General features: G+C 27.2%; 85 protein-coding genes, 1 tRNA gene and 1 other annotated feature (1 of these 87 cut by a window edge). Of the genes, 74 read left to right on the forward strand and 12 right to left on the reverse strand.

The genetic code is table 11. From position 1 onward, the window contains the following. From AC07E4_RS00375 to AC07E4_RS00405, 7 genes are all read left to right on the forward strand, one after another. On the forward strand, nt 1–406 hold the 3' portion of the coding sequence (locus AC07E4_RS00375) for a TatD family hydrolase (protein ID WP_478215468.1). It extends 359 nt beyond the left edge of the window; 406 of the gene's 765 nt are visible here — the last part of the coding sequence; its start codon lies beyond the left edge, outside the window; it ends in the stop codon at nt 404–406. Between the two features lie 759 nt (nt 407–1,165). After that, entirely contained in the window at nt 1,166–2,185 is a 1,020-nt protein-coding gene (locus AC07E4_RS00380) for a 3D domain-containing protein (protein WP_430830551.1), read from the forward strand. A gap of 377 nt (nt 2,186–2,562) precedes the next feature. Next, nucleotides 2,563–3,114: a ribonuclease M5 gene (gene rnmV, locus AC07E4_RS00385; protein WP_034438321.1), complete on the forward strand. Its 552-nt coding sequence runs from the start codon at nt 2,563–2,565 to the stop codon at nt 3,112–3,114. Further along, the gene (gene rsmA, locus AC07E4_RS00390) at nt 3,107–3,946 is read left to right on the forward strand and encodes a 16S rRNA (adenine(1518)-N(6)/adenine(1519)-N(6))-dimethyltransferase RsmA (protein WP_034438320.1); all 840 of its coding nucleotides are present in this window, start codon (nt 3,107–3,109) and stop codon (nt 3,944–3,946) included. The genes rnmV and rsmA overlap by 8 nt, the downstream gene beginning before the upstream one ends. A gap of 284 nt (nt 3,947–4,230) precedes the next feature. Further along, nucleotides 4,231–5,667, forward strand: coding sequence for a DUF7922 domain-containing protein (locus AC07E4_RS00395; RefSeq protein ID WP_478215469.1), 1,437 nt, complete (start codon nt 4,231–4,233; stop codon nt 5,665–5,667). Nucleotides 5,668–5,803: 136 nt separating this feature from the next. Then, nucleotides 5,804–6,379: a hypothetical protein gene (locus tag AC07E4_RS00400; protein ID WP_034438316.1), complete on the forward strand. Its 576-nt coding sequence runs from the start codon at nt 5,804–5,806 to the stop codon at nt 6,377–6,379. A 122-nt stretch (nt 6,380–6,501) separates the two neighbouring features. Further along, nucleotides 6,502–7,308 carry a YhfM domain-containing protein gene (locus AC07E4_RS00405; RefSeq protein ID WP_478215470.1) on the forward strand — a complete coding sequence of 269 codons (807 nt, stop codon included), beginning with the start codon at nt 6,502–6,504 and terminating at the stop codon, nt 7,306–7,308. 41 nt (nt 7,309–7,349) lie between these two features. Here AC07E4_RS00405 and AC07E4_RS00410 read toward each other — a convergent pair whose 3' ends face one another. Further along, nucleotides 7,350–7,523 carry a hypothetical protein gene (locus tag AC07E4_RS00410; protein WP_187372116.1) on the reverse strand — a complete coding sequence of 58 codons (174 nt, stop codon included), beginning with the start codon at nt 7,521–7,523 and terminating at the stop codon, nt 7,350–7,352. Nucleotides 7,524–7,912: 389 nt separating this feature from the next. Between AC07E4_RS00410 and AC07E4_RS00415 the strand changes: the two genes are divergently transcribed. After that, nucleotides 7,913–9,019 carry a sensor domain-containing diguanylate cyclase gene (locus tag AC07E4_RS00415; protein WP_034438310.1) on the forward strand — a complete coding sequence of 369 codons (1,107 nt, stop codon included), beginning with the start codon at nt 7,913–7,915 and terminating at the stop codon, nt 9,017–9,019. A gap of 36 nt (nt 9,020–9,055) precedes the next feature. Here AC07E4_RS00415 and AC07E4_RS00420 read toward each other — a convergent pair whose 3' ends face one another. Beyond that, nucleotides 9,056–9,256 (reverse strand): cold-shock protein, encoded by a 201-nt coding sequence (locus AC07E4_RS00420; protein WP_034438308.1) that lies wholly within the window; start codon nt 9,254–9,256, stop codon nt 9,056–9,058. Nucleotides 9,257–9,834: 578 nt separating this feature from the next. Here AC07E4_RS00420 and nrdD point away from each other — a divergent pair. The 5 genes from nrdD (at nt 9,835) to AC07E4_RS00445 (ending at nt 16,449) form a co-directional block, all read left to right on the forward strand. Next, a complete protein-coding gene (nrdD, locus tag AC07E4_RS00425) occupies nt 9,835–11,952 on the forward strand; it encodes an anaerobic ribonucleoside-triphosphate reductase (RefSeq protein WP_034438306.1) in 2,118 nt (705 codons plus the stop codon). A 99-nt stretch (nt 11,953–12,051) separates the two neighbouring features. Further along, nucleotides 12,052–13,113, forward strand: a complete 1,062-nt coding sequence (locus tag AC07E4_RS00430) for an ArsR/SmtB family transcription factor (protein ID WP_478215471.1) — start codon at nt 12,052–12,054, stop codon at nt 13,111–13,113. Nucleotides 13,114–13,291: 178 nt separating this feature from the next. Next, a complete protein-coding gene (locus AC07E4_RS00435) occupies nt 13,292–14,983 on the forward strand; it encodes an ABC transporter ATP-binding protein (protein WP_478215472.1) in 1,692 nt (563 codons plus the stop codon). A 148-nt stretch (nt 14,984–15,131) separates the two neighbouring features. Beyond that, entirely contained in the window at nt 15,132–15,644 is a 513-nt protein-coding gene (gene nrdG, locus AC07E4_RS00440) for an anaerobic ribonucleoside-triphosphate reductase activating protein (protein WP_034438302.1), read from the forward strand. 34 nt (nt 15,645–15,678) lie between these two features. Beyond that, a complete protein-coding gene (locus AC07E4_RS00445) occupies nt 15,679–16,449 on the forward strand; it encodes a gamma-glutamyl-gamma-aminobutyrate hydrolase family protein (RefSeq protein ID WP_478215473.1) in 771 nt (256 codons plus the stop codon). A 102-nt stretch (nt 16,450–16,551) separates the two neighbouring features. Here the strand turns inward: AC07E4_RS00445 and AC07E4_RS00450 are convergent, their stop codons facing one another. Next, nucleotides 16,552–17,190 (reverse strand): MBL fold metallo-hydrolase, encoded by a 639-nt coding sequence (locus AC07E4_RS00450; RefSeq protein WP_430830559.1) that lies wholly within the window; start codon nt 17,188–17,190, stop codon nt 16,552–16,554. 635 nt (nt 17,191–17,825) lie between these two features. Continuing rightward, nucleotides 17,826–18,038 (forward strand) — a binding site (T-box leader). An 85-nt stretch (nt 18,039–18,123) separates the two neighbouring features. Here AC07E4_RS00450 and ileS point away from each other — a divergent pair. The 3 genes from ileS (at nt 18,124) to AC07E4_RS00465 (ending at nt 23,002) form a co-directional block, all read left to right on the forward strand. Beyond that, nucleotides 18,124–21,225 (forward strand): isoleucine--tRNA ligase, encoded by a 3,102-nt coding sequence (gene ileS, locus AC07E4_RS00455; protein WP_034438295.1) that lies wholly within the window; start codon nt 18,124–18,126, stop codon nt 21,223–21,225. A gap of 193 nt (nt 21,226–21,418) precedes the next feature. Then, nucleotides 21,419–21,727, forward strand: a complete 309-nt coding sequence (locus tag AC07E4_RS00460; RefSeq protein WP_034438293.1) for a hypothetical protein — start codon at nt 21,419–21,421, stop codon at nt 21,725–21,727. A 279-nt stretch (nt 21,728–22,006) separates the two neighbouring features. Next, nucleotides 22,007–23,002, forward strand: coding sequence for a LacI family DNA-binding transcriptional regulator (locus AC07E4_RS00465; RefSeq protein WP_034438292.1), 996 nt, complete (start codon nt 22,007–22,009; stop codon nt 23,000–23,002). Between the two features lie 59 nt (nt 23,003–23,061). Here the strand turns inward: AC07E4_RS00465 and AC07E4_RS00470 are convergent, their stop codons facing one another. Next, nucleotides 23,062–24,558 carry a 4Fe-4S dicluster domain-containing protein gene (locus AC07E4_RS00470; RefSeq protein WP_034438289.1) on the reverse strand — a complete coding sequence of 499 codons (1,497 nt, stop codon included), beginning with the start codon at nt 24,556–24,558 and terminating at the stop codon, nt 23,062–23,064. 723 nt (nt 24,559–25,281) lie between these two features. Here AC07E4_RS00470 and AC07E4_RS00475 point away from each other — a divergent pair. From AC07E4_RS00475 to AC07E4_RS00485, 3 genes are all read left to right on the forward strand, one after another. Beyond that, a complete protein-coding gene (locus AC07E4_RS00475; RefSeq protein WP_478215474.1) occupies nt 25,282–29,301 on the forward strand; it encodes an AAA domain-containing protein in 4,020 nt (1,339 codons plus the stop codon). 54 nt (nt 29,302–29,355) lie between these two features. Beyond that, a complete protein-coding gene (locus tag AC07E4_RS00480) occupies nt 29,356–29,772 on the forward strand; it encodes a hypothetical protein (protein WP_034438282.1) in 417 nt (138 codons plus the stop codon). A gap of 124 nt (nt 29,773–29,896) precedes the next feature. After that, the gene (locus tag AC07E4_RS00485; protein ID WP_034438280.1) at nt 29,897–31,603 is read left to right on the forward strand and encodes a phospho-sugar mutase; all 1,707 of its coding nucleotides are present in this window, start codon (nt 29,897–29,899) and stop codon (nt 31,601–31,603) included. A gap of 164 nt (nt 31,604–31,767) precedes the next feature. On the opposite strand, the gene AC07E4_RS00490 is transcribed toward AC07E4_RS00485, so the two are convergent. Then, a complete protein-coding gene (locus AC07E4_RS00490; protein WP_034438279.1) occupies nt 31,768–31,989 on the reverse strand; it encodes a hypothetical protein in 222 nt (73 codons plus the stop codon). Between the two features lie 475 nt (nt 31,990–32,464). Here AC07E4_RS00490 and AC07E4_RS00495 point away from each other — a divergent pair, with 475 nt between their 5' ends. After that, a complete protein-coding gene (locus AC07E4_RS00495) occupies nt 32,465–33,532 on the forward strand; it encodes a mannose-1-phosphate guanylyltransferase (RefSeq protein ID WP_034438277.1) in 1,068 nt (355 codons plus the stop codon). A 208-nt stretch (nt 33,533–33,740) separates the two neighbouring features. Further along, on the forward strand, nt 33,741–34,640 hold the full coding sequence (locus AC07E4_RS00500; protein ID WP_478215475.1) for a GNAT family N-acetyltransferase: 900 nt from the start codon (nt 33,741–33,743) through the stop codon (nt 34,638–34,640). Nucleotides 34,641–34,806: 166 nt separating this feature from the next. On the opposite strand, the gene AC07E4_RS00505 is transcribed toward AC07E4_RS00500, so the two are convergent. Beyond that, entirely contained in the window at nt 34,807–35,946 is a 1,140-nt protein-coding gene (locus AC07E4_RS00505; protein ID WP_478215476.1) for a glycosyltransferase family 4 protein, read from the reverse strand. A gap of 717 nt (nt 35,947–36,663) precedes the next feature. On the opposite strand from AC07E4_RS00505, the gene AC07E4_RS00510 reads away from it, so the two are divergent. The 3 genes from AC07E4_RS00510 (at nt 36,664) to AC07E4_RS00520 (ending at nt 39,883) form a co-directional block, all read left to right on the forward strand. Then, nucleotides 36,664–37,665 carry a CotS family spore coat protein gene (locus AC07E4_RS00510; protein ID WP_478215477.1) on the forward strand — a complete coding sequence of 334 codons (1,002 nt, stop codon included), beginning with the start codon at nt 36,664–36,666 and terminating at the stop codon, nt 37,663–37,665. Between the two features lie 35 nt (nt 37,666–37,700). After that, complete coding sequence (locus AC07E4_RS00515; protein WP_478215478.1) at nt 37,701–38,483, forward strand: hypothetical protein; 783 nt, start codon at nt 37,701–37,703, stop codon at nt 38,481–38,483. 368 nt (nt 38,484–38,851) lie between these two features. Next, entirely contained in the window at nt 38,852–39,883 is a 1,032-nt protein-coding gene (locus AC07E4_RS00520; RefSeq protein WP_478215479.1) for a CotS family spore coat protein, read from the forward strand. A gap of 70 nt (nt 39,884–39,953) precedes the next feature. On the opposite strand, the gene AC07E4_RS00525 is transcribed toward AC07E4_RS00520, so the two are convergent. Further along, nucleotides 39,954–41,078 carry a glycosyltransferase family 4 protein gene (locus AC07E4_RS00525; RefSeq protein WP_034438267.1) on the reverse strand — a complete coding sequence of 375 codons (1,125 nt, stop codon included), beginning with the start codon at nt 41,076–41,078 and terminating at the stop codon, nt 39,954–39,956. 212 nt (nt 41,079–41,290) lie between these two features. Here AC07E4_RS00525 and AC07E4_RS00530 point away from each other — a divergent pair, with 212 nt between their 5' ends. From AC07E4_RS00530 to rho, 16 genes are all read left to right on the forward strand, one after another. Continuing rightward, complete coding sequence (locus AC07E4_RS00530; protein WP_034438265.1) at nt 41,291–42,289, forward strand: CotS family spore coat protein; 999 nt, start codon at nt 41,291–41,293, stop codon at nt 42,287–42,289. Nucleotides 42,290–43,098: 809 nt separating this feature from the next. Further along, a complete protein-coding gene (yabG, locus tag AC07E4_RS00535) occupies nt 43,099–44,001 on the forward strand; it encodes a sporulation peptidase YabG (RefSeq protein WP_034438262.1) in 903 nt (300 codons plus the stop codon). A gap of 395 nt (nt 44,002–44,396) precedes the next feature. After that, nucleotides 44,397–44,633, forward strand: coding sequence for a Veg family protein (locus tag AC07E4_RS00540; protein WP_034438260.1), 237 nt, complete (start codon nt 44,397–44,399; stop codon nt 44,631–44,633). A 506-nt stretch (nt 44,634–45,139) separates the two neighbouring features. After that, entirely contained in the window at nt 45,140–46,696 is a 1,557-nt protein-coding gene (locus AC07E4_RS00545) for a DUF3794 and LysM peptidoglycan-binding domain-containing protein (RefSeq protein ID WP_430830568.1), read from the forward strand. 256 nt (nt 46,697–46,952) lie between these two features. Continuing rightward, a complete protein-coding gene (locus AC07E4_RS00550) occupies nt 46,953–48,506 on the forward strand; it encodes a S41 family peptidase (RefSeq protein ID WP_478215480.1) in 1,554 nt (517 codons plus the stop codon). 113 nt (nt 48,507–48,619) lie between these two features. Further along, nucleotides 48,620–49,462 (forward strand): 4-(cytidine 5'-diphospho)-2-C-methyl-D-erythritol kinase, encoded by an 843-nt coding sequence (gene ispE / locus AC07E4_RS00555; protein WP_478215481.1) that lies wholly within the window; start codon nt 48,620–48,622, stop codon nt 49,460–49,462. A gap of 122 nt (nt 49,463–49,584) precedes the next feature. After that, nucleotides 49,585–49,782 (forward strand): CLC_0170 family protein, encoded by a 198-nt coding sequence (locus AC07E4_RS00560; protein ID WP_034438254.1) that lies wholly within the window; start codon nt 49,585–49,587, stop codon nt 49,780–49,782. Between the two features lie 80 nt (nt 49,783–49,862). Next, a complete protein-coding gene (locus AC07E4_RS00565; protein ID WP_051539837.1) occupies nt 49,863–51,275 on the forward strand; it encodes a spore germination protein in 1,413 nt (470 codons plus the stop codon). A gap of 20 nt (nt 51,276–51,295) precedes the next feature. Next, entirely contained in the window at nt 51,296–52,414 is a 1,119-nt protein-coding gene (locus AC07E4_RS00570; RefSeq protein ID WP_034438251.1) for a GerAB/ArcD/ProY family transporter, read from the forward strand. Beyond that, a complete protein-coding gene (locus tag AC07E4_RS00575; protein WP_034438248.1) occupies nt 52,389–53,558 on the forward strand; it encodes a Ger(x)C family spore germination protein in 1,170 nt (389 codons plus the stop codon). Before AC07E4_RS00570 ends, AC07E4_RS00575 begins: the two co-directional genes overlap by 26 nt. 149 nt (nt 53,559–53,707) lie before the next feature. Beyond that, a complete protein-coding gene (spoIIR, locus tag AC07E4_RS00580) occupies nt 53,708–54,382 on the forward strand; it encodes a stage II sporulation protein R (RefSeq protein WP_034438453.1) in 675 nt (224 codons plus the stop codon). 521 nt (nt 54,383–54,903) lie between these two features. Then, nucleotides 54,904–55,935 carry a D-alanine--D-alanine ligase family protein gene (locus AC07E4_RS00585; RefSeq protein ID WP_034438246.1) on the forward strand — a complete coding sequence of 344 codons (1,032 nt, stop codon included), beginning with the start codon at nt 54,904–54,906 and terminating at the stop codon, nt 55,933–55,935. Between the two features lie 366 nt (nt 55,936–56,301). Beyond that, complete coding sequence (locus AC07E4_RS00590; RefSeq protein ID WP_034438244.1) at nt 56,302–57,285, forward strand: queuosine synthesis; 984 nt, start codon at nt 56,302–56,304, stop codon at nt 57,283–57,285. Between the two features lie 14 nt (nt 57,286–57,299). Then, a complete protein-coding gene (locus tag AC07E4_RS00595) occupies nt 57,300–57,713 on the forward strand; it encodes a YwiB family protein (RefSeq protein WP_478215482.1) in 414 nt (137 codons plus the stop codon). A gap of 330 nt (nt 57,714–58,043) precedes the next feature. After that, the gene (locus AC07E4_RS00600; RefSeq protein ID WP_478215483.1) at nt 58,044–59,645 is read left to right on the forward strand and encodes a CTP synthase; all 1,602 of its coding nucleotides are present in this window, start codon (nt 58,044–58,046) and stop codon (nt 59,643–59,645) included. Nucleotides 59,646–60,641: 996 nt separating this feature from the next. Beyond that, nucleotides 60,642–62,084, forward strand: a complete 1,443-nt coding sequence (rho, locus tag AC07E4_RS00605; RefSeq protein ID WP_478215484.1) for a transcription termination factor Rho — start codon at nt 60,642–60,644, stop codon at nt 62,082–62,084. Nucleotides 62,085–62,227: 143 nt separating this feature from the next. Here rho and rpmE read toward each other — a convergent pair whose 3' ends face one another. Next, the gene (gene rpmE / locus AC07E4_RS00610; protein ID WP_034438236.1) at nt 62,228–62,431 is read right to left on the reverse strand and encodes a 50S ribosomal protein L31; all 204 of its coding nucleotides are present in this window, start codon (nt 62,429–62,431) and stop codon (nt 62,228–62,230) included. Nucleotides 62,432–62,797: 366 nt separating this feature from the next. On the opposite strand from rpmE, the gene AC07E4_RS00615 reads away from it, so the two are divergent. The 13 genes from AC07E4_RS00615 (at nt 62,798) to AC07E4_RS00675 (ending at nt 75,428) form a co-directional block, all read left to right on the forward strand. Further along, complete coding sequence (locus AC07E4_RS00615; RefSeq protein WP_478215485.1) at nt 62,798–63,412, forward strand: thymidine kinase; 615 nt, start codon at nt 62,798–62,800, stop codon at nt 63,410–63,412. Nucleotides 63,413–63,431: 19 nt separating this feature from the next. Continuing rightward, nucleotides 63,432–64,361, forward strand: coding sequence for a DUF1385 domain-containing protein (locus tag AC07E4_RS00620; RefSeq protein ID WP_034438233.1), 930 nt, complete (start codon nt 63,432–63,434; stop codon nt 64,359–64,361). A 15-nt stretch (nt 64,362–64,376) separates the two neighbouring features. Next, the gene (gene prmC / locus AC07E4_RS00625) at nt 64,377–65,231 is read left to right on the forward strand and encodes a peptide chain release factor N(5)-glutamine methyltransferase (RefSeq protein ID WP_478215486.1); all 855 of its coding nucleotides are present in this window, start codon (nt 64,377–64,379) and stop codon (nt 65,229–65,231) included. 277 nt (nt 65,232–65,508) lie between these two features. After that, nucleotides 65,509–66,588 carry a peptide chain release factor 1 gene (prfA, locus tag AC07E4_RS00630; protein ID WP_034438230.1) on the forward strand — a complete coding sequence of 360 codons (1,080 nt, stop codon included), beginning with the start codon at nt 65,509–65,511 and terminating at the stop codon, nt 66,586–66,588. A gap of 22 nt (nt 66,589–66,610) precedes the next feature. Continuing rightward, nucleotides 66,611–67,189 (forward strand): hypothetical protein, encoded by a 579-nt coding sequence (locus AC07E4_RS00635; protein ID WP_034438227.1) that lies wholly within the window; start codon nt 66,611–66,613, stop codon nt 67,187–67,189. Nucleotides 67,190–67,325: 136 nt separating this feature from the next. Beyond that, nucleotides 67,326–68,051, forward strand: coding sequence for a ZIP family metal transporter (locus AC07E4_RS00640; RefSeq protein WP_034438226.1), 726 nt, complete (start codon nt 67,326–67,328; stop codon nt 68,049–68,051). 33 nt (nt 68,052–68,084) lie between these two features. Next, nucleotides 68,085–69,134: an L-threonylcarbamoyladenylate synthase gene (locus AC07E4_RS00645; protein WP_478215487.1), complete on the forward strand. Its 1,050-nt coding sequence runs from the start codon at nt 68,085–68,087 to the stop codon at nt 69,132–69,134. 21 nt (nt 69,135–69,155) lie between these two features. Further along, the gene (locus tag AC07E4_RS00650; protein WP_034438223.1) at nt 69,156–69,608 is read left to right on the forward strand and encodes a low molecular weight protein arginine phosphatase; all 453 of its coding nucleotides are present in this window, start codon (nt 69,156–69,158) and stop codon (nt 69,606–69,608) included. Between the two features lie 143 nt (nt 69,609–69,751). Beyond that, entirely contained in the window at nt 69,752–70,201 is a 450-nt protein-coding gene (gene rpiB / locus AC07E4_RS00655) for a ribose 5-phosphate isomerase B (RefSeq protein WP_034438221.1), read from the forward strand. Nucleotides 70,202–70,274: 73 nt separating this feature from the next. Continuing rightward, nucleotides 70,275–70,904, forward strand: coding sequence for a uracil phosphoribosyltransferase (gene upp / locus AC07E4_RS00660; protein WP_034438218.1), 630 nt, complete (start codon nt 70,275–70,277; stop codon nt 70,902–70,904). 1,064 nt (nt 70,905–71,968) lie between these two features. After that, the gene (locus AC07E4_RS00665) at nt 71,969–73,564 is read left to right on the forward strand and encodes an ABC transporter substrate-binding protein (protein WP_040329667.1); all 1,596 of its coding nucleotides are present in this window, start codon (nt 71,969–71,971) and stop codon (nt 73,562–73,564) included. 69 nt (nt 73,565–73,633) lie between these two features. Then, nucleotides 73,634–74,593: an ABC transporter permease gene (locus AC07E4_RS00670; RefSeq protein WP_040329668.1), complete on the forward strand. Its 960-nt coding sequence runs from the start codon at nt 73,634–73,636 to the stop codon at nt 74,591–74,593. After that, the gene (locus tag AC07E4_RS00675) at nt 74,586–75,428 is read left to right on the forward strand and encodes an ABC transporter permease (RefSeq protein ID WP_040329670.1); all 843 of its coding nucleotides are present in this window, start codon (nt 74,586–74,588) and stop codon (nt 75,426–75,428) included. The genes AC07E4_RS00670 and AC07E4_RS00675 overlap by 8 nt, the downstream gene beginning before the upstream one ends. A gap of 52 nt (nt 75,429–75,480) precedes the next feature. Here AC07E4_RS00675 and AC07E4_RS00680 read toward each other — a convergent pair whose 3' ends face one another. The 3 genes from AC07E4_RS00680 to AC07E4_RS00690 form a co-directional block, all read right to left on the reverse strand. Beyond that, on the reverse strand, nt 75,481–75,951 hold the full coding sequence (locus AC07E4_RS00680; RefSeq protein WP_040329671.1) for a MarR family winged helix-turn-helix transcriptional regulator: 471 nt from the start codon (nt 75,949–75,951) through the stop codon (nt 75,481–75,483). A gap of 223 nt (nt 75,952–76,174) precedes the next feature. Beyond that, nucleotides 76,175–76,723, reverse strand: a complete 549-nt coding sequence (locus AC07E4_RS00685) for an NADH peroxidase (RefSeq protein ID WP_040329673.1) — start codon at nt 76,721–76,723, stop codon at nt 76,175–76,177. A 317-nt stretch (nt 76,724–77,040) separates the two neighbouring features. Next, on the reverse strand, nt 77,041–77,736 hold the full coding sequence (locus AC07E4_RS00690) for a Crp/Fnr family transcriptional regulator (protein WP_478215488.1): 696 nt from the start codon (nt 77,734–77,736) through the stop codon (nt 77,041–77,043). A gap of 805 nt (nt 77,737–78,541) precedes the next feature. On the opposite strand from AC07E4_RS00690, the gene AC07E4_RS00695 reads away from it, so the two are divergent. The 19 genes from AC07E4_RS00695 to mreB all read left to right on the forward strand — a co-directional run bounded on the left by AC07E4_RS00695 (nt 78,542) and on the right by mreB (nt 96,163). Beyond that, entirely contained in the window at nt 78,542–79,030 is a 489-nt protein-coding gene (locus AC07E4_RS00695; RefSeq protein ID WP_040329675.1) for a deoxycytidylate deaminase, read from the forward strand. A gap of 39 nt (nt 79,031–79,069) precedes the next feature. Further along, nucleotides 79,070–80,104 (forward strand): MraY family glycosyltransferase, encoded by a 1,035-nt coding sequence (locus AC07E4_RS00700; protein ID WP_478215489.1) that lies wholly within the window; start codon nt 79,070–79,072, stop codon nt 80,102–80,104. A 114-nt stretch (nt 80,105–80,218) separates the two neighbouring features. After that, the gene (wecB, locus tag AC07E4_RS00705) at nt 80,219–81,349 is read left to right on the forward strand and encodes a non-hydrolyzing UDP-N-acetylglucosamine 2-epimerase (protein WP_478215490.1); all 1,131 of its coding nucleotides are present in this window, start codon (nt 80,219–80,221) and stop codon (nt 81,347–81,349) included. A gap of 715 nt (nt 81,350–82,064) precedes the next feature. After that, nucleotides 82,065–82,427 carry an ATP synthase subunit I gene (locus AC07E4_RS00710; RefSeq protein WP_040329679.1) on the forward strand — a complete coding sequence of 121 codons (363 nt, stop codon included), beginning with the start codon at nt 82,065–82,067 and terminating at the stop codon, nt 82,425–82,427. 18 nt (nt 82,428–82,445) lie between these two features. Beyond that, nucleotides 82,446–83,126, forward strand: a complete 681-nt coding sequence (locus AC07E4_RS00715; protein ID WP_040329681.1) for a F0F1 ATP synthase subunit A — start codon at nt 82,446–82,448, stop codon at nt 83,124–83,126. A gap of 31 nt (nt 83,127–83,157) precedes the next feature. Then, complete coding sequence (atpE, locus tag AC07E4_RS00720) at nt 83,158–83,400, forward strand: ATP synthase F0 subunit C (RefSeq protein ID WP_040329682.1); 243 nt, start codon at nt 83,158–83,160, stop codon at nt 83,398–83,400. A 70-nt stretch (nt 83,401–83,470) separates the two neighbouring features. Then, nucleotides 83,471–83,950, forward strand: coding sequence for a F0F1 ATP synthase subunit B (locus AC07E4_RS00725; protein ID WP_040329683.1), 480 nt, complete (start codon nt 83,471–83,473; stop codon nt 83,948–83,950). A 2-nt stretch (nt 83,951–83,952) separates the two neighbouring features. Continuing rightward, nucleotides 83,953–84,753, forward strand: coding sequence for a F0F1 ATP synthase subunit delta (locus AC07E4_RS00730; protein WP_040329684.1), 801 nt, complete (start codon nt 83,953–83,955; stop codon nt 84,751–84,753). 99 nt (nt 84,754–84,852) lie between these two features. Next, nucleotides 84,853–86,367: a F0F1 ATP synthase subunit alpha gene (atpA, locus tag AC07E4_RS00735; protein WP_040329685.1), complete on the forward strand. Its 1,515-nt coding sequence runs from the start codon at nt 84,853–84,855 to the stop codon at nt 86,365–86,367. A gap of 10 nt (nt 86,368–86,377) precedes the next feature. Then, nucleotides 86,378–87,229 carry an ATP synthase F1 subunit gamma gene (gene atpG / locus AC07E4_RS00740; RefSeq protein WP_040329686.1) on the forward strand — a complete coding sequence of 284 codons (852 nt, stop codon included), beginning with the start codon at nt 86,378–86,380 and terminating at the stop codon, nt 87,227–87,229. A gap of 26 nt (nt 87,230–87,255) precedes the next feature. After that, nucleotides 87,256–88,647 (forward strand): F0F1 ATP synthase subunit beta, encoded by a 1,392-nt coding sequence (gene atpD, locus AC07E4_RS00745; protein WP_040329688.1) that lies wholly within the window; start codon nt 87,256–87,258, stop codon nt 88,645–88,647. Nucleotides 88,648–88,975: 328 nt separating this feature from the next. Then, complete coding sequence (locus AC07E4_RS00750; protein WP_040329690.1) at nt 88,976–89,368, forward strand: F0F1 ATP synthase subunit epsilon; 393 nt, start codon at nt 88,976–88,978, stop codon at nt 89,366–89,368. Between the two features lie 220 nt (nt 89,369–89,588). Beyond that, nucleotides 89,589–89,789: a hypothetical protein gene (locus AC07E4_RS00755; RefSeq protein ID WP_040329692.1), complete on the forward strand. Its 201-nt coding sequence runs from the start codon at nt 89,589–89,591 to the stop codon at nt 89,787–89,789. Nucleotides 89,790–90,015: 226 nt separating this feature from the next. Further along, nucleotides 90,016–90,687 carry a hypothetical protein gene (locus AC07E4_RS00760; protein ID WP_040329693.1) on the forward strand — a complete coding sequence of 224 codons (672 nt, stop codon included), beginning with the start codon at nt 90,016–90,018 and terminating at the stop codon, nt 90,685–90,687. 26 nt (nt 90,688–90,713) lie between these two features. Further along, a complete protein-coding gene (murA, locus tag AC07E4_RS00765; RefSeq protein ID WP_040329694.1) occupies nt 90,714–91,967 on the forward strand; it encodes a UDP-N-acetylglucosamine 1-carboxyvinyltransferase in 1,254 nt (417 codons plus the stop codon). A gap of 642 nt (nt 91,968–92,609) precedes the next feature. Next, nucleotides 92,610–93,704 carry a stage II sporulation protein D gene (gene spoIID, locus AC07E4_RS00770; protein WP_478215491.1) on the forward strand — a complete coding sequence of 365 codons (1,095 nt, stop codon included), beginning with the start codon at nt 92,610–92,612 and terminating at the stop codon, nt 93,702–93,704. Between the two features lie 243 nt (nt 93,705–93,947). Then, nucleotides 93,948–94,667 carry a peptidoglycan DD-metalloendopeptidase family protein gene (locus AC07E4_RS00775; protein WP_430830573.1) on the forward strand — a complete coding sequence of 240 codons (720 nt, stop codon included), beginning with the start codon at nt 93,948–93,950 and terminating at the stop codon, nt 94,665–94,667. Between the two features lie 118 nt (nt 94,668–94,785). Beyond that, the gene (gene spoIIID / locus AC07E4_RS00780; protein WP_040329696.1) at nt 94,786–95,040 is read left to right on the forward strand and encodes a sporulation transcriptional regulator SpoIIID; all 255 of its coding nucleotides are present in this window, start codon (nt 94,786–94,788) and stop codon (nt 95,038–95,040) included. Nucleotides 95,041–95,134: 94 nt separating this feature from the next. Further along, complete coding sequence (gene mreB, locus AC07E4_RS00785; protein WP_040329697.1) at nt 95,135–96,163, forward strand: rod shape-determining protein; 1,029 nt, start codon at nt 95,135–95,137, stop codon at nt 96,161–96,163. Nucleotides 96,164–96,258: 95 nt separating this feature from the next. On the opposite strand, the gene yyaC is transcribed toward mreB, so the two are convergent. Then, nucleotides 96,259–96,786 (reverse strand): spore protease YyaC, encoded by a 528-nt coding sequence (yyaC, locus tag AC07E4_RS00790; protein ID WP_040329698.1) that lies wholly within the window; start codon nt 96,784–96,786, stop codon nt 96,259–96,261. 249 nt (nt 96,787–97,035) lie between these two features. Here yyaC and AC07E4_RS00795 point away from each other — a divergent pair, with 249 nt between their 5' ends. Then, nucleotides 97,036–97,683 (forward strand): hypothetical protein, encoded by a 648-nt coding sequence (locus AC07E4_RS00795; RefSeq protein ID WP_478215492.1) that lies wholly within the window; start codon nt 97,036–97,038, stop codon nt 97,681–97,683. Nucleotides 97,684–97,854: 171 nt separating this feature from the next. Beyond that, a tRNA-Thr gene (locus tag AC07E4_RS00800) sits at nt 97,855–97,929 on the forward strand. The last annotated feature ends 36 nt before the right edge of the window (nt 97,930–97,965 follow it).

Raw genomic sequence — 97,965 nt, forward strand, 5'->3', positions numbered from 1 at the left:
GAGAGAACTTAAGTTGCCAGTAATAATACATGATAGAGATGCACACAAAGATACATTAGAAATAATGAAAGAATTTAAAGACGTAACAGGGGTTGTGCATTGTTTTTCAGGAAGTGTAGAATTTGCTAAAGAGTGTGTAAAAATGGGATATTATATAGGTATTGGTGGAGTTCTAACATTTAAAAATGCAAAAGTTATAAAAGAGGTTGTTAAGGAAATAGAAATGGATAGAATTTTATTGGAGACGGATTGTCCTTATATGGCACCCACTCCATATAGAGGTAAAAGAAATCAATCGGATTATATAAATTTTGTTGTAGAAAAAATTATGGAAATTAAAGGAATATCAAAAGAGGATGTAGAACATATAACGTTACAAAACACTAAAAAATTGTTTGATATATAGGAATAGAAGTTTAAATTTTAAGTTATTCATATTTTAATTGAGAACTTTAATTCTAAGTTTCAATTTATATTCTTAAATTGACAATGGACAGTTATTTAAATATTAAATGAGAATAATGTTAACCATCATTGTTAATTGCTAACTGTTAATTGGTTCCAGACATTATACTAGAATAAACTATAAGATTAATAGCTTTCTTTTTGAGAAAGCTATTATTTAAAATTTCAGTTTGGAACCCTATATAGAGAAAGAAGATGATAAAGTTTTAATAATACCAAAAGTAAGAATATTACTTTAATTTTGTGAATGCAATGATTAGTGTTTTTAATAAAAAATAGTTTAGATTTTAAAAAAAAGCATACTTAAAAATAAGTTGGAAGTATAAACAATTTAGCTCAAAATAATGCATAAATAATTCCTTAAACGGGCATTTAAAAATAAATTTGGAAGCGTTTCCAATTGAAAAACAAAGTTTAAATTTTAAAAATTTTAAAACAATTGTAGTTTTGGTGGAATATTTTATGCAAAACCTAAATATATTTAATGTAACATCATCAAAAAAAAATTAAAAAGAGGTCTTCTACGGATCTACCCTTGAGGATTGATTTGTCTAGATTTACAAGAAGTTAGCATATAGATTTTTCTACAAGCAACGTGTATATTTACAGAATCAATTCAATACGGAGTTACCTTAAATTTGACACTTGGACAAATCTTAGGTATAATTTCGAGGTACTCTTGTCTAAGGGAGGTATTTTTATGAGTAGTAAGAAAATAGCAAGATTAAAACAAAGTTTTAAATCTTGGAAAAAAGCTCTAGCAGTAGCTACGACAGTAGTAGTACTAGGAGTGGGCATTACTATAGTAAATATGAGAAAAACCATAGCGGTAGTTATTGATGGCCAGGAAGTACAAATAACAACATTATCAAATGATTTAAATAAAATATTAGATAAGAATGAAATAAAAGTAGAATCATTTGACAAGGTATCTGTAGCATTAGACAGTGAAGTTAAAGATGGAGACAAAATATATATAAAAAAAGCTGTAGATGTTGAAGTGAATGTTGATGGTAAGGTATTAAAGTTTAAATCAGCAGAAGATAATATAGATAATTTATTAGCTTCAAAGGATATAAAATTAGATGATTTAGACAAAGTATCACCAGGAAAATCTGAACTTCTACAAAGTGGAATGAAAATTGATATAACAAGAGTAGATAAAGAAGTTAAGAATGAGGTAAAGTCATTAGAATATGCAATTGAAAAAAGAGAGAATAATGACTTACCAGAAGGAACTGAGAAAACAGTTCAAGAAGGCCAATCAGGAGAAAAAGTTATCACAACAGAGGTTGTGTATGAAGACGGAAAAGAAGTTTCACGAAAAGTTGTTGGAGAATCTGTAAAAAAACAACCAATAAAGAAGATTATTGATGTTGGAACACTAGGTGTTTTAAGAACTTCACGTGGTGCAGATGATTACTATACAGAGATGATGGTTATGGAATCAACTGCATATACATCTGATAGGGGAAACGACAATGGAATAACAGCATCAGGTTCAGCTTGTGTACGTGATGAAGGTGGTTACAGTACAATTGCTGTTGATCCAAGAGTTATACCATTAGGAACTAAAGTATATATAGAAGGTTATGGTTATGCCATAGCACAAGATACTGGTGGAGCTATTAAGGGAAATATAATTGATGTATATTTTAACTCATATGGTGAAACTATGAATTGGGGTAGACGAAACGTTAAGGTTTATATTTTAAAATAGGAGCATTGCTCCTATTTTTTCTTTGTAAGAAATAATAATTTAACATATGCAGAGTATAATGTTGAATAACATTTAAATAAAGGTTAAAACTTAAATATAAGATAGTCAGTAATAGTTGACATTTTACACATAAATGGAGGAAAATTAAAAGGATTATAACAAGGCATATTCAAAAAAGTAATAAGCCGATTTAACAAATAAATTTGTGTAGTGTTATGTAATACAAATTCAAAATCAAGTTATTTTTGTTTTAAATAATAATTTTAATTGAAAATGGAAATCTATAGTATTACAAAATCTATTATGTTAAATTGACTAATTATTTTTATTCATATACCTAGAATAAATTTAGAGAAGTTTATAAAATTGGAGGAAATATGATTAAAGAGGTAATAGTTGTAGAGGGTAGGGATGATGTAACTGCAGTTAAAAGAGCAGTAGATGCAGAACTTATCTCAGTTAGTGGATTTGGAATAAATGCAAAAGTAATAAATAAAATAAAGGAAGCTCAAAAAAGACAGGGAGTTATAGTTTTAACAGATCCTGATTTCGCAGGAGAAAAAATAAGAAAAATAATAGCAAAAAGAGTTCCAGGAATTAAACATGCATATATTAGTCAAAAAGAAGGAACAAAAGGTGATGATATTGGAGTTGAAAATGCATGTCCAGAAGCGATAATAAAAGCTTTAGAAAATGCTAAATGTGAGATTAAAGAACCAAGAAAAGAGTTTGATATACAAGATATGTATTTCTTTAAACTAACTGGTGATGGAAACTCAAAAGAAAGAAGAGAATTTGTAGGTAATATGTTAGGAATAGGATATTGCAATGCAACTCAATTTGTAACAAGGTTAAATAATTACGGAATATCTAAAGATGAGTTTGTTAAAGCTATAGAAAAGCTAGATAAGGAGATGGATAATGAGTAATATAACTACTAAAGATATAGTAAATAAATATAATTTTAAATTTGCTAAAAGTTTAGGGCAAAATTTCTTAATAGATGATACTGTTTTAGATGATATAGTTGCAGGTGCAAATGTATGTGAAGAGGACTACATAATAGAAATAGGACCAGGAGTAGGAACACTTACAGTTCAACTTTTAAATAAGGCAAAAAAAGTTACAAGTATAGAGTTGGACGATAGATTAATACCAATACTTTCAGAAGAACTTAAAGATTTTTCAAATTTTGAATTAATACATAAGGATGCCTTAAAGGTAAATTATAATGAGTTAATAGGTGATGAACCTAGTGTTAAATTAGTAGCAAATTTGCCATACTATGTAACAACACCTATAATAGCTAATTTATTAAATGGTGGATATAAATTTAAATCATTAACAATAATGATTCAAAAAGAGGTTGCTGAAAGAATAGATGCAGAACCAAGTACAAAAGATTATGGTGCTTTTTCATTATTAGTTCAATACTATTGTAATACTAGTATTGTTAGAAAGGTTTCACCAAAATGTTTTATTCCATCACCTAAGGTTGAATCTATTGTTATAAGATTAGATAGGTTAGAAAAACCAAGAATCGAAGTTAAAGATGAAAAATTATTTTTTTCAGTAATTAGAAATTCATTCAATATGAGAAGAAAAACTTTATGGAATGCAATGAAAAATATTGGATTAGAAAAAGAAAAATTAGAAAAAGCATTTGAATATGCAGAAATAGATCCGAAAAGAAGAGGCGAAACTTTAACAATACAAGAGTTTGGAAAGTTAAGCGATTGTATATACGATTTAAAAAGATAGAGTTACTATTAAATGGTAGCTCTTTTTTTATTGTATTAGAATATGATATTTTGAAAGTAAGGGTATTAGCATAGCAATGTCTACTTGTATATATGTAAATATATTTAAAAAAATTCAATTTTGAAATGAAAATATGAAATCCTAATAATGAATGTGAACTAATAGTATAGAATACATAAAGATATGTACTTTATAGTTTTTATTACATATAATCATATATTTATCATCTTTTACCATGCAACCTCATATATTATAATGTATAAATTAAATGGAGGTAGCGAAGGGTGGCATCTAAAAAAAGTTACAGTAGATTTTTTATAATTTTGCAAGAAGACGAAAAAGGTCATGGATTATCATCAGATAAGGCACCATCAGGATACACAAAAATAGAAGTGAAAAATAATAAATGTAAATTATCATATTATGTTCAGAATCTAAAGAAAAGCGATACCAGTTACTATATGGCTCTTATATGTGACAAGAAAGATATAAAAAATATAATTAAGTTGAGCAAGATGAACATAGATGAACATGGAAGAGCAGATATTGTATGTGAATATGATGGTAATAACATAGGAAATGTAGGCGTCAATGTTGAGAGTATAAGTGGTTCAGCAATAATAGCCATGAATGGCAAAAATGTAAAATGTATAATGAATGGATTTATTACTCCTGATGTATCAAATGAATGGAGAAAATATGAAGTAATTACTGAACAAAACTTAGTTAGAGAGATTAACGAAGTTAAATTTGATGAGTACGAAAAAAAAATAGAGGATAAAAAAATAGAAGAGCAGAAAATACAAGATTCAAAGGCAGATGCAAGTAAAATAAGAAAAGAAAGTGTTAAGGAAATTACTTTAAATGAAAATTTTAACGAAGAGAAAGAGTTGGAAAATTCGGATATCGAAGATAGAAATGACGTTGTAGAAAGTCAACAAGATGAAAAAATATCCATAGGGAATGTTTATGAAAATATAAAGAATGGTTCAATAGAATTAACAGAAGAAGAGTTGGAGGATTTATTAAGGCACAAGAAGAAAAGTAAAGAATCAGATAAAGAATATTGTAATTGTGATGAATGTAATGAATGTGATGAGGAAAAGCATAAGGATAAAAAGGAGAAAAAAGAAAAGAAAAAAAATGATGAAGAATGTGATGAACATGAAAAGAAAGAAAAGGAGCATAAAAAAGAGGAAAAGGATAAACTAGAGTATGAAGAATGCTATGAATGCAAAGATAAAGAAAAGAAGGAGAAAAAAGAATTTGAAATAGATTTTAAATATGAAGATAACATAATAGAAAATAAAAATGCTATGAATAAGTTCTTCAAGGAAATAGTAAAAGATTTTGAAGAAGTAGAAGGATATAATGATATAAAAAATTGTAAGTGGTATAAAGTAAAAATATATCAATTGGAAGATATGTATTGCATGAATGACTATAAAAAATACACAGTAATATACTATCCAATGATTTGCTATTATCCATATATATCTAAATATAAGCACTGCATGATAGGACATAAACATGATAAAGATGGAAATTTGAAATATATAGTATATGCAATTCCGGGAAACAAGTCAGAAGAGGAACAACCTTATGGCGGAAAAACTGGATTTGTGACATGGATGCCTAACAAAGAAAATACAGATTACGGATATTGGCTAATGTTCTATGATTTTAAAAATTCAACAGTAGTAGTTCCTGTAAAAAAATAAATTTAAATATGAATAATGAGGGGTAAAAAAACCCTTCATTTTTATTTAATCAAAGAAAATAAAATTATAAATAGCTTAATAATTTACTAGTTATATACATATATTGTAATATAAATAATTTTAGGAGGAACTTCTAATGAGTTTTAGGGGAAATGATGGAAGGAAAACTGGACTAGCTATAATAATGATTGGTTTAATGCTTGTAATTATTGGTTTTGGAAATTACTTTGAAGATAAATTGAAAGCAACGACATTGACACAAAATAATATATCTACATTTAAAATGTACAAGGTTGAAAACTGTATAGATTATGGATTACCTAGTGAATGGATAAATAGTAAAATTAGTGTAGCTAATAAGAATATCGCATATTGTAGTGAATTTATATCAACTGACGGACTTGTAAAAGGTAATGTTGAAGTTTGGAATAACAAGGATACAAAAGATATAGTTAAAGAAAATGAACAATCTATAGAAAAAATTGGAATAAAACAATATAAAACTGAAAGTAAAAAAATAGGTGATAACAATGGATACCTTACAAAGTATGAAATGAAAAAAATGAATGGAAAGAACTATAAAAAATATGATTATGTATTTAAAGTAGGAAAAAACAATGTAGTTGCACGATTTTATATAGAAGGCAAAAATTACAAAGAAAATACACCTATTTTACTAGAAAATATTCTCGAAACTTTTGTAAGTAATTAATATTTGATTTAGCTTTCTACAAGTATTATAATTGTAAATATAAATTAATAAGAGAGAGGCAGTTGCTTCTCTCTTAATTAATTAATATATATGAATATATATTAATATTGTGGAGGAATTAAGTGAAAAATTTTAAGAAATATATATGTTTAGCAAGTTTACTTTTAGTCATTTTAGGACTTACTGGTTGTAATTCTAAAAAGGCAGAAAAACCATTCAGTTATATGAAAGAAAGTAATATAACTAAGATATCAATACAAAGCACAAGGGATAAAAGTTATAAGTTTACGGTTACTGATACAGGTGTAATAGATAATATATATAAAATATTATCTAAGGCTAAAGAGGTAGATAAAGAGAGTAAGTTAGAAGCAGACTATATATTTGAAATCTATGAAGGGGAAGATAACATACATAAGTTCAGTTATATTGCAGGATTAGATCCTTCAGATGGAGCTAATTTTTATGATGGAGAAAAAGGTTACATAATTTCAAAAAGACTTGATAACGACATTATAAAAAACTTTTGGAATATAAGAAAACCTATAGATTTTCAAATAGTTTATTATGATACAATAATTAAAGCTATAAGTCAGTATAGAAGTAATACAGATAATGAACTAAGTATAGGTATAGACCTTGATAAAGATTTAGAAATGGCAAAGTTTATTTTATCTACAGATGTAATGAATTTTGAAAATAAACTTAACAAAGAAAAAAATGTGCAAATTATAAATGATGAAAACAAAGATAAGTTTGATATAATTATGTCAATCCACACCGAAGGATATTTATCAAATAGGTATAAGGCAACTATAACTTTTAAAGAAGAAAAAGAAAATAAGAAAGTTAACTTATACATTTTTAATACTTATGAAAAAGGCGATTGGAATTTTAAAGTTTTAACTGAAAAACCAGATGATTTTTAAAAGAAAAATCTCTCAATAATATTATTGAGAGATTTTATTTTTTATATTAAATTAGAATTGTTATAGAGAATATCTTTTGAAGAGGAAGGAAGTTTAACTTTATCTCCAACGGAAGAATGTTTAGGCAAATTATTTATTGAAGTATTTATTATCATACCATCACAAACCTCAACAAAAGCATCTGTTTCATTTAAATCGACTATCAATCCAAACAAAGTTTTACCGTTAATAGAATATAGTAAAAACAAATCTAGAAACGGTACACCACCTTTCTTTAAAAATATAATTATATGGATACAAAACAAAAAAGTTAAATATAATAAATTGTAACCATATATAATATATAGTATCGCCATGTTGAAAATAACTATTCCACAAAGTTAAGTACATAAAAATAAATTAATTCATATACAAAATAAATACATATTTATGAATAAAATGTAATAATTATGATATTTAAATGGTGAATGTATGTAGTATAATGTTAAAGTGAAATATTAATAAATATTTCATAAAAAAAGTGTAAAAATAGTACTATACGTACTTAGTATAGGTAGACAAAAAATTAAAGTATAGTTTTAACGTAGTGTGGAGGTAAATAGGGGTGCCTAAAGTAGAAATATTTATAATAGAAATTTTAATAGCTATTATAATAATACAATTAATCATGGTGTTAAAAGCTAAACAAGAACTAAAGAAAGTAAAAAGAGTACGAAAATTTATATATGAAGCAAGTGAAAAAATTATAGATGTAAAAGAGGAAAGCGAAGCATTTAAAGTGATTTTAGATTATGCTTTAAACTTAGTTCCAATAGCATCAAAAGGAAGTTTTTTAAAATATTGTGAAAATGAAAATGAGTTTGAATTTATTTCGGTTTGTGGTTATAGTAAGGAACTAGAAAAAAAGAGAATTCCAAAGGAAAATATATTCTTATACAGAAAAAATAAATTAAGTGATATTGCAATAATAGAGACAAAAGAGGTTATAAGAGACAAATATTCAGAGCTATATAAAATATCTAGTGATATTGTTAGTGTGGTGTGCGCACCTATTTATATAGATGAAAAATTAGTAGGTGTTATTAATTTAGATAATACAAATGCAAATAAAAACTTTACAAATGATGATATACATATATTAAAATACATATTGAATGAATTTAAGTTAGTTATAAAAAGTCAAACAATACAATCCGAGTTAAGAAATAAGTCTACATTTGATAGTCTGACGTCTATATATAGTAGAAGCTACTTAAAGTATCTCATGGAGTATTATTTAGAAAATGAATTTACAACGTATGATATTAGTTCGTTAGTATTTATAGATATTAATTCATTTAAGTATATAAATGATAATTATGGGCATAAGGTGGGCGATGATATATTAAAAAGATTTGCAGCTATATTAAGGAATAGATTAGATGATAGAAGCATATATGGAAGACTTGGTGGTGATGAGTTTTTAATAATGTTTAATGGGTTCTCTAAAAAGAAAACTTTGGAAATTATAAAAGAGATAGAAGTATTATGTGGAGAGATATGTGTAGGTAATTATAATTTAAGTTTTAGTTATGGTATTTATGAAATTGTAGGTAAGAGTGAAGAAAATTTAGATTTAGAAGTGTTAATTAGTAAAGCGGATAGTGAAATGTATAAACAAAAAAGAATAGTAAATAGAACGAGTAAATATAAAATAGGAAGTTTAATATAAACTTCCTATTTTGCATTTAATACATATTATGAATGATTATAGTTTTGTAACATTTGAAGCTTGAGGGCCTCTTTCTCCATCTACAACTTCAAATTCTACTTTTTGACCTTCTTCCAATGCTTTATAACCATCACTTTGAATTGCAGAGAAATGTACAAAAACATCTTCTTCACCTTCAACTGATAAAAAACCAAATCCTTTTTCTGCATTAAACCATTTTACTGTACCTGTTTTCATGAAAATTCTGTTGCTAAAATCTATAAAAATCTATAAAATTTTTAATTTCTTGTTCAATCTGCTTTCTGCTATAAAACTACTTAGAGAATTATGCCAATTTTTAAAATTATTAAACTTTAAAAACTTTAAATAGAAACTATGTAGTACATTTTCAAAATAAGACCTGTATGAGAAATTACTAGAAATTTATATATTTGTTGCAACAGTTCACCTCCTCTTAAAATATAATTTAAAATTTGTCATATTTATATCTTTTTCTATTTTAAAAAATTTATACTATAAATTTTCAAAATAGAATAAGATATATTTTAATAAAAAGTTGAAAAACGCATATAAATATTATAAAAGTATAAATTTAAAATATTTAATATACTATATTTTTATTGGATTTTTTTAAGAAATACAAAAAAGCAGAAGTGTCAATTTAAGCTAATAAATGAAAAATGTAATAATCATATGTTAAAAGGTGATAAATAAGTTTTATATCATCTTTCTGAAATAATTTATTAATTGATATAATTTTTTTCCTAGAGTATAATAGACCGAGTGCAATATGTCGTGTTTTTAGGGGGGAGTTTATGCTATATGTTGTTAAAAGAGATGGTAGAAAAGTTGAGTTTGATTCTATAAAAATAACTAATGCTATTAGAGGATCAGCAGACGAAATATCATATGAACTACTTGAAAGTGAAAAAATAGAACTAACTCAAAAGATTATAAAAAGAATTGAGAAATTAAATGTAGAGGAAATAACGGTAGAAGAAGTACAAAACATTGTACAGGAAACTTTATTAGAAAATGGTCATAAGCCAATTGGTATAGCTTATGCTAATTATAGAAAAGAAAGAACTAGGCTAAGAGAAATTAAGTCAGATTTAATGAAGGCTATAGAAAAAATTGGTGTAGAAACAGATAGAGATAATGCCAATGTAGGAAATAATTTTAGTTCAAAGTTATTAAGAATAGCAAGTGAATCTAACAAATGGTTTAATTTATCTACTATGCCTAAACATTTATCTAAAGCACATGAAAATGGAGACTTATATTATCATGACTTAGATAGCTACAACCTTACAATTAATTGCTTACATATACCAACCAAAGAGGTTTTAGAAAGAGGTTTCAACACTGGATACGGATATTTAAGAAAAGCGAAGCGTATAGATTCAGCAGCAGAGCTTTCATGCATATTACTTCAGTCTACACAAAATGATATGTTTGGTGGACAGTCACATCCGGATTTTGACAACGATTTAGCTGTATTTATAGAGCCAACAAGAAATCAATTAAGAGATGAATTTAGAGAATTAGGAATAGCAGAAGAAAAAATTGAAGATGCCGTTGAGAAAAAATTAAATAGAACTATAGAGCAATCAATGCAAGGAATAGTTTATAATTTAAACACAATGCATAGTAGAGCAGGTTCTCAAGTTCCATTTTCTTCTATAAATATAGGGATACCTAACAATAAAGATGGAGCACTTATTTGTGAAAAGTTTTTAATTGAGTATGAAAAGGGATTAGGTAGAGGTGAACAGCCAATATTCCCTAATATTATATTTAGAGTAAAAGAAGGCATAAATAAGGAACCTAATGATCCATATTATTATTTATTTGAACTTGCATGTAGAGTAGCAAGTAAAAGAATGAATCCTACATTTATGAATATAGATGCAGATTTTAATAAGGAATACTACGATAAGGGGTATATGCCAGCAACTATGGGGTGTAGAACTTATCTTATGAGTAATTGCAATGGTGAACCAGGAACAAAGGGAAGAGGAAATATAGCACCTACAACTATAAATCTTCCAAGAGTAGGTATACTTGCAAAAGGAGATACTAAAAAATTCTTTACATTACTTGAAACAAGGTTAGAACAAGCTAGTGAATCTTTAATGCATAGATATAATGTATTAAAACATCTTAGAGTAAAAGATTTACCTTTTGTTGCAGGCGAAGGTTTATTAAAAGGATCAGAAGGATTATCACCAGAGGATTCAATAGAGCCGATTCTAAAGCAAGGTAGTTATGCTATAGGATTTATAGGTCTTGCAGAAACTTTAATAGCACTTACTGGAAAACATCATGGTGAGTGTGAAGAGTCAAGAAAGTTAGGAATAGAAATAATAGGTTTTATAAGAAACTTTACAGATAAATTAACTAAAGAAACCAGTTTAAACTGGGGATGTTATGCAACTCCAGCTGAAGGACTAAGTGGAAAGTTTATAGTACAAGATAAAAAAGTGTTTGGAGAAATTAAAGGTGTAACAGATAAAGAATACTACACTAATAGTTTCCATATACCTGTATCATATCCTATATCTATATGTGATAAGATACAAACAGAAGCACCATATCATAAACTATGTAACTCAGGACATATAAGTTATTTAGAAGTAGATGACTATCCATCACCAGAAATAGTTAGAGATATAATAAAATATGCATATGAAAATAGTAATATAAGCTATATAGGAATAAACTTTCATATAAAATACTGTAGAGAATGTGGAACATATTTAAAACCAGATAAATTTGAATGTCCGACTTGTGGCAGCACTAATATACAAGGTGTATCAAGAGTAACAGGATATTTAAGCTTAGATGAGAGATTTGGTCCAGGAAAATATCATGAAAGAGAAGATAGACTTTCTCATACACAAAACCATAAAAAAATATATGAAATGAAATAGAACAAATTAAAGCCAAGGGTATCCTTGGCTTTTCTTGTTAAGAAGTACTGTTATAGGTGTTATAATAATATAAAAAAGAGTATTTATAGGAGATTAAATATGGAATTATTATTTAATAATAGTTATGATGAATTTAGAGAACTATTGTTTAGCTTACATGTAATTGCTAACACTGAAAGTGTAATTAATAATATAAACAAAACTTTTCAAATAGAAAAGAATAAAGATGTTTTTAGGTTTATAGATAAGTTATCCAAACAACATAAAATAAATGAAGAAGATTTAAATTTCTTTTTTAAGCAGTATGAAAATGAAACGAATCCATTTTCCATAGGGATAGCTATATTAGATATTGATTTAAAAAGTAATGGTTTGAAAGAAAAAATTGATGAGATAAATAACAAAAACACTGAAAATATATTAGAAAATGTGTTTAAGGACTTAGTAGAATTACAAGGGAAAAATGTAAAAGTTGAAGATGTATTAAGTTCTAATGAAACTAAAATAAAATTTATAGAAAGTTTAGAATGTACATCAGAGCAAAAATGGAATTTGGTGTTATTTTCAAACTCTGTGAGTGTATATGTAGAAAGATTATATAATATTATAAGAGAATATATTCCCATTTATGAAAGTAATGAAAAAAAAGTTCAACAGTTAAAAGAAAAATATAAAAATCAATTAGAAGATAAATTAAATAAACAAGGCATAAAGTATATAAATAATTTTAACATAATTGAGGATTGTGAGAAATTTGATAAAGTCATAGTTTATCCAATGTTTATAAACTATTGTTCTATATCATACAAAATAGATGAAAATTGTATGGAAATTGGAATAGGTTTTATGAGTGAAGAAGTTATTTATAAAAAAAGAAAAGGTGATGGAGAGCTTGAAAAGTATAATAATATATTAAAAATTTTAGGAGATAAAAGTAAATTTAATATAGTTAGACTTTTGAAAAATGAGCAACTGTATGGAAGTGAGATAGCACAAAGATTAAATTTAACTACAGCAACAGTTTCACATCACATGTCACAATTACTTATTTATGAACTTGTTACATTAAACAAAGATGATGTTAAAGTGTATTACAAGTTAAATGGAGATAAATTTAGTGAACTTATAAATTTTTTAATTAAAGAGTTCAATATAAAATAATTTAAAAAGTATTTGAAGGTTATAGAAATTAAGTTTTCTTTAACCTTTATTTTTTGAACTAAATTTAAATAATTATAAGACTAATATCTAAAAGCATTATAGACACAAATCTAATATTGGAATATAATGTTATTAGATGATCATCTTATAATAAGTTAGATTTATATTGGGGGGTATTATGAGAAAATATTTATTTAAAAACAAATTTTTCTTTATGTGTACAGTAATAATTTCAATTTTAAGTTCAACTATAAATGTAGGTATGGCATATGTTTTTAAATTTATTTTAGATATTATATCAAATGGAGATGTAAATAAATTTCCAATGATTGTATTGATATTTTTGGGGTATTTAGTGGTTATGTCAGCAATTAGAGTTTTTGAAGGAATTGTAAAGGCTAATTATATAAAAAAATCAATGAGTTGTTTAAAACAAGATTTATTTTCAAAAATATTAAAAAAAGACATAGTTGATTTTAATGAAGTTAATAGTGGAAAGTATATATCTGTTTTATCAAATGATATGACTATGATTGAAAATGATTATTTTAATAGTATATTTGAAATTATAAAAGTTATATGGGGATTTTTATTGGCTACAGTAAGCATGTTTATACTTAGTAAAGAAATAACTATTGTTGTAATATTATTTGGAGTTTTATCGCTTATTATGCCAAAGCTATTTTCAAAAAAAATAAGCAATTCTAAGATGAAATATTCAGATTCATTAGAAAGGTTTACTATTAAGATAAAGGATGTATTTTTAGGTTTTGATGTAATAAAAAGTTTTAATGTAGAAGAAAAAATGATAAATGAATATAGTGATTGGAATGATGATGTTAATTTGAAAAAATTTAAATTTTCTGTTTGGCAATCTATAATAATAGGATTAAGTATATTTATTGCAATGGGGATTTTTGGTTCAGTTATTGTCATAGGAGCATATTTTACTATGAAAGGTTATATGACGGTTAGTACAATGCTTGCTTGTGTTCAACTTTGCAATAATGTTGCAAACCCTATAGGAAATATCTTAGAGATTTTAAATAATATTAAGTCATTGAAAAATATATCTAAAAAAATAATGACTATAATAAATGCAACGGATGACACTACGATTTATAAAGAAAAAGTTAGTTTTGAGGATAAAATACAAATTGAAAACTTAACTTTCAGTTATGATGGAAATAAAAATGTTCTAAAAAATATAAATTATACATTTGAAAAAGGAAAGAAATATGCAATAGTAGGGGAAAGTGGCTGTGGTAAAAGTACTTTAATAAAAATTTTACTAAAGTATTATAAGGGATATAGTGGGAGAATAATTTTTGATAATGAAACCATAAATAATATAAACACAAAATCTTTATATAAGTTAGAATCAATGATACATCAAAATGTTTTCATATTTGATAGCACATTAGAAGAAAATATAGCTTTGTTTAAGGACTATGATAAGAAAAAAGTAAATGAAGCAATTAAAATTTCAGGTTTAGAAAATGTAGTTAATAAAATAGATGGTGGTCTTAAAGGTACTGTTGGTGAGAATGGAAAAGTACTTTCAGGGGGAGAAAAGCAAAGGCTTGCAATAGCAAGAGCTATATTAAAAGAAACACCAATTATATACTTAGATGAGGCAACGTCTGCACTTGATAGTCTAACAAGTTATGATATAGAAAAAACTATATTATCAATGGAGGAAAAAACAGCTATAGTTATAACTCACAAATTTAATGAAGAGATATTAAGAATGTACGATGAAATAATAGTTTTAAAACAAGGGGCAATAGAAGAAACAGGAGATTTTGAACAGCTCATAAGTAAACATGGGTATTTTTACAATATGTATAATATAGGAAGAGTGGGTTAAGCATACAAATACTTATTTAAGCAAATTCTTGTTTTAATGAAAGAAAAATTTTTTCAATTTATAAATATACTATTTTAACTTTGAGGCTTGAAAAACTATAGTGTATAATATATTTTAGATAAAATGAATAAAGAGGTGTCTTATTAGTATGAAAGATACAGTAAATCTAGCAGGAATTATACATGAGAGTCTTAATAATGGACCTGGAATTAGAAGAGTATTATTTGCCCAAGGGTGCAAACATAATTGCAAGGCTTGTTTTAATCCTCATACACATGGATTTGGTGGAGGTCAGGATTATAGAGTTCAAGAATTAGTTAATGACATAAAAAGAAATCCACTTATAAGTGGTGTAACTTTTAGTGGTGGAGATCCATTAGAACAAGGCGAAGCTTTTGCTGAAATTGCTGAAGAAAGTAAAAAATGTAACAAAAATGTGTGGTGTTACACAGGTTATAAATTTGAATATATCATGGAAAATGCAGATAAAATCCCAGGATGGAACAAGCTTATAAATAATATAGATGTATTAGTAGATGGAAAATTTGATATAGAAAAAAAAGATGAAGATTTAAAATATAGGGGATCTAGAAATCAAAGAATTATAGATGTTAAGGAAAGTTTAAAAAACAATAAGATAATAGAGTTTAAATTAACTTAAAATATAAAGTAATGAAAAAACAGGGGGGAAAAATATGAAGCCTATTATTGGGATATGTGCTGATTATGTATATGGAATAACTGAATTATATGACGGATTTGGGAGTAATTTCAACTGGCAGGTAATAACAGATGATTATGTAACAGCTATAGAAAATGCAGGAGGAATGCCTATAATAATACCTGTAATAAGTATTAAAGAAAATATTGATAGGTATTTGGAAATGATTGATGGAATTATTTTTGCTGGTGGATATGATGTTGAGGCTAAAAGATATGGTGACAGTCCAAGTTTCAAAATAGGGGCAGTTAGTCCAGAAAGAGATGAACAAGAAATATATCTTGCCAAAAAGATTATATATGAAACAAGAATTCCAACATTAGGTATATGTAGAGGATGTCAGATATTAAATGTGGCTGGGGGTGGTGATTTATATCAAGATTTAGTTGAAATAACTCCAAAGAATGATGTTAAAATTATAAATCATTCAATAGATAATTCACCTAAATATAATCCAGTTCATAAAGCTAATATAAAAAAACATAGTAAGATGTATAAAATATTTAATGAAGAAGTTATAGAAATAAATTCATATCATCACCAGGTTATAAAAAATGTTTCGGAAGAATTTGAAGCAACAGTAATAGCTACTGATGGTGTAGTTGAAGGTATAGAAATTAAAGATGATAGATTTGTTGTTGGAACTCAATGGCACCCAGAGATGATGGCTGAAAAAATAGAAAAGCAAAGACTTATATTTGAATCATTTATAGAAGCTGCAAAAAAATTTAAGGCACATGAATAATAAAATAGACCATATCATAATAAGATTATATTTATTATAATATGGTCTATTTTTTTATATACACTATCTAAAATTAAAAAAATAAATCAGTTTAATCTTTAACTATATAGAATTTAAAATTAAAACTTTATTCTTATCAGCTTCAATAAAGTCTTCAATCATTATAGAATTAGAATTAATTCTTTCACCTGTTTTCATGTTAGTTAAAAATGTTTCTACACCATCAAGTTCAAATGTTAATTGAGGAGTCTTATAATGCATGGGTATAGTTATTTTACTATTAATTTTTTTGGCTAACAGAGCAGCTTCTTCACCACCAATTGTATAATTTCCACCAACAGGAATTAAAAGAACATCTATATTTCCAATTAAATCAATAACCTCATCATCAAGCATATGACCTAAATCACCAAGGTGACATATTTTAATATTTCCAAAATTGAACTTAAAAATAGTGTTTGGGCCTCTTTTAGCGCCTTTTACTTCATCATGAAAAGATGGAAAACTTTCAATTGTTATGTTCTTTTCTTGATAATCTTCTGCATTACGAAGGATTTTAACATCATCATGTAGTAAAGCTGTATAATTATGATCAAAATGCTCATGACTTATAGTTACAATGTCAGTATTACCACGAAATAATGGATATCCGACAGTTTCGTCAAATGGATCAGTAACTATTTTAGTCCCATTATTATCTTCAATTAAAAATGATGCATGACCAAGCCAAGTTAAATTCATAATAAAAACCTCCTAAAATTAATTTACAAATTTTTCTGAAATATATTAGTATTTTAACATAAGAATGAAAATATAACATATCAACTATAGGGTTCCAAGTTCAAATTTAAAATAATATATTTATCAATTGAAAAGCTTTTTTCTTTCATCAAGGAACAGGAATTATTTAAATTAGAGTTTCTTTGAAATTTTTATGAATAACGTTTTAAATAATTTGTGTTTCTTGGAATACTACTATTCTCATTTAATATTTGAATAATTTCATTTTCAGCTTGAAATCCTATATAGGGTTTCAAGCTGAAATTCAAAATAATCTCTTTATCAAATGATACTACTAATCTTACAGTTTATTCTATTATCATGTTGGAAATCAATTAAAAAGTAAGAGTGAATAGTAAAAAGTTATGATTAATATTATTTATTCCTATATAATATTTAAAATGTGCAAAAGTGTATAGTACTATGAATTGATTTTAAATTATTGGTTATATTTATAATTAAATGAGTAACAAATTGTGTAATTATGAATATAATTGTATAAATAAGGTAGTTTAAATTTAGTTTTAACCTTATGATGAAATGAATTGACAACAAATAGTTAGTGTACTATAATGAATTCAAATTATAAGTTTTTTTAAAAGGCTATGAATAGGAAAAGTAATTTATCGTAGAACTTAAAGAGAGTGAGGGGTTGGTGTAACCTCATAGTTGTAGATAATCGAAAATCACCTAGGAGCTGAAAGCTGAAATTAAGTAAGTTTATCCGTATTTCTGCGTTAAAGAATAGAGTATATTTGTACTTGAAAAATTACCATAGGTGGTATAGCGAAGATATCTTCGTCCTATTTAGGGCGGGGTTTTTTTATTTTATAAACTAAAATTTTAACTTTTAAGATTGACTAATAAATTTACAATAAGAAAGGAGTTTTTAATATGTATAAAAAAATTGATTCTTCAAAAAGTTTTATGGACATGGAAAAAGATGTTATAAAACTTTGGAGTGAAAAAAACATAATACAAAAGAACTTTGACGCAAATAATGATGGCGAGTATTTTACATTTTATGATGGACCACCAACAGCAAATGGTAAGCCACATATAGGTCACGTTCTTACAAGAGTTATGAAGGATATTATCCCAAGATATAAAGTTATGAAGGGATATAAAGTATTAAGAAAAGCAGGATGGGATACTCATGGTCTTCCAGTTGAACTTGAAATAGAAAAAAAACTTGGAATATCAGGTAAACCTCAAATAGAAGAGTATGGTGTAGAAAAGTTTGTTACAGAATGTAAAGATAGTGTGTTTACATATGTTGAAATGTGGAGACAAATGTCTGAAAGATTAGCATATTGGGTAGATATGGATAATCCATATGTAACATTCCACAATAATTATATAGAGTCAGTTTGGTGGGCATTAAAAAGAATGTGGGATAAGGATTTAATATATAAAGGATTTAAGGTAATGCCTTATTGCCCAAGATGTGGAACAACTTTATCTTCACACGAAGTAGCTCAAGGATATAAAGATGTAAAAGACAGTTCAGTATATGTTAAATTCAAACTAAAAAATGAAGACAAATCTTTCTTAGTTTGGACAACAACTCCTTGGACTTTACCAAGTAACGTTGCATTAGCTGTAAATAAAACATACGATTATGTTGAAGTTGTTCAAGAAGATGAACATTTAATACTTTCAAAATCATTATTAAGTAAATTAAATGGAGAGTATGAAATAATTGCTGAATTTAAAGGTGAAGAACTTCTAGGAAAAGAATATGAACAAATGTTTAACTTTGAAGTTCCTGAAAAGAAAGCATTTTATGTTGTTCATGGAGATTATGTAACATTATCAGATGGTACTGGTATAGTTCATATAGCGCCTGCATATGGAGATGACGATAATAAAATAGGAAAACTTTATGATTTACCATTAATCAATTTAGTTGATGGAGAAGGTAAATTTGTAGATGCAGTTACTCCATGGGCTGGAATATTTGTTAAAAAAGCAGACGAAAAGATAATAAATACATTAAAGGAAGAAGGAAAACTTTATAAAAGTGAAAAATTCCTACACTCATATCCACACTGCTGGAGATGTGACACACCACTTCTTTACTATCCAAGAGAGAGCTGGTTTGTAAGAATGTCATCTTTAAGAGATAAACTTCTTGAAAATAATAACAATATAAATTGGATGCCTGACAATGTTAGAACTGGAAGAATGGGAAAATTCTTAGAAGGTGTAATTGACTGGGGTATTTCAAGAAATAGATACTGGGGAACACCACTTCCAATTTGGGAATGCGAATGTGGACATAGAGAGATGATAGGAAGCATAGCTGAACTTAAGGAAAAAGGAATAAATGTACCAGAAGATATAGAACTTCATAAACCATATATAGATAAAGTACATTTAAATTGTCCTAAGTGTTCAAAGGAAATGACAAGAGTGGAAGAGGTTATTGACTGTTGGTTTGACTCAGGATCAATGCCATTTGCACAACATCACTATCCTTTTGAAAATAAAGAAGTGTTTGAGGCTAACTTCCCAGCACAATTTATTTCAGAGGCAGTTGACCAAACAAGAGGATGGTTCTATACATTACTTGCAATATCAACTGTAGTATTTGAAAAGAATCCGTTTGAAAACTGTATAGTTCTAGGACACGTACTAGATAAAGATGGATTAAAAATGTCTAAGCACAAAGGAAATGTTTTAAGTCCATTCACAGTATTAGAAAATGAAGGAGCAGATGCGTTAAGATGGTACTTCTACACAGCTAGTGCACCATGGTTACCTTCAAGATTCTATGAAGAAGCTGTTATAGAAGCACAAAGAAAATTCATAGGAACACTATGGAATGTTTACTCATTCTATGTTTTATATGCTGATATAGATAAATTTGACCCATCTAAATATGAAAATTTCGTATCTGAAAATGTAATGGATAGATGGATGATGTCTAAACTTAATACTTTAGTTAAGACAATAGATGAGCATTTAGAAAACTATAGAATTACTCAAGGTGCAAAAGAACTTGAAGAATTTGTAGATGAACTTTCAAACTGGTATGTAAGAAGAAACAGAGCAAGATATTGGGTTGAAGGGTTAAATGATGATAAAATAGGAGCATACATGACATTATATAGAGTATTAACTACTTTATCAAAAATAGCTGCTCCATTTATACCATTTGTAACAGAAGAGTTATATCAAAACTTAGTTGTTGCATTTGATAAAAATGCACCAGAAAGTGTTCATTTATGCAGATGGCCAGAATACAGATCTGACTTAGTAGATGAATCTTTAGAAGAAGAAATGAACAAAGCATATACAATAGTTAAACTTGGAAGAAGTGCAAGAAATGGTGCAAACATTAAGAATAGACAACCGCTTGGTAAAATGTTAGTTTCAGCAAAATCACTTCCAGAATACTATGGAGATATAGTAAAAGATGAACTTAATATAAAAGAAGTTGAGTTAGGTGCTGATATATCTAAATATGTTAATTTCGAAATAAAACCAAACCTACCTGTATTGGGAAAAGCTTATGGTAAATTAATACCTGGAATAAGAAAAGCTATAGGTGAAATGAACCAAATGGAACTTGCACAGACTATAAATAATGGTAATACTGTTACAATAGATGTTAATGGTGAAGAGATAGAATTAGATTCAAATAAACTATTAATAACAATGCAAGGATTAGATGGTTATGCATTTGCTGGTGAAGGTGACATGGGAGTAGTTTTAGATACTACAATAACTGAAGAATTAAGAGAAGAAGGTCATGTAAGAGAGATATTAAGTAAAATTCAAAACATGAGAAAAGAAAGTGGATTTGAAGTTGCTGATAAAATAAATATCTACGTTACAGGCAATGAAATGCTAGAAAATGTAATAAGAAAGTTTGAAGAGCAAATAGCTAGAGATACACTTGCTGTAGAAATAGTTTATGGTGGAAACTTTGATTATCAAGAAGTTAAAATAAATGGTGAAGAGTTAAAACTTGCTGTTGAAAAATTATAATTAAATAAAAATACCCATAAATGAAATGTTTCATTTATGGGTATTTTTTTATAAAAAATAAATTAATTGTAAATTTATTTATAACATTACTTATTATGTATATTAACATAGTTATATAATTGTATAATTAATATAGTAAAATATTTACAAAAATCACAGATTATATTTCAAAAATCAAGGGGGATTTAAAGAGATGAAATTTAATAAAGGAATATTTTATGTAATTTCAATAGTTAGTTCACCTATATTTTTAATATTTATATTATGTATGCTTGTTAATATAATAAAGAAAATATTATGGATAAAGAAAAATAATGGAAATAGTAAGGAAAATGAAAAAATAGCTAATATAGAAGAGGAAAAAAATGATATTGTGTGTAAAAATAAATTTAATATGACTAAATTTGTGTTGATAGAAATTGTAAAATGTGTTAGTATTCCAACAGCAGTACTTTTTTCAAATTATTTTATAGCAATTAAATTACTTGACGTTATTTGGTAAAACACAAGCATATAAAAATACATTTCATTATAAATAATCAGAAGTTACAAAGCTAAATATATAATAAAATTTGTAAAACTTAGCATATTCATTTGTAAAATTTTAAATATACCTAAATAGTAAACATATATTTAAGCATATGTGGAAAAACTATTGTAAATTATTATAGTATAAAGTACTATAAAATGATAAGGTTGGTTAAGAAAATATTACGTATGAATGAGTATGTTATTTTTAATATACTAAAAGTTTAAATTATAAATAATAGGAGTGATTAAAATGGCAGCTTCAATTAAAGATGTAGCTAAAGAGGCTGGAGTTTCAATTGCTACTGTATCAAGAGTATTAAATGGAATAAATGTCGTAAATGAAGATACTAAAAGAAAAGTTTTAGATGCTATAGATAAGTTAGGTTATAGACCAAACATTCTAGCAAGAAGTCTAAAAACACATAAGTCTAGCACTATAGGAATAATAATTCCAGATATAGCAGGTGCTATTTTCCCAGAAGTAGTTAGAGGCGCAGAAGATGTTGCTAATATATATAATTATAATATAATGTTATGCAACACAGATTTAGATATAAATAGAGAAAAAGAAAGCTTTAGAATGCTAAAAGAAAAAATGGTAGATGGTGTAATATACATGGGAAATGCTATGGTTAAAGAAGTAGAAGACTTTATAAATGAGTTAGATATGAAAGTAGTAACCGTAGGAACAAGTGATTCTAAAGAAAAATATCCAAGTGTTGTAATCGATGTATTTCAAGCAGGATATGACGCAACTAAATACTTAATAGAAAAGGGAAATAAAAGAATTGCATACATTGGTTTTTTCCCAGAAATGTATGGCGGAAATTATCAAAAGCTTTTTGATGGATATAAGAAAGCTGTAAGTGAAAATATAGGATATGATGAAAATTTAATTTATTTCTCATCTTTAAATGCGCAAGAAGGATTCAAAGGTGTAAATACAATATTAGAAAAAACATCATTTGATGCTGTAATTTGTAGTAGTGATGAAGTTGCAGTAGGTGCAATTAATGCATTAAGAGAAAGAAATATAAAAGTTCCAGAACAAGTAGATGTTATGGGCTTCAATGACACTGATTTAGCATCAATGTACTATCCAACATTAACGACAGTATCACAACCACTTTACGATATGGGTTCAATAAGTATGAGAATTCTTATAAAAATACTTAATAATGAACCAGTAGAAGAACAACAATTTATATTACCATATGATATAGTAGAGAGAAACTCTTGTAAATAAAATTAAAAAAATGTAAACGTAAAATAAGACTTAAGCTAAATTTAGCTTAAGTCTTATTTTTATTTATCTAAATTTCTTTCAAGATTTATATTTTCAAATTCAGGTATTTTATCATTATCTACTACTGATTTCTTAGATGCAGTAGCATTTTGTTTAACAAATGTAGCTTTAGTGCTTAGTGGAGGTAAAATCACACCAGCACCACCAACACAACCGCCTTCACACATCATACCTTCAATAAAGTTTGCTGGAAGTTTACCTATACTAGCAAGAGTCATAGTTTTCTTCATATCAGTTGGACCACTTATTTTAATAGGTTTGAAATCTATATTAATTTTTTCACGTTCAATATAGTTTTCTATAGCAGCAGTAAGTCCACCAGTTGCAGCGAATCCACGACCCAAAGTAGAACCATCATCAAAAGTAACTGAATCGCAATTTTCTGGATCCATGTCAAAGGCATCTAATAATGCTGAAATTTCTTCAAATGTAAGTACATAGTCAATTATATCTTTTACATCAGGACGTCTCATTTCTCCTTTTTTTGCAGTACAAGGACCTACAAAAATTATTTTTGCATCTGGATCAAAAGATTTTATATATTTACCAGTTGCTATCATTGGAGAAACTGTTGAAGAAATTTTATCTTTTTCCTTTGGAAATTTCTTTTCTATATAACTTAAAAAACCAGGGCAACAAGAGTTAGTCATGTACTTATCACCAGAATTCATTCTTTCAACAAATTCGTTACTTTCGTGAATAGTTACTAAATCTGCACCACAAGCAGCTTCATATACATCAGTAAAACCAATATTTAAAAGAGCGGATTTAACTTGACCTAAAGAAACTTTATTGCCAAATTGACCTCCAATTGCAGGAGCAATTATTGCGTAAAGGTTTTCTTTTTTTGCAAGACGTCTAGCTACTGGTTCAATGAAACTCTTATCAGATATAGCACCAAAAGGGCAAGCTTTCATACAAGCACCACATTGAATGCAATCTTCTGTTTTTATCATGGCTCTTCTATCTTCAGCTACAGATAATGCGCCAGTAGGACAAACAACTTTACAAGGTCTTAAAACTTCTGAAATTGCATGATAAGGACATTGCTTTTTGCAAAGTCCACATTCCTTGCATAACTCTTGATTTATAAAAGCTTTACCATTAACTCTTACCATGGCTTTTGTAGGACAAACCTCCATACATTTATGAGCAAGGCAACCTCTGCAAGCTTCAGTAACAGTATATTTATTTATTGGACATTTATCACAAGCTGCTTCGATAATATAAATAATTTGATCATTATTTTTTATGTCTTCCAGTTCATCCATAGTATCTCCAGTTGGTGAATATCCGGCAGCAAGTTTTGCACGTTGATTTACAATAACTCTTTCCTTGTAAACACAACATCTGTATTGAGGAGTGTCCTTATCAACAATACCAACATGAATTTTGCTTAGTTCTTCTGTAGTTAATCTGTCTTCTTTTGCTAGTATGGCAATGCTTTTTAAAACATTGTGCTTAATTTTTTTTAATTGAGTTTCAAAAATAAACATCCTTACCTCTCCTTTATATATGACAAATAATTTATAAAACAGGATATGGTTCCAAGTTTATTTCCTAAATAAGCTAATCCAAAACTTGGACACCTTAAATAGTGAGACGTAATCGAATTCAATTAAATAAAAAAGCACATATTTAAATAAAATATTTTTTAAAAATAACTACTACATTTAAGTTCGATATGGTTTCACTATATTAACAAACTTTTAAATTTTAACAATTCCATAAATATTATACTATAAAGATTGAAAAAAATATCCAACTTTTATTGCAAAAAAAATAAAAAATGAAATAAAAAAAACATTTTACAGAAAAGTTAAACAAAAATTAAAAAGTAACAAAAAACTACACAAAAAAACTTTTAATATAAGTAAAAAGTAAAATAATTTCCCGGTAAATATCTAATAAGGCAATAGATGTAGAGTGATTTATAGAAAATAATAAAGGAAAAAGAACTATTAGGAAAAAACATACAACAAGGGAATTTACTTCTCAATATTGTACAAAGTGGTGTCATAAACTATAATAAAAATGTATAACTATGTCTTTATAAGAAATATAAGAATAAAAATGAGATTTATTTGTTTTAAAATTACAGATTTTAATAAATGACTATATAAGGTTTAAATATTAGCATGGACAATTAATTATTGAATAAGCTGAAATAATAAAATTGGAACCATATAGAATAGTGTATAAAAATGGAGGTTAGTAACTTGGATATAAATAAAAAAGTAGAACAAATATTTACATATTTACTCAGCGTCAAAAGTATGAATGATAAGAAAATCAGGGAAATAAGTGAATATGAAGAAATATTTTTTGAAAATGCTTTCCATGACATGGAAGGTATTGATTTAGTAAATAGTGAAACTAAGGATTATTGGTTAGAAATTACAAAAGAAAATAAAGATTTATATAATAAATTTTCAAAAATATATTTAAAACTTCAAAAAAATGGGGAGAATTTAGAAATTGTATATGGAAATGGACTAGTTATAGGAATGGAGGAAGAAAAACAAATTTGTCATCCTATATTTATAACAAAAATGACACTTGTATTTGATGAAAAAAACAGTGTTTTTTATTTGAAACCATATAACAATGTAACAAATGTGGAGACAGATTTTTTAAATGGCATAGATAAGTTTCCAATAGATAAATTAATAGATTTAAGTAGTAAAATAAAAACACTAGGAATAAATCCTAGAGTTTCAGAAGAATTAATTAATGGAATAAATGAAGTTAGTAGTGTACTAGATATTGATTTTGATGGTGAAATGAAAAAACTATCATCTTTATTGGATATGAATAGTACAGGAAGTTTAGAGTTTTATGATGAGCCAGTAATAATATTTAGAAAAGTAGATACTAGGCTTTGGAATTTAGAATTAAATTCAATGATAGAAGCTATAAAAAGCGGTTATAAAATTCCTAAGACTATAGAAGCTTTAGTAAATAGTGAAGTAACAAATGAAAATGTTAAAGATGATGAGTGGGATGTTATAGGTGAAGATTTATTGTTCCCATTACCATATAATAATGAACAAAAAGAAATAGTGAAAAGATTGTCAGAAAACTTTGGTGTTGTTGTACAAGGGCCACCAGGAACAGGGAAAAGCCATACTATAGTAAATCTAATTTGTCATTTGCTAGCTCATGGTAAAAGAGTATTGGTGACAAGTCAAACAGATAGGGCTCTTAAAGTTCTTAATAATAAGATACCAGAAGAAATACGATCTCTTTGTATGAGTATCTTAGGGGATGATGCTAAGGCTATGGATGATTTGGATAATTCAGTGAGAAAAATAACTGAAAATCTTTCTCTAGATGTTAGTGAAATAAAGAAAGAATTCAAATATTTAAGATTTAAATTAAAAGAATGTAAATCAGCTCAAAATTCTTTATATGAAGAATTAAAGAAAATTGAAGAAAGCGAAAATAGCTTATTAGATTATGACAACAATCAGTATACATTAATGGATATGGCTAAATATATAAGAGAAAATACAAACTTAGATTATATTGATGATTCATTATGCATAAAAGATAGTAGTCCATTAAATGATGAAGAATTAATGGACATGCTTGAATTACTAGAAAAGTTTAAATCTGATGAATTAAAATTATATGAGGATAGCAAAGAAAATATAAGTAAGTTACCAAATTTGGATTATGTATTAAAACTTATAGAAATATATAATGAAGAAAATAAAAAGTCTGAACAAAATAAAAAGATCTTATCTAATTGGAGCGACAAGGAAGTTACAAGTTATAAAAATACACATTTAATTAACTTGCTAGATGAGGCTTATAAAAGTTTAAGTGAAATAGAAGGCACTTATATAGAAAAACTTATGAAAGTATATCATGCAAATAAAACTACCAAAGAATTTTGGAATAGTTTCATAGAACATTGTAATGAATGTATAGAGTGTATATCAAAATTAAAGATAGAACTAAACAAACACTCAATAGAAATTCCTAACAATGTAGATTTAGTACAATTTAAAAAGGATTTTAAAATTGTAGAAAAAGCTATAAGAGAAAAGGGAAAAATAAGTTCATTGTTTAAAATGTTACATGGTAATGTTAAGTATATTATTGAAGATGTAAAAGTTGATGGTGAAAATGTTACATCAGTAGATAAATTAGACATAATTAATAATTATATTAAGTTAAATGAAACAGAAAAAGAATTAAAAAATTATTTTAATAATAATATAAAAGAGCTAGATGGTGAGCAAATAGAAGAAGAAAGCAATTATTTACTAAAGATGGAGGATACACTTCAAAAGTTAAATATAGTAATTAGTTGGGATGAAAATTACAAAGATAAAATAATAGGATTATTAAAAGCTAAACATTTTAGTAAGGAAATTAATTTTTATGAAAAGGAAGACTATAAGTATATAAAAGATTCTCTTTTAAGTTTAAAATCATTTAGACTTATGGAAAGTACTAGAGAAGAATTAAATCAAAATAATAAAATTATAAAGAAATATCCTTGCTTTAATCAATTTTGTGATTATATAGAAAAATTCGATTATAAATCAGTTAAAGAGCTTAATAGAGAAATATTATATGTAACTAAAAACAGTAATGAGCTGGATAAGCTTATAAAATATAGAGACAAGATGGTAGACGTTTGTCCTAAATTCACAAAGTATATATTTGCAAAAGATAATGAAAACTTAAAAAATGATTTCATGAATTTTAAAGATGCATTTAAATATAGGGTATTTAGTGAATTTATAAAAGATAATTGTAACAATGATATAATGAAATTAGAGAAAATGTTACATGATGAAAAAGTTTTAGAAAATACATTGATAAAAGAAATTGTAAGCAAACAAAGTTGGTATAACCAAATTCAAAGAACAACAGAATCGCAAAAAAGAAGTTTATTTGCATGGATGGAAGCGATAAAAAGGATAGGTAAAGGAACAGGGGTACAAGCTGCTAAGTATAGAAAAATTGCACAAAAAGAAATGGAGAAGTGCAAAGATGTAATTCCTGTTTGGATAATGCCAATAAATAGAGTTATAGAAAATCTTAAAGTAAATGAGAATGCTTTTGACGTTGTAATAGTAGATGAAAGTAGTCAAAGTGATATAACTGCATTAACAGCGTTAATGAGAGCAGAAAGAGCAGTTATAGTAGGAGATGAAAAGCAAATAAGTCCAGAAGCTATTGGAAAAGATAGTGGAATGGTTGAAAAACTTATAGAAGATTATCTTTATGACATACCAGATTCAGATTGGTTTGATTTAAAGACTAGTTTATACACAACAGCATTAAGAGTATTTCCAAATAGACTTGTTTTAAAGGAACATTTTAGAAGTGTTGAAGAGATAATAGGATTTAGTAATAAGACATGTTATTCTGATGAAATTATACCTTTAAGGTGTGGTAAGAATGACAATCCAATAGATACAGAACCTTTAATTGCTGTAAAAGTAGATGATGCTGTTAGGGAACCATCTAGGTCTGTAAATATAAAAGAAGCTTATGCAATAGTAGATCAAATTGAAAAGTGTTGCAAGGATGAAAAATATAATGGCATGACTATGGGGGTAATATCTTTACTTGGCGACGCACAAGCAGAAGTTATCGAAAATCTTCTTATAGAAAGAATTGGAATGGAAGAGATTATAGAAAGAAAAATTGTATGTGGAGATGCATATTCATTCCAAGGCGATGAGAGAGACATAGTATTTTTATCTCTTGTTATAGCAAATAATGTTAAATATAATATATTAGCTAAGGATTCTGATATTAGAAGATTTAATGTAGCAGCAAGTAGAGCAAGAAATCAAATGTGGATATTCCATTCTGTTGATTTGGAAGAGATAAGTCCTAAGTGTATAAGATATAAGTTACTAGATTATTGTATTAACTATAAAAACTATGTCTATAATGATATTAAGGATAAAGAATATGTACTTACTGATTTTGAAGAAGATATAGAGCAAAATCTTATAGGAGAAAGTTTAAATATAACTCCAAAAGTTAGAGTTGGTAAGTATGAAATTGATTTTGTACTAGATGCAGATAAATGTATAGCAATTGAGTGTGTTGGAGGAAGAAGAAATGGTAAGTATTCTTGGGAAGATAGTTATGAAAGACAACATACGTTAGAAAGAGTAGGATGGAAATTCTATAAAATAAGAAGTAGTGAATTTTATTTGAATTCCAATGATGCTATAAATAAATTAAAAGATTTCTTAAAATAAAATTTAAACAAAAGAATAATATTATACAAAAGGATGTTACAAAGGAGTAGAGATATGGAAAAAATTAATGAAACATTATTTATTATGTTTAATAATGGAGATAATAAAATAAAAATAGGTGAACTAAGTAAATGTGAGAACAAATACTATTTTAAGTATGATATAGAAGGTGCAAAGAAAGCTAGCGAATTTGGATTTGAGGCATTTCCTAATTTCCCAAGAATAAATGCACAGTATTTTAGAGAAGAAATATTTTCATGCTTTAGAGAAAGAATAGCTGGAGACAATTTAGATGATGAAGAGTTATTTGACATTATAAAAAGTACTGGAGCTAGATTAGCAGAAGATAATTTAGAATTTGTATTAGATGAATCAACAGTTGTTGAAACTGAAAAAAAATCTAAAGATGATAAAAAGGAAGAAGAAATAAAAGAAGAACAAGATATAGAAGAAAAAGAAGAAGAAAAATAAAACGGATAAATAATCAATTTTTTTCAAAACTAACATATATTGATATTAAGAAAAAAAGCATGTACTAAAAAAGAAGACTTTATAGTACATGCTTTTTTTATAAAGGTATTAGGAGTTGAATTTTTTGGATTATAATGAAAGATATAATTTATGGATGAATTCTAATAGTATAGATGAAAAAGATAAAGAACATTTAAAAGATATAAATCATGATGATAAAAAAGAAAGATTTTATAAGGAATTAGAATTTGGAACTGGTGGATTAAGAGGGGTTATGGGGAATGGTAGTAATAGAATAAATAAATATACAGTTAGAAAAGCAACAGAAGGATTATCAAGGTACTTAATAAAAAAATATACTAAAGATATTAGTGTTGCTATTGCATATGATTCAAGAAATAATTCTAGTGATTTTGCCAATGAAACAGCTAAGGTTTTAGCAGGAAACAACATAAAAGTGTATCTATATGATGATATAACAGCTACACCAATATTATCTTATACAGTTAGAAAGCTCAATTGTAATGCAGGCATAGTTATAACAGCATCTCATAATTCAAAAGAATACAATGGTTACAAAGTATACAATTCTGATGGAGTTCAAATTACAGATAAAATGAGTAAAGAAATTTTAAGTGAAATTAAGAATGTTAAAAGTTTCGATGAAATAAAATATGAAAATATAACTTATGCTCTTGAAAAAGAACATATAGTTTATATAGGAAAAGATATAAAGAAACAATATATAGAAAAAGTAAAAAGTATATCTTTGAGAAAGAATATAATAGATGAATATGGTGATAAGTTAAAAATTATCTATACACCTATACATGGTACTGGAAGGGAACCCATTACAAGAATTTTAGAGGATTTTAATTATAAATTTAAGATTGTAAAGGAACAAGAGAATGCAGATGGAAATTTTCCAACTGTAAAATATCCTAATCCTGAGGATACAAAGGTTTTCAAATTAGCTTTAGAAATGGCTAAAAAAGAGGATGTAGATTTAATTATAGGTACAGATCCAGATTGTGATAGAGTTGGTGTAGTATGTAATGATAATGGAAAGTATGTTCCGTTAACTGGAAATGAAATAGGTATACTTTTAAGCTTTTATGCACTAGAAACATTAAAATCACAAAATAGATTATCTAAAAAAGCAATGATTATAAAAACTATAGTGACAACAGATTTAGTTAAAAGGTTTGAAGAAAAATTTGAAATTGATGTTTTAGAAGTGTTAACAGGGTTTAAATATATAGGTGAATTAGTTAAAAATGAAAATAGTAGACAATTTATTTTAGGATTTGAAGAAAGTTATGGATATTTAACTGGTGATTTCGTTGGAGATAAAGATGCTGTGATTGCAACATCATTAATTTGTGAGATGGCATTGTATTATAAATTAAAAGGTATATCTTTGTGTGAGCAACTTAAGAATATATATAAAAAATATGGATATTCAAAAGAAAAATTATTATCCTTTGAATTTAAAGGTATAGAGGGAAAAGATAAGATTGAATATATAATGAATTATTTTAGAAATGAATTTTTGAATATGTTAGAAAATCAAAATATTAAGGTTAAAAAAATAGAAGATTATAAATTAGGGATAGTAAGTGATTTAAATTTAAATAAAAAATATGAACTAACATTGCCAAAATCAAATGTAGTAAAATTTATTTTAGAAGATAATTCGTGGATAGTTATAAGGCCGTCAGGAACAGAACCAAAGATAAAAGTATATTTAGAAGCAGAAGATAAAACAGAAGAAAAGTGTATTAATAAAATTAATGATTTTGAAAAAATAATAAGAAGAATAATACTATAATGAAATGAAAAAAGGATGACTTAAGAAGAGATTTAATTTAAGTCATCCTTTTTAAGAGGTATTTTATAAATAAATTACTCTTTAGAAGAAGGCAGCTACTCCGCCTTAAAGAGCATAAACACTGGCAATTATTATTTTCTTTCATGTTTAGTAATAGAAGAAAATTAATCAATAGAGCTGATAGTATGACCAGTTTTAATAACATTTTTCTTAACGAAAGTTGCATCGTTCCCATTTTTGTCTGTAACATCTATGGTGCGATGATATGCATTATCAAAGGCGTCATTTAATAATTCATAATTACTTAAACTTTCGTTTATTAAATTATTTATTTTATTGTCAGAGTAGTTTGTAGGGCAATTTTCGTCAAAAGATTCAAATGACATAAAATCATCTCCTTATAACTTTTGTAAAGAAACATTAAAAACACACTTTACAATACATATGATTAGTAATTATTAATAAAAGTATACGTAGTAAAATTTAACATAAAACAATATGAATTATATGTTAATAAGTAATTAGATGTAAAAATAAAGTGTTAGTTTTTTTTATAAAATTTTATAGTGTTTTTCAGATAAAATTAGTTAAACACTATGTACAAAGTAGTTTTTATAAATTTGTATTTTCGGATATTAAGAATAATGGGAGTAATAGATACCATAACTTTTCATCATTATTTATTGATTGTCCCCCTATATAAAAGTAGGAATAATATGTGTATAAGTTTGATAGTTTTTTTATAAGTGGTGGATAATTTTAAATAGTTAAGTTATTTTAATGAATTTATGGAAAATAGAATAGCACAAAAAAGTAAAAATCAACATAAAATAGAATTAAGCAATAAATAAAGGTGATATTTTGTTATACGCATTAATTTTAGCAGGTGGAAAAGGAACAAGATTATATCCCTTATCAAGATCAAATAATCCCAAACAGTTTTTAAAAACAGTAAATAATAAAAGCTTTCTTAGGAATACTGTAGATAGGATTACGCCAATTATCGATAAAGATAATATTTTTGTCGTTACAAATAAAGAATATATAGATAAAGTATATGAAGAGCTACCTGAAATAAAGGAGGAGAATGTATTTATAGAACCTGAAAATAAAGAGACTGCAACATGCATAGGATTGTCGGCTGTTAAGCTTCTTAAAAGAGATAAAGAAGCTGTTATGGTTGTGTTACCATCTGATCACTATATAGAAGGTGAAAAACAGTTTAATCAGACAATCATTCAAGCTATAGAAGTGGCTGAGAGAAAAAGAGGCCTTGTAACAATAGGAGTTATGCCAACTAGACCCGAAACAGGATATGGATATATTCAAATGGGAAATCAAATTTCAGGTGATATACCAACTTTTAAGGTAGAGAGATTTACAGAAAAGCCTAATTTAGAAGTTGCTAAGGACTTTTTGATGGAAGGAACTTATTTGTGGAATAGTGGGATGTTTGTATGGAGAGCGGATATTTATTTAAGAGAAATGCAAAGGTATCTTCCTAAAATGCATGAATGTATAAATAGGATATATCAAAGCATAGGTGAAGAAAACGAACAAGAGGTGATAAATGCACAATATGATTTAATTGATGGAATCTCCGTTGATTTTGGTATCATGCAAAAAACAAGAAAAGCATATGTTATAAAATGTGAATTTGTATGGGATGATATAGGAAGCTTTAATGCCCTTACTAGATTTTTAAAGTCTAATAGAGGCAATAATATATCAGGTCCATCATTTTTAAATGATAGTGAAAATTGCTCAGTATTTGGTAATGATAAATTAATCATAGGTTTTGGTTTAAAAGATTTAGTGATTGTGGATGCAGGGGATGTGATACTTGTTATGGATAAATCTAAGGATCAGGAAATGAAATCATTACTAAATGAAATTAAAGAAGATGAGGAGTTAAAAGGGTTTTTATAAATTTTTAATATATAAATATTAAATTTAAATTTGCTTAAATTAGGAGATAAAATTTTAAAATTTAATATAGGAGGAATTTAAGAAATCAATTTTAAATTTATTTAAAATTGATTTCTTAAATTATAATGAAAAATAATAATTATAAGACTTTTTTATAGGAGGTTTCATGGTATAATGTAATTAAAATAAAAGCATTTTGAGGGTTAACATGAATTTAATTACTTTTAAAAATTTGACTTTACAAGAGAAAAAAAATTTATATAATTTTATTTATAGAGTGGATAGAAATTTTGATAAAAATTATGAAGAAATGATTCAATTTTTTGAAAGTGAAGTTTTTGAATATGGAAATCAGCTTTTTGTATCACATATAAATGGTAATATTATATGTTGTTTTGGAACAATAACTAAAGAAATAGAAGTTTGTAAAATGGCATATATTACAGAATTTTATGTTAAAAATTATGATTTAACTCTATATAAAAACAATATAAAAAATATATTAAAAGATGCAGTTGAGTTTTCGATTAGTAAAGGTGCAAATAAGACTTCTTTAGGGATAAGAAATGAAATGTTGTATTTATCAGAGATTATTATAGATTCAGGGTTTAAGGAAGTTTATGATGCTTTAATCATGAATTATGAAGGACAAAGGATATTAAGACAAAGTAATTTAAACGGTAAATTGAAGTTTAAACCATTAAATTTGGGTAATATAAGTAATTTTACAAAGTTACATAATAAAGCATTTAATGGAGAATGTAATGCAGCAACTATTACAGATGAAGATTCAATGGTATATTTACAAAATTATAAAGGTAATGAAGAGTTAATAGGTATTATTGAAGAGAAAAATATAGAGATAGGTGTATACATGCTATCTAAAGTTGATGATATAGGATGGATAGACAACATAGCTATTATAAATGAATATAGAGGTAGGGGGTTAGGTAAAGAGTTACTTAACAAATGTATAGAATTTTTGCAAATTAAAAAGGTAAATGAAATAAAGTTACTTGTAATAACCTCTAATTATAAAGCATATGGTCTTTATAAAAGTTTTGGATTTAAAGATGAAAAAATTTTTTCTAAATGGTTTGAAAATTAAAATAGTGATTTTCTTAAATTTTGTAAAACAAAGACTTACAAATTTAAGTTAAAACGGTTAAAGTAGTTGTTACGACTTTACCAATATAGGCATAAAACTTGGAATATAAAAATCAAATACTAATTCGTTAAAATTAAAAGTGTAGATATTAATCTACACTTTTAATTTATTTTAAAGTATCTAGAGGACACTCTTCACATACTTTTTTATATACTTCTAATGTTTTTTGTGTTGTATTTCTCCAAGAAAATTTTTGAGATTGTTTATAGCCAAGCTCTGCATAACTGTTTCTCAAGCTTTCATTACTAAGCATAGTGCCTAGGGCATCATAAAGCTCTGTTTCACTATTAGGATTTATTAAAATTCCTGCATTTTCAACTACTTCTGGAATTGAAGTAATGTTAGAAGAAATTACGGGAACTTTGCAATTCATTGCTTCAAGAGGTGGAAGTCCAAAACCTTCATATAATGATGGATAAACAAAAGTTTCAGATGCGTTATAGAATATTGGTAAGTCTTCATAAGGAACATATCCAGTAAAGATAATATTGTCATTCATACCTAATTTATCACGAAGCTTTATAAGGTATTGGGATTCATCTCTATATGATCCAACTATAACAAGATTATACTCTTTATCAAGACTTTTATATATTTTAGAAAAAGCACGTATTAATGTATGAACATTTTTTCTTTCACTAAATCCACCTAAGTAAAGAATATAAGGTTTATCAATATTATATTTTTCTTTTATTAATTTTTGGCAATATTCTTTATCTAATGGTTTATAATTATCATTAGCTGCTAGAGGAGCAACATAAATCTTATTTTCATCTATAGGAAAAAATCTTAATATATCTTTTTTGCTATATTCAGAAACAGTAATAATGGCATTAGAGTTTTCCATTATTATAGGCATTTCTTTAAGAAATTTTAATAAGTAGCCTCTGCCAACTGTTTCAGGCATAATATATGGAATTAAATCATGTATGGTAACAATTTTCTTACACAAAGTATTTGGGTTCAAACCTATTCCATTTTGAGGAATGTGATAAAGATTTATGTTTTCATATTTTAAATTATATGGTATATAAGATGTTTCAAAGAATCTATGATGTCTTTTAGGTGCCATAACTATTTGAGAATTCTCTTTCTTATAAGTTTCACTATTATCAAGATCCCAATAAATTTGATAATAGTTTTCTTTATCTATATCAAGTAAATTTTTAAGTAAATTTTCAGTATAAGTACCAATTCCTGTTCCGCTGTACCAATTTATACCTCTGCCATCGAATCCTATTCTCATAAAAATACCCCCTTAAAGAATACAAGTTGAAAAATGAAATTATTGTTATTTAAAATGAGAAATAACAATTTAAAGTGTTGTACAAGAATTAACAATTAACGAAGAACAATTAACAATGAAGGATAAAACTTAAATGTCAGTTTTGAAAATTAATTTTTGTAATAGTTTGTAAATAAATTTAGTTAAAGCCTACTAAAGGCTAGTTTTTATGTGCTTCTATTTTTATATTGTTTTCAACTAATTTGCTTAGCAAATTTAATAAAAGATCATTTTTAAAAATTGGAAATCCAATTTTCACATTTACTGTCTACTGTCAATTGTCCATTGTCAATTTTAAAAAATATAGATTAAAACTTAGAATTAAAATTCTCAACTGAAACATGAATAACTTAAAGTTTCAACTTGGATTCCTGTATAGGGTTCCAAGCTTGAATTTAAAATAATAGCTTTCTCAAATGATACCACTAACCTGATAGTTTATTACTATATTTATATTTGGAACCAGTTGTCAATTTTAAAAAATATAGATTAAAACTTCGAGTTAAATTTATCAATTGAAACATGAATAACTTAAAGTTTTAACTTGGATTCCTATATAATATCATATTATTTTACATATATATAAATGTTACAAATTACCAAATAACACATAAAATAAAACACAAAATATTTATTTTAACATATATTGCAAATATAGGGATTTAGGGAGGGGTACTTTTGGAAAGTTCTAATATACGAGAAATAATAGAAAAACAATATGGACTTTCAGTTTCAAATATAGAAAAAAACAAGAATGTTTTTAGGATAGAAGCATCAAGAAATATGTATTGTTTAAAAGTTATTAATTATGAATTAGCACATTTTATATTTATATTAGAAGCAATTAAACATCTACAAAAAAATGATTTCAAGTATATCCCTAGTATTATGAAAACTGTAAGTGGTGATGAGTATGTAAAAGTTGGAAGGGGTTATGCATATTTAACTACGTGGGTAAATGCTAGAGAATGTAATTATAACAATGTATTGGATGTAAAGAATGCTGCAAGAAAATTAGGAGAGCTTCATAAAAAAAGTGAAAATTTTATAGTTACTGAAAGCATGAAACCAAGAGTTGGTTGGTTTAAATGGATAGAAACATATGAAACAAGAAAAAATGAAATATTAAACTTCAAAGAATTAATAAACCAAAAAGATAAAAAGAGTGAATTTGATAATATATATATGTGTGAAATGGAAAAAGAACTACAAAGATGTGATAGAAGCATTGAAAATCTTTTGAAGTCAAAGTATTTAGATACCATGGAAAAGGAAGTTTTGAAAAATGGATTTTGTCATCATGATTATGCACATCATAACGTTCTAATTACAAAAAATGGTATAAATATTATAGATTTTGACTATTGTATATTAGATTCTCATTTACATGATTTAAGCAGTTTATTGTTAAGAAGAATGAAATATGATAGATGGAGCTTAGATAATGCAAGAGAAGTGATTGATTCATATATGGAAACCCATGAGTTAGAACAAAGTGATATACCAATCATGGCTGCTTTTATGGAGTTTCCACAGGACTATTGGCAACGTGGAATACAATATTATTGGGAAAAACAACCTTGGGGTGAAGAATTTTTTATAAAAAAATTAAATTTATGTTTAGAGGATAGGGATATGAAACAAGAATTTATAAATGAATTTAAGAAAATGAAATTATAACTATATATTATATAAAGGAAAATGAGGTGTGGTAAATGAAACGTTTTTTTTATGAAAATTTTCAAGAGTATTTAAAGGAAAATGGAGTAAGAAAAATAGATTTTATATTAAAAGATAATGAATGTTTAAGTATGAAAGGAATGGAACAAAGGGTTAATAAACAATTGGAAGTAATTTCTCAATTTCATCAAAAGTCTTGTGGATTCAATGGATGTTTAAAATACAGAATAAATAATGATACCTGTAAACTTATAGAAGAATGTAAGATTCATATTAAGCGGCTGAAAAAGGATTTGCAGAAAATTAAGGAATCTGGTTGTAATGGCAAAGTTGAACAGTTTATAGATGAATATGGTCCAATATATTTAGAAAGGGCAGAAGAATGTATAAGAAGTATATATAATAGCAATTATATAAAACTTATATCTAGGAGTATGGACAAGGTAGAAATATGTTTAACTGATGTAGGATTTGATAATCTTCAGTATGATAATGGAATTAAAATAGTTAATTTTTATGATATAGCGTACAACATGGTAGAAATGGATGCGTATTATTTATTATCTAAACTAAAAAGAAAAGGAATAAAATTAGATTGGAAAGAACATATAAATAAGTTTTGTGAATTTGAAGGTTTAACAAAAAGTAGTGGAAATTTTATATTAGCGTTAATGTCATATCCTCATGAATTCATGAAGGTTTATGAAAAGTACAAGAAAAATAAAAAAAATTGGAGTGAAGATGATTATATAAGAAAATTAAGAAAAGCAATAGGTGAGGATGGAGAGAGTCTTTTAAATTTAATAGATGTGAACTAAAATGAGTTTTGACATATATAACAAAAATAGATTAAACAAACTCCATAAAGTTAAGGATTTTATGGAGTTTAATTTATATAGGATTTCAAGATGGAAAATGAAATTACTTTAATATTAAATTATAATAAATTAACCAAGAAAAAAGTTTATAAATTAAATTGGGAAATAGAGATTTAAAATACTGTACAAAATTAATGATTGACAATGAAGAGTTAACAATGAAGTGAGTAACATCTATAATCATTGTTAATTCTTAATTGGTTCCAAGTATTAAATGAGTAGTTAAATATAAATTTTAAATTATTAAATAATAATGGTATAGACTAAAAACTTCACTTGGAACCCTTATAATAGGGAGGTATTACCATATGAATTGTACGATGGCTAGAGAAGATATTTTAAGTAGTGGGTATGATTTAGATATAGAAGTGTTAGAAAGATATAAATATGAAATACATGAAATTATACCTGTTAGAAAAGTATTTATTTTAAATACTAGTGATGGAAATAAAATATTAAAAAAAGTAAACTATGATTTAAACGAAGTTAATTTTATAAATAACGCTATGAAATATTTGAAGGAGAATAAATTCAGTAATATTATAGATTTTAAAGAAAATGTATATGGTGACTGTTGTACAAAGATATATAATAATAGCTATGTAGTTATGGATTTTATTGAAGGTAGAGAAGCGACATTTTATAATCCTATAGAATTAAAAATGATAACTAATTCACTAGCAAAGATGCACAATGCATCTGAAGGATTTAGATATAAGAATAACTCATATAGATATGAGGCTGGGATGCTTATAGAAAAATCAGAAAGAAAAATGGAAGAAATACAAATCTTTAAAAAACTAGTTGAAGGATATGAGAAAAAAACTAAATTTGATAATATGTTTTTAGAAAATGTGGACTATTATTTGGGTGAAATGAAGCAAAGCATTAATTGCTTGAAAAAACATCAGTATTTAAAGCTATGTAGTTTTGAAGATAAAATTTCTTTGTGTCATCAAGATTTAGTTGCTAGAAATATAATAATTAATAAAAAAAATGTGTTTTTTATAGATTTTGATTATTCGACTATAGATTTAAGAATATGTGATTTATGTAACTTTATAAATAAATTTGTTAAGAACTTTGCATTTGAATTCGAAAAGGTTAAAACTGTTATCAGTGAATATAGTAAAGAATATTCTTTTGCAAAACAAGAACTTCAAGTACTTCATGCAATGTTAATTTTCCCAGGCGGATTTTATAATATCGTAAAAAATTATTATAAAAGAAAAAAAGGATGGGAAGAGGAGACTTTTAATACAAGGTTAGAAGTGAAAATTAGAAGTAAAAATGAAAGAGAAGAATTTTTAAAAAAATTTAATAACTATTATTGTGAGTAGTTGACCTATTTACAATATATTATAAAAAATATGAAGAATTTAAATATGAATTCTTCATATTTTTTTGTTTTTAAAATTTTGATACTCGATTATAAATATTTAATGTTTCTTTTGCAGTATTGTTCCAAGATAACGAAGAAACCTTTTTAAAACCCTTATTGATATAAGTATTTCTTAATGAGTGGTTTTCTAGTAAATTTAATATTTTATTAGATAAATCATCTATATCATTAGGATCGAATAAACAAGCAGAATCTCCTACTATCTCAGGAATAGAGGTTGTATTTGAAGCTATAACGGGAATTCCACAAGCCATAGCTTCTATTGGAGGCAATCCAAAACCCTCATAAAATGAAGGATATACAAACAAACTTGAGCAATTATATAAATAAGGCATATGTTCCATAGATATGAAACCAGGAAATAAGATATAGTCTAATAGACCATATTTTTCTACTCGGTTTCTATAAAGTATATAGGATTTTCCTTTTGATCCAGATATGACAAGCTTATGTTTTTTTCTAATAGATTCTGGTAACTTGCTATAAGCATCTATTAATCCAAGAATGTTTTTTCTAGGGCTAAAACCACCAACATATAAAATATAGTCATCATCAAGATTGTATATTCTTTTCAAAACAAATTTACACATTGATTTGTCTAATGGTATATATATATCCTCACTAGCTAAATACGTAACAAATATTTTTTCCTTTGGGTAATTAAAATCTTTAGAAATATCTTCTTTAGAGTAATTTGACACAGTTATTATTCCATCACTATTATTAACAATCCACTCCATATTTCTATTGAAAATATCTAGATATCTATCCCCAACAGTTTCTGGCATATGTAGAGGTATTGTATCGTGTAAAGTTATTATAAAAGGACATGTCTTTTTTAGTGGAAGACCAACTCCGTTTTGTGGTACATGATATATATCTAATGCGTTATCCTTAAGTATATTAGGGACATTTACTTCATCCCAAAAAGTAGAAGTATTTTGTGCATTAATGCAATTTAACTCAAAATTACTTTTAAAATCTATGTCATTATCATATTCACTACTTGTAAAAAGTAGATAATTATTAATGGCATCAATATTATTAAGTGAATTAATTAGTTGGTAACTATAAGTTCCTATTCCAGTACCTCTATACCACTTGGCAGCACGAGCATCAATTCCTATTTTCATAATAAAACTCCTCTCGTTAAATTGACCTATATAATTTAAAATGGCATTATTTTTAAATTTATTCTATATAAAATTATATTAATGATATATGGAATAATATGTTATTTGTGAATGACTTTTATAGATTTTATTTATATAAATTATATTAAATTAATCCATATTCTAATTAAGTTTATATACACATATAAATATTATAGGGGGAGGTGTTAAAAATGATGAGAGAATTTGAAATTGAGCGCCAATTTGATATAAAAATAGAAAGTATAAAACCTAATAAAGGCGTGTATTGCCTAAAAACAAATGATGGACTAAGATGCTTAAAAAAAATAAATTATGGCACTCAAAAGTTATTATTTGTATATGGTGCAAAAGAGCATCTATACGAAAATGGTTTTACTAACATAGATAGATATTTCTTGAATAAAGATGGAAATCCATATGCATTAGTTAATGAAGATATTTATACGTTATCTGAATGGATAGAAGGAAGAGAATGTGATTTTCAAGAGGAAGATGATTTAATAGAAGCAAGTAAAACTTTAGCAAAACTACACAAAGCATCTAAAGGCTATGAACCACCTGAGAATAGTAAATTAAAAACAGACTTAGGTAGATGGCCACATTTAATGGAAAAGAGAATAAAGTCTTTCGATAAAATGAGAGAAATGGTTAGAAAGAAAAAGAATAAAAAGCATGATTTTGATTTAAGTTATTTAAAAAATGTTGATTATTATAAGGCTTTAAGTAATAAAGCATTAGAAACATTAAATTCTTCTAATTATTTTGAAATATGTAAAACTACAGAAGAAGAAAAAAGCTTTTGCCATCATGATTACACATATCACAATATTATAATCAATGATAAAAATGTTAATGTTATTGATTTTGATTATTGTAAAAGAGAAGTAAGGGCATATGATATATCTAACTTTATGATAAAAGTTTTAAAAAGAAGAAATTGGGATTTTGAAATAGCTAGAAAAATATTAGAAGCATATAACACTGAAAATACATTAAGAGATGATGAGTATAAAGTTATATATGCGTTTTTAATGTTTCCACAAAGATTTTGGAGACTTTCTAACAGATATTACTATAATGAGGTGAATTGGATTCAAAGCACATTTACAAAGAAAATAGAAGAACTAGTAGATGAACGAGAAAAATTTGAAAAATTTATTGAAGAATTTAAATCTTTTTATAGTATATAAATTAAAAAAAAGGGAGTATATCTCCCTTTTTTAATTTAAAAAATTTTTATGTAATCTAGTTTATAGATTAATTACATAGGTTAGAGGTTTAATATGGGTATTATTTTATATATAATTTTATAATCAAAGAAGTGATACTTGAGTACATAAGCTATAAAAAGATTATACAAGAAAAGGCAAGTAAAGATAAAAGATAAAAAATGAAAAGTATAAGTTTTTCCTTTTATTTCACATATGTATAATATTTGAATATTTATTGATACATAGTACAATAAAATTAAAATAAAATCAAAAATGAATAAAAGGGAACTAAAAATTATGTTAGGATTTTTAAAGAAACTTCAGGAAAAAATAATCAGATACAACAAAAACAAATTGATAAGGCAGAGAAGGGTATTGAAATTTTACTTGATGATTCTGTAAGACAAAAAGATAAAGGGGTATATACTGCCTTTTGAAAATATAAAAAATGTAATCATGAGAAGTAGTGAACAAATAGAGAAAGATATTACACTAACAAGGATGTTGGCTTTTGGGGTATATTCTTTAGCAATGAAAAAGAAGAAAAAAGTAGTATCAACTGTTGCATTAGCTGGAGATAAAGCACCAGCCTTATATAAGAAAGTATTTAAGATATTGGCAAAATAGCTAGTATCTTTTTTATATATAAATTTAAAGATTTAACCTAGAGTCTTTAAATTTTAAATTAGCAGTAAGTAAGATAATTCAATTTTAGATTTCGAGTTTGGAACAATAAGTGGTAGAATGTCATAAAATGTTATTAAAGCTATATAGTAGAGGGGTTAAAAGTGAAAATAGGTGATATTGTTACTAGAAAGTCTTATGATGGAGACATTGCTTTTAAAATAATAGATATAAAAGAAGAAGAGGGCAAAGAAGTTTATATAATACAAGGTTTAAATATACGTATTGAAGCTGATGCAACAGAAGAAGATTTAGAGTTACTTACAGGAAATAGACAAGGTGCAGTGGACAAAATTTTTAATAAAAAAGTGAATAATTGCTTGAAAAAGGTTATTAATAGTAGGGGATCACAATACAGAGGAGAGTCAGCAGAAGTTCTAGACAGTTCTTATTATGATTACGTAAAAAAAAACAAAAATCAGATAGATAAGAAGGAATTATTTTTCGGTAGGCCTGGAAGGATACTTCATGTTGATAGTGATGCAAATTATGTAGATATATGTTTGAAGACATATAAAGAACTTTCCATAGATGCAGTTGGAAAAGTGATAACTGAAAGAGAACAGCCAGAAAAAATATTAGATTTAGTAAAAGAAGTTAATCCTGATATAGTAGTTATAACTGGTCATGATGGAATGAATAAAAATATATCAAATTATATGGATTTAAATGAATATAGAAATTCTAAATACTTTGTAGATGCAGTTTCCATTTTGAGAGCATATAAGTCAAGTTATGATGAACTTGTTATATTTGCAGGTGCGTGTCAGTCTTGCTATGAAGCTCTTTTAGATGCTGGTGCTAATTTTGCAAGTTCACCTGATAGAATATTAATACATTGTTTAGATCCAGTACTTATATGTGAAAAAATAGCATATGCAGGTATTGATGAAGTAGTTAATATACAAGATGCACTTGAAAATAGCATAACTGGAATAAGAGGGGTTGGAGGTTTACAGACAAGAGGAAAATATAGAGAGGGATATCCAAAATCACAATTCATATAGAAATTAAATTAATTTATTTATTTTGTAAATAATACTTTAAAATTATAGATAATGAATAATACTTTTATAGGTTAATTAGTATTCATTATCTATTATTTTTTACAAATAAAATTAGTTTTGCAAATAGGAATGTTAACAAAGTGAAAACATATATATAATATGTATAGAAAATTACTTATACACACATACTAACCTCAGTATTGTTTGATAAATATTTTACAAGTTGAAGAATTTCATATTAAAACCAAGAAAATATCCTATTTAATAACAAATTTTAAAGAAATATACCCCAAATCTAATATTGACATTTTATCAAATAAATAATAAAATAAAAATTTTAAGTTGATATTAGTTGGTGTTTATTATATAATATATAATGAAAGAAGGTGTTTCACATGCAAAAAAGAAATGTGTTGCTTTCAATTAGGGAAGATATTGAAATGCATGTAGGCCAAAAAGTAACGTTAAAGGCTAATGGCGGCAGGAGAAAAATCCTAATAAATGACGGAGTACTAGAAAAAGCATATGACAGCATCTTTGTGATTAGACTTGATAATTGTGCTCATAGAACTGTTACATACAGTTATTCAGATGTTTTAACTAAAACAGTTCAATTAGTATTTGCTAGTTAGAAAATTGACATAAAAAAAGGATACATTTAAGTGTATCCTTTTTTATTATTTTAAAATATAAGCAAAATAAATATTTAAAATAAAAAAATGAAAGATGGGGGATCCATCTTTCAGCTATGGTATAAAAGGGTATTGAGAATTTATGAGAGGTTATATGGTCAATAACCATCTTTATAATATAACAATTATCGACAAAAGTCAACAATATTTTCAAAAAAATTATTTAAACAAAAAATAAAATATAGGAATAATTCTTCAGGATAGATTATATAAATTATTAGTAGGTATTTAAGGTATATTTTAGAAATAGATAAGAATGTTATTATTTAATTATGAGTATATAAAAATGTGTTATAAATTTTAAACTTTAATAAGCTTACAATTAACGGTTGTAAAATATATTTACATCTAATTAATTATAAATGTACATATACTCATAAAAATTAAAAGAGCAACATAATATTATTTCAAAGATATACTTAAGATTAAAGAGGAGGGTTATTTTTATGGATTTGAATTTGATTAAAGACAATATAGACTATGAGCAATCAATTGGGGAAAAGTCTGAAGATGTTGTTATAAAAGAAGAGTATGTAATTCCAGATACACTTCCAGATGTTATAGACGTTTTAATGTTAGATGCAAAACCATTTATAACAAATAAAGAAGTTATGAATGGAAAGGTTATGGTTGAATGTGAAATAAAATTTAATGTGTTATATATGAATAGAGAAGAAGAAAATACAGAAGCATACTCTGTGAGTTATAGCACAAAGTTAAATAGTACAATTGATGCAGAAGATGCTACTGATGATATGAATTGTGAAGCAAAAGTTAGTATGGAACATATTCAATGTTTAATAGTTAATGAAAGAAAGATTTGTATACAAGGTATAGCAAATTTTAGTTGTGATATTGTTAAGAAGAATAGCTTTGAAATAGTGAAGGAAGTAGACGGAGATGATGAAATACAATTTTTAAAGAAACCAATGGTAGTTGATAAAGTTGTTGGTAATTTTGAAAATGAGATAACTGGTAAAACAGAAATAAAAATTGATATGGATAAACCTGAAATTGGTAAAATAATAAAATATTTCGTGACTATAGGAAAAAAAGATATAAGACTTTATGATGGCGGTATGAGTATAGATTGTAATGCTAATATTCAAATACTATATAAGGGTAGAAATACTAGAGAGATTATATGTATAAATGAGAATGTTCCAATAACTAAGGAAGTAGACATAGATAGTATAAAGAGCAATATGGAACATAATACAGATTTTTTAGTATATCCTTTTGAATGTGAAGTAAAAGAAGATGATATGGGTGAAAATAGAATATTAGATGTAGAATTTTTAGTTAAAACTTACACAAACGTTATGTGCAAAGATGAAATAGAAATGATAGAAGATGCATATTCACCAAATAAAATATTAACAATGGATAAAGAAGAATTTGAAATGAATGTAATGCAAGGTTCAAACCAAACAGAAGTATTAGTTAAAGGTGATATAGAAGTAGATGGTGAAAAGCCTTCTAAAATAATTATGGCTACAGGTGATGTAAATATAACAGATAAGAAACTTGTAGATAATAAAATAGTTGTAGAGGGAGTTTTAAAAGCTGATGTATTATATACAACAGAGAATGATAAAGAATATGTATCTTGTACAAGCGATGAAATACCATTCTCTACAAGCATAGATATAGATGGTGCTAAAATTGATATGATGTGTATGTGCAAAATGTATCTTGAAATGATAGAAGCATCAGTAGAAGCAGGGAATGTGTGCATAAGAGCTATAGTAAGAGGATATGGAAAAGTTTCATATATAACTAAACAAAAATTCTTAGTAGAGATGCTTCCTGATGAGGGAGAGTTGCCAAAGAAAAATGCTAGTGTAACTATATATGTAGTTCAAAAAGATGATAACTTGTGGAAGATATGTAAAAAATATTATACAACTAAAGAACAAATAATGGAGATAAACCAAATAAATGATGAAGGTGACATAAAACCTATGGATAAACTAATAATCCCAGGTAGAGCAGTTATATAAGGTTTTAAAGGTATCTAGAATTTCTAGATATCTTTTTTATGCATAAATATATGTAAAACTGAATTTGGCTTTAAATTTAAGCAGGAATAAGATGAAAAATATTTGTTTTTAATGTAAAGTTCTTACAAAATTTTGAAACATTGAATTTTAGGTATGAAATTACTTGAAGTTAAGAATTAAATGTAAAAAATGTTTAAAAATGATAATATATACTTATGTATAATAAATTTAAATAATATAAAAGGGGGAGTGCTATATGAAGTCAAGACAAAGAAAAATCTTGATTGTTGCGGTGTTTATAATAATTATAGCATGTATATTATGTGGGGTTTTTGCAAGAAGAGTTTCTTATGCAGATAAGAAGAAAGATGAGTTTAATGGATTTTTAAATTCCGTAAGTTTAGAAAGAGATAAAGTGGGCAGTATACAAACTAAAATAAAACAAGAACAAATAAATTGGTTAAAAAATGAGGAGGATACATTTACTGATGACGAAATCAAGGAGTTTGTTGAAGTAGATAAGAAACGGTATCAGGAAAATATGATAGTATCACTAGAAGATGAATATGATGAAAATAAAATTTTAACTTATGATGAAGCCAAAGATGATGTGAATAGAATGTTTAATTTATTTAAGTATGGATATGGTGCTTATGGGTATTTTGGTGGAGCGGAAGTTTTTCAAAAAGCAAAGGAAAGTGTGCTTAAGGAGTTAGATGGAAAAGAAAAAATTATGTGTAGAGATTTTAATAACATATTAACTCAAAATTTGCTGTTTATAAAAGATGGTCATTTTTATATTTCTCAAAATCAATCTAGTGATAGGAGTTTAAAGAAAAATACCTATAAAGTATATTACATGTCAAATGAGGAATTTTTAAAGGATGAGAATGGTTATTATAAGTTAGCAGATAATAATAAAAGATATATAAAAAGTATAAATGATGATGAAAATATAGATAAATATATCAAATATAGTATTAATGAAGATGGAAAATTAACTTATAGAATAGTTATAATAAATGAAATGTGTAATGAGTATGTTATTGATGTAAATATAACTTTTTTGGAAAATAAAAAAGAATTAAATGAAAAGATAAGATTAAATTTATCACCATGCACTATTCAAAATGAAGAAGTGTTTGAATACTTTTTAGAAGATGATATTCCAGTTGTAAAGATAAATGCAATGTATGAAAATACAATTGGTGGCACTAGTCAAAATGAATTTTCAGAATCTGCATTAAAAATGAAAGATTATCCATGTGGAATAATAGACCTTAGGGGAAACCGAGGAGGAAGACTGGAGGCAGGTGTACAATGGATTAAAAATTATACTAATCATACTGTTGGGTTAAGAGGTGCTTCATATTATTTAAATAGTAGCCTTATAAAAAAAGTGTATAAAGAATTTACGGGAATAGATGGTAATTATATTGAAGATAATGAAACACGATTAGAAGGAAAAAATTTAGAAAAAATTTCAAATGATAACTTATTATTTGTACTTATTGATAAGGATACAGCATCGGCAGGAGAGTGTTTTGTTGAAGAACTTATGAATTTAGATAATGTAGTATTTGTTGGAACAAATACTAGTGGCTTGCTTGCTTGTGCAAATATGTACTATTATAAATTAAAAAATTCAGATATAACAGTTGGACTTGGAAATGAGTTATATATACCACCATATTATGATGATTTTGAATTAACTGGTTTTCAACCAGATATAGTAATAGAATCTAATGATGCATTAACAAGAGTAAGACAGCTTATAAAACATTACAATCTTAATAAACCTAAAAAATAAACTATTGTAAAGATGTTATTTTAAAATGGATAGTTTTTATAATTAAATCTATCCATTTTTTATTATAAAAAAATTTGATATACTAAATATAAAACTAAAAAGGTGGTGACTTTATGAAAGCTAAAGCATATGCAAAGATTAATTTATCTTTAGATGTAGTTGGAAAAAGAGAAGATGGATATCATCTTTTAGAAATGATTATGCAAAATGTTGATATATATGATGAATTAGAATTTAAGATTTGTAATGAAGGAATTAAGATAAATTGTGATGGGGGAAAAATCCCATTAAATAAGAACAACCTAATTTATAAAGCTATAGATTTATTCTTTAAAACCTATGATATAAAAAGTGGAATTGAGGTAAGTGTTGTTAAAAATATTCCAGTTGCGGCTGGAATGGCAGGGGGAAGTGCTGATGCAGCTGTAACTTTAAAGTGCATGAGAGATATGTTTAAAAATGATGTTACAGATGAAGAATTAATGAAACTAGGACTTCAAATAGGTGCTGATGTTCCTTATTGTATATTAGGGGGAACAGCTCTTTGTGAAGGCATTGGAGAAGTTGTAACACCATTAAAATCTTTTAAGGGAAAAACACTTGTAGTGGTTAAACCTAATTTTGGAGTTTCAACTGTATGGGTATATAAGAACATAGATATAAATAAAATACATAAACATCCTAAAACAAAAGAATTAATAGGTGCAATAAAGAGTGATGACTTAATGTATGTATGCAATAACATGAGGAATGTACTAGAAAATGTAACTATAAAAGAATATCCAGTAATAAGAAAGATAAAAGAACAAATGATAGAGTATGGAGCTATTGGATCTATGATGAGTGGAAGTGGTCCTACAGTGTTTGGATTTTTTGATGATGACAAAAAAGCTGAAGAGTGCTATGAAGTTGTAAAAGAAAAATATGATAAATGTTATATAACTAAAACAATATAATATGATTTCTAAGAGAGTAAGTGGATTTGAGAAGCTATTTACTCTCTTTTTTTATTATCTTGAATATAGAATAAGAATATTGCAAACAATAAACTGTAACCTAGAGAATAGAGGTGATTTTTTTGAGGATAATAACAGCTTGTGATGGATATTTATTGATGTTAGTTGTTTTGATTGGAATGGTAGGCTTTTTTTTAGATGCAAACTATTTTAAAAATCAAAATAAGATGAAGGCATATAAAGAATCAAAAATTATAAATGGGGTTGTTGTTTTAATTACAATAGTAATGTTTATAGTTAGAACAATTTTTATAGTATAAGGTTTATATGGAGGGAGAATATTTTGGAAAGTAGATATGAACACATACATGAAACTATATATGATAGTGCAAAGAAAAATATGGATTATGCAAAAAAACTACTTGAAAATGATTCGGATGTAGTTTTTCGAGAGTTTGTGGCAGGAAATAAGAAATTTGGACTTATATATATCGATGGTATGGCAGATAAAGAACTATTAAATGATTTCTTATTAAAGCCTATAATGGGTGGAAAAGCTTGTTTAAATGGATTAAGTGACATCAAAGAGAAGATAATAACTGTTTCTGATATGAGAAATGTTGATAAGATGAGCGATGGAATATTAGCTGTTTTATCTGGAGAAACATTATTGTTTGCTGATGGAAGTACGTATGGTTGTGTTATAGCTAATAGGTCATGGCCCAACAGAGGTGTTGGAGAACCATCAGGGGAATCTTCTATTAGAGGTTCAAGAGAAGGGTTTACAGAGACTATAAGATTTAATACTGCATTACTTAGAAGAAGAATTAGAGATACAAGATTAAAAATTGAAGCTATGCAAATTGGAGTTAGGTCTAAAACTGATGTTGCTATATTATATATGCAAGATATAGTTGAACCAGATGTTTTAAAAGAACTCAAGGAGAGATTAGATAAAATACAAATTGATGCTATTTTAGATAGTGGTTATGTTGAACAATATATAGAAGAAAATAAATTTAGTCCATTTCCTCAAGTTCAAAGTACCGAAAGACCTGATGTGTTGGCAGCTGCATTATATGAAGGAAGGATAGGAATAATAGTTGATAATTCTCCGTTTGTTCTTATAGTTCCAACTGTACTTGCAACTTTTTTTCAAGCACCAGATGACTACTATAATAGATGGATCAATGGAAGCTTGGTTAGAATAATAAGAATTTTCGCTATAATGTTAGCGCTTATATTGCCAGCATTTTATGTAGCGGCAACTTCATTTCATACGTCGATTATACCGGCAAAACTGGCATATGCAATGGCAAGAAGCAGAGAAGGTGTTCCGTTTCCGGCTTATGTAGAAGTTCTTTTTATGGAATTTAGTTTAGTATTATTAGTAGAAGCCATAACAAAACTTCCCAAAGCAATAGGTTCCACTATTGGTATAGTTGGTGGTCTTATTATAGGACAATCAGCAGTAAGCGCAGGACTTGCAAGTCCTATTATGGTAATAGTTCTTGGCGTTACAACTATTTCAACATTTTTAATACCTAATTATATAGTTACTCATGCATTTACATACTTTAGAATATTATTAATAATTTTGGCTTCATTTTGGGGACTATATGGAATTGTTGTTGGGATAATATTCATGTTAATACATTTAACTAGGTTAGAAAGTTTTGGAATACCATATTTGTCTCCGGCAGTAAATTTATCTGTTACAGATATGAAAGATATGTATGTTAGATTACCTTTTAAAATATTTAAATATAGACCTAAATTTATGCATACTAGGGATAAAATTAGGCAAAGATAGGAAACTATGGAGGTTGTGATATGAAAGAAAAATATTTTATAAAGGATTATGGTCTATTTACAAGTTTGGTAGTAACTATGATAGGTATAGGACTATTTTATGGACCTTCATTCGTAGCAAGATTAATTGGTGAAGAAAGTTATTTAGCTAGTATTTTGATGACAATAGTTCTATTATTAATTCTTTATATGATACATAGTATTTTAAAAATGAATAATTATGAAGATATAGTAACAGTTCTTAAGAATACATATGGAAAGGTTATAGGAAATATAATATCAATAGTATACTCTGTTTCAATGATAGTAATATTATCTATGTCGTTAAGAGCTTTTGCTGATGTTATTAAAATATACTTATTACCTAAAACTAAAATTGAAATAATAATAGTAGTATTAGTTTTCATGGGAGTTTATTTAGTAAAGGGTGGACTTAAAAATTTAGTTTATTTTAATGAAATTACTTTTCCTATTATGTTTATACCTGTAAGTGTAATATTATTGCTAAATATACCAAATGCAAAAATTGGAAGATTGCTACCGGTGTTTACTCATAGTCCTATTCAATATGCTCAAGCTGTAATGGAATTGTTCTTTTTGCTTAGTGGATTTTGTATTGCATTTATATTATTTCCTTATGTTAAGAAAAAGGAAAACATAAATCGGATAATAAGAAGGAGTAGTTTATTTGTTGGAGTTTTTTATACAGTAACAATAATGTTTGTTATTGCAACATTATCAGCAAGTCAAGCGGCTAATAAAATATTTCCAACTATTACAATGCTTCGATCTATAAATATAAGAAGCGGTGTATTAGAAAGATGGGATGGGATCGTTATGGCTTTATGGGTGTTGTTTTATTACACCACATTTACAGGAAGTTATTATTTCTCAACTCATATAATTACTAAAGTATTCAATATAGAAGATATAAGAATATCATCTATAATTTATGTTCCTATAATTTATATTTTAGCATTATACCCTCAAAGTATGGCAGAACTTTACACTGTTAAAATAGGACCTGCAAAAATTGCATTTGGAATTTCACTGGTAGTAGTTATATTTGTTTCCTATTTTATAAATTTATTTAAAAGTAAAGGGGGGCAAAAAAATGAAGTTAAGAAGGGTTCTTATTAGTGCAATTACGTGCTTAATTTTAGTTGGATGTACTGATAATGTTGAAATAGATAATAAGGCATTTGTGTCTACTATAGCTATTGATGTTGGAAAAGATATAGAAAAACAAAATTCACTTGAAACAATAAAGCAAAAAGAACCATTTAGAGAAAATGGATTAGATTTAATAAATGTAACTTATGGATTTCCAGATATAAGAAATATGGAACCGGAAAAAGGCTCAGCACCAGAAGTGGCTATAACTTCAAGTGGATATTCAATGACTGATGCATATTTTAAGGCTACATCTAAAATGAGTAGAGAATTTCATTTTGGACATAGTAAATTGTTGATGATAAGTGAAGATGTATTTAAATATCCAGAAGTTTTAAGTGAAATGTTGGATTATATAAGTAGAGATTCAATGTTAAATAAATCAATGTTTCTTGTTATAACAAAAGGAGAGGCTATGCCATATGTTACATACAAGCCACCTACAGAAGATAACATTGAAAATTATATTGCTGGACTTATGATTAATACAAGTAAGAACGCAAGCATAATTCCAACAACACTTCATACATATTTTGCAAATGAGGGCAATAACGAATCACTTATACCATACATAGGTATTGAAGGAGAGGACTTAAAAATTTATGGTATGGTAGCTGTGAAAAATTTAGAAGTTAAAGGTATATTAAATAATCCACAAGTTTCAGATATTCAATTGATTAAAGGTGATATAGGCGCAGCGAAAGAAGTTTCATTTATTGAAGGCAAAGCTATAGATTATCATATAGATGATAGCAATAGTAAACTTAAAATTAAATATGACGAAGAAGAAAATAAATTATATTTAAATTATAATATAGTCATGAAGGGTGGCATTAGTGGTGCTTATTTAGGATCTAATATGCTTGAAAATGATAAAATATCACAAGTTGAAGAGGCTTTAAATATCAGTATGGAAGAAGAATTTAAACAAGTATTTGATATAATTCAAAATAAATATAGTATAGATCCATTAGAAATAAAAGCTAATATAAGAAGGTATCATCCAAGAGTTTGGAAGAAAGTTAGTGAGCATTGGGATGAAGTGTATAAAAAAGCGGAAGTAAATTTCAATGTTAAAAACGAAATTAAAACTATTGGAGTATCTCAATAAAATTAGAAGGACTATTAGTCCTTCTAATTTTATTAAAAAAAGATTGTACAAGCTGTATAAAAAATGGACAAGTGTCAATAATAAAAACATAAAGGAAATACAATATTTAGGGGGAATTAGTTATGAGAAAGTTTAATATAAAATTTGATATAAAAAAAGTAATAGCAAGTGTTTTATTAGGAACAATAGTTTTAGGAAGCACAATAACATATGGAATGAATAGAATCGCTAAGCCATCTATGGAAGATATATCTGAAAAACTTATAAGATTCCATGTTATAGCTAATAGTGATAGTGAAGGTGACCAAGCTGTAAAATTAAAGGTTAGAGATGAAGTTTTAAGATATATATCACCAAGACTTAAAGAGGCCAAGTCAATAAATGAGTCAAGAGAAATAATAAAAAATGAAGATGAAAACTTAATAAAAATAGCTAAAAAAACATTAATTGAAAATGGATATGACTATAAATTAGAAAGTACTTTATCAAAGGAGTATTTTCCAGTAAAAACATATGGAAATATAACTTTACCACAAGGAAAATATGAAGCTTATAGGATAATCATAGGTGAAGGACAAGGCCATAATTGGTGGTGTGTAATGTTTCCGCCTCTATGCTTTGTAGATGTTTCTAAAGGTCAAATCTCATACAATGAGACAGAAAAAGAAATGAAAGAAGTTTTAACAGAAAAGGAATACAATATGGTGGATAATACTAAGAAAAATGTGGATAAAAATTCAAAGATAGTGGATAACTCAGAAGATAATAATATAGTTTTAAAATCAAAAGCAGCAGAAACTATAAAAAAAATACTTAATAAATAGAAAGTTAAGGGAGGCGAATTATCGCCTCCCTTTTATAATTTCAATGAAAATTTAATCTATATTTTTAAAATTGAGATTTATAAAATATCCAAGGTAATAGTGATAGTTACTATTAAAACTATGATTAGTAAGAACGTTATGATGGGGAATTTATTCTCAAAAATGAACTTTTTATGGATAAATATTATATTAATTTTATTTGAAGTACAAATAAAACATTGTAGCGGGGATTTCAATCCCCGGGATATCCACCATCACTTTTCGCTCTTACTTCTTACTTGGTTCTAATATAAAATAGAAATAACATGTAATATTAGTAGTATCATTTGAGAAAGCTATTATTTAAACTTCGAACTTGGAATCCTATAACTCCACTAGGTAATAAAAGTTGTTTATAGGTGGTACTATACATATATATAATTTTAAATTAAAATCTAAGTATAGGAAGAAACGTTAATTGAATTATGAAAATGAATTATGTATGAATTTGACATAGTAATTATATTAAGGAGAGATAGATTATGAAGAAAAAAGTAGCAGTATTATTTGGCGGACAATCAACTGAACATGAGGTTTCAAGAACTTCAGCAGCATCAGTTTTAAGAAATATAGATCAAAGTAAGTATGATGTATACCCAATAGGAATTACTAAAGAAGGTAAATGGTTTGAGTATACAGGAAAAGTAGATAATATTGAAAGTGGAGAATGGGAAAATGATGAATTCTATAAAACTCCATCTGGCGAAAAAATAATATTTAATAATGAGGTTGATGTAGTTTTACCAATTTTACACGGACAGTTTGGAGAAGATGGAACAGTTCAAGGTTTATGTAAATTAAGAAATATACCATGTGCAGGTCCAGGAGTTATGAGTTCAGCTTTATGTATGGATAAAATATATACAAAATATATATTAGAACATGCTGGTATAAAGCAAGCACCATATGTTGTTGTAACAAATTATGATTATAAAACTAGAAAAGAAGAACTTGTTAATAAGATAGAAAATGAATTAAATTATCCTGTTTTCGTAAAACCTGCAAATAGTGGTTCTTCAGTAGGAATAACAAAAGCTCATAACAAAGAAGAATTAGAAATGGGTTTAGTAGAAGCATTAAAACATGATAGAAAAGTTTTAGTTGAAAAAGGAATAAATTGTAGAGAAGTAGAAGTAGCTGTGCTTGGAAATGATGAACCAAAAGCATCAGTGCCAGGAGAAATAATTCCAGCAAAAGAATTTTATGATTATGAAGCTAAATATAAAAATGCATCATCAAAACTTTTAATTCCAGCAGCTTTAAACGAAGAAGATACTAAGGAAATAAGAGATGAGGCTGTTAAAATATTTAGAGCACTAGATTGTGCTGGAATGGCTAGAGTAGACTTCTTGGTTGACAAAGATACAAATGAAATATACTTAAATGAAGTAAATACAATTCCTGGATTTACAAGTATCAGTATGTATCCAAAAATGTGGGATGCAACAGGTTTAAAATATAATGATTTAATAACAGAATTAATAGAATTTGCAATAGAAAGAAATAATAGATAAAACATGGTTTTATACTGCTAAAAAATATTTTAGCAGTATTTTATTTTTTGTGGAAAACAATCCATTATTTATTATTTGCAATATATAACTTGTCAGGTTAAAGTATAAATTATAAAATAGATAAAGATACACGAATTTTAGGAATAAGTTTTGTTATATCTAACAATTGGTTATAATTTAATGAAGAATAACAAAGCTTATAATTTATGATTATATATATGAAAATATCTAAAGCTTTAATCTGAAAAATAAAAGTAAGGTTAAATGAGGTATTTAGAAAATTTTCATCTAATTATTGATTTAATGTTGAAAAACAATTTTAACATTAAAGGTTGTAAAATATTTTAATTTAAGGAGAATACGAATATGACAAGAGCATTAGCTATGGTTTCAGGTGGACTTGATAGTATATTAGCAGCAAAATTAGTAAAGGACCAAGGAGTAGAAGTTATAGGGATTTGTTTTAAATCACACTTTTTTAATGAAGAAAATGCAAAAAGAATGGTTGAACAAATAGGAATAAAATTAGAAGTGGTAGATTTCAGTAAAGAACATTTTGAAATGGTTAAACATCCTAAGAATGGTTATGGAAAAAATATGAATCCATGTATAGATTGCCATGCTATGATGATGAAGTATTGTGGTGAATTGTTAGAAAGATTTAATGCTGACTTTATCATAACGGGGGAAGTTCTTAATCAAAGACCAATGTCTCAAAATAAAAATGCTTTAAATAAAGTAAAAAAAGAAAGTGGTATTGGAGAAAAAATATTAAGACCACTTTGTGCAAAAAATTTAGATGAAACAGAAATGGAGAAAAGTGGACTTGTAGATAGAGAAAAACTTTTAGACATAGAAGGAAGAAATAGAAAAGTTCAAATGGAACTTGCGGAAAAATGGGGAATAAAAGATTATCCATCACCAGCAGGTGGATGTAAACTTACAGAACCTAACTATTCAAAAAGATTAAAAGATATATTAAAATCTAATGGAGATGCAACGGAGAGAGAGTTAGAACTTTTAAAAATAGGAAGACACTTTAGAGTATCTGAAAAAGCAAAAATTGTATCAACAAGAACAGCTGATGAATGTGAAATAATGAAAAAGTTGCTTTCAAAAGATGATATGATATTCTTAGCTAGAGATTTTAAGGGTTCGATGGTTGTTGCAATTGGAGACATAACTGAAGAAGATATAGAGTTAGCGGCAAAAGTTACAGCACGTTACTGTAAAGGAAAAGATGAAAAAGAAATCATTGTTAAATATGGTATGTATGGAAAGCCTTCTAATAATGAAATAAAAGTTGAAAATGTAGATGATAGTTATTTAGCTAAATATATAATTAACTAGGGAGATTGGGTAATATGGAAGAAAATAATGCAGTAATCACTATTGTTAGTGTACAAGATGAAGATGAAGAGATAGAAGTTGTAACTACGGGTAAGTTCTATGAAGAAGATGGTTATTACTATGCTGTTTATGAGGAAACAGAAGCTTCTGGCATGGAAGGTACAGTAACAACTTTAAGAATAAATGGTGAAGGCTTTTCTCTTATGAGAGAAGGTACAATTACAACAACTATGAATTTTAAAAGAAACAATGAAGAAGATGTATTATATAGTACGCCGCATGGAGGATTATGTCTTAAGTTAAGAACAAGAGAAGTAAAAACAAATGTGGATGAAAATGGTGGAGATATAAATGTTGAGTATGACATGATTGTTGGAGGTCAACAACATATAACTACTGTTTTAAGAGGAAATATAAAAATTAAATAATTTAAAAACCCCTATAAATCAATTTGATTTGTAGGGGTTTTATATATAAAAAATATTAATATCTAAATTAAAATAAAAAAACACAAAAAAATACTAGCATACTTTTAAAAAGTATGATAATATATAACTTGTTTTTGAAAATAGAAATCCCATTTTACTGATTAGGGTAATTTCTATTATAGGGTAAAAGTTTAACCTTGTCAACATATTTTTTCATTTTATATAAAGGTTCTAAGTTTTGCATTATAAATATATATTCAAGCTTAGAGCCTAAACATTTTGAAGAAATATAAAGTTAACTATATAAATAGAAATTTTAGGAGGTTCAATATGAATACAAAATATATATTTGTTACAGGTGGAGTAGTATCTTCATTAGGAAAAGGAATAACAGCAGCTTCATTAGGAAGGCTTTTAAAAAATAGAGGATTAAGAGTATCAATTCAAAAATTCGACCCATATTTAAATATAGATCCAGGAACTATGAGTCCATATCAACATGGAGAGGTATTTGTTACTGAAGATGGTGCAGAGACTGATTTAGACTTAGGGCATTATGAAAGATTTATAGATGAAAACTTAACAAAAAATAGCAATGTTACTTCTGGAAAGGTATATTACTCTGTAATATCAAAAGAAAGAAGAGGAGAATACTTAGGTGGAACTGTACAGGTTATTCCACATATAACTAATGAACTTAAAGAGAGAATTTATAATGTGGAAAAAGAAACAGATGTAGATGTAGTTATAACTGAAATAGGGGGGACTGTAGGAGATATAGAATCACAACCTTTCTTAGAGGCTATAAGACAAATACAATATGAAGTTGGAAAAGAAAACACTTGCTTTATACATGTTACATTGGTACCGTATCTTGGCAAAGCTGGTGAACTTAAGACAAAACCAACACAACACTCTGTAAAGGAATTACGTTCAATAGGCATACAACCCGATATAATAGTATGTCGCTCAGAGAAAGAATTATCCACTGAAATAAAAAATAAAATTGGTCTTTTTTGCAATATAGAAGGAACATCGGTTATACAAAATTTAGATGCAGAAAATTTATATGAAGTTCCATTAATGCTACATAAGGAAGGTTTAGACAACTTGGTTTGTGATAAATTAACTTTAAAAACTAAACCAATAAAAAATGATGAATGGATGGAAATGGTTAATAAACTTAAGTCATTAAAGAAAAATGTAAAAATAGGTTTAGTAGGAAAATATGTTGAACTTCAAGATGCATATATTTCTGTTGTAGAAGCACTAAATCATGGTGGATTATATAATGATTCAAATGTTGAGATTAAGTGGATTAATGCAGAAAGTATAAATTTAGAAAATGCAAAATCTTATCTTAGTGATGTTGATGGCATATTGGTTCCAGGAGGATTTGGTAGTAGAGGTGTAGAAGGGAAAATTGAAACTATAAGATATGCTAGGGAAAATAAAGTTCCGTTCTTAGGAATTTGTTTAGGAATGCAGTGTGCAGTAATAGAATATGCAAGAAATGTTTTAAAGATAGAAGATGCTAATAGTGCTGAGTTAGTATCAGAAACTAAAAATCCTGTAATTGATTTAATGTCAGAGCAGAAAAATGTAGAAGAATTGGGAGGGACTTTAAGACTTGGTTCATATCCTTGTAAATTGAAAGTTGGTACAAAATCAAATAAAGCATATAAAAGTGAACTTGTAAATGAAAGACATAGGCATAGATACGAATTTAATAATATATATAGGGAGAAATTAATAGATAACGGTTTAGTTTTAAGTGGAATTAGTCCTGATGGAAAACTAGTTGAAATTATAGAAATAGAAAATCATCCATGGTTTGTTGCTACTCAATTTCATCCAGAATTAAAATCTAGGCCTAATAGACCACATCCATTGTTTGTTGAATTTGTTAAAGCCTCTTTAGAAAACAAATAATAAATATATTTAATAAAAGCTGATTTAAATTAAGTAATTATTTAGTTTAAATTAGCTTTTTTCATTAAATTTAAATGAAAAAAATAATTATTAAGATTATAATTTTATATATAATTGTAAATGATGTAAATATAAGAGGAAGATAAATAAAATAATAAAAAAGTGTTTATAAATTTATGTAGATAAGAAATAAGATTTGTGTTAAATTAATAGTGAAATATGTGTTAATTATTTCAAAAATATGGATAATAAAAAATATATGGGATATAATTTAATTTAGTAGTAGTTCAAAATATATTAAAATGCATTTAAAAACAATTAAGAGACTACACATATGCAAAATTGTAAAATTCATATCAAATATTATTAATAAGTCATCTCAAATGTAGCCAATAAAGTAATGTTAATTAAATATAATAGAAAATGTTTTGTTTATAAAAATTATCAATAAACAAAGAATTATATGTAAGTAATAAATTTACAGCTATATAAAATCCAATTTTAAAATTTTAATTAATAGTGTTCCCAGATGACAATTTAGAGTATTTGTTTTTAAACTTTCATAATTATAAAAAAGAATTAAAGTAAAATAGAAGCAAAATATCAATAAGTGTACACAAAATATATGTTTAGTTTATGTATATATCAATTGAAAAATAAAACAAGTAAATATTATAGGATTATTATATAAAAGGGAAGTGTTAGTAAAGGGTGTTGTTTAGAGTAAATGACTAAATCAATTAAGTGATTCTATCAGTTGATATATAAATGAACTAAAATTTTAATAAGTGTTGAAATATTAAATTATATTAAGAATTAAATAAATTTGTATATTAGAATATAAAAATAGATAATACATTCTCTTTAAAATGTATATTTCAAGTTGAAAAAACTTTAATAGGGTAATAAATAAGGTATGAAGTATTTAAAGATTTAAAACCTTATAGTTATAAATTATATGGAGGTTCATAAAAGAGAATGGTGGAGGTGGATTTAATGAACAAAAACTTAGAAGAAATGAACTTAGCTGAATTGAGATTAGTTGCAAAAGAATTATCTATAAAAAGTATTTCTAAGTTTAAGAAATCAGAACTTATAGAAGAAATAAAAAGAGTATCACCAGCATCAATAGAAAAATCTGGAGTAGTATTAAGAGAAAAAATATCACCCAAAGAAAGTAAAGAGGACGAAATAGAAACTGTGGAAAGTGAAAAGATAACAAAAGAAGAAAATGATATAGTTGAACAAGAAGAAAAGGTTGAAACTGTATCGATAGAAGAAAAAAAAGAAAGACTTAAAGAGCTTATAAATGAATCAGGATCTGCAAAAGGTGTATTGGAAATAAGTGATAATGGAAACTTCGGACTTTTAAGATCTAATAATTATTTAAGTGGACCAAATGATATTTATGTATCATTATCTCAAATCAGAAGATTTAACCTAAAAATAGGTGATGAAGTTTCTGGAAAAGTTAGAATTCCTAAAGAGGGAGAAAAATATAAGGCGTTATTATTTGTTGAAAGTATAAATGGAGAAAATCCAGAGGCAGCAGCAAGAAGACAGCCTTTTGAGAAACTTATACCAATATATCCAACAGAAAGAATAAAATTAGAAACAGATAGTCAAGATTTATCATCAAGACTTATGGATATAATATCGCCAATAGGTAAAGGTCAAAGAGGGGTAATAGTAGCACCACCAAAAGCAGGAAAGACAACACTTTTAAAGAAGATAGCTCAAAGCATAGCTACCAATCATCCAGAGTCAAAATTAATAGTGCTATTAATTGATGAAAGACCTGAGGAAGTTACAGATATGCAACGTTGCATACAAGGTGATGTAATTTATTCAACTTTTGATGAAGAACCAGAACATCACACAAAAGTTGCTTATATGGTTCTTGAAAGAGCTAAAAGAATGGTGGAACAAGGTCAAGATGTTATTATACTTTTAGATAGTTTAACAAGACTTGCAAGAGCATATAATCTAACTATAACAAGGACTGGAAGAACATTATCTGGTGGATTAGATACAGGAGCACTTTTAATGCCTAAAAAATTCTTCGGTGCGGCTAGAAATGTTGAAAATGGCGGAAGTTTAACGATTTTAGCAACAGCTTTAGTTGAAACAGGAAGTAGAATGGATGATATGATTTTTGAAGAATTTAAGGGAACAGGAAACATGGAAGTTCACTTAGATAGAAAACTTCAAGAAAGAAGAATATTCCCAGCTATAGACATATATAAATCAGGAACTCGTAGAGAAGATTTATTACTTAACAAAACAGAATTAGAAGCAGCATATAATATAAGACAAAAAATGTATAATGAAAGTAACTCACAAGCAGTTACTGAAAAGTTAATTAATTTACTATCAAAAACAAAAAATAATAAAGAATTTTTTGATGTAGTAGGAAAAAATCCAGATTTATTAAAATAGATTTTTATAGAGGTGTTTTAAAACATCTCTATTTTTTATGGAAATTAAAATTTTGTATCTATATAAACAATTGACAATTCTAATTAATTTAAATGATAAAAAAATAAAAGCAAGAATTAAATTCTTGCTTTTTATAAGCTCTATTATTTAAGATTGAATTTTTTCATGAATTTGTCAACTCTTCCACCAGCATCAACAATTTTTTGTTTTCCAGTATAGAATGGATGACATTTAGAACAAATTTCAACTTTTAATTCATCTTTAACAGATCCAGTTTTGAAAGTCTCTCCACAAGCACATCTAACAACAGCCTCGTGGTTGTATTTTGGATGTATTCCTTCTTTCATCGATTTCACCTCTTTCGAATTAATACTATATCCGTATTGTCAACTTCTAAATTATATCATGGGTTAAAATATAAAGTCAATAATATTAATAGTATATCCATAAAATAAAAATATAACTAGATAAATATGTATATTTTATATAAATAATTAATTAAAATAAAATATATTAAAAAACAAAAATGATTATAGTATTTATAAAATAAATTATTCATTAATCAATGAAGTTAAATAACTAAAACAAAATGGAAAAATTAAAACAATAATGTAATATTAAGTAATTTGATTTAAGATTAATAATAGATTAAAATAAACTATAGTTTTATGAAAAATATATAAAAGTCTGTAGTTTATTGGAGGAGCTTAAGCATGAGTAAATTATATTTTAGATATGGTGCAATGAATTGTGGAAAATCAACAAATTTATTACAAGTGGCACATAATTATGAAGAACGTGGAATGAAGGTGCTAATAATAAAACCTAAAACAGATACAAAAGGTGGAGATAAGATAGTATCTAGATTAGGTGTTACAAAAAAAGTAGATTTTTGGATTGAAAGTGATGTAAATATTTTCAATTTAATAGAAAACTATATAAAAGAAAATGGACCTGTAAACTGTATTTTAGGAGATGAGGTTCAATTTTTTAAGTCAGAACAAATTGATCAATTATTTGAAGTGGCAGTAAAGTTAGATATACCAACTATATGCTATGGACTAAGAACAGATTTCCAAATGAAAGGATTTGAAGGTAGCTCAAGACTTTTAATGTTAGCACATAGTTTAGAAGAATTAAAAACTATATGCAACTGTGGCAAGAAAGCACTTTTAAATGGAAGAACTGTAAATGGAAAATTTGTTTTTGAAGGTCAACAAATTGCCATAGATAAAGAGGATAATATAGAATATGAAGCTCTTTGTCCAAAATGCTACTTTGAGTTTAAAAAGGAGTATGAGGCTGAAAAAAACAATTGTTGCAAATAATAAATAAGTGGGTGAATTTATGGAAGAGAAAATTGAAAAGAAAAAAAGCAAAACATCTGTTGGTGGGCAGGCTGTTATTGAAGGCGTTATGATGAGGGGAAAAGACGGAATAGCTACAGCGGTGAGATTAGAAGATGGTTCAATAGAAGTTCAAAAGGAAAAGTCTGAGAGCATAACTAAAAAACATAAGTTTTTAGGACTTCCTATTATAAGAGGGTTTGTATCTTTGATAGAATCTTTGGTTATAGGAATAAAAAGCCTTAATTATTCAGCATCTTTGTTTGAAACTGAAGAGGAAGAAAGTAAATTTGATAAATGGTTTGAAAATACGTTTAAAGAAAAAGGAAATGATATATTAATAGGATTTTCATTAGTTGTTGGATTAGCTTTTTCTGTATTTTTATTCTTTATAGTACCTACATTTTTAGCTAATTTAATAAAAAATTATATAACAGATAGTAATATAGGATTAAATATAGCAGAAGGTATTATAAGAGTGTGTATATTCCTTTTATACGTAGTCTTAATTGGAAAGATGAAAGATATTCAAAGAGTATATATGTATCATGGTGCAGAACATAAATCTATTGCTTGCTATGAAGCTGGTGAAGAATTAACACCAGAAAATGCAAAGAAATACACTAGATTTCATCCAAGATGTGGAACTAACTTTTTGTTCTTAGTTATGATTATAAGTATAATAATATTTTCATTAACAGGATGGGAATCTATTTCTCAAAGAATAATATCAAGGATACTTTTATTACCTATAGTTTCAGGTATAACATATGAAGTTATAAGATTTTTGGGGAAAAGTGATGGTAAAATTGCAAAAATCATTGCTAAACCAGGTCTTATGTTACAAAAACTAACTACTAGAGAACCTGACCTTGATATGTTGGAAGTAGCGATAACTTCATTAAAAGCTGCGGAAGGTATAGAAGATTAAAAGAAGAGGTAAAATATGAAGATAAAAGAATTATTAAGTAATGGTTATAATACATTAAAAGAAGCAAATGTTGAAAGTTATATGCTAGATTGTAATTTACTTCTTTGTCATGTTTTAAATGTAGATAAAGTGTATATAATTCTTAATAAGGAAAAAGAAATAGAAGAAGATAAGACAACTCAATTCTTAAAATTAATTAAATTAAGAGCTGAAAAGATGCCTATAAAATATATAACTAGAAATACTGAATTTATGGGGTTAGATTTTAAGGTGGAGCAAGGTGTATTGATACCTAGACCAGACACCGAAGTTTTAGTAGAAGAATGTATTAAAATTATAACTAAAAATAATTTTAAAGACATATGTGATGTATGTTGTGGTAGTGGAGCAATAGGTTTATCAGTAGCTTATTATATAAAAAATACTGCTGTAAAATTATATGATATTAGTGATACAGCATTAAAGGTAACAGAAGAAAATATTAAAAATTTAAATTTAGATAAGAGATGCTTTAGACAATATAGTGACTTATTAAAAAAAGCAAAAGAAGAAAATTTAAAATTTGATATGATTATTTCCAATCCGCCATACATAAGAAAAGAAGTTATAGCAACTTTGATGGAAGATGTTAAAAATTATGAACCTCACTTAGCGTTAGATGGTGGAGATGATGGTTTGGATTTTTATAAAAGGATAACAAAAGAAAGTTATGAAATTTTAAATTGTGAAGGATATTTAGCTTTTGAAATAGGACATGATCAAAAAGATGATGTTACAAAAATATTAGAAGAAAATAAATTTGAAAATATATATTCTCTTAAAGATTTATATAATAATGATAGAGTTGTTATAGGACAAAAACAACTTTAAAATGGCTCTTTAAAATTGCAAACATATCTATTTATTGATATAATAAAATGATGAAAAAATAAACAAAGAAAAATTTTAAAGTGTTCTTAGGGAAACATACAATTTATAGTAATTTAAATAAGGCTTTAAAATTATAATAACTAAATGCAGATTTGTAGCAAAAGTGAATTTACCATTTTGAAAATTATATTTTATAAATTAGAGTGGATTCACGATAATAAGAATTTACGATACAGTTTAAATAAAAAAATATATTAAGGTACGGAGTGATGAGTTTATGTTAGATAGATTACAATTTATTGAAAATAAATATGATGAACTTTCAAATAAAATAAGTGATCCAGCAATTATGGCTAATCAAAAGGAATGGCAGAAATTATGTAAAGAACATGCTGATTTAGAAGCTGTAGTTGCAAAATACAGAGAGTATAAAAATGCTGTAAATGATTTAGAAGAAAACAAAGAAATGTTAACTGCTGAATCAGATAGAGAGATGAAAGAAATGATTCAAGAGGATATAAAACATCTTAATGAAGTTATAGAGACATCTCAAGAAGAATTAAAAATATTATTATTACCAAAAGATCCTAATGACGATAAGAACGTATTTATAGAAATAAGAGGTGGAGCAGGTGGAGATGAAGCTGCACTATTTGCTGCTAACTTATTTAGAATGTACACAAGATATGCTGAAAGAAATAGATGGAAAGTTGAAATGATGAGTGCAAATGAAACTGATATCGGTGGATTCAAAGAAGTTGTATTCATGGTAAAAGGAAATAAGGCATATAGTAAATTAAAATATGAAAGTGGAGTTCATAGAGTTCAAAGGGTTCCAGACACAGAATCAAGTGGAAGAATTCACACATCTACAGCAACAGTTGCTGTTTTACCAGAAGTTGATGATGTTGATTTAGAAATAAACATGAATGACATTAGAGTAGATGTTTTCAGAGCATCAGGAAACGGTGGACAGTGTGTTAATACTACAGACTCAGCTGTAAGAATGACACACGTACCAACAGGACTTGTAGTATCTTGTCAAGATGAAAAATCACAGCTTAAAAACAAAGAAAAAGCTTTAAAAATATTAAGAGCAAGATTATATGAAAAAGCTCAAGCTGAAAGAGCTGCTGGAATCGCAGAAGATAGAAAGAGCCAAGTTGGAACAGGGGATAGAAGTGAGAGAATAAGAACTTATAATTACCCTCAAGGAAGAGTTAGTGACCATAGAATTGGATTAACTTTATATAAATTAGAAAATTTCCTTGATGGAGATATAGATGAAATCTTAGATGCTCTAATAACAGCAGACCAAGCAGAGAAAATGAAATCATTAGGAAATAGTGAAATTTAATTTTTAATTGGAGTGTGAATTTATGGATATAAATAAAGTCCTTAAGAAGCAAAAAAAATCTTATAAAAGGTTTATGCTGTCTATGGGCTTTATTTTTATAGGATTGCCCATAGCATTAATTTGTTCTAAAATTAATAATCCATTTTTTTATTTATACTTATTAATAATTGAAGTTTTAATTTTAGAATCCATGATGATAAGAACAAATGAAGAAGTTTTAGAGTTTAAACAAATTGGGAGTAAAGTAGCTATAGAAGTAGGGGTTTTACATAGAAAATACACAATTATTCCAAATAAAATAGCTATTATACACATAATACCAACTGGAAAGTTTTTTGATATACTTATTATAAGTAAAAGTAGATTTAGAAACAAAAGATTAAAACATGTAGATTTTAGATTTTTATCAAAGCAACCTATAATTGATAAGTATTATAATAGAATAAGGAAAGAAGATGAGGATCCTTATTTTTATTTTGTAATAAAAAAAGGTGGAATAAAAAAATACATGTTATTAGATTATTTGTATAAAACTTGTGTTAGTGCTATTTTTACAGATATAACTATAGAAAAAATAAAAGAATATAGAAGTCAAGAATAAATATTAAAAACCTAAAATACATTGTTATAGAGAATGAATTTTAATTTTAAATTAAAACTTCAAATGCTTAAGAATAAAAATAATATACAATGTATTTTCTCTTTATATTTGAGAAGGTATAAAGTGGGGGGATTTTATGGGAACTATATTCTATATAGGTGTATTTTCTGCACTTGTATCAATTCTTGGAACACTTATAGGGGCAACTCTAGGAGTAATGCTAAAAAATCCATCAAAACGGCTTATGGGAAGCATATTAGGTGCAGCAACAGGTATAATGATATCTATAATATTTTTAGAATTAATACCAGAGGCTATAGAGTATAATGGGTTTTTAAAAACATTACTTGTAATTTTAATTGGCATAAGTCTAATACTAATTATAGATGTTTTAAGTAGAAGAGCTGGCAAAAATAATGATTCACATTTAAAAGTTGCAATTTTGATGGGACTTGCTATGATGATTCATAATTTCCCAGAAGGCTTAGTTATGGGATTTGGATTTTTGAAAGAAAGTAATTTAGGAATAAAAATGGCAGCATTAATTTCAATACATGATGTCCCAGAAGGACTTGCTGTAGCAACTCCATTAGTTGTTTCTGGAATGAAACCAAGGAAAATATTAACATATGCATTTTGGGTAGCATTTCCTACAATGATTGGAGCTTGGCTCGGAATTATAATAGGAAGTATATCAAAAGTAGTATTAGGAACATCGATAGCTTTTGCAAGTGGCGTAATGATTTATGTGGTCTTTGGACAAATGTTACCAGAGAGCAATAGTTTAACAGACAGTTTTACAACATCAATAACTACTATACTAGGAATTATTATTGGATTTATTATGCTAAATATATTATAAAATAATAAATCATATAAATTAGAGGTGTTTTTTATGAAAACAAAAGTTGTTAATATACAAGAAGATAATATAGATATGAATATACTAAATGAAGCAGGAGATGTTATAAAAGATGGTGGACTTGTAGCATTTCCTACAGAAACAGTTTATGGATTAGGGGCTAATGCATTAGACGAAGAAGCTGTTAAAAAAATATTTATAGCAAAAGGAAGGCCACAAGATAATCCTTTAATAATTCATGTAGCTGACTTCAATATAGATCCATATGTTAAAAATATTCCAGAAGTTGCAAAAAAAATTATGAGTAAATTTTGGCCAGGTCCTATAACTTTAATTATGGAAAAAAGTGATTTGATACCTATGACTACAAGTGCCAATTTAGATACTGTAGGAATTAGAATGCCAAGCAATAAAATTGCAGCAGAACTTATAAGAGCATCTAAAACAGCAATTGCGGCACCATCTGCCAATATATCAGGAAGACCAAGTCCAACAGATGTTGAAAGTTGCATAGAAGATTTAGATGGTAAAGTAGATTATATAATTGGTGGTACCAAAAGTGAAGTTGGATTAGAATCCACTATAGTTGATTGTACAACAAATCCAATTTGCATATTAAGACCAGGTGGTATTACTTTAGAAATGTTAAAAACTGTAGACAAAGATGTATATATGGATTCATCAATATCATCAAAGCCTACTAAAGATTTTAAGCCAAAAGCTCCTGGAATGAAGTATAGACACTATGCTCCAAAAGCTCCTGTAAAAATTTTTAAAGGAGAAATTGAAAAAACTATTGCAAAAATTAATGAAATGATGTTAAATTATATAGAAAATAAAATGACAGTAGGAATCATTGCTACTGATGAAACTAAAGAATTTTATAATAATGGAATTGTAAAATCATTGGGAAGTAGAGATAGCTTAAATGATATAGCAAAGAATTTATTTCATGTTTTAAGAAGTTTTGATTCAGAAGATGTAGATATAATATTATGTGAAGCTTTTGATGAACAAGGTGTTGGCCTTGCTATAATGAATAGACTAAATAAAAGTGCTGGATTTAATATTATAGAAGTATAGTTTAGTAAAGGAGAAGGTAACGTGAAGATTTTATTTATATGTACAGGTAATACATGTAGAAGTAATATGGCAGAAGCATTGTTTAATTATCATTGCAACCTGCAAAATGTGACTGCGAAATCAGCAGGTTTATTTACTAATCCTTCTTCTAAAACATCTTTAAATACTTATTTAGTTTTAAAGCAAAAGTATAATATTGATATATCAAATAGAAGTTCTATTCAGCTTAATTTAGAACTTATTGAAGACGCTGATATAGTTCTTACCATGACAACATACATGAAAACTTACATATTAAATGAAGTGCCACAATTTAAAAATAAAGTATTTACATTCAATGAGTATATAGGAAGAAGCGGAGATGTTATTGACCCATTTGGCGGGGAAATAGACATTTATTTTAAGACTTTTGAGGAAGTCGAAAGTAATGTTCTATTACTTATTGATAAAATAGAAAAAGATACTAGTAATTAAGACTAATATCTTTTTTTTGTGCAAAGTATTAAAGTTTTAAATTATACTTTGATTTTAAGTATTTTATTAGATTTTGTACATACTAAAATAAGTTACTTATTTTATATAAAATATATTAAAAGAAGAATTTGGAGGGGTGTAAAATGAAAATTGCATTAGGTAGTGACCATGGTGGAATAAACTTAAAAAAAGAAATAATAAAACACCTAGAAGAGAAAGGTTATGAGTTAAAAGATTTTGGAACATATAAAGAAGAATCTTGTGATTATCCAGAATATGCTTTAAAGGTAGCAGAAGAAGTTGCAAGTGGCGATTTTGATTTTGGAATATTAGTATGTGGAACTGGAATAGGAATAAGCATTTCAGCAAATAAAGTTCCAGGAATTAGAGCAGCACTTTGTAGTGACACCTTCAGTGCACATGCTACAAGACAACATAATAATGCAAATATATTAGCATTAGGTGAAAGAGTTGTAGGAAAAGGACTAGCATTAGATATAGTCGATACTTTCTTAGAAGCTAAGTTTGAGGGTGAACGTCACCAAAGAAGAATAGATAAAATAACAGAGATAGAAAAAAAATACTCTAAGTAGTATTTAAACATAAAATAATTATTTTAAATAAAGCAAAAATAATAGTTTTTTAAATAAAGGGAGGATTCATTATATGAGTAAATTAACACAAATAGAACATCCATTAATAAAACATAAGTTGGCTATGATAAGAGATAAAAATACAGGTTCTAAAGATTTTAGAGAATTAGTTGAAGAAGTAGCAATGCTTATGGCTTATGAAGTTACAAGAGACATACAAGTTGAAGATGTTGAAATAGAAACTCCAATATGCAAAACTACATGTAAAATGTTATCAGGAAAGAAACTTGCTATAGTTCCAATATTAAGAGCTGGACTTGGTATGGTTGATGGAATGTTAAAATTAATACCAGCTGCAAAAGTTGGACATATAGGTATGTATAGAGATGAAGAAACATTACAACCAGTAGAATACTTCTGCAAATTACCACAAGATATAGAAGACAGAGATGTAATAGTTACAGATCCAATGCTTGCAACTGGTGGTTCTGCTATAGATGCAATTGATGCATTAAAGAAAAGAGGAGCAAAAAGCATAAAATTAATGTGCTTAATATCATCACCAGAAGGAGCTAAAGCAGTTCAGAAAGCACATCCAGATGTTGATATATATTTAGCTGGATTAGATGAAAAATTAAATGAGCATGGATATATAGTTCCAGGTCTTGGTGATGCAGGAGATAGATTATTCGGAACAAAATAATTAATAAAAAAAGCATTCTACATTGATATGTAGGGTGCTTTTTTTAATTAAACTAAATAAATGTCCATTGTTAACTGTCAATTGATAAGGTAGGCGAGGTTTTAACCTTGCAAATTATATGATGTTATATTAAAAATTGTTCCAACATCTGTAGGATAGAATTCATTCTTGCAATTATACGCTGTTATTTTAAATGTTGTATCCATATCAAAAACCGCCAAGACTAAAGTCTCAGCTACAAAGGGGGAAAAGAGGTTTCATTTCAATTTTTGTAGGCGAGGTTTTAACCTTGCAAATTATATGATGTTATATTAAAAATTGTTCCAACATCTGTAGGGTAGAATTCATTCTTGCAATTATACGCTGTTATTTTAAATGTTGTATCCATATCAAAAACCGCCAAGACTAAAGTCTCAGCTACAAAGGGGTAAAAGAGATTTCACTTCAATTTTGGTAGGCGAGGTTTTAACCTTGCAATTACATGATGTTATATTAAAATTTGTTCCAACCTCTGTAGGCGAGAATTTATTCTTGCAATTATACGCTGTTATTTTAAATGTTGTATCCATATCAAAAACCGCCAATACTAAAGTCTCAGCTACAAAGGGGTAAAAGAGATTTCACTTCAATTTTTGTAGGCGAGGTTTCAACCTTGCAAATTATATTATGTTATATTAAAGCTTGTTCAAATATGTGTAATGTAGGGTGGAATTCATTCTACCTAGACTTAGGTCAGTATCCAAATCAAAGACCGCCAAAGTTAAAACTTCGGCTACAAAGGGGAAAGAGATTAATGTGCCACATATTTATTGATTTTTTTCTGTAGGGTGGAATTTATTCTACCCATTTAAATGTTCCAATTATTGAAAAACAAAATAGTTAATAAAACATTTATAAAAAATTCATATAACTGTTACAAAAGAATTATCAGTGTGTTACTATCTATGTGGATTTAAGATAGTATAAAAAAATATAATATGACGTAGTAATGAAGATAAAGTAAGTACAAATAAAATCAATGTAAATGTTTTCTGGCGTCATGAAGTTTTCATAGGGGGATAATTATGAAGAGTAAAAAATTTTTATGTTTAGCATTATCTGCATTCCTAACTTTAGGTATGGTTGGATGTGGAAGTAATACAAAAAATAATAAAGAAGCAAGTGCAGAGACTGCACAAACAGAAAAGGCAAAAATAAAAGATGGGGGAACAATGGTTTTTTCTTCTACAACAGATCCAACTTGTTTAAATCCATTTTTCCAAAACAACAGAGTTACATTTACTGTAAACAATGCATTGTTTGATCCATTATTTGTAGCAGATAAGGATGAAACAAGATATTATTTAGCAGATAATATGGAAGTTTCAGAAGATAAACTTACATATAAAATAAAGTTAAAAGATAATTTAAAATGGCATGATGGTGAAAAAATTACAGCTGATGATTTAATTTTTACAATAAATATGGCTAAAGATGAAAAACAAGGAATAGCTGACAGACAAACATTTATAATAGATGGAAAAGAAGTTGAAGTTAAAAAGATTGATGATTTAACAGTAGAGTTTAAATTACCGCAAGCATATGCACCATTTGATGCAGGTATAGGTTCATTAAGAATTTTACCTAAGCATATATTTGATGGTGAAAAGAACTTAGCACAATCAGAAAAAAATAACAATCCAATAGGTTCAGGTCCATTCAAATTTAAAGAATGGAAAAAGGGAGAAACATTATCATTAGAAAGATTTGACGATTACTATAGTGGAAGACCACACTTAGATGGGATTGTATATAGAATAATACCAGATGCTAACTCTGGAAAGGTTGCTTTTGAAAATGGAGAAGTTTCTGCAACATATTTAAGTGAAGAAAAATATGAAAGATTTTCACAAGATGAAAATTTCAAAACATATTCTTTTGATGAGGGAATGTTAAATTATATAATTTTTAATGAAAAAAATGAAAATTTAAAGAAAAAAGAAGTAAGACAAGCTATTTGTTATGCTTTAGATAAGGAAGAAATATTAAAAACTATATTTAAAAATTTAGAGAATACACAAAAAGCATATTCTATATTAGTACCAAGCACTAAATATTACACTGAAGATGTAGAAAAATATGAAAATAACATTGAAAAAGCCAAGGAACTTTTAAAGAAAGCTGGAGCTGAAAATATAAAACTTGAATTCCAATACAATGCAGGTGATGACAATATTGTTATGATGGTAAAACAACAGCTAGAAAAAATAGGCATAGAAGTAGAACCAAAACAAATAGATACAAATGCATTCTTTGCTAAATTATTTGGAGAACAAGAAAGAGATTATGACATAATATACAATGGATATGTAATGGGTAGTGATCCAGATGGATATGCATCTGCGTTTGTTAAAGATGGAGAAATGAATGCACAATTCTATGATAATAAGGAATTAGATGAGTTATGGAAAAAAGGTGCTAAAGAAGTTGATGAAAACAAAAGAAAAGAAATATATGAAAAAATTCAAAAAACAATAGCTGATGATGCTGTAGTATATCCAATAGAATATACTAAATCATTAATTGGAGTGAGTGCTAAAATTGGTGGAGTTGAAGAAGCCAAATTAGTTCCAATATATATGTTTGAAGATTTATCAAAACTTTATATGACAGAAGAATAGTTAAAAATAGGCTCATTTACCTTTTGTAAAAAATAGGTTTTTGGGCCTTTTTATATAAGGGGTGAATTTATGAAAGAGAAAATTATAAAAAGAATTTTAGAAGCGATACCTATGCTATTATTCATTTCATTTGTGTCATTTTTGCTTATGAATTTAGCACCAGGTGACCCAGCACAGGGATTTATAACACCGAAAATGTCAAAGGAACAAGCTGAGTTAATAAGAGCTAACTTAGGACTTGATAAACCAATGTTAACTAGATATGTGATATGGCTTCAAGGTGTGTTTAAAGGTGATTTAGGATATTCACTCATAACAAGACAGCCAGTTGCAAGTGAGATTTTATCAAGGATGTTACCAACGCTAGGACTTATGGGTGCATCTATGATTTTTTCGGTTATTATATCAATTCCATTAGGGTTATACATAGCACTTCATAGAAATAAAACTTTAGATAATGTTGTAAATGTTTTAAATTATATAGGAATATCTATACCAAGTTTTTGGTTTGCCATGATTTTGATAACTATTTTTTCTCTCAAGTTAAAATGGGTTCCCAGTGTCGGTATGAGGAGTATAGGGGTTACGTCTACAGTTGATTTATTAAAACATGGAATACTTCCAACGATTGTACTGAGCTTTTCTAGTATAGCCGTATTAACTAGATATGTAAGATCTAGTACCATAAATGAATTAAAACAAGATTACATAATAACAGCTATGGCTAAAGGACTTTCAAGAAATGAAATATTATTTAAGCAAGTAATGAAAAATTCACTATTACCTATAGTTACGATATTAGGTATGAGTTTACCATCTTTAGTATCAGGTGCATTTATAACAGAAACTATATTTGGATGGCCTGGCATGGGAAGACTTGGTATGAATGCTATAAAAGCATTAGATTATCCAGTAATTATGGCTATGACAATGCTCACATCAATAATGGTTGTTTTAGGAAATTTAATTGCAGATATATCTTGTATGATTATAGATCCAAGAACACGTAGAGGTGATAATAATGACTAGGAATAAAACTTTAAAACAAAAAATCTTAAGAGAATTAAAAAGAAATAGATTAGGAATGTTTTCATTAATATCATTAATAGTAATAATATTATTAGCTATATTTGCATTTATAAGTCCGTATGATCCGAATAAAATAGATTTAATTTATAAATTTGAGGGGCCAACATTGAAACATATATTTGGAACTGATGGCTTAGGAAGGGATTATTTTACTAGAGCACTATATGGAACAAGGGTATCGTTAACTGTAGGGATTATGTCAATGATTGTATCAATAGTAATTGGAACATTGGTTGGTGCAATAAGTGGACTAGTAGGAGGTAAAGTTGATGCTATAATTATGAGAATTATAGATATGCTCATGAGTATACCACTATTTTTCTTATTATTAATAGCTAATGCTTATTTAAAACCTAGTTTAATAAACATAATAGTTATTATAGGTATTTTTGGATGGATGGGAATAGCGAGAATAGTTCGTGCAGAGACGCTTTCTTTAAAACAAAGAGATTTTATTCTATGTGCGAAGGCTTTGGGAGCTAATAATAAAAATATATTAAAATCACATATTATACCTAATGTTTTCTCAACAGTTTTAGTAGCTGCTAGTATTAACATAGCAGATGCAATATTAACAGAATCAGCACTTAGTTTTATGGGGTTGGGAGTTCAACAACCAATGTCATCACTTGGAAGTATGTTACAAGCAGCACAGTCAAGGATGGCGGATAAAGCATATCTTGCTGTATTTCCAGGGGTTATTATATTGTTAATAGTTTTAAGTTTTAATGTTCTTGGAGATGTTTTAAGAATAGGGCTAGATCCAGAAGAGTAAAATAGAAAAAAGTGAGGCGATAGCCTCACTTTTTATGTATATAATAAGTAAGCTACTTTTTTTCTCTACATTTAACATTGTAAATAATAGATTGTATGCTAGTTAAATGGTGGAGAAGAGCATTTAATTCATCATCTGTAAAATCACAGAGACTTTCTTTAAGGTTATTTATAGCTGAGTTTTTAAAGTAATCAACTAGATTTTCACCTTTTTTAGTAAGTGATAATTTATTGATACGTCTATCTCGAGAGTCAACTGATTTAATAACTAAATCTTTATCTATTAAATTATTTACAATGGGAGTTAAATTACATTTATTAATACACAATCTATCTGATATATCTGTCATGTTTAGAACTCCAAAAGTATCTAGTAAATTTAAAATATTTCTGTGAGAAGGTGGCAGACAACAGTGATTATTTGCATTAGTAGATATAGAGTCTATTTTACTAAAGTTTTTTATAAACATGGGAAAAATGGTTAAAACACCTTCTGCTATACTAGTAAGATTTTTATCATCCATAAAAATTGCTCCTAACATTGATAATTTAAAAATATATATAATACTAAGAACGGTTAATAAGTTCTAAAGTTAGATTATAAAATAATTAAGTCTTATAAAATTTGTGTATAAAATTAACTAAATAATTTTATAAGACTATAATTATATTTTGACTCAAATAGAAATAAATGTCAACAATGGACATAAAAACAAGCATGAGATTTAATCTCATGCTTGTTTTAAATTACTTATTAAAATATCTATTTAATAATCCATTAAATGCAGCGCCGTGTCTAGCTTCATCTTTACACATTTCATGAACTGTATCATGAATAGCATCTAGATTTAATTTTTTAGCAAGAGTTGCTAAATCTTTTTTACCTTGGCAAGCACCATGTTCAGCATCAACTCTAGCTTGTAAATTAGCTTTAGTATCAGCAGAAAGAACTTCTCCTAATAATTCAGCAAATTTAGCAGCATGTTCTGCTTCTTCAAAAGCTATTCTTTTATAAGCTTCAGCTACTTCAGGAAAGCCTTCTCTATCTGCTTGACGACTCATTGCAAGATACATTCCAACTTCTGTACATTCTCCAGTGAAATTAGCTCTTAAACCTTCTACAACTTCAGGATCTAAGTCTTTAATGGAACCAATTCTATGTTCATCAGCCCAAGACATTCCTTCTTCATTTTTTTCTATAAATTTACTAGAGTCAGCTTTACAAATAGGACAAAACTCAGGAGGTGTATCTCCTTCATGAATATAACCACAAACTGTACAAACAAACTTCTTCATAATTAACATCCTTCCATAAACATAATAATATTATTTTAAAATTTTAATATAATCAATTGATATAATAATTAAATTTATTATATGTAAAAAGTAACTTTTTAAAACATATAGATATAAATTAAAGTTAATATTTATATCTATTTCAAATTATGAACTTTGAGTAAATAAGTTAAATATATAATTTAAATCTATATTGTTAAAAACATTATACACATACAGAAAAAATCAATCAATGACAAAATCAAGAATATTAGTTATGTTCATAATAAATTAAAAATTTTGTAATATTAAATGTATTTAATGGACATAAATTCCAATCAATAAGATATCAATGATGAAATATGTTCTAAATCTATTATTTTTATTGTGGATCTGTCAAAGTCTATTAGATTATCATTTTTCATATTAATAAGTTCTCTTGAAAGTGATGGCCGTTGGACGCCTAGATATTCTGAAAGTGCTTTTTTAGACATTGGTAAGTGCAAGGAAAGAGTATTTTGTTTCTTGTATTCACTTAAAATAAAGTAACATATTTTTTGGCGTAAGGATTCAAATGAAAGAAGTGTTACTTTTTTATTTAAAGTTAGTATTTTAGAAGATAGTAAATTCATAAAGTTATTCAAAATTTTTTTGTTGTTAAGAAGAGATAAAATATCATCTTTTGAGATATAAAGCACTTTAGTGCCCCTATATGCAACAATTGTAGCTGGGTATGTATTTTCATTAGAAAATATAATAGCCTCTCCAAAAGTGTTTCCAGCAGTTAATGTATTAATGGATACTATTTTTCCGTTGGAATAATGCTTTTGAATATCAACAGTGCCTTCTAGAACAATTGATAATTTTGAGCAATTGTCTCCCTCAAAATTCAAAATACAAGACTTGCATTGAGCACAGTTTTTGCACTTATCGTAAATAGTATAAGAAACATTTTTTAGAACATCCTCTAATTCTCTTTCGGATAATCCTTTGAAAATTTTGCATTTTTTTAAAATAAAAATTAAATCATTCATAAGCTATTTTCCTTTTTAATTATAAAAAATCAGTATATTTTTATATTTCAAATCTGTTTTATTTAAATTATATCAAAATAAAAGTAGATTTCAATTTAAGAACTATTAATTTTATATTTGGAATCTAAATTAAAATATAGTAATACAAGTTAAAACTTTTAGTTATTCATGTTTTAGTTGAGAATTTTAAATCTAAGTTTTAATCTATATTTTTAAAAATTGACAATGGACAGTGAAGGTGAAAATTGGACTTCCAATTTTAAAGAATGATTTTTTATTAAATTTACTAAGTAAATTAATTGAAAACAATATAAAAACGTAGTTTTTAAGCATTTCTATTTTTAGATATTAGGAACGAAGTGAGTAATATCTACCATAACTATTCACTATTCACTATTCACTCTTACTTGGTTCCAAATATAAAAATATAAATAAACTGTAAGCTTAATGATATCATTTGATAAAGGTGTTATTTAAAATTCAAACTTGGAACCCTATATAATAATTTATTTTGATAGCTATAAAACATATAAATTTTGCATAAAATTTGATTATAATTTTCTTATTATATATAATATGAAAGAAATGTTTATTTTATTTACTATAAAATAATAAAATATTCGCTTAATTAATATATTTTTATGTATAATAGTATATAAATACATACTATTTTTAGAGAAGTGCAAATGTAGCTGGAATAAACGTAGAGAAACAAATTTTAAAAAGATTAATTAATATATAAGTAAAAATTAGAATTTGTAGCTCTTTTAGAAAAAACTATTAAGTAAAATAGAGGGAAGAAAAAATGAATAGAATAGATAAACAAAATTATTATTTAGATATATGTGAAACTATACTTGAAAGGGGAACTTGTTTAAGAAGAAATTTTGCGGCTATAATAGTAAAAAATGATGAAATTATGGCGACAGGATATACAGGTGCACCTAGAGGAAGAAAAAACTGTAGTGATATAGGCAGATGTAAAAGAGAGGAATTAAATGTACCAAGAGGTACTAGATATGAAATATGTAGATCTGTTCATGCTGAACAAAATGCAATAATTTCCGCAAGACGACATGATATGATAGGATCTACGCTATATTTAGTTGGAAAAGAACAGAGTAGTGGTGAATTGGTGAAAAATGCATCACCTTGTACTTTGTGCAAAAGATTTATAATAAATGCTGGAATAGAAACTGTTATAATAAGAGATAGCAAATCTGAATATAGGGAAGTTAAAGTAAGTGATTGGATAGAAAATGATGATTCTCTAACAGAAGATGTTTCCTATTAAAGTTTACTTAAAATAATAAAGAAATAGGATGGTTAGTATATGAATAATGTAATTTTTTTAATGGGTATAACAGCACTTATATCAGCTGCAATTACACCATTAGTAAAAAAATTAGCAATAAAAGTTAATGCAATAGATGTACCTAAAGATGAACGAAGAATACATAAAAAGCCAATTCCACGAATGGGAGGAGTTGCAATATACATAGCATTCATATGTGGAATTTTACTAAATATTTCTCAGTTTTCATTAGATGATTTAGGAATAGTGATTGGAGCTACGGTAATTGTCATAGGTGGTGTAATTGATGATATGAATGAATTAAGGCCAAGATATAAATTGGCATTTCAAATAGTTGCTGCTTGTATACTTGTAGCATTTGGGTTAAAAGTTAATGTTATAACTAATCCATTTGGTGTTGGAGGAGAATATATAAATTTAACAATCATTGGCATACCTTTAACTATAATATGGATAATAGGTGTAACAAATGCATTTAATTTAATAGATGGATTAGATGGATTATCAGCAGGGGTAGGACTTATATCATCATTGACACTATTAATAGTTTCATTCATAAATGGAAGGGCAGATGCTGTGTTTTTTACAACTATATTAGCAGGGTCTATACTAGGATTTTTGCCATATAACTTTAATCCAGCAAGTATATTTATGGGGGATACGGGAGCACAATTGATAGGATTCTTATTAGCAGCCACATCTATAAATGGAGCTATAAAATCAGCTGCAGCATTAGTTATTGCGGTTCCACTTTTAGCATTAGGACTTCCTATATATGATACATTATTTGCAATAGTTAGAAGAAAAGTTAATGGAAAGCCTATATCACAAGGGGATAAGGGGCATCTTCATCATAGATTATTAGGATTAGGATTAAGTCAAAGACAAGCGGTTTTAATAATATATCTAATTAATGCAATTTTAGGTGGTGCGGCTATTATAGCAATGCAAGTAAGTAGTAAAAAGGCATACTTTTTATTAGCAACTGTAGTTGTGATTATAACAGGAATTGCATGGAAAATTGGACTTTTACATGAAGAACAACATAAATAAGTTAATTTGAAAAAATAAAATACATGAGAATAAATAAATATGGTAAAGTTATATTTAAAAAGCATAGAATATAATTTTAACCATATTTATTATTATATAAACGGGGTGAAGCATATGAAAAAATTAAAAGTTATGACAGTGTTTGGCACTAGACCGGAAGCTATAAAAATGGCACCAATTATAAAAGAATTAGAAAAAAGAGAAGAGTTTGAATCTAAGGTTTGTGTAACAGCTCAGCATAGACAAATGCTAGATCAAGTTATGGAAATATTTCAAATACAACCTGATTATGATTTGGATATTATGAAGAATAAGCAAAGTTTATCAGGTATTACATGTAAAGCACTAGAAGGAATAGAAAATGTAATAAAAAAAGAAAATCCAGATATTGTTTTGGTACATGGTGATACAACTACAACATTTGTAGCATCTTTAGCTGCCTTTTATAATAAAGCAAAAGTTGGCCATGTGGAAGCTGGACTTAGAAGTCATGATAAATATTTTCCATTTCCAGAAGAAATGAATAGAAAATTAACTGCATCAATTGCAGATTTACATTTTTCACCTACTGAGTTATCTAAACAAAATTTATTAAATGAAAATATAGATGAAAAAACAATTTTTGTTACAGGAAACACAGCAATAGATGCTATGGATTATACTATTAAAGAAAATTATAAATTTAAAGAAGAAAAGTTGAATCATATAGATTATGATAAAAAGGTTATTATGGTAACAGCTCATAGAAGAGAAAACTGGGGAGATGGAATAGAAAATATCTGTGAAGCATTAAGAAGTATTGTTGAAGAAAATAAAGATGTAGAATTGATATATCTAGTACATTTAAATCCTATAGTAAGAGATGTTGTGCATGAAAAGTTAGGTGAGATAGATAGAATACATTTATTAGATCCTATAAATGTAGAGGATAATCATAATTTAATGAATAAGTGTTATATGATAATGAGTGATTCAGGTGGAATTCAAGAGGAAGCACCACATGTTGGAAAACCTTTGTTAGTATTTAGAGATGTAACTGAAAGGCAAGAAGCGGTTGAAGCTGGTGCAGTAAAGTTGGTTGGAACAGATAAAAATAAAATTTTAAAAGAAGCAAATAAATTATTGAAAAATGAACAAGAGTATAATAAAATGAAGAATATAAAAAATCCTTATGGTGATGGAACTACATCTAGACAAATATGTGATATTTTAAAAAATATATTAAAAAATGAGAGCATGGTATAATACTATGCTTTTATTTTAAATTTATACATAAATAAAAGTGAGTTTACAAATAATTATAGTGTATGTTGTTCTAAGTATAAATTGAACTTAATATAAAATAAGTATAATAAAAAACAATTCAAATAAATTGAAAATTTTATGAATTAGAAAAAAACTTTTTATGCAATAGGAAAATAAAATTTTATATGCACAAAATTATTGGAAAAATAGTTAATACTTGAAAAATAAACACATAAAGGCATTGAATTGCAATTCACATAATGCAAAAATGTTAAAATAAGAAAAATAAACATCAAGAAAAATGAAACAAATAATTAATAATATTGCAAAAGTCAGAATAAATTAAAATTCAATTATTTAAAAAAAACAGAAAAATGAACATGGGGTCATAAATTAATTCAAATATTAGCTTTTTTATGCATGAAAAACAAAAGAAATTGAAATTAAAATGACCGGGAGTATTCAAAACTTGAAAAGCTATAAAAAACACTAAAAAAAATAAAACGGAAAATGAATAAGTTACATTCAAAATATGTAATAAAGTAGAAAAATAAACTAATTCAAAGTAAATCATATTAAAGTACAATTAAAACTAGTTTATTAAGAATACATTGGTAAATTTAAAGTAATTTGACTGAATTAGCTTGTTTATTTATCTCATATCTAAGCATATAATGTTACAATGTAATTTAGGTATTAAGTGAGGGACTTAAAAGTGAATAAAGAGAATAAGAAACTACTAACATATATACTTAAATATGATTTAATTTTATCTTTAATATTTTTGATAATAGGTTGGATTACTTTGAAAAATATTAGTATATTTTTTATAATAGGTTTATTTATAGCCTATATAAATTTATATATAAATGCTATAAGCGTAGAAAAATTATTAAACCAAGTAGCATCTCCTAAAATTGGAATGATTTTAAGCCAATTAGGAAGAGTTATATTGGTTACAGCTATAGGGGGAATAATAGTAATAAAAAGCCATTTTGGATTTTTATTATTTGTTATAGGCTATAGTGCACAACTTATTTCCATGATAATTTATGGTTTTAAGTGTAAAAACGACTAGCAGAAAGGGGTGTGTAATATGGAAGAAGTAATACCAATAGTTACCTTTAATATTTTAGGAATACCATTTAATATAACTGATAGTCTTGTAGTTCAGTGGGTTATTATGGCACTAGCACTACTATTAGGAATTTTGTACAAGAATAATGTCAAAAGAATACCAGGGAAAATACAAGCTGCAGTAGAAATTGGAATTACTAAAATGGGAAGCTTTGTAGAAGAAACTATGGGTGAAGGTAAAAGAGCATTTATACCATATATAATTGCATTAGCATTATATATACTATTACTTAACCTAACTGGAATGTTTGGAATTAAACCTCCAACATCAGAAATAAGTGTAACTTTAGGATTAGCATTAACAACTTTCATAGTAATTCAAGGTTATACGATAAAGAAAAATGGTATTAAGGGATATTTTGCAGGATTTGCGAGACCAATGGCACTTATATTACCTATAAATATAGTAGAAAGAATTATGCTTCCAATATCATTGTGTTTAAGACTTTTTGGTAATGTCTTTGCAGCAACTATGATAATAGAAATGATATATGGTGCACTAGGTAAAATAAGCTTTTTTGCAACATTAGTTGTACCAATACCGTTCCATTTTTACTTTGATTTATTTGATGGAACAATACAAGCAGTTATCTTTATAATGTTAACAATGATTAATATAAAAATAACAGCAGAACACTAAAATAATAATTAATTTTAAGGAGGAATAAGAAATGGAATCAGGAGCATTTATAGCAGGAATGTCAGCAATAGGAGCAGGAATAGCAGCTTTATCAGTTATGGGTGGAGGATTAGGAACAGGAAACGCTACTAGTAAAGCAGTTGAAAGTATAGCAAAACAACCAGATGCAAGTGGTAAAATAATGAGTGCATTAATTGTTGGAGGAGCTCTATCAGAAGCAACAGCAATATATGGTTTCCTTATAGCATTATTATTAGTTTTAAAAGTAGGCTAATAATTAAAAGAAGAGAATCTATGAAAGGCAGGTGAATATCCTGGGGGATAGGTAGATACCAGGATTTTATATGAATATAGATCCAATGATAGTTTTAGCCGCAACGATTAACTTCTTTATATTCTTTTTCATAATTAAAAAGTTTTTCTATAAACCAACAGTTGCAATGATAAGTGCAAGACAAACAGAAGTGGAAACTGCACTAAATCATGCAAAAGAGGAAGAAAGTAGATTAGAAACTTTAAGATTAGAACAAGAAGAAAAAGTTCAAAAGTATAAAGAAGAAGGCGAAGTATTAATAGAAGCATACAAAGAAAAAGCAGAAAGAGTATCAAGAGATATTATTACTGAAGCTAAAAAAGAATGTGAAGTTCTACGTGCTAGAAATAAACAAGAAATAGAAAGAGAAAAACGTAAAGCTGAAAGTGAAATGAAAGATCAAGTTGTTGATCTATCATTAGTTTTAGCTCAAAAAGCATTAGAAAAGAAAATGGATGAAGAGGATCATAAGAGACTTATTGATGATTTCATTTCTAAGGTAGGTAATTAAAGATGTATGAATTTCTTGACAGAAGATATGCTCAAGCATTATATGATGCTTGTAAAGCAGCTGGGAATTTAGAAGAAACTTTAGAAGATTTAAAAGGTATTGTTGAGAGTATGGAAGAAAATGAAGAGTTCAAACAAATAATAGAACATCCTCAAATTCATAGACCAGAAAAAAAAGCAATATTTAAGAAAATCTTTGAAAATGAAATCAATGAAGAATTACTAAGTTTTCTATTATTATTAATAGAAAAAGATAGAATATCATATTTAAGAGAAAAATATAATCAATTTAGATTAATATATTTTGAAGAACATAATATGATTGAGGTTGAAGTTAGAACAGCAATTTCACTTAGCGATGAACAAAGAACTAGCTTAAAAGCAAAGTTAGAAAATAAGTATAACAAACAAATTATTTTATCAGAAAAAATTGATAAAACTTTAATAGGTGGAATAATAATAAAAGCTGGTGATGATGTTATAGATAGTAGCATCAAAAGTAAATTAGAAGTGATGAAGAACATAATGGAGAATAAAGAACAACACAAAATTGATGTGGAAATTCAAAAAGAACCATTACTTGTTAATGTTAAAACAGTTCAACCATTAACAGAAATACAAAAAGAAAAACTAAAAGTAAGACTTCATAAATATTATGATAGTGACTTCATTATTGAAGAAACAATTGATACAGAAATTTTAGGCGGAGTTTATATAACTGTTGGAGATGATGTTTTAGACTATACATTAAAAGGTAGACTAAAAGATTTAAAAACAAGCACAGTTTTAAAAGTTCTAAACTAAATTGTAGCAAAGGATGTGTTTTAAAGAATTTAAAATTGAATGTGTTATCAAATGTAAGATGTTTAATTTTGAATTCTTTTATAGAATAGAGGTGAAAGAATGCATATAAAACCAGGCGAAATAACATCTATATTAAGAAAAGAATTAGAGAAATATGAAAGCAAAATAAACACTGTAGATGCTGGAACTATAATACAAATAGGTGACGGTATAGCTAGGGTTTATGGATTAGATGATTGCCTAGAGGGAGAACTTTTACAATTCCCGAATGATGTGTATGGAATGGCCTTAAACTTAGAGCAAGATAACGTTGGTTGCGTTCTACTTGGCTCAGAAGAAGGTATAAAGGAAGGCGACATAGTAAACAGAACTGGAAGAGTAGTTGAAGTTCCAGTTGGAGAAGATTTACTGGGAAGAGTTGTCAATCCACTAGGTAAACCAATTGATGGAAAAGGACCAATAAAAGAAACAAAATACAGACCAGTTGAAGTTAATGCTCCAGGAGTTATTGATCGTCAATCAGTTAAAGAACCAATGCAAACAGGCATAAAAGCTATTGACTCAATGATTCCAATTGGAAAAGGTCAAAGAGAGTTAATAATAGGAGATAGACAAACTGGAAAAACTGCAATAGCCATAGATGCAATTTTAAATCAAAAAGGAAAAGATATGGTATGTATATATGTTGCAATAGGACAAAAACAATCAACTGTTGCACATACTGTTAATACTCTACAAGAAATGGGAGCATTAGATTATACTATCATAGTTTCAGCAAGTGCATCTGAATCAGCTCCATTACAATATCTAGCTCCATTTGCTGGATGTAGTATGGGAGAATACTTTATGAATGAAGGAAAAGACGTTTTAATAATATATGACGATTTGTCCAAACACGCAGTCGCTTATAGAACAATGTCATTACTTCTTCGTAGACCACCAGGAAGAGAAGCGTATCCAGGAGATGTATTCTATCTTCACTCAAGATTATTAGAAAGGGCTGCAAAACTATCTGATAAATTAGGTGGTGGATCATTAACAGCACTTCCAATAATAGAAACATTAGCTGGAGACGTAACAGCATATATACCAACAAATGTTATATCAATAACAGATGGACAGATATTCTTAGAATCAGATTTATTCTATTCAGGACAAAGACCAGCAGTAAATGCAGGTATATCTGTTTCAAGGGTTGGAGGAAGTGCTCAAATTAAAGCAATGAAACAAGTAGCAGGAACATTAAGACTTGAACTTGCTCAATATAGAGAACTTGCTTCCTTTGCTCAGTTTGGATCAGACCTTGATAAGGAAACTAAGAGAAGACTAGAAAAAGGAAAGAGATTAATAGAAATCTTAAAGCAAGATCAATATCGCCCTATGCCAGTACAAGATCAAATAATGATTTTATATGCTGGAGTAAAAGAGCATATAATGGATATTCCAGTTGCAAAAGTTAAACTATTTGAAAAGCAATTCTTAGAGTTTATGAACACATATCATAAAGAAGTGCCAGACATGATTATGGAAAGAAAAGCACTAGATGATGAAATAGAAACAAAACTTGTAGAAGCAATAAAGGAGTTTAAACAGAAATTTTTAATAGAACTGTAGAGGTGAGAAAATGGGTGCAGCAGGACTTGTTGAAATAAAGAGAAGAATTAAGTCTATAAATAACACAAAAAAAATTACAAAAGCACTAGGTTTAGTTTCTACCTCAAAGTTAAGAAGAGTTAGAGAAAAATTATCTTCTAATACTGGTTACTTTAATCAATGTGAAGAAATTTTTGCTGAAGTAATGAGAAGTTATGACGAAGAAACTATTTATACAACTAAAAACCAAAGCTCCAAAAAACTATATATTGTGCTTACCTCTGATATGGGACTATGTGGCTCCTTTAACACTTCGATAATGGCAGAACTATCAGAAATTGTTAAAGGTGATAGAGAAAATTCAATCATTTTAATGGTAGGAGAAAAAGGAAAGTCTCTTGCTAATAGATATAAGCTAGAAACTACAGCTGAATATATAGAAGTGGGTGATATACCTACTTCTATAGAAGCTGCTACTATTTACAATGATGCTTTTGAAGCATATAGAAAAGGTGAAGTTGCAGAAGTTCATATTGTTTACACTAAATTTATATCACAAATAAGAAAAGAGTTTAGAAAAGAGCAATTGTTACCAATAAATAGAGAAGAGTTTAAAGAAATAGATTCTAAATTGCAATTTGAAGGGGAATCACAAGAATTAGTTGATAGTATTACTAATTTATATTTTAATAGTAAAATATTAAATTGCATGATTCACTCTAAATGCAGTGAGCAAAGCACAAGAATGGAAGCTATGGAGGGAGCTACTCGTAATTCAGACGATTTACTTGATAAGCTTAATTTAAAATATAACAGAGCTAGACAAAGTGCTATAACTCAGGAAATTTCTGAAATAGTAGGCGGAGCAGAAGCACAAAGCTAAAATAATAGCTAGATTGGAGGGATATTATGGCAGAAAAAATAGGAACGGTTGTCCAAATTATAGGACCAGTTATAGATATAAAATTTGAAGCAGGAGCACTTCCAAACATATATAATGCTATAGAAATAAAAATGGATGGAAAAACTGTAATTTCAGAAGTTGAACAGCATATAGGTGATGACATAGTAAGAACAATAGCTATGGAAAACACTGAAGGATTACGTAGAGGACTTAAAGCTGTCGATACAGGAAAAGGAATAACAGTACCTGTTGGAGAACAAGTATTAGGAAGATTATTTAATGTATTAGGAAAACCAATAGATGAAGCTGGAGATTTTAATGCAGATAATTTATATACAATTCATAGAGCTGCACCAAGTTTTGAAGAACAGTCTGTTGAACCAGAAGTATTTGAAACAGGGATAAAAGTAATAGATCTTATAGCACCTTATCAACGTGGTGGAAAAATTGGTCTATTTGGTGGAGCTGGAGTTGGTAAAACTGTATTAATACAAGAACTTATAAATAATATAGCTAAACAACACGGTGGACTTTCTGTATTTACAGGTGTTGGAGAAAGAACAAGAGAAGGTAATGACCTTTATCATGAAATGAGAGACTCTGGAGTTATAAATAAAACAGCACTAGTTTTTGGGCAAATGAATGAATCACCAGGAGCTAGAATGAGAGTTGCCTTAACAGGACTTACAATGGCTGAATATTTCAGGGATCAAGGTCAAGATGTTTTACTATTTATAGATAATATATTTAGATTTACACAAGCTGGTTCAGAAGTTTCAGCTTTACTTGGAAGAATACCAAGTGCTGTTGGATATCAGCCAACACTTGCAACTGAGATGGGTGCACTTCAAGAAAGAATAACTTCAACAAAGCATGGATCAATAACATCTGTTCAAGCTGTTTATGTTCCAGCAGATGACTTAACAGACCCAGCACCAGCAACAACATTTGCTCACTTAGATGCTACAACTGTTTTATCAAGATCAATAGTTGAATTAGGAATTTATCCAGCTGTAGATCCTCTAGAATCAAGCTCAAGAATGTTAGATCCTAGAATAATAGGTGAAGAACATTATGATGTAGCAACTCAAGTAAAACATATATTAGAAAGATATAAAGAACTTCAAGATATTATAGCGATACTAGGAGTTGATGAGCTTTCAGATGAAGATAAGCTTGTTGTTGGTAGAGCAAGAAAAGTTCAAAGATTTTTATCACAACCATTTACAGTAGGTGAACAATTTACTGGAATAAAAGGAAGATATGTACCACTTAAAGAAACAATAAGAGGCTTTAAGGATATATTAGAAGGTAAATGTGACGATATTCCAGAATCAGCATTTTTATTCGTAGGAACCATAGAAGAAGCGAGAGAAAAAGCAACAACATTAGAATAGTAGATTAATGCATTTTGAAATATATTGAAAAGTATTATATAAGTTTTATACTTAAATAATACTTTATATTAAACTTAATACAATTTAACTACACAAATAATATGGTTGATATCTTTATAAAAGATTCCGTCACGAAATCAATAAGATTTAAAGTTATTGATTAACAAAATAAAAGATTATTACTTTTTAGTCTTAAAATAATTTAATTTTAAGACTAACTTATTGTAAATGAGAAATCATTAATAATATTTATTAATGATGTAATAAGGGATAATCAATAAATAAAATAGATGAAATATAAAAGTATTTTATATAACGGGAGAATTTTATGGATAATAAACTTAAACTTATAATAATGACTCCAGATAAAGAGTTTTACAATGGAGAAATTGTAAAATTAGCATCGGAAAGTAGTGATGGTAAGTTTGGAGTTTTGCCAAATCACTTAGCAATGGTAACAAATTTAATTCCAACTATAACTACATTTCAAGATGTTGATGGTAAAGCATATACATGTTTTACATCTAATGGAGTTATCAAAATTAATAATAATGTAATAACTATTTTATGTAATGCTGCTGAATGGCCAGAAAATATAGACAAAGCAAGAGCTGAAAAAGCTAAGGAAAGAGCTCAAGCTAGGTTAAAAGATAAAAAGGACATAGATGTAAAAAGAGCAGAATTTGCACTAAAAAGAGCATTACTTAGATTAAGTGTTTAGTTATAAATTAATTGTAAATAATTAAAATTATTAAAAACAACCTTTAGCATAGCTAAAGGTTGTTTTTTGTATAAAAAAACTACAAATAAACATAATAATTATAGGTAATCAAGTTTAAAATATAGAATGAAAAAAGAAAGTACAGATTTATTATTAGTTATTATGTATAAATTAAAATTAAATTTTGAGAACCTAAAAAAAATTATAGGGAGGAATTGAAATGAAAAGTAGTGAACAAAAGATTACAGAAAAAATGAGAGTAGCTGATTCATCAAAAATAAATATAGTAAACCAATACAATGAAGCGGTTGAAGCTTTTAAAAATAATGCAACTCAAATAAATGGAAATGAATATGTAAAACTAGATACTGCTTTAGAAACATTACAAGATATTCTACCTTTCTCATCAATGTTTAAATAAATAATAAAACAGGGCATTTTAGGAAAATAAGCGATAAAATATTACAGCTATTTTCTTGAAGTGCCCTATATTAAGTTAAATAAACAAATTTTTACATAAAAATAAGCTTATTTATGCACAAATTTTACAAAATGTTATATATTATAATATATAATTTTTCCTGAAAACTATTGGAATAATTCTTAAATAATAGGCAATAATTCAAATAGTTAAGGGGGAGAGTTTTATGAGAAAAATAATAACGTTTGGAATTATACTATTTATAGTATTAATAAATACTTTTCAATTTAAGGAAAGCGTTGCAAGTGAAAATCTAGATATTTATAAAGAAATTTTAAAGATATCAAGTGCAAAAATAGAAGAGGTTGGTATAGAATCTACTTTCATTAATGATGAGAGTTTACAATCATGCTATAACAATTTAAAAAAAGCTTTTCAGTTCAATAACCCAATAAACAATGAAAAAATAGTTAGCAGTACAACTGATTATTTGCAGTTTGACATAGATAATATTAATGGAAATATACAAAGGATAGATGCTAATAAAATTAAGATAAGTATTAATCAAAAAACAGATAAAAATAATACAGAACTTTTAAAAAGCATTTTAAGAAATGCTTTTAATGATAATACAAGTCAATACTTATATATCAAATCTAAAATTAATGATGATTATCATGAAATAAATGATAAGATACTAAAATTTTTAGATAAAAGTGGAGCTACAGACATCAATACAGTAAATTTAAATAATGGATATAGCACAATTTGCAATACTCATAAGTACAATGTAAAAAATATTGCAAATGGAAGTTTTGATTTTCAAGTTGCAATAATGAATTACAATAGTGAATCAGAAATAATTATAGGAATACCAGAAATAACTGTAGCTTTTTAAAATAGCACTATTATGGAGGAAGAAATATGGAAAAATTTATAATAAAGGGTGGCAAAAAGTTAAGTGGGGAGGTTGAAATAAGTTCAGCTAAAAATGCCGTATTGCCGATATTAGCAGCGACTATATTAAGTGCTGATTTATGTATTTTGAATAATACACCTATGCTAGAAGATGTTAATGTCCTTTGTGAATTATTAGAGTCGCTTGATGCAAAGGTTACAAAGAATAATGGAGTAGTTAGAGTTGATACATCTGACTTAAACTATAAAAATGTTAATAATGAACTAGTAAAAAAGATGAGAGCATCTTTTTTAATAATGGGAGCTATGGTGGCTAGATTTGGTAATTTTAAAATGTCACTTCCAGGCGGATGCAATATTGGAGCTAGACCTATAGATTTGCACTTGAAAGGATTAGCTGCATTAGGTGCAGATATAGAAACTGAGCATGGATTTGTTGAAGTAAATGCAAATGAATTGCATGGGGCAAAAATATATCTAGATTTTCCATCAGTAGGAGCTACAGAAAATATAATGATGGCTGCATGTTTGGCTAAAGGTGAGACTATAATAGAAAATGCAGCAGAAGAACCTGAAATTACAGACTTAGCTAATTTTTTGAAGTCTATGGGAGCTAAGATTTATGGAGAAGGAACAGATACCATAAAAATAATTGGAGTGAAAAAACTTCATGGATCAGAATATACCCCTATATTTGATAGAATAGAAGCAGGAACATTTATGGTTGCAGCAGCTGCCACAAAAAGTACTATAAGGTTAACTAATACAAATGCGGAATATATGAAGCCTGTTATTGCTAAATTAAAAGAAATGGGTGTTGAGACAATAGTAGAAAATAATGATTTAATAGTAAATGGAAATACAAATATAAAATGTGTAGATATAAAAACTATGCCATACCCAGGATTCCCAACTGATATGCAAGCTCAAATGATGGCATTACTAAGTACTGCAGATGGAACAAGTATGATTACAGAGACTATGTTCGAAAACAGATTTATGCAAGCTAGAGAACTAATAAGAATGGGAGCTAATATAAAAACAGATGGTAGATGTGCAGTAGTAGAAGGAACAGAATTTTTAACAGGAGCAGAAGTTAAAGCTACCGATTTAAGAGCTGGAGCAGCTTTGATTATAGCTGGTTTATGTGCAAAGGGAGAGACAACTATAGTTGATATATATCATATAGATAGAGGATATGTAATGATAGAGGAAAAACTAAAGAAGCTAGGTGCAGATATAAAAAGAGTAAATAATTAGAAATTATATACAACAATAGAGGTGTTTTCACCTCTATTATTTTTTATATTTCAAATTTAATTTATGGAATTAGTAATATTTTCATAGGAAATGAAATATGAATTTACATATAGGACAAGTTATAAAATGTGAAATACTTTTTTAACTTAATCTTATTAATACACAATTAATTCTATAGAGTTCTAAGTTAAAAGTGAATGTAAAAATTGGAGATCTAATTTTAAAAAAATGATTTTTTATTAAATTTGCTAAGCAAATTAGTTGAAAACAATATAAAAACTAAAATTTATAAAATATCCAAAGTAATAGTGATAGTTACTATTGAAACTATGATTAGTAAGAACATTATGATGGGGAATTTATTCTCCAAAATGAACTTTTTATGGATAAATATTATACTAATTTTATTTGAAGTACAAATAAAACATTGTAGCGGGGATTTCAATCCCGGGGATATTCACCATCACTATTCACTCTTACTTTTTAATTGGTTCCAAACATTATAATAGAATAAATTGTAAGTTTAATAATATCATTTGAGAAAGAGATTACTTTGAATTTGGAATTGGAACCCTATAGATGGATTAAAGTTAAAAATAGATTTAACATCCTATAAATATGCTTAACTGAAAGGATGATAAAATGAGTAATTTCAAAGGTAGAATAGGCTTTAGTGGAATAAGTGAAAAGGCAGCATCTCAAATTATTTCAATATTAACTTTTATAATTATAGGTTTAATATTTTTATTAGCATCTACATACTTTATACTTGGATGCAATGATGGCAAACAAACAGCGTCCTTAAATATAAAAAAACCTGAAGTAAAAGAAAGTAATATAGCTATAAAGGAAAATAAAGATTTGGTAAGTGATATAAAAGTTGATAAAATAAATGTTTATTTAACAAAGGAAGATAGAGTAGTAGAAATCCCATTAGAAGAATATATAAAAGGTGTTATAAGTAGTGAAATGCCAGTAAATTTTGAAGTAGAAGCACTAAAAGCTCAAGCAATTGCAGCAAGAACATATACTATAGCACATACAACTGCTACGGGTGGTGGATGTAAAAATGGAAAAGGGGCAGATCTTTGTGACTCTACTCATTGTCAAGTATATATGTCTAAGGAAAACAAGGTAAAATTATGGGGACAAAATGGTTCTAAGAATTGGAATAAAATAGAGGAAGCTGTTAATTCAACCGAAGGTCAAGTAATGGCGTATAACGGAGAATTGGCTAAAGGAGCATATTATTTTTCAACTAGTGGAGGACGAACAGAAAACTCAGAAGATGTATTTGTTAATGCTTTGCCATATTTAAGAAGCGTGGATAGCAAAGGGGAAGAAGAAGCTCCTAGATATAAAAGCAATGTAAAAATACCATATAATAAAATAGTTGAAAGAGCAAATATGGAGTATAGTGCTGATATGGTAACTAGCAATATGAAAAGTCAAATTCAAATACTTAGTAGAAGTGAAGGTGGGTCTGTGAAGGAAATAAAGCTAGGAAAAGCTGTTATAAGTGGACCTAAATTTAGAAGCTTATATGGACTTAACTCAGCAAATTTTGAATTGAATTTTTTGAATGAAGAATTAGAAGTAAATTGTATAGGGTTTGGACATGGTGTTGGTATGAGTCAGTGGGGGGCAAACACAATGGCTAAAAATGGTAGCAAATGTGATGAAATAATAAAACATTATTATACAGGTATTGATATAAAAAAATTGAATAATAAATAGAACTTATAAAAAGCAGGAGTGATTTATGAACTTCTGCTTTTTTATGCGAAAAAATGGAAACTCAAATAATTGATAACAATTAAAAAATACAGTATTTTACATATAAAATATCAATAAAAGAAGATTAAAGCGCTCAAAAAGTGCTTAATTTTAAAAAAAAGGTCGAAAAAAAATTAAAAAAAATAAGTATGTAAGTGAATTAACTTTGAAATATAGGACAACAATACTAGTGGAGGTGTTTTTATGGATAATAAATCAAAATTAAAACAATTTTTTAAGAAAGAAGGCTTTTATGTAGTTCTATTTGTATGTTTATGTGCAGTAGCTACAGTAGCTATAATAACAACATCAAAAGATAAAAAGGATGTTGCAAAACTGCCGATGGTAGAACAAAATCAAAAATCAGCTGACAGTTCTAAAACTAGTGGTGTGATATCAGAAGACAAAACTTATAATGATGCATTACAAGTAAATAAAGATGAATTAAAAGCTGTTCCAGAAGTACAAGTTCAAAATAATAAGGGTACAGCAGCTGTATCAAACACAGGTAAAGGTTCAGCACAAAATCCTGTAGAAGGAAAATTAGTACGTGCTTATTCAGAAGATCCAGTTTATATGAAATCAACTAAAGATTATAGACCACACTTTGGTTTAGATATAAAAGTTGAGGAAGGTACTCCAGTAGTTGCAATGATGGATGGAGTAGTAAAAAATGTAGATATTTCATCAGAAGGAAATTATGTTGAAATAGATCATCAAAATGGATTAGTAAGTGTATATTCAAACTTGCAAGAAAAAGTTGCAGTAAAAAAAGGTGATGCTATAAAAACAAACCAAGAATTAGGAAAGGTTGGAAAAACAACAACTTTTGCTTATGAGGATTATGGCACACACTTACACTTTGAAGTATTAAAAGATGGAGAGCACATAGATCCAAGTAAATATGTAAGTTACAAAAAGTAGCAATTATGAAAAAGCCATTTTCTAAAAGAAAATGGCTTATCCATAATATATTAAATGTAATTTATATGATTAAATTAGCATATTTATAAACTATAGAAGGATTAAGGAGGCCACTACTTTGAAGGACTACATCGAAGAAAGAGTAATGGAAGTTGCAAAATATATAATTGAATCACAAGCTACCATAAGAAAGACAGCATCAGTATTTGGTGTAAGTAAAAGTACAATACACAAAGATATGACAGAAAGACTGCCCAAAATAAATGCTCAAGTTGCTGAACAGGCAAAAACAATATTAGATTTAAATAAGGCTGAAAGGCACATAAGAGGTGGAAGAGCAACTAAAATGAAATATAAAACAATTGAAGGATAAAATTTTTCGTATTATAATGATATAGTATAGGATTAATATGGTATGTATGTCTTATATGCAATAAAAATACGAAAGATCAGGAGTGAATTTTATTATGTTTTTTTTCGGTATGGGAACGGACATGGGTATAGATTTAGGTACAGCAACAGTACTAGTTTATATGAAAGGTAATGGAGTTATATTAAAGGAGCCTTCAGTTGTAGCTATAGAAAAAACAGCTAACAAAGTTTTAGCAGTTGGAGAAGAAGCTAGAAGAATGATAGGAAGAACTCCAGGTAACATAGTAGCAATACGTCCACTTAGAAATGGCGTAATTTCAGATTATGATATAACAGAGAAAATGTTAGAACATTTTATTAAAAAGGCTTGTGGAAAGAAAAAAGCTGCTCCAAGAGTAGTAGTTTGTGTTCCATGTGAGTCTACAGAAGTAGAAAGAAGAGCTGTTGAAGATGCAACAAGAAATGCTGGAGCAAAGAATGTTTTCTTAATAGAAGAACCATTAGCAGCAGCAATCGGTGCAGGATTAGATATATCTAAAGCAAGTGGAAACATGGTTATAGATATTGGCGGAGGAACTACTGATATAGCAGTTATATCATTAGGCGGAATGGTTGTAAGAGAATCAATTAAAGTTGCTGGCGATAATTTTGATGATGCAATCATTAAATACATAAGAAAAAAATATAAATTAATGATAGGTGAAAGAACAGCAGAAGATTTAAAGATAAATATAGGATCAGCATATAAAAAAGATGAAGAAATGGATATGGAAATAAGAGGAAGAGATTTAATTACAGGACTTCCTAAAAATATAAGTGTTAATTCAAAAGATATGAGAGAAGCATTACAAGAAGCTGTATCTGCTATAGCTGAATGTACTCATGCTGTTTTAGAAAAAACTCCACCTGAATTAGCTGCTGATATAGCAGAAAAAGGAATTGTTATGACTGGTGGTGGTGCACTTTTAGATGGACTAGATAAATTAATTGAAGAATATACTAAAGTTCCAGTATACATAGCAGAAAACTCAATTTCATGTGTAGCTATAGGAACTGGCAAAGCATTAGACTTTATAGATAAAATGGGTGAAGGATTTAGCGGTCAAGATTTATCATTTTATTAAGATATCAAAATAAAAACACAGAACTACATGTGTAATATTTATTATACATATGTAGTTCTGTGTTTTATATTATAATAAAATGCAATGATAAATAACTATATATTAAAAGCTAAATAATAAGCATGAAATAGGGAATGTGTTATAACTTTCGATAATTGCATAACTAAGTTAAGGCGTATGTTACGACTAGTAAAAAGTTCATTATCTTCACTGGAGTCTATTATGCCTATTAATGAAATATCACCAACAGGAGGTAATAGTTTTCCAACACCTTTACCGGGGTTTATAGCAAAATCTCTAACTTGAATTTCTCCTATACTAGAATATGGACCTAAACAAGCATCTATTCCAACGACTTTGGAGTAAGGGTGTTTAGTTTTTATCTCAGATAATTTACTTTCTAAGTTTAAAGCATGAATAGGCTCAGAAATAGTCCCGTATACAGGAAGCGGGAAATGGTTATCAATTAATTGTGTTCCAACTAAAGGTCCTAAGCAGTCGCCGATACATCTATCTGTACCAATACAAATAATAATTGTATCTTTGTCAATATAATCTTTAATAAAATTAGCTAATCTATAATATGCTAGGGGACTTTTGAAATGCGTCTTTATTCTAGTCACCTATTGCACCTCCTAAACTTCAATAATTTTAAGATTGAATAGTAAAATTTATTTCAAAATAAATGTAATAATTTTTAATTTTATATAAATAATAAAAATAAAAAATGCACTTAATAATATATATGCAAAAAAAAGGAAAGTGATTATTAAAATATAAACTTTCAAATTTTTATTTAAAATTATTGAATATATAAAGAATTATGAGTTAATAATTATAAAGAAAATTGATGTGAGGGAGAGTTTGTTTAAATGAGAAAAATATATTTAATGATTGTAATTTTAACAACAATAGTTAGTATTACTACAATGTTGAATGTAAAAAAAAGTTGTATAGAATCTAATAATGTAGATGTGGCTTACAATGAAAAAATTTTGAATTATGATGAAAAAAATGAAGTAGTAAATGTTGATGATGTTATAGAAAAAAATAAGCAAATCAATAATGATAATGAAATAAAAAAAAGTGATGATACAAAGGAAAACATAGATGAAAAAGCGAATGAATCAAGGCGTTGGTATATTGAAAATAAAAATAAAGAACTTATGAAAGATTATAGTTTAGAAGACTATGAGGTAACGGAAGAAGAATTAAATGTAGAGTTTGACACATATAATAAAAGAGAAAATGAGTTAAATAAGCATGTTATAAAAAAAGAGCCAGATGAAATAGTGAGTGCATTATCTTTACAAGAAAAAACAAAATTGATGAAGTACTTTTCTAAAGTACCTAAAAAAGAATATGATAATTTAGAGGAATATTTAAGTTATACAAATCAAAGAGCAGGAGTGAGAAAAATAATGAATGTTCTAGAAAAATATTTATCTAATGATGAAATGGAAGAAACTAAAGAAATTATGTCTGATTATGTTGATATAAGAAGAGTAGAAGAATATTAAAATTAAATTAAAAAATAAGAGAAAGTTAGAAAAATGAAGAAAAAAATAGCAATATAGATAAAAACAAATATAAATCAATTATATAAGGTAATTTGGATTTGAAAAAAGCTCGCTAAAAATATAAAATAATCCTTGTCGAAGTTGTGGCGGCTTCGAAAAACTAAAAAATATGCTGGCATGGCTCAACGGTAGAGCAGCTGACTTGTAATCAGCAGGTTGTAGGTTCGATTCCTATTGCCAGCTCCATAAGTGGAGGAGTTCCCGAGTGGCCAAAGGGGGCAG

This window comes from Clostridium amazonense (assembly GCF_056431285.1).

Bases quoted from the DNA above. Each gene is read 5' to 3' on its own strand.
- rho (WP_478215484.1), top strand. From the start codon at position 60,642: ATGAACAAAAACTTAGAAGAAATGAACTTAGCTGAATTGAGATTAGTT.
- AC07E4_RS00380 (WP_430830551.1), top strand. From the start codon at position 1,166: ATGAGTAGTAAGAAAATAGCAAGATTAAAACAAAGTTTTAAATCTTGG.
- prfA (WP_034438230.1), top strand. From the start codon at position 65,509: ATGTTAGATAGATTACAATTTATTGAAAATAAATATGATGAACTTTCA.
- prmC (WP_478215486.1), top strand. From the start codon at position 64,377: ATGAAGATAAAAGAATTATTAAGTAATGGTTATAATACATTAAAAGAA.
- AC07E4_RS00435 (WP_478215472.1), top strand. From the start codon at position 13,292: ATGAGAAAATATTTATTTAAAAACAAATTTTTCTTTATGTGTACAGTA.
- AC07E4_RS00665 (WP_040329667.1), top strand. From the start codon at position 71,969: ATGAAGAGTAAAAAATTTTTATGTTTAGCATTATCTGCATTCCTAACT.
- AC07E4_RS00750 (WP_040329690.1), top strand. From the start codon at position 88,976: ATGGATAATAAACTTAAACTTATAATAATGACTCCAGATAAAGAGTTT.
- AC07E4_RS00795 (WP_478215492.1), top strand. From the start codon at position 97,036: ATGAGAAAAATATATTTAATGATTGTAATTTTAACAACAATAGTTAGT.
- AC07E4_RS00600 (WP_478215483.1), top strand. From the start codon at position 58,044: ATGAATACAAAATATATATTTGTTACAGGTGGAGTAGTATCTTCATTA.
- AC07E4_RS00545 (WP_430830568.1), top strand. From the start codon at position 45,140: ATGGATTTGAATTTGATTAAAGACAATATAGACTATGAGCAATCAATT.
- rsmA (WP_034438320.1), top strand. From the start codon at position 3,107: ATGAGTAATATAACTACTAAAGATATAGTAAATAAATATAATTTTAAA.
- AC07E4_RS00490 (WP_034438279.1), bottom strand. From the start codon at position 31,989: ATGTCATTTGAATCTTTTGACGAAAATTGCCCTACAAACTACTCTGAC.
- AC07E4_RS00760 (WP_040329693.1), top strand. From the start codon at position 90,016: ATGAGAAAAATAATAACGTTTGGAATTATACTATTTATAGTATTAATA.
- ispE (WP_478215481.1), top strand. From the start codon at position 48,620: ATGAAAGCTAAAGCATATGCAAAGATTAATTTATCTTTAGATGTAGTT.
- rpiB (WP_034438221.1), top strand. From the start codon at position 69,752: ATGAAAATTGCATTAGGTAGTGACCATGGTGGAATAAACTTAAAAAAA.
- AC07E4_RS00715 (WP_040329681.1), top strand. From the start codon at position 82,446: ATGGAAGAAGTAATACCAATAGTTACCTTTAATATTTTAGGAATACCA.
- murA (WP_040329694.1), top strand. From the start codon at position 90,714: ATGGAAAAATTTATAATAAAGGGTGGCAAAAAGTTAAGTGGGGAGGTT.
- nrdG (WP_034438302.1), top strand. From the start codon at position 15,132: ATGAAAGATACAGTAAATCTAGCAGGAATTATACATGAGAGTCTTAAT.
- AC07E4_RS00480 (WP_034438282.1), top strand. From the start codon at position 29,356: ATGGAAAAAATTAATGAAACATTATTTATTATGTTTAATAATGGAGAT.
- ileS (WP_034438295.1), top strand. From the start codon at position 18,124: ATGTATAAAAAAATTGATTCTTCAAAAAGTTTTATGGACATGGAAAAA.
- atpE (WP_040329682.1), top strand. From the start codon at position 83,158: ATGGAATCAGGAGCATTTATAGCAGGAATGTCAGCAATAGGAGCAGGA.
- AC07E4_RS00525 (WP_034438267.1), bottom strand. From the start codon at position 41,078: ATGAAAATAGGAATTGATGCTCGTGCTGCCAAGTGGTATAGAGGTACT.
- atpD (WP_040329688.1), top strand. From the start codon at position 87,256: ATGGCAGAAAAAATAGGAACGGTTGTCCAAATTATAGGACCAGTTATA.
- AC07E4_RS00615 (WP_478215485.1), top strand. From the start codon at position 62,798: ATGAGTAAATTATATTTTAGATATGGTGCAATGAATTGTGGAAAATCA.
- AC07E4_RS00685 (WP_040329673.1), bottom strand. From the start codon at position 76,723: ATGAAGAAGTTTGTTTGTACAGTTTGTGGTTATATTCATGAAGGAGAT.
- mreB (WP_040329697.1), top strand. From the start codon at position 95,135: ATGTTTTTTTTCGGTATGGGAACGGACATGGGTATAGATTTAGGTACA.
- AC07E4_RS00595 (WP_478215482.1), top strand. From the start codon at position 57,300: ATGGAAGAAAATAATGCAGTAATCACTATTGTTAGTGTACAAGATGAA.
- AC07E4_RS00670 (WP_040329668.1), top strand. From the start codon at position 73,634: ATGAAAGAGAAAATTATAAAAAGAATTTTAGAAGCGATACCTATGCTA.
- spoIID (WP_478215491.1), top strand. From the start codon at position 92,610: ATGAGTAATTTCAAAGGTAGAATAGGCTTTAGTGGAATAAGTGAAAAG.
- atpG (WP_040329686.1), top strand. From the start codon at position 86,378: ATGGGTGCAGCAGGACTTGTTGAAATAAAGAGAAGAATTAAGTCTATA.
- AC07E4_RS00465 (WP_034438292.1), top strand. From the start codon at position 22,007: ATGGCAGCTTCAATTAAAGATGTAGCTAAAGAGGCTGGAGTTTCAATT.
- AC07E4_RS00460 (WP_034438293.1), top strand. From the start codon at position 21,419: ATGAAATTTAATAAAGGAATATTTTATGTAATTTCAATAGTTAGTTCA.
- AC07E4_RS00520 (WP_478215479.1), top strand. From the start codon at position 38,852: ATGAATTGTACGATGGCTAGAGAAGATATTTTAAGTAGTGGGTATGAT.
- AC07E4_RS00470 (WP_034438289.1), bottom strand. From the start codon at position 24,558: ATGTTTATTTTTGAAACTCAATTAAAAAAAATTAAGCACAATGTTTTA.
- AC07E4_RS00690 (WP_478215488.1), bottom strand. From the start codon at position 77,736: ATGAATGATTTAATTTTTATTTTAAAAAAATGCAAAATTTTCAAAGGA.
- AC07E4_RS00420 (WP_034438308.1), bottom strand. From the start codon at position 9,256: ATGAAAACAGGTACAGTAAAATGGTTTAATGCAGAAAAAGGATTTGGT.
- AC07E4_RS00590 (WP_034438244.1), top strand. From the start codon at position 56,302: ATGACAAGAGCATTAGCTATGGTTTCAGGTGGACTTGATAGTATATTA.
- AC07E4_RS00450 (WP_430830559.1), bottom strand. From the start codon at position 17,190: ATGAATTTAACTTGGCTTGGTCATGCATCATTTTTAATTGAAGATAAT.
- AC07E4_RS00445 (WP_478215473.1), top strand. From the start codon at position 15,679: ATGAAGCCTATTATTGGGATATGTGCTGATTATGTATATGGAATAACT.
- AC07E4_RS00575 (WP_034438248.1), top strand. From the start codon at position 52,389: ATGAAGTTAAGAAGGGTTCTTATTAGTGCAATTACGTGCTTAATTTTA.
- rpmE (WP_034438236.1), bottom strand. From the start codon at position 62,431: ATGAAAGAAGGAATACATCCAAAATACAACCACGAGGCTGTTGTTAGA.
- AC07E4_RS00505 (WP_478215476.1), bottom strand. From the start codon at position 35,946: ATGAGAATAGGATTCGATGGCAGAGGTATAAATTGGTACAGCGGAACA.
- rnmV (WP_034438321.1), top strand. From the start codon at position 2,563: ATGATTAAAGAGGTAATAGTTGTAGAGGGTAGGGATGATGTAACTGCA.
- AC07E4_RS00530 (WP_034438265.1), top strand. From the start codon at position 41,291: ATGATGAGAGAATTTGAAATTGAGCGCCAATTTGATATAAAAATAGAA.
- AC07E4_RS00700 (WP_478215489.1), top strand. From the start codon at position 79,070: ATGAATAATGTAATTTTTTTAATGGGTATAACAGCACTTATATCAGCT.
- nrdD (WP_034438306.1), top strand. From the start codon at position 9,835: ATGCTATATGTTGTTAAAAGAGATGGTAGAAAAGTTGAGTTTGATTCT.
- atpA (WP_040329685.1), top strand. From the start codon at position 84,853: ATGCATATAAAACCAGGCGAAATAACATCTATATTAAGAAAAGAATTA.
- AC07E4_RS00550 (WP_478215480.1), top strand. From the start codon at position 46,953: ATGAAGTCAAGACAAAGAAAAATCTTGATTGTTGCGGTGTTTATAATA.
- AC07E4_RS00645 (WP_478215487.1), top strand. From the start codon at position 68,085: ATGAAAACAAAAGTTGTTAATATACAAGAAGATAATATAGATATGAAT.
- AC07E4_RS00570 (WP_034438251.1), top strand. From the start codon at position 51,296: ATGAAAGAAAAATATTTTATAAAGGATTATGGTCTATTTACAAGTTTG.
- AC07E4_RS00620 (WP_034438233.1), top strand. From the start codon at position 63,432: ATGGAAGAGAAAATTGAAAAGAAAAAAAGCAAAACATCTGTTGGTGGG.
- AC07E4_RS00540 (WP_034438260.1), top strand. From the start codon at position 44,397: ATGCAAAAAAGAAATGTGTTGCTTTCAATTAGGGAAGATATTGAAATG.
- AC07E4_RS00430 (WP_478215471.1), top strand. From the start codon at position 12,052: ATGGAATTATTATTTAATAATAGTTATGATGAATTTAGAGAACTATTG.
- AC07E4_RS00680 (WP_040329671.1), bottom strand. From the start codon at position 75,951: ATGGATGATAAAAATCTTACTAGTATAGCAGAAGGTGTTTTAACCATT.
- AC07E4_RS00585 (WP_034438246.1), top strand. From the start codon at position 54,904: ATGAAGAAAAAAGTAGCAGTATTATTTGGCGGACAATCAACTGAACAT.
- AC07E4_RS00775 (WP_430830573.1), top strand. From the start codon at position 93,948: ATGGATAATAAATCAAAATTAAAACAATTTTTTAAGAAAGAAGGCTTT.
- AC07E4_RS00730 (WP_040329684.1), top strand. From the start codon at position 83,953: ATGTATGAATTTCTTGACAGAAGATATGCTCAAGCATTATATGATGCT.
- AC07E4_RS00640 (WP_034438226.1), top strand. From the start codon at position 67,326: ATGGGAACTATATTCTATATAGGTGTATTTTCTGCACTTGTATCAATT.
- upp (WP_034438218.1), top strand. From the start codon at position 70,275: ATGAGTAAATTAACACAAATAGAACATCCATTAATAAAACATAAGTTG.
- AC07E4_RS00695 (WP_040329675.1), top strand. From the start codon at position 78,542: ATGAATAGAATAGATAAACAAAATTATTATTTAGATATATGTGAAACT.
- AC07E4_RS00635 (WP_034438227.1), top strand. From the start codon at position 66,611: ATGGATATAAATAAAGTCCTTAAGAAGCAAAAAAAATCTTATAAAAGG.
- AC07E4_RS00755 (WP_040329692.1), top strand. From the start codon at position 89,589: ATGAAAAGTAGTGAACAAAAGATTACAGAAAAAATGAGAGTAGCTGAT.
- wecB (WP_478215490.1), top strand. From the start codon at position 80,219: ATGAAAAAATTAAAAGTTATGACAGTGTTTGGCACTAGACCGGAAGCT.
- AC07E4_RS00675 (WP_040329670.1), top strand. From the start codon at position 74,586: ATGACTAGGAATAAAACTTTAAAACAAAAAATCTTAAGAGAATTAAAA.
- AC07E4_RS00500 (WP_478215475.1), top strand. From the start codon at position 33,741: ATGAATTTAATTACTTTTAAAAATTTGACTTTACAAGAGAAAAAAAAT.
- AC07E4_RS00515 (WP_478215478.1), top strand. From the start codon at position 37,701: ATGAAACGTTTTTTTTATGAAAATTTTCAAGAGTATTTAAAGGAAAAT.
- AC07E4_RS00400 (WP_034438316.1), top strand. From the start codon at position 5,804: ATGAGTTTTAGGGGAAATGATGGAAGGAAAACTGGACTAGCTATAATA.
- AC07E4_RS00565 (WP_051539837.1), top strand. From the start codon at position 49,863: ATGGATTATGCAAAAAAACTACTTGAAAATGATTCGGATGTAGTTTTT.
- AC07E4_RS00725 (WP_040329683.1), top strand. From the start codon at position 83,471: ATGAATATAGATCCAATGATAGTTTTAGCCGCAACGATTAACTTCTTT.